Genomic DNA, 115,343 nt, shown 5'->3' with positions numbered 1-115,343 from the left:
CACGGCGCCTGGGAGTGCGGCGCCTGCAACCGGGCCTTCAGGCTCTCCTTCCTCGGCCTGCTCTCCCGCGGCTTCGCCCGCACCGACGACAGCGAAGGGGGCACCGCATGACCACCGCGACCGACCTGCGGGAACGCGCCGAGCGTGCCGGACGGGAACTGGAGGAGGCACCGGCGCTGGAGATCCTGCGCTGGGCGGCCGGCGCCTTCGGCCACCGGTTCTGCGTCACCTCCTCGATGGAGGACGCCGTCGTCGCGCACCTCGCCTCCCGCGCCCTTCCCGGCGTGGACGTGGTGTTCCTGGACACCGGCTACCACTTCCCCGAGACGATCGGCACCCGGGACGCGGTGGCGGCCGTCATGGACGTCAACGTCATCACGCTCACCCCCCGGCAGACCGTCGCCGAGCAGGACGCCGAGCACGGCGCGAAGCTGCACGACCGCGACCCCGACCTGTGCTGCGCCCTGCGGAAGGTGCGCCCGCTGGAGGAGGGGCTGAAGGGCTACGACGCCTGGGCCACGGGCCTGCGCCGCGACGAGTCCCCGACGCGGGCGGGCACCCCGGTCGTCGGCTGGGACGAGAAGCGGCAGAAGGTCAAGGTCTCCCCCATCGCCCGCTGGACGCAGGCGGACGTGGACGCCTACGTCGCCGAGCACGGGGTGCTGACCAACCCGCTGCTGGACGACGGCTACGCCTCCGTCGGCTGCGCGCCCTGCACCCGCCGGGTCCTGGCGGGCGAGGACGCCCGCGCCGGGCGCTGGGCCGGCAGCGGCAAGACCGAGTGCGGGCTGCACGGCTGATGGCGGCACAGGTGACCACGGACGGAACGCAGGGAGCGAAGATGAGCGACGCGAGCGGGCGCGGCGCGACGGTGTGGCTGACCGGCCTGCCCAGCGCGGGCAAGACGACGATCGCCCGCGCGCTGGCCGGGCTGCTGGCGCGGTCCGGGCGGCGCGTCGAGGTGCTGGACGGGGACGAGATCCGCGAGTTCCTCTCCGCGGGTCTCGGCTTCTCCCGGGAGGACCGGCACACCAACGTGCAGCGGATCGGCTTCGTGGCCGAACTGCTGGCGTCCAACGGCGTGACCGCCCTCGTGCCGGTGATCGCACCCTTCGCGGACAGCCGCGAGGCCGTGCGCAAGCGGCACGAGCGCGCGGGGACGCCGTACCTGGAGGTGCACGTCGCCACCCCCGTCGAGGTGTGCTCGCAGCGGGACGTGAAGGGCCTGTACGCCAGGCAGGCCGCCGGGGAGATCTCCGGACTGACCGGGGTGGACGACCCCTACGAGGCGCCCGCCGCCCCGGACCTGCGCATCGCCGCGCACGAACAGACCATCGAGGGTTCCGCGGCGGCGCTGCACGCGCTGCTCACCGAGAGGGGACTGGCATGACGACCGCGGCCGCGCTCGCCGAGGCGACCGACAGCCCGTACGCGCTCACCCACCTGGACGCGCTGGAGTCCGAGGCGGTGCACATCTTCCGCGAGGTGGCGGGCGAGTTCGAGCGGCCGGTGATCCTCTTCTCCGGCGGCAAGGACTCCATCGTCATGCTGCACCTGGCGCTGAAGGCGTTCGCGCCCGCGCCGGTGCCGTTCGCGCTGCTGCACGTGGACACCGGGCACAACTTCCCCGAGGTCATCGACTACCGCGACCGCACGGTCGCCCGGCACGGGCTGCGGCTGCACGTGGCCTCCGTGCAGGAGTTCATCGACCGCGGCGAGCTGCGCGAGCGCCCCGACGGCACCCGCAACCCGCTCCAGACGGTGCCGCTGCTGCGCGCCATCGAGACCAGCCGCTTCGACGCCGTGTTCGGCGGCGGGCGGCGCGACGAGGAGAAGGCCCGCGCCAAGGAGCGGGTGTTCTCGCTGCGCGACGAGTTCGGCGGCTGGGACCCGCGCCGCCAGCGGCCCGAGCTGTGGCAGCTCTACAACGGGCGGCACGCGCCCGGCGAGCACGTGCGGGTCTTCCCGCTGTCCAACTGGACCGAGCTGGACGTGTGGCAGTACATCGCCCGCGAGGAGATCGAACTGCCCGCCATCTACTACGCGCACGAGCGTGAGGTGTTCGCCCGCAGCGGCATGTGGCTCGCGCCGGGCGAGTGGGGCGGCCCGAAGGAGGGCGAGCGCGCCGAGAAGCGGCTCGTGCGCTACCGCACCGTCGGCGACATGTCCTGCACCGGCGCGGTGGACTCCGACGCCGACACGATCGAGAAGGTCATCGCGGAGATCGCCGCCTCCCGGCTGACCGAGCGCGGCGCGACCCGGGCCGACGACAAGCTGTCCGAGGCGGCGATGGAAGACCGCAAGCGCGAGGGGTACTTCTGATGAGCCAGACGAGCACGACGGCGGCCGGCGCGCCGGACCACACCGCCGCCACCTCGCTGCTGCGCTTCGCCACCGCCGGCAGCGTGGACGACGGCAAGTCCACCCTGGTGGGACGGCTGCTGCACGACTCCAAGTCGGTGCTGGCCGACCAGCTCGAAGCCGTCGAGCACGCCTCCCGCAACCGCGGCCAGGAGGCACCGGACCTGGCCCTGCTCACCGACGGGCTGCGCGCCGAGCGCGAGCAGGGCATCACCATCGACGTCGCCTACCGCTACTTCGCCACCCCGCGCCGCCGGTTCATCCTCGCCGACACCCCGGGGCACGTGCAGTACACCCGGAACATGGTGACCGGCGCGTCCACCGCCGAGCTGGCCGTGGTGCTGGTGGACGCCCGCAACGGCGTCGTCGAGCAGACCAGGCGGCACGCGGCCGTCGCCGCCCTGCTGCGGGTGCCGCACGTGGTGCTGGCCGTCAACAAGATGGACCTGGTGGACTACGCCGAGCCCGTCTTCGCCGACATCGCCGAGGAGTTCACCGCCTACGCGGCCTCCCTCGGCGTCCCCGAGATCACCGCCGTCCCCATCTCCGCCCTGATCGGCGACAACGTGGTGACGCCTTCCGCGCACATGGACTGGTACGGCGGCCCCACCGTCCTGGAGCACCTGGAGACGGTGCCGGTCACCCACGACCCGACGGACGACGTGGCGCGCTTCCCCGTGCAGTACGTCATCCGTCCGCAGACCCCGGAGCTGCCCGACTACCGCGGTTACGCGGGCCAGCTCGCCTCCGGCGTGCTGCGCGTGGGCCAGGCCGTCACCGTGCTGCCCTCGGGCCGCAGCTCCACGATCACCGCCATCGACGCGCTCGGGCGCTCCGTGGACGTCGCGTGGGCACCCCAGTCGGTGACGCTGCGGCTCGCGGACGACCTGGACGTCTCGCGCGGCGACCTCATCGCCCCGGCGGACGCCACGGTGGCCACCAGCCAGGACCTCACCGCGACCGTGTGCCACCTGCACGACGCGCCGCTCACCGTCGGACAGCGGGTGCTGCTCAAGCACACCACCCGCACGGTCAAGGCCATCGTCAAGCAGATCCCGTCCCGGCTCACCCTCGGCGACCTCTCCCAGCACCCGGAGCCCGGGGAGCTGGTGGCCAACGACATCGGCCGCGTGGTGCTGCGCACCGCCGAGCCGCTGGCCGTCGACGCCTACGCCGACTCCCGGCGCACCGGATCGTTCCTCCTCGTCGATCCGGCCGACGGCAGCACGCTGACGGCGGGCATGGCCGGTGACGCCTTCGCCGAGGCGGCGGCGGACGGGCGGCCCGAGCGGGCCGACGACGCGGACTGGGACTTCTGACATGGCCCGGACGGCCGGCGTGACCGGCCCGGCCGCGCCCGCCGGGCGCGGCGCCTACGCGACGTTCGACCGGCGCGGCGTCCGCGTCGGCAGCGGCCTCCTCGGCAGCGGCCAGGGCGGCATCGGGCGATGCCGCCGGTGACGCCGCCGCCGACGCCCGCACCACCGGCGCCGCCCCCGGCGGCCCACCCGTACGTCCCTTCTCACCTGCCGTAGCCGCCCCGCCGGGTGGCGCACGACGAGAGGACACCCTCCGTGCCCGTGAAAGTCGCCACCCCCGCCCCCGCATCCGTCGCCACGCCGGGCCCGTCCGCCGCGGCCGCCGCGCCGCCCGCGCCGTACGCGGTGCGCCTCGACCACGTCTCCAAGGCGTTCGGGCGCCGGGGCGCGCAGCAGCTCGTGCTGGACGACGTCTCGCTGGAGGCCGCGCCGGGTGAGTTCGTGTGCCTGCTGGGCGCGTCGGGCTGCGGCAAGTCGACGCTGCTGAACCTCGTCGCCGGTCTCGACCAGCCGACGTCCGGCGAGGCGCGGGTGCCGTTCGGACGGCCCGCCCTGATGTTCCAGGACCACGCGCTGTTCCCGTGGCTGAGCGCGGGCCGCAACGTCGAACTGGCGCTGCGCCTGGCCGGGGTGGCGAAGGCCGAACGGCGGGAGCGGGCCGAGGAGCTGCTGCACCTGGTGCGGCTGCCGGACGCGTACGGCAAGCGGGTGCACCAGCTCTCCGGCGGCATGCGGCAGCGGGTGGCGCTGGCCCGCTCCCTGGCCCAGGGCAGCGAGGTCCTGCTGATGGACGAGCCGTTCGCCGCGCTGGACGCGATCACCCGCGACCTGCTGCACGAGGAGCTGACGCGGGTGTGGTCCGAGCGGAAGCTGACGGTCCTCTTCGTCACCCACAACGTGCGCGAGGCCGTCCGGCTGGGTCAGCGCGTGGTGCTGCTGTCCTCGCGTCCCGGGCGGATCGCCCGCGAGTGGGACGTCGACCTGCCCTACCCGCGCCGCATCGAGGACGCGGGCGTCACCTCGCTCGCCCGGGAGATCACCGGCCACCTGCACCAGGAGATCGTGCGCCATGCCCGCCACTGACGCCGCGCAGGCCGGACGGCCGGGCGGCGGTCCGGCCGCGGGGGGCGCGGGGGGCGCGGGGGACGCGTCCGAGGACCCGCGCGGTCCCGGTGGCGCCCCCGGGGCCGACGGCTGCGACGACTCCGACGAGATGGCCTCCGGGCTCGACGCGCTGGAGACCCAGCCCGCCGCCGTCGAAGCGTCCCGCCGCGCCCTGGCCAAGGCGACGCCGCCGCTGCTGGCGCTCGCCGCCGTGCTGGTGCTGTGGCAGCTCGTGCACACCCTCGGCTGGTCGGCGCGGCTGCCCTCCCCCGGCGCCGTCGCCGGGGAGCTGTCCGCCTCCCTGTCGGACGGCACGCTGCTGCCCGCGCTCGGACACAGCGTGCTGCGCTGCCTTATCGGGTTCACCGCCTCCGCGGCGCTCGGAGTGCCGCTCGGGGTGCTGCTGACCCGCGTCGCCGCCCTGCGGACCGTCCTCGGCCCGGTGCTCTCGGCGCTCCAGTCGCTGCCCGCCGCGGCCCTCGTCCCGGTCGCCGTCATCGCGCTCGGCCCGTCCGAGGGCGCCGTGTACGCCGTCGTCCTGCTCGGCGCCGTCCCGTCGATCGCCGTCGGGGTGGCGGCCGGCATCAACCAGGTGCCGCCGCTGCTCCTGCGGGCGGGACACTCGATGGGCGCCACCGGTTCGCGCGGCGCGCTGCACGTCCTGCTGCCCGCCGCGCTGCCCGGCCTCATCTCCGCGCTGCGGCAGGGCTGGACGTTCGGCTGGCGCGCGCTCATGACCGCCGAGCTGATCACCGCGACACCGCTGCCGGGCATCGGCCGCATGCTGGCCGAGGGCAACGCCGCCGAGTCGATGAGCGGGGTGCTCGCCGCCGTCGCCCTCATCCTCGCGGTGGGCGTCCTCGTGGAGTCCGCCCTGTTCACCCCGCTCGAACGCCGCGTCCTGCACAGCCGGGGCCTCACCGGCCGCTGACGGAAACGGAAGACCTCCCCATGCGCTCCCCCACCCTGCTCGTCATCGCCCACGGCAGCCGCGACCCGCGCCATGCCGCGACCGTCGCCCGCCTGTGCGACCGGGTGCGGGCGCTGCGGCCCGGCCTGCCGGTGGAGACCGGACACCTCGACTTCAACGCCCCCTCGGTGCCGCAGGTGCTGTCCCGGCTGCACGCCGGGGCGGGCGGCCGCAGCCGCGAGGTGGTGGCGCTGCCGCTGCTGCTCACCCGCGCGTTCCACGCCAAGAGCGACATCCCCGGGGTGCTGCGCGAGACGCTGCCCCGGCTGCCGCGGCTGACCGTCCACCAGGCCGGTGTGCTCGGCCCCGACGCCCTGCTGACCGCCGCACTGGAGCGGCGGCTGCGGGAGGCCGGGCTGCGCGCGGGCGACATCGGCTCGACCGGGGTCGTCCTGGCCTCGGCGGGCTCCTCGGACCCGGAGGCGATCGCAGCGATCGCTGAAACCGCGCGGGAGTGGCGGCGTACCACCGGTTGGTGCGCCGTGCGGCCTGCGTTCGCCTCCGCGTCACCGCCCCGCACGGCGGACGCCGTCCGCGCCCTGCGCGCGGACGGTGTCCGCCGTGTGGCGGTGGCCCCCTACGTCCTGGCCCCCGGCTTCCTGCCGGACCGGATCGCGCGCGGCGCCCGGGAGGCCGGCGCCGACCTGCTCGCCCCGGTCCTGGGCGACGCCCCGGAGGTGGCCCGGCTGCTGCTGCGCCGCTACGACGAGGCCCGCGCACACCGCCCGCAGCTCCTCACCGCCTGACACCGCCCGCGCCGCGCCGCCGGGCGCGGCCGTCCTGCGCGGGGACCGGACGACCCCCGACGGCCTCACCGCGCCCGGCACGCCCCGGGCACCCCCTGACCACGCGCGCGCCGGGCCCGTCCTCCCCTGTGCACTCACCGGCCGGAGCCTGAGGCCGCACCGGAAACACATCCGGTGGGGCCTCGACTGAACTGTCGGAGAGTGTTCCCGTCAGTGACCATCAAGCATCTCTTCGGCTACCGCCTTGATGGCTTCCAGCGTCCCATCGTCCACTGCGAGTGGCGCTGCCAGCGTTTCGATCCAGTCCCGCATTTCGCCTGCTGTCAGGTCACGCCAATGCGGATACAGCACAACTCGTCGAGCAATGAGCTGCCAGCGATGCTGATGCTGCGAAAGTTGATACCAGTCAGCCTGTCCCTGCGCTCGCCCTGGCGTTGAGCTCGAACGCAATCCGGAGATCAGAGCTTCGCGAAGGTGATTCAGCGCCGACGCGTATATCGGACTCCCGTTCAGCACGTCCGCGTCAGCTGAAAGCACGAATTTGAGCTCCATACCGGCACGGAGCAGCATCTCCATCTGGGCGAAGTCGTCGAACTCGACCAGCTCTGACATCAGAAAGGCTCTCTTCCAATGGGCTGCGTCGTTCCCGTAGAGGGCTGTCGCCCGCCCGCGGTGGTCGCTACGGCGAACCGAGGGACGTTCTGGCTCGTGGAGGGACACACTCGCCATCGGTCAGGTGGCGGGTGCGGCCAGTTCGCGGAGTCTGGTGACGGTGCGCCAGTTGCGGCCGGTGAGAACCGTGCCGCGCAGGGCGGAGGTGACCGCGTCGGGGAGCCTGCTGCGGCCCATGCCGTCCGGGAACCAGCAGAACACCTCGCGCTCCCCCGTCTCGAACACGTCGGGCGCGTGGGCTGCGGGGTCGATGGCGGCGAGGCGGGCCGCGTCCAGCTCTTCCCCGGCGAACAGCACCAGCACCTTGGCCGGGTCCAGCCCCGCGGCGGGGAAGGGGCAGCGGGCGGCGGTGCCGTGCAGTCCGGGCGCGGTCAGGACGAGGCAGTCCACGGGGAAGCCGAAGCGGGCCGCGATCGCCGCCTCGGTCTCCTCCCGCACCGCCGCGGCGTTCGGCCCCGGGGCGTCGAAGACGGCGTTCCCGCTCTGGAGGTACGTGCGGACCTCTCCGTAGCCGAGCCCCTCCAGCACCGTCCGCAGCTCGGCCATCGGTACCTTCCGGTGCCCGCCGACGTTGATCCCCCGCAACAGCGCCACGTACCGCGTCATGGTGGCAGCCTAGCCAAGCCCACCGACAGCGCATGAACGCGCCGGGCCCCCGCCCGCCCCGTTCACGTCCGGGCCGGGCAGCCGCTACCCGGTGCTCAGCCGCCGGGCGCATCATGGGCAGTGGACATGACAGGAGCCACCTCGTGTCTCCTGCCCTGACCAGGCCGGATACGCTGCGCTGTCGGTTCGAGAGGGAGACAAACGTGACAAAGCTTCCGGGTAGCCGCTGGGCGACCGTACCGGGCGCCCTCGCGGTCGCACTGCTCGCCACCTCGTGTGCGGCAGCACCGGCACCATCCACGGCCCCCGCGGGCGTCGCGCGGTCCGCGGGGCCGGTTCCCGCGGTCGCGGAGGAACTGCCGCTCGGACCGGACACGCTGGAGGAGAGCCGGACCGTCCGCGACGTCGCCCCCGGGGTGACGCACACGACGATCGAGCGCGGGCACACGCCGTCGGGGGCGCCCTGGACGGTGACGGCCGGTTTCGGCACCACCGAGGCCGAGGTGCGCGAGCTGGAGCAGCGGGTGCGGGCGGCGGGGTACACCCCGCGGCGGGACGCCGCCGCCGGTCCGGACCCGGCCGGGGACGCGCGGCGGCCGCTGGGCTGGATGGTGCGCGTCGGCCGGTACGCGGACGAGGCCGCCGCGAACCGGACCAGGCAGGCGCTGCGCGCCGCGGGCGTCGGCGCCAAGGTGCAGAGCGTGCCCACGGACGGCCACCCCACCTCCGGCCCGTGGTCGCTGGACGTGCTCGTGGTGGACCCGGAGGAGTTCGACGGGCGGATCGCCGCCGAGCTGGCCCAGGGCGAGGTGCCCGGACGGGAGCGCGTCTCGTCGATCGCCCGGCGCACCGGCGCGCTCGCCGCGGTCAACGGCGGGTACTTCGTCCTCGGCTCGCGGACCGAGCCGGGACCCTGGGTGGCCGGGACGGAGGGCGACCTCGCGGGGATCTCCGTCGTGGACGGGGAGCTGGTCTCCGAGGCCGTGGGCGACCGGCCCGCGCTCGTCCTGCCGTCCGGCTCCGGCGAGGGGGCGGCGGTGCGGCGGCTGCGCACCCGGCTGTCCGTCCGCACGGCCGGTGGCGCCGAGCGGCAGGTGACCGGGCTGAACCGGCAGGCGGGGCTGATCGCCAACTGCGGCGGTGTGGGCGACGCGACCCCGATGCGGACGCCGGCCCACGACTACACGTGCGGGAACGCCAACGAGCTGGTCGCGCTCACGGCGGCCTTCGGCGGCACGGCGCCCTCCGGCACCGGCTACCAGGCGGTGCTGGACGGCGGCGGGCGGGTGACGGCCGTCCGCGAGGGGCGCGGCGGCGCGGTGCCGTCCTCGGGCACGCTGCTCCAGGGCACGGGCACGAGCGCCGACTGGCTGCGGACGCACGCCGTGCCCGGCGCCGTCCTGCGGGTCGGCCGCACCGTGCTCGACGCGGAGACCGGCCGGGCACTGCCCCCGGCGGCCGGCACGTCGGTGGTCAACGGGGGCCCGCTGCTGCTGCGCGACGGCGAGGTGGCGCTCGACCCCGTCCGGGACGGCTGGAGCCCGCGGGACGTCCTGGGCGCCGACCGGGCCGCCTTCTACAACGACTGGTACCTGCGCCGGAACCCGCGGACGGCGGCGGGCGTCACGGCGGACGGGAAGGTGATCCTGCTCACGGCCGACGGGCACGTGCCGGGCCGGGGCGTGGGGCTGACGATCACCGAGACCGCCGGCGTGATGCGCGCGCTCGGCGCGGTGGACGCCCTCAACCTGGACGGCGGCGGTTCCACCACGATGGTGGTGGACGGCGCGCTGGTGTCCCGGCCGAGCGACGCCGCCGGGGAGCGGCCGGACGGCGACGCCGTGGTGCTGGTGCCGCGGCCCTGAACCGGCCCGCGCGCCCCGCACGCGCACCACCGGCGTACGGGGGCGCCGCGGCTTACGGGCGGAGATAAGCGCCCGTTAAGCTGCAATTCGGGTTGAGGTCACGCAGGGGTTATTCTGCGACAGGCCGAAACGCGCCCGGGGTGCGAAGGGGCGGCGCACGGGATGTCCCGGGGCCCCCGGACGCGGATGACGTACGCGGTGGCCGGTGACCGGGCCACCACAGCCGTACACCCCCGCCCGCCCCGAGGCGGTAGAGAGGGAAGAGTGTGACCGTACGTTCGTTCGCGCGCCGGATGCGTCCGCGCGTCCAGCGGAAAGCAGCCGAGCAGGCCTGGCAGCTTCGCTCCATACGCAACCGCCGCAGGGCCGCCGCCACCCGGCAGGACCTGCGCCGCGTCCTCCTGGGCGGTCAGGAGCTGTACGGCCGCGAGGTCACGCGCTTCGCCGCCGCCGAGGCCGCGGCGGGCAACCTGGACATCGTCGTCCGGGCGCTGGAGGAGGCGAAGGCGGCGTACTTCCTCGTGCCGGGCTTCTCCAAGGTGCGGCACACCGTGGGCGTCAACGTGCGCGACCGGGCGCGCTTCCTTCAGGCCCTGGAGCGGCAGAACAGCGGGACGGCCGTGTACATCGGCCAGCCGCTGAGCGGCCAGGGTCTGAAGAACCCCGCGCTGTGCCTCGACGGCAGGCTCCCGGCGGCGCTGCCGAAGGCGCCGGTGCTGCGGGTGGGCGAGGTGTACCTCGGCCCGGCGCGCCAGGTGCTCGGCGGGCCCGAGCTGGGCTGCGACGTGGAGTTCTGGCAGGACGGCGCCGAGCTGCTGGCCGGGCCCGACGGGGCGGCCGAGCTGGCGAAGGTGCAGCCGCAGGCGTCCGAGGACGTCTTCGGGCGGTCGCTGGTGGCGCCCCGGCGCAACCGCGTCGCGGACGTGCTGTCGGTCGACGAGCAGAAGCCCGCCGCCGCCGTGATCGGCGGCCGGGACGTGCCGACGTTCGAGCCCTTCACCCGTCCCACGGTCACCGACGTGGACTTCCCCGTCGACGTCGTCTACACGTGGGTGGACGGCGAGGAACCGGCGATGCGCCTCAAGCGCGCCCGGTACAAGGGCCAGGGCACGGCGGAGATCCTGGACAAGGAGACGAACGCCTCCCGCTACACCAGTCACGACGAGCTGAAGTACTCGCTGCGCTCGCTGGAGATGTACGCGCCGTTCGTGCGGCACGTGTACCTGGTCACCGACGGGCAGAAGCCACACTGGCTGGACGCGGACGCCGAGGGCATCACCGTCGTCGACCACCGCGACATCTTCCCCGAGGACGTCCTGCCGGTCTTCAACTCACACGCCATCGAGACCCGCCTGCACCACATCCCCGGCCTGTCCGACCACTACCTCTACTTCAACGACGACGTCTTCGTGGGCCGCCCGGTCACGCCCGAGCACTTCTTCCACGGCAGCGGCGTCATGCGCGTCCCCGTGTCCCCGCTGAAGATCGGCGCGGGCAAGGCGCACGCGGAGGAGACGGCGACCAACTCCGCCAGCAAGAACGTGCGGGCGCTGCTGCTGGAGAGGTTCGGGCGCCTGACCACGAACAACTTCATGCACACGCCGCTGCCGCAGCAGCGCGCGACGCTGGCCGAGCTGGAGGAGATGTTCCCCGAGGACATCCGGCGCACCACGGCCTCGCGCTTCCGCTCCCCCCAGGACATCGCGCTGACGGCTCCGCTGCTCTACCAGTACGCGCTGCTCACCGGTAAGGGCATTCCGGGGAAGTACAACTTCCGGTACGTCAACATCAGCCGCGACGACGCGGAGAAGCGGCTGGTCGAGCTCCAGCGCACCCGGCGTTTCAGCTTCTTCTGCCTGAACGACGTGGACGTGCCCGAGGAGCAGCGCGAAGCCGTGAACGTCCGCATGCACGCGTTCCTGGAGAACTACTTCCCGTTCCCCAGCTCCTTCGAGATACCGGCGGACCGGTAACGCCGTGGGGTGGAAGCGGGCGCTCCGCGCGGTTCCCGGGCTGCGTGCGGCCAGGCAGACGGCCCGGGAGGCCCGGGTGCGTTCGGCGGCGCTGGGCTGGTCGGCGCGCACCGCTGCGCGCCGTGCGTCGGCGCGCCGCGTCCTGGGGGACGTCCGGCCCGTCGCCGTCGGCCCGCACCGCCTGCTCGGCCGGGCCGTGGACGGCTACACGGCGGCGGGGGCCCGCGACGAGGACCTGGTGCTGGTCGCCGGGGTGCTGGACGCCGCGGGCATCCCCTACTTCCTGGTGCCGGGCGCGTCGCCGTGGCGCCGGGTGGTGGGGGTCGAGCGCCGGCACCGCCCGGCCTTCCTGGCCGCCGCGGCCCGGGAGCTGGCCGGCGGCTGCGCCTACGCGGGTGCGGTCGGCGCGGGGGACCGCGTCACCGCCGCCGCTCTGTGGGCGGACGGACGGCTGCCGAAGGGGGTGCGCCGGGCGGACGTGCTGCGGGTGGGCACCGTCCGGCTGGGGCCCGCGGGGCAGGTGCTGGCCGGTCTCGACGGAGGCTGCGACGTCGAGTTCTGGGTGCGCGGCGAGGAGGCGGGCGATGCCGCCCGCCGGGCGGACCTGTGGCTGTCGGTGCCCGGCGGCCAGCTGGCCGACGCGTTCCCCGACGCCCTGCTCGCGCCGCGCCGCAACCGCGTCTCTGAGGTCGTGCCGGCCGAGGCGCAGAAGCCGGGTGTGGTGCGGATCGCCGGGCGTGCCGTGGACACCTTCGACGCCTTCGCCCAGCCGGAGGCGGACGCGGTGCGCTTCCCCATCGACGTCGTCTACACGTGGGTGGACGGCGAGGACGAGGCCCTGGCCGCCAAGCGCGCGGCGCACCGGGGGGCGGCGGGCGGCATCGCCGAGCGGGAGACGGGCATGTCCCGTTACACCAGTCACGACGAGCTGAAGTACTCGCTGCGCTCGCTGGAGATGTACGCGCCGTTCGTGCGGCACGTGTACCTGGTCACCGACGGGCAGAAGCCGCACTGGCTGGACGCGGACGCCGAGGGCATCACCGTCGTCGACCACCGCGACATCTTCCCCGAGGACGTCCTGCCGGTCTTCAACTCACACGCCATCGAGACCCGCCTGCACCACATCCCCGGCCTGTCCGACCACTACCTCTACTTCAACGACGACGTCTTCGTGAACCGCCCGGTCACGGCCGGGCACTTCTTCCACGGCAGCGGGATCGCGAAGGTGCCCTTCTCGCCGCTGAAGCTGGGCCTGGGGCTGCCGCATCCGCTGGAGCCCGCGCCGAACTCGGCGGGGAAGAACGTGCGCAGGCTGATGCAGCAGCACCACGGCCGCTTCATCACGCACAAGTTCCTGCACACCCCTCATCCGCAGATCCGCGCGGTGATGCGGGAGATCGCGGAGGCGGGCTTCGCGGAGCTGGAGGACACCGTGCGGTCGAGGTTCCGGGCCACGACGGACGTGGCGACGGCGGCGACGTTCCACCACTACTGGGCCACCGTCACCGGCCGCGCCGTGGCCGGTGACTACGCCTTCCGCTACGTCGACGTGGGCAGGGCGGACGTGCGTGAGCGCCTGGAGCGGCTGAGGGCGGGCGAGGAGGTGGACTTCTTCTGCCTGAACGACGTGGACACCGCGGGCGAGGGACGGGAGGCCGTCCACCGGACCGTGCGCGCCTTCCTGGAGTGGAAGTACCCGTTCCGAAGCCGCTTCGAGCGTTCCTGAGCGTCACGGGGGCGGCGGCGACCGGCCGCGAGGCCGCGCCGGCCAGCCGCGCGGGGCCGGTCAGCCGCGCGGGGCCGGGAGCTCCGCCTCGATCAGGTCGGCGGCCTGCCGCGTGCCGCCCTCGGCGCGGAGCTGCTCCTGGACGGCGGCGAAGCGGGCGGGCAGGCCCGGGTCGCCGAGGAGGGCCTGAGCGGCTTCCCGGAGGGCTTCGGGGGTGGCGTCCTCGGTGTCCAGGCGGCGCGCGACGCCGAGGGCGGTGAGTGTGTCGGCGTTGCCGAACTGGTCGGCGGCCTGCGGTACGGCGATCATCGGGACCCCGCAGGCGAGCCCCTCCTGGCTGCCGCCCATGCCCGCGTGGGTGACGAACAGGTCGGCCTGGCGCAGGACGCGCAGCTGCGGCACCCAGCGGTGCACCTCCACGTTCGGGGGCAGCTCCCCCAGTGCGGCCTCGTCGGTGAACGCGCCGATCTGGAGGACCAGGTGCCAGCCGGGCAGTTCCGCGAACGCCCGGACGCACGCCCGGTAGAAGGCGGGCTGGTGGGTGAAGGCGGAGCCGAGCGAGACGAGGGCGACCCGTCCGGCCCCCTCGGGCCGCCGCCAGTCGCCCTGGTGGGCCCGGTCGCCCTGGCACGGTCCGGTGAAGGTGTAGACGGCCGGGTCCACCCGGTCGGCGTGCGGCTGGAGGACGCGCGGGATGAGCGCGAGGCAGCGGCGGGGGCGGCCGGTGAACCGGTCGGGGTCGGTGCCGGGCAGGCCGTTCGCTTCCAGCCAGGCGCGGAAGCGGGCGTAGTAGGCGATGCCGCGCTCGCTGGTGCGCAGTGCGGCGAACAGCGGCTCCGCGACCTCCTCCTCGTATCCCTCCCAGGCGACCATCGCCGGTGAGAGCTGGACGGCGGGGACCTTCCAGCGGTGGGCCAGCACGGGCCCGGGGTAGGAGGCGATGTCGTACAGGACGAGGTCGGGCTCGTCCCCCGCGTAGGCGTCCGCGATCTGCGGGAGCGCCTGGACCGCGTCGTCGAGGAACGGTTCGATGTGGTCGATCAGCTCGGTGCCCCACGCCTGGGGGTCCTGGTCGGTGGGGAGCGTGGTGGTGTAGGGGCGGGGCTGGGCCCCGGCCGAGGCGACGAGGCCGGTGAAGGCGGGCGGGACGGCGTAGGTGACGCGGTGGCCCCGGGCCACCAGTTCGCGGATCACCTCCAGGCTCGGGTTCACGTGGCCGTGGGCGGCGATGCTCATCATGGCGATGTGGGCGGGGGCGGCGGGGCGGGCGGAGGCAGGGCCGGTCGAGGGCATGGCCCTGACCCTAAGCGAGACGATACGTCTCGTGCAACCTGCTTCCGCGTTCACGACACCGGCCGGGCATCCCCCCACACCGCTTCGAACTCCTCCCGGTAGGTGCCGAACAGCCCGCCGTCCTCGGTGTCCGGCGGCTCGTCCGCCACGAGGTGGCGCCCGCCGCCGCGCAGCACCAGCACCGGTGACTCCATCCCGCGTGCCCGCCGCAGGTAGGGCTGCACGACCGCCAGCCCGTCGGGGCCGTCGCCGTCGACCAGATACGCGGTGAAGCGCGGCGTCTCGTCGAAGACGTGGATGCGGAACGCGTTCGCGTCCCGAGCCTGGGCGCGCACCCGCCGCACGTGCAGGATGTTCATCTCCACCGCGCGGCTCAGCTCGCCGCGCTTGATCCCCAGCTCCCGCTCCCGCCGCCGGACCGCGCTGCTGGCCGGGTTGAGGAACAGCAGCCGGATGCGGCAGCCGGAGTCCGCGAGCCGCACCAGCCGCCGGCCGGAGTAGTTCTGCACCAGCAGGTTCAGCCCTATGCCGATGGCGTCGATGCGGCGGGCCGAACCGAACAGGTCCTCCGCCGGCAGCCTGCGCTGGAGCCGCACCCGGTCCGGGTGCACCCCGACCACGTCGGCGAACCGGTCCCCGACCAGCTCCTCCACGGCGTCCACCGGCAGCCGCCGCCCCGACGGCGCGCCCCGCGCGCCGAGCATCCGCAGCAGCCGCTGCGAGGTGCGCTCGGCCTGCGCCAGGACCGCGGGCGACAGCGCCCGGTTGCGGGAGACGGCGCTGCGCGCCACCTCCAGCTCGTCCAGGGCCAGCTCCAGTTCCCGCCGTCCGTCGAAGTACGGCTCGTAGCAGGGCCAGTGCGAGACGATCAGCTCGCGCAGCTGCGGCAGCGTCAGGAAGGACAGCAGGTCGTCGTCGGCCGGGTCGAGGACGTAGCCCTTGCGCCGGCTGACCTCGCGCACCGCGACGGCCCGCTGCACCCACTCCTGGCCCGCCGGGCCCGCCGCGGCCACCACCCACTCCTCGCCGTGCACCGGCTCGTAGATCGGCCGCAGCACCGACGCGACGACGGCCCGCAGCCGCTGCTCGACGAGGTTCAGCCAGACGTACGCCCGCCCCGCCCGCTGCGCGCGGGTGTGCACCTCGGCCCACGCCGACGCGTCCCAGCCCAGCTCGTCGCCGATCTCCACCGGGCGGGCCAGCGACACGGTCTGTGCCTCGGGGGCGTCCGGGCCGCCGCCGTCGCCGCCCGGTGGGAGTTCCCGCCCTCCCGAACTCACCTGTGCACCGCCTTCCGCCCCCGTGGTTTCGATCAAGGAGCCTACTGCCACGCCCGGGACGCGGCAGCAGTATCTCCCACCAACTTCCTTTGCCTGACGGCCCTGCCAGGGGAAGATAGTCGCTCGTGTAGCCCCGTGTGCACAGACGGTGCGCACAACGCGGGGTGAACGGGCACACTCGGTACGGACCACCGCGAGCGTTCACCGAGACGGACGACAGAGAGAGGGCCCATGCAGATCTGGCCGGGGCAGGCGTATCCGCTGGGCGCCACCTACGACGGCGCGGGCACCAACTTCGCCGTGTTCTCCGAGACGGCCGATCGCGTCGAGCTGTGCCTCCTGCACGACGACGGTTCGGAGACGGCCGTCGAGCTGCGCGAATCGGACGCCTTCGTCCGCCACGCCTACCTGCCCGGCGTCATGCCGGGGCAGCGCTACGGCTTCCGGGTGCACGGCCCCTACGAGCCGCAGCGCGGCCACCGCTGCAACAGCGCCAAGCTGCTGCTGGACCCCTACGCCAAGGCCATGAGCGGCAGCATCGACTGGGACGAGGCCGTCTACGGCTACCACTTCGGGCAGCCCGAACGCCGCAACGACCTGGACTCGGCGCCGCACACCATGGCGTCCGTCGTGGTGAACCCCTACTTCGACTGGGGCGACGACCGTCCGCCGCGCCACGAGTACCACCGCACGGTGATCTACGAGGCCCACGTCAAGGGCCTGACGATGCTCCACCCGGAGCTGCCCGGGGAGCTGCGCGGCACCTACGCGGCCCTCAGCCACCCGGCCGTCATCGAGCACCTGACCCAGCTCGGGGTGACGGCGCTGGAGCTGATGCCGGTGCACCAGTTCGTCACCGACCACCGCCTCGCGGACGCCGGGCTCACGAACTACTGGGGCTACAACACGATCGGCTTCTTCGCCCCGCACAACGCCTACGCCTCCTGGGGCGACCGGGGCCAGCAGGTGCTGGAGTTCAAGCAGGCCGTCAAGGCGCTGCACACGGCGGGCATCGAGGTCATCCTCGACGTCGTCTACAACCACACCGCCGAGGGGAACCACCTGGGCCCCACGCTGTCGTTCCGCGGCCTGGACAACGCGTCCTACTACCGGCTCACCCAGCCGGACGCCCGCTACTACGAGGACACCACCGGGACCGGCAACTCGCTGCTGATGCGCAGCCCGCACGTGCTCCAGCTCATCATGGACTCGCTGCGCTACTGGGTGGACGAGATGCACGTGGACGGCTTCCGGTTCGACCTGGCGGCCACACTGGCCCGCCAGTTCCACGAGGTGGACCGGCTCTCGTCCTTCTTCGACCTCGTCCAGCAGGATCCGGTGGTCAGCCAGGTCAAGCTCATCGCGGAGCCCTGGGACGTGGGCGAGGGCGGCTACCAGGTCGGCAACTTCCCGCCGCTGTGGACGGAGTGGAACGGCCGCTACCGCGACACCGTGCGGGACCTGTGGCGCGGCGAGCCCCGCACCCTCGCCGAGTTCGCCTCCCGGCTGACGGGCTCCTCCGACCTCTACCAGGACGACGGGCGGCGCCCGCTGGCGTCGATCAACTTCGTCACCTGCCACGACGGCTTCACCCTGCACGACCTGGTGTCGTACAACGAGAAGCACAACGAGGCCAACCGCGAGGACAACCGGGACGGCGAGAGCCACAACCGCTCCTGGAACTGCGGCATCGAGGGCGAGACGGACGAACCGGGCGTGCTGGCGCTGCGCCGCCGCCAGATGCGCAACTTCGCCGCCACGCTGATGCTGTCGCAGGGCGTGCCGATGCTCAGCCACGGCGACGAGTTCGCCCGCACCCAGGGCGGCAACAACAACGCCTACTGCCAGGACAGCGAGGTGGCGTGGGTGCACTGGCCCGAGGCGGGCGAGGACGACCCGATGTTCGCGTTCTTCCGCGCGATGGTGTGGCTGCGCCGGGACCACCCCGTCCTGCGCCGCCGCCGCTTCTTCCACGGCCGCCCGGTCGAGGGCACCCACGACGACCTCTCCGACATCTCCTGGTTCACCCCCGAGGGCGAGGAGATGACGCAGCAGGACTGGCAGGAGGCGCACGCCAGGGCGCTCACCGTCTTCCTCAACGGCAACGCGATCTCCGAGCCGGGGCCGCGCGGCGAGCGGGTGACCGACGACTCCTTCCTGCTCATGTTCAACGCGCACGAGGACAAGCTCGACTTCGCCGTGCCCGACGGGCACGGCAGCCCGTGGCACACGCTCGTGGACACCGCGCGCGAGGAGGGGCACCCGCCGTGGACGGGCCCGAACGTGACGGCGGGCGACCGGATCACCGTCACGGACCGGAGCCTGGTGGTCCTGCGGCGCCCTGCGTGAACGCGGGGGCGTCCGGCGGGCACGCGCGGTGGGGTGCCGGGCGGGGCGCGGCCCGCGGGTGCGCCGTCAGGTCCGCAGCACGACCGCCGCGTGCGGCGGCAGCCGGGTGCCGGTGCGGCGGTGGGTGGCCGCGAGCGGGCTCCCCGACGCGAGCGGCGGCACCTCGGCGGGCGCCGCGCCGAGGTTCACCGCGACCAGCAGCGTCCCGTGCCGGACGGCCAGCCACCGCGCGTCCGGCTCCGTGTCCGGGTCGGCCCGCTCGACGGTGACGTCGCCGAGCCGCAGCCCGGGGTCCAGGTGTTCGCGGCGGACGGCGATCAGGCGGCGGTGCCAGTCCAGCAGGCGTGCGTGCGGCTCGCGTCCGGGCTCCGTCCAGTCCAGGCACGAGCGGTCGCGGGTGGCCGGGTCCTGCGGGTCGGGGATGTCCCCGGCCGCCCAGCCGTGGGCGGCGAACTCGCGGCGGCGCCCGGTGCGGACGGCCTCGGCCAGCTCCGGGTCCGGGTGGTCGGTGAAGTACTGCCAGGGTGTCCGCGCGCCCCACTCCTCGCCCATGAACAGCATCGGTGTGAAGGGCCCGCACAGCACGAGCGCGGCGGCGCAGGCGGCCAGTTCCGGGGTGAGCGTGGCCGCGAGCCGGTCGCCGAGCGCCCGGTTGCCGATCTGGTCGTGCGTCTGGGCGTAGCCGACGAAGCGGTGCGCCGGGGCGGCCCGGTCCAGCGGACGGCCGTGGCCGCGGCCGCGGAAGGCCGAGTAGCCGCCGTCGTGGAAGAAGGCACCGGTGAGCGTCTTGGCGAGCGCGGCCAGCGGGTCGCGCGCGAAGTCGGCGTAGTAGCCCTGGGACTCACCGGTGAGCGCGGTGTGCAGGGCGTGGTGGAAGTCGTCGTTCCACTGCCCGTGCAGGCCGAGGCCGCCCCGGTCGCGGGCGGTGGTGGTGCGCGGGTCGTTCTGGTCGGACTCGGCGATGAGGAACAGCGGGCGGCCCGTCTCGGCGGCGAGCGCGTCCACCCGCTCGGAGAGTTCGGCGAGGAAGTGGTGGGCGCGGCCGTCGGCGAGCGCGTGGACGGCGTCCAGCCGCAGCCCGTCGAGCCTGAAGTCGCGCAGGAAGGCCAGGGCGCTGCCGATGAAGTACGCGCGGACCTCGTCGGACCCGGGCATGTCCAGGTTGACGGCTGCGCCCCACGGGGTGTGGTGCGCGTCGGTGAAGTAGGGCCCGTAGGCGGGGAGCTGGTTCCCCGCGGGCCCCAGGTGGTTGTGGACGACGTCCAGGACGACGCCGAGGCCGTGGCCGTGGGCGGCGTCCGCGAAGCGGCGCAGCCCGGCCGGGCCGCCGTAGGGCTCGTGCACCGCCCACGGCGCCACCCCGTCGTAGCCCCAGCCGTGCCGGCCGGGGAACGGGCAGACGGGCATGAGCTGCACGTGGGTGACGCCGAGGTCCGCCAGGTGGGCGAGGCGCCCGGCGGCCGCGTCGAAGGTGCCCTCGGGGGTGAAGGTGCCCACGTGCAGTTCGTACAGCACCGCGCCGTCCAGGCCGCGGCCCGGCCACGGGTGGTGCCAGGCGTCCGGTTCCGGGCCGGTGACGGCGCTGGGGCCCTCGGGGCCGTCCGGCTGGCGCCGGGAGCGCGGATCGGGGCGTGGCGGCCCGTCGTCCAGCACGAAGCGGTACCGGGTGCCGGGGCCCGCGGGGGCGTCGGTCCGCCACCAGCCGGGCCGCCGCGGGTCGCGTTCCATCGGGAGGTCCGGCGCCCGGTCCCGCGCCGTGTCCCGTGCGCTGCCTCGCGCGGCGTCCTGCGCGGCGTCCCGCGCGTCCTCGTCGGAGCCGAGCCGCAGCGCGACCCGCTGTGCCTGTGGTGCCCACACCTCGAACAGCATGGACACCATGGTCGGGGCTGCGGGCGCCGTGCGCCACGGCGCCCGCAGCCCCGGGCCCGGCCGAACGGCCCCGGGCCCGGCGGGAGACGGCCGGGGCGTGTGGACAAGACCGGTGCGGGGCCTGGACAATCGCCGGTCATGGCGACGTTCGAGTTCCGCTCCCCACCGCCGCGGCTGTCCGACGCGGACCGGGACCGCGCCCTCGGCGTCCTGCGGGAGAGCGCCGTGCAGGGCCGGGTGTCCTCGCACACCTTCGAGCGGCGCGTGGAGGTGGTCCTGCACGCCCGGCACCCGGACGAGGTGCACGCGGTGCTGGCCGATCTGGGTCCGCACCGGCGGCGCCGCGGCGTGCTGCTGCGGGCCGTGGCCAGGCTGTCGGCGCTCCCGGTGCGGCTGCGCCGGGCCTGGCGCGCCGGGCGGCTCCCGGAGCTGCTGCTGCCCGGCCCCGGTCCGTACCCGCTGTCCATCGGGCGGGCGCCGGGATCGGTGCTGCGGCTGGGCGACCACACCGTCTCGCGCAGCCACGCCCAGCTCCGGCACACCGGCTCCGGGTGGACGCTGCGGGACCTCGGGTCGTTCAACGGCACCTGGGTGAACGGGCGGCGGGTGACGGGGGCGGTCGCGGTGCGCCCCGGGGACCAGGTGCGGTTCGGGCAGGTCGGCTTCCGCCTGACGGCCCCCTGGACGCCGGACGGCCCCTGACTCCGGCACGGCCCGCCGGGTCTCAGTCCTGCCGCACCAGCAGCGCCACCGGGGAGTCGGCGAGCAGCCGGGCCAGCCCGGCGCGGCCCTCGGCCTCGTGACCGCCGAGGACGTCCCGCCAGCGCCCCGGCGGCAGCGGCAGAACGGTGTCCCGCCAGCCGCCCGCGTCGGCCAGCCGTCCGGGCAGCCGGGTCACGACGGGAACGACCGCCCCCGCGCGGGCGAAGGCCACACAGTGCTCGGCGGCGGCCCCCTCGGCGGTCAGCGGCGTGTAGTGGCCCTCGGCGCCGAACCAGTGGGGGTGTGCGCGCCGCAGCCGCAGCGCGGTACGGGTGAGCCGCCCCTTCTCGCCCTCACGGGCGGCGGCCGGGAAGCGCGGCGGGCGGCGGTTGTCCGGGTCCACCAGGGCCCGGTACGGCTCCTCGGTGCCCTGGTAGACGTCCGGGACGCCGGGCATGGTCAGGTGCAGCAGGGCCATGCCCAGCGAGACGGCCCGCGTCCGGGGCGCGGCCGCCTCGGCGAAGGCGGTCAGCGCCCGGCGCCCGGCCTCGCCGCAGGGGCCCGCATCCAGGTAGCGCTCGACGGCGGCCTCGTAGCGGGCGTCCGGTTCCGTCCAGGTGGTGCGCAGCCCGGCTTCGCGCACGGCCTTCAGCAGCGCGGTGGCCAGCCGTTCGCGGTCGGGCGTGCCGAGGCCGTAGGCGGTCTGCCAGACCAGCCACGCGGTGTGCGGGTCCACGGCGTCGGCCGTCGCGCGTGAGGTCTCGTCCATGAGCCGGTCCGCCAGCGCCGCCCAGCCCGCCGGGTCCTCGGTGAGGGCGATGAGGGCCGCGCGCACGTCGGCGCTGCGCTTGGTGTCGTGGGTGGTGAGCACGGTGCCGGTGGCCGGCCAGTCCCGCTGGACGCGGGCGCAGTGGGCGTGGAACGCGTCGGCACAGACGGCCGGTTCGCCCGGCTCGCCGCCCACCTCGGCGGCCGACAGCAGCGGCAGGTAGCGGTAGAAGGCGGTGTCCTCGACGGACTTGGCCCGCAGGGCGCCGCAGACCTGGGCGAAGCGGGCGGCGAACTCGCGGTCGCGCAGGACGAGGCGGCAGACCGCGTCCACGCCCGCGGCCTCCTCGGGGACGGCGAACGCGGCGCGGGCCGGTGCGGCGATCTCCTCCAGCAGTCCGGCGGCGGCGGCCGGGTCGCCGTCCGGCGGCGGGTAGAGCCGGTAGACCGGCATGCGGACCAGCACCTCGCGCAGCGCCCGTTCCAGCACCCAGTCGGCGTGGTCGCCCCGGTCGCCGGAGCGCGGCCCGCCGGCCTCGCGGGCCAGCGCGGCGCGGGCGGCGCGCACCAGACGGCCCACCTCGGCCGCCAGCTCGTGCCCGGCGACCTCCCGGGCGGCCCGGCCGACGGTGGCGTCCCACTCCCCGCCGGCGTCGTCGCGGACCGGGACGGCCGCGCGGTAGGCGTCGGTGAGCTTCACCGCGCCCTGCGGGTCCACGAAGAGGCCGTCGACGTGGCGCAGGCCGTCGTAGCCGGTGGTGCCGGCCACCGGCCAGCCGCCGGGGAGGCGCTCGTCGACGGCGAGGATCTTCTCCACCACCGTCCAGGCGCCGCCGGTGTGCTCGTGCAGCCGGCGCAGGTAGCCGCCGGGGTCGGCGAGCCCGTCGGGGTGGTCGATCCGCAGGCCGTGTACGACGCCCTCGCGCAGCAGCGCGAGGACGCGTTCGTGGGTGGCGGCGAACACCTCCGGGTCCTCCACGCGGACGCCGATCAGCTCGGAGACGGAGAAGAAGCGGCGGTAGTTCAGTTCGGTGCGGGCCAGCCGCCACCAGGCGAGCCGGTAGTGCTGGGCGTCCAGCAGCTCGGGCAGCGGCAGGTGCCCGGTGCCCGCCCGGACGGGGAAGCGGTGCTCGTGGTAGCGCACCTCGTCGTCCACGACCGTGAGGGCGCCCGGCTCGGCGAGTGTCTCGCTGAGCCGCCGCCCGAGCACGGGGACGAGGACGCGGCCGTCCCCGGCGTCCCAGTCGATGTCGAACCAGTGGGCGTAGGGCGAGGCGGGGCCGTCGGCCAGCACCGACCACAGCGGGGTGCTGAGCGAGGCGGGCGCGGGGAAGGCCATGTGGTTGGGCACGACGTCCACGACGAGGCCGAGCCCGTGCTCGCGGGCGGTGCGGGACAGCGCCCGCAGCCCGGCCTCGCCGCCGAGTTCGGCCCGGACCCGGGTGTGGTCGGTGACGTCGTAGCCGTGTGTGGAGCCGGGCACGGCCTCCAGCACCGGCGACAGGTGCAGGTGGGAGACGCCGAGCGCGGCGATGGCCGGCACGTCGCGGGCCGCGGCGTCGAAGGGGTAGCCGGGCTGGAGTTGCAGCCGGTACGTGGCGGTGGGCACCGCGGCGGGACGCGCTGGATGCTCGGACACTGTTGAATTGTTGGCCGGTGCCGTGCGGCCGTCAAGGCGGGCCGGGCAGCGGTGGGACGGCCGGTGCGCCCCGGCCTACCCCTTCTCCTCCAGGCGCAGTGACACCGAGTTGATGCAGTAGCGCTGGTCGGTCGGGGTGGGGTAGCCCTCGCCGGAGAAGACGTGCCCGAGGTGGGAGCCGCAGCGGGCGCAGCGGACCTCGGTGCGGCTCATGCCGAGCGAGAAGTCGTCGACCAGTTCGACGGCGGCGGAGTCGGCCGGGTCGTAGAAGGACGGCCAGCCGCAGTGGGAGGCGAACTTCGTGTCGGAGCGGAACAGCTCGGCGCCGCAGGCCCGGCAGGAGTAGACGCCCTCGGCGGTGGTGTCGGTGTACTCGCCGGTGAAGGCCCGTTCGGTCCCGGCCTGGCGCAGCACGCGGTACTCCTCGTCGGTCAGCTCCGCGCGCCACTGCTCGTCGGGCTTGTCGATCTCGTACGGCATCAGCGCTCTTCTCCGTTCTCCAGGCGGGCCAGGATCTTCGGTCCCAGCTCGGTGACGTCGCCCGCCCCCATGGTGACAACCAGGTCCCCGGGCTTCGCCATTCCGGCGACGGCCCCGGGCACCGCGTCCTTCGCGGCGAGCGGGGTGACGTCGGCGCCGCGGGCGCGGGCGGCGTCGGTGACCAGGGCGCTGGTGACGCCGGGGAGCGGGTCCTCGCGGGCCGGGTAGACGTCCAGGACCACGCAGGCGTCGGCCAGGGTGAGGGCGGCGCCCATCTCGGCCCCCAGCTCCCGGGTGCGGCTGAACAGGTGGGGCTGGAAGACGACGAGGACGCGCCCGTCGGCGGCGGCGCCGCGCATGGCCTCCAGGTCGGCGGTCATCTCGCTGGGGTGGTGCGCGTAGGAGTCGATGACCCGGACCCCGGCCGCCTCGCCGACGCGCTGGAGCCGGCGGCCGACGCCGGTGTAGGAGGCGAGGGCGCCGGCCAGGCCGCCCGCGGGCACGCCCGCGGCGGCTCCGGCCGCGAGGGCGGCGACGGCGTTGTGCGCGTAGTGGCGGCCGGGCACGGACACGGTGAAGGTGAGCCGCTCGCCGCCGAGGAGGGCGGTGACCTCGCTGGTCAGGCCGTGGGCGGTGACGTCCAGGACGCGGACGTCGGCGTCGGCCGACTCACCGTAGGTGGTGACGGTCAGGCCCGCCCTGTCCCGCACCCGGGCGGTCAGCTCCCGGGCGCCGGGGTCGTCGGCGTTGACGACGAGCGTGCCACCGGGGGTGATCTTGCCCACGAACGTCTCGAACGAGGCGTGGATCTCCTCCATGGAGGCGTAGTTGGCGTGGTGGTCCAGCTCGGCGTTGAGGACGATCGCCACCTCGGGGGCGTACGCGTGGAAGCTGCGGTCGCTCTCGTCTGCCTCGGCCACGAAGTGGGCGCCAGCGCCGTGGTGGGCGTTGGTGCCGGGCCCGGACAGGTCGCCGCCGATGGCGTAGGACGGGTCGAGGCCGAGGGCGCGCAGGCTGACGGCGAGCATCGACGTGGTGGTCGTCTTGCCGTGGGTGCCGGCGACGGCGACGGTGCGCAGCCCCGTCATGAGGGAGGCCAGCGCGTCGGAGCGGTGCACGACGGGAACGCCCCGTTCGGCGGCGGCGGCCAGCTCCGGGTTGTCGGGCCGGATCGCCGAGGAGACGACGACGCAGCTGGTGTCGGGGGCGAGGTGGTGGGCGGCGTGGCCGATGTGGACGGTGGCGCCGAGCGCGCGCAGGGCGGCGACGGTGGCGCTCTCGCGGGAGTCGCTGCCCGCGACGCGGGCTCCGCGCTGCGCGAGGATCCGGGCGATGCCCGACATCCCGGCGCCGCCGATGCCGATGAAGTGCGGCTTGTCCATCCCGGTCGGGGCGGCCGATGCCATGTACGGGTCTCCTCGCGTGGGCGTGTGCGTGCTGGGGCTCCGGCGGGCTGCTCCGCGTGGCGCCGCCGACGATTCTCGCACCCCGGCGGGCGGCGCCGGTCAGTCGCCGTGGGCGAAGAGGCGGAGCACGGGGACGCCCGCCCGGTGCCGGGCCCGGGAGGCCCAGTCGCGGTGGAAGAACTCCTCGACCAGGTGCGGGGCGGTCAGCACGATGACCTCGTCGGCGCGGGTCTGCGCGACCACGGAGGTCAGCACGTCCAGCGGGTGCCGTTCGATGATCTGGCCCACGGCCTCGGCGCCCGTCTCGCGCAGGGCGCGCAGCGAGTGCTCCAGCGCGAGACGGGCGGGCGGCAGCGCCTCGGTCCCCTCGGGCTCTTCCGCCTCGTGGACGGCCTGCTCCAGTTCGCCGAGCGCGACGTCGTCGAGGGCGCGCAGGAGGCGGTCTTGCCGGCCGCGCGGCTGCATGAGGACGACGAAGGAGACCTCCTCCTCGCCGTGCAGGGTGGTGACGAGCCCGATGTCGGTGGGCACCAGGGGTTTCTCGATCATCAGTACGGTCGTGAACACGTCGGGCGCCCTTCTGGTCCGCAGCCGCGTGCGCAGGTGCGCGCTGGGAGAAGTCTGCCCTGCGGGAGCCAGGCGGAACGTGACATTCCGCCTGGTGTCACGCCGCGCCCTCAGGCCCTGCGGTAGCGGCTGAACAGGAAGCCGTCCTCCTCCAGCAGCGACTGGAGGGCGAAGCCGGCGGGCCCGCCGGGGACGGGCGGTCCGTTCATGATGCGGGGGGCGTCACCCGCGGTGATCCGGGGCGCGAGGGTCAGGCACAGCTCGTCCAGCACCCCCGCCGCCGCGAACTCGCCCAGCAGCCGGGGGCCGCCCTCCGTGAGCAGCCGGGTGTGGCCCTCCGCCGCGAGCACGGCCGGGACGCGCGCCGGGTCCGCCACCGCGCCCTCCCCCGCCACCAGCACCCGCGCCCCGGCGCGGCGGGCGGCGGCCAGCCGCTCCGCCGGTGCCGCCGCCCCGGTGACCAGCAGCGTCGGGCTGAGCGCCGCGGTGAACAGCGGCGCCGCGAAGTCGAGGTCGAGCGAGGCGCTCAGCACGGCGATCGCCGGGGCCGGGACCTGCCCGGCCGCCGCCCTGCGCCGCGCGAACGCATCCCGGGCCCGTGCCGGACGGTAGCCCTCCTGGCGCACCGTCCCGGCACCGACCACCACGACGTCGGACAGCGCGCGCAGCACCCCGAAGATCCGCATGTCGGTGTCGCCGGACAGCGGCTGGGAGCGCCCGTCGTGCTGCGCGGCGCCGTCGAGCGAGGCGACCATGTTGCCGCGCAGCCAGCCGCCGCCCGCGCCGCCGGGCCCGGCCTCCGGGCCCCCGGCGTGACCGGCTCCGGGGCCCCCGGCGGCCCCGGGGTAGGCGTAGGCGTCGGCCAGCTCGTCCAGCGTCCAGGTGCGGGCGGCGGTCTCCTGGGCGTCAGCGGGCGGGGGGAACAGGCGTCGCATGCGGGAAGTGTGGCACGGGCCACGGCCGGGCCGGTCGCGTGCCCCCGCGGCGTTACAGTGGCAGGTGTGCCGACCTCCCCCGCCTCTCCGTTCCCGACGACGCAGTCCGACCGCGCCCGGCGGCCCGGCGACCACACGCCCGTCGCGCTGAGCGACCGGCGTCCCGAGGTGCCCGCCGAGCGGCTCGTGGCGGAGCTGGTGCCGCCACCGCGCTTCCAGAAGGCACGTTTCGACACCTACATACCGGACCCGGCGCAGCCCAGCCAGGCCGAGGCGGTCGAGGCGCTGCGCTACTTCGCGTCCTCGCTCGGTGACGAGCCGGGCGAGGAGCGGGGCATCGCACGGTGGTTCCGCCGCCCCCGTCCGGCGCCGCGGGGGCCGCGCGGGGTGTATCTGGACGGCGGGTACGGCGTGGGCAAGACACACCTGCTGGCCGCCCTGTGGCACGCCACCGCGGCACCTCCCGAGCGCAAGGCGTTCGGCACCTTCGTGGAGCTGACGAACCTGGTCGGCGCGCTCGGCTTCCAGGAGACGGTGCGCACCCTGGCGGAGCACCGGCTGCTGTGCATCGACGAGTTCGAGCTGGACGACCCCGGTGACACCGTGCTCGTCTCGACGCTGCTCGGCCGCCTCGTGGACGAGGGGGTCGCGCTGGCCGCCACGTCGAACACGCTGCCGGGGAAGCTGGGCGAGGGCCGGTTCGCCGCCGCCGACTTCCTGCGCGAGATCCAGGGGCTCTCCGCGCACTTCCGGCCGTTGCGCATCGACGGTGAGGACTACCGGCACCGCGGCCTGCCCGGCGCTCCGGCCCCCTACGGCGACGAGGACGTCGTGCGGGCCGCGCACCGCGTCCCCGGTGCCAGCCTGGACGCCTTCCCCGCGCTGCTCGACCACCTGGCGCAGGTGCACCCGAGCCGGTACGGGGCGCTGTGCGAGGACCTCGGCGCGGTCTGCCTGACCGGTGTGGCGCCGGTGCCCGACCAGTCCACCGCGCTGCGCCTGGTCGTGCTCGCGGACCGGCTGTACGACCGGGAGATCCCCGTCCTGGCCTCCGGCCGCCCCTTCGACGCGCTGTTCGGCGAGGACATGCTGAAGGGCGGCTACCGCAAGAAGTACTACCGCGCCATCTCCCGGCTCACGGCCCTGGCCAGGGACGGCGCGGCGCTCGTGGACGAGGGCTCGGCGGCGCGCGCGGCGGGCGGCGCCACGGGCGGGTGAGGCGGGCGTCCGCCGAGGGGAGCACTCGGCGCGCCTCCGGTGTGATGATCGGCTTACGTTCGCAGCGTGATCAGCTCTGCGCGCTCCGTCATCCCCGCCCTCCTCTCCCTCGTCCTCGCCGCCACCGCCGGGTGCGGCGGCCCGGAGGGCACGGTGACGGCCGACCCCGAGGAAGCCGCCGCCCAGGCCCCCGCCGCCGCACCCGCCCGGCCCGCGACCCTGCCGCTCTCGGCCAGCGGACGCACCGCGGTCTTCAGCCACGGCCCCCGCGATGCGGCGGACAAGACCGTCGCCCTGACCTTCGACGCCGACATGACCGCCGACCAGGGCGCCCGCGCGGCGGGCGGCGAACGCTTCGACAACCCCGCGCTCGTCGCGCTGCTGCGCGCGGAGAAGGTCCCGGCCACCTTCTTCGTGACCGGCATGTGGGCGCGCACCTACCCGGCCCAGGCCCGCTCCATCGGCCGCGACCCGCTGTTCGAGGTCGGCAACCACTCCTACTCCCACCATGCCTTCACCGAGCCCTGCTACGGCCTGCCCGCGCTCGGCCAGGGCCGGGCGCTCGCGGAGGTCCGGGAGGGGTTCGCGGCGCTGCGCGGCGCCGGGATCGAGGACCCGCTGCCGTACTTCCGCTTCCCCGGAGGCTGCTACGACGACCGCGCCCTGCGGGCCGTCGCCCCCGCGGAGGTGACGGCCGTGCAGTGGGACGTGGCGGGGGGCGACCCGTTCAACCGGGACGCGGACGACATCGTGCGCCAGGTGCTCGGACAGGTGCGGCCGGGCTCCGTGGTCGTCCTGCACTGCACGCTCAGCGCGGCGCCGGCCACCGCCGAGGCCGTGCGGCGCATCGTGCCCGAACTGCGCGAGCGCGGCTACCGGTTCGCCAGGGTCTCCGAGCTGATCGCCGACTCGCTGCGCTGAGCCGCGCCCCCGCGCCCCGCGCCCCCGCGCCCCGCGCCCCCGCGCGGACGGACGCGGTGAACACCCGGGCGCCGGGGTACCCGCAGCGGGAGTCCGCCCGCCGCCGGAGGCGGGACACGTACCCGGGAAGGACGTGAGGAACGATGCAGCACGACGAGATGATCGGCCAGGTCCAGGCGCTCGCCCAGCTCCCGGACCGCGGCTCGGCCGAGCGGACGGCCCGCGCGGTGCTCAGGACGCTCGCCGAGCGGGTGCCGCCGGGCCTCGCCGGTCACGTGGCGGCCCAGCTCCCGCAGCCACTCGCCGGCTCCCTCACGACGGCAGCCGACGCAGCGGAACGGGAGGGAGCGCCCCCGGAGCACGGCGAGCCCTTCGGCCTGACCGTGTTCACCGGCCGGGTCGCCGCCCGCGCCGGCACCGACGAGGACGCCGCCGTACGGCGGTCCGCCGCGGTGCTGGAGGTGCTGGACGCCGCCGTCAGCCCCGAGGTGATGGAGAAGCTGGCCGCGGAACTGCCGCAGGACGTCCGCCAGCTCCTGCCGGTGGAGCGGGCGCGCGACGCCGAGGGGTGAGGCGGCGCGGGCGGCGCCTCCCGGCGGACCGCCCGGGACGCGCCGTCCGCCGGGCGCGCGTCAGTACGGGTAGTCGCGCGCCGCGTGCTGGAAGCTGATCCAGTGGTGGGTGGTGAACTCGTCCACGGCCCACTCGCCGCCGAAGCGCCCGAGGCCGGAGTCCTTCTCCCCGCCGAAGGCGCTGTGCGCGTCGTCGTGCACGGTGGTGTCGTTGACGTGCGTCATGCCCGCCTCCACCCGCAGGGCGAAGCGCAGGCCACGGTCCTCGTCGCGGGTGCACACGGCGCTGGACAGGCCGTAGGGGGTGTCGTTGGCCAGCCGGAGCGCGTGCTCCTCGTCCTGCGCCCGGATGATGGTCGCGACCGGTCCGAAGACCTCCTCGGCAGCCGTGGTGACGGTGTTGCCGCCGAGCAGCACGTGCGGGGGCAGCACCTGCCCGGCCGGACCGTCCGGCTCACCGCCCAGCACGAGTTCGGCACCGTCGGCGACGGAACGCGACACCTTGTCCCGGATGGAGTCGAGCTGGCTGGCGTTGATCACCGGTCCGATCTGGGTGCCCTCCTCCCCCGGATCGCCGTGGCGCAGGGCCGCCGCCCCGGCGGTGAAGCGCTCCACGAACGCGTCGTGCAGCGCGGCGTCCACGATGACGCGGTTGGTCGCCATGCAGACCTGGCCCTGGTGCACGTAGCTGCCGAACAGGGCGGCCGGGACGGCGCGGTCGAGGTCGGCGTCGTCCAGCACCACCAGCGGACCGTTGCCGCCGAGTTCCAGCGCCAGCCGCTTCAGTCCGGCCTTGGCCGCGATGCCCTCGCCGACCGGCGTCGATCCGGTGAACGAGACCACGCGGGGGATGTCGTGCTCGACGATCGCGTCACCGATGTCGCGGCCCGCGCCGACCACGACGCTCAGCAGGCCCGGCGGGAGTCCCGCCTCCTCGTAGACCCTGGCGAGGAAGAGTCCGCCGGTCACCGGGGTGTCGCCCGCCGGTTTGAGGACCACCGCGTTCCCCAGCGCGAGCGCCGGGGCGACGGACCGGTTCGAGAGCTGGACGGGGAAGTTCCACGGGCTGATCACGGCCACGACGCCCGCCGGCCTGCGGTAGACCCGGTTCTCCTTGTCCGGCAGGTCGCTGCCGACGGCCTGGAAGGTGCTGATCCGGTCGGCCTGTTCCGCCGCCATCCGGGTCACCGCCTGTACCAGGGAGAGTTCCAGGCCCGCCCGCGGCCGCGTCGCCCCGGCCTCCCGGCACAGCCAGCCGGCCAGCTCCTCCTCCCGGTCGGCCAGGATGCGGGCCGCCCTCTCCAGGACCCGGGCCCGTTCGAAGGCGGGCCGCGCCGCCCACTTCGGCTGCGCCTCCCGGGCCGCTCGGTACGCCTCGTCCAGGTCGTCGGCGTTCGCCTGCGGGATCTCGAGCAGGACCTCGCCGCTGTAGGGGTCGGTGTCCTGCCGGGTGCGGCCGGCCCGGCCGGCCCGCCACTCACCGGCGATCGGCATGCGGTCGAAACCGGTGTAGCCCTCCAGTACCGCCTGTGCGCACACGGTGTGCCTCCCGGGATGTCGCGTGCTGGGGTTCCGTCCCCCGGGTGCCCCGATCCGCCCGCTCCCACCGTCCTCGTCCGCCACGCGTTCCGGCAGGACCGGCCGCGTCACCAGCCGGGCGCGTCACCAGCCGGGCGCGTCACGGGCCGGGCGCGCGGGAGCCGGTGAGGAAGGCGTCGACCTCGCCCGTGAGGCGGTCCGCCAGGCCGCTGCCGACGGCGTGGTCGTAGGCGTCCAGGCGGTTGACCGCGGCGTTGCCCGCGTACTGGCGTTCGTACAGGGCGTGGCGGCCGGCGAACTCGCTGCCGACGGCGTCCCAGGCCAGCTTCATCACCTTGGCCCGCTCCACGGCGCTGGTGCCGTGCGAGCCCCGCAGATAGGTGTCCAGGTGGGGACGCAGCTCGGGCACGGCGAAGTCGGCCGCGTGCGAGGGCACGTAGCACAGGGCACCGCCGAGCGCGTCCTCGATCAGCTCCCGGACCCGGCGGTACGCCTCCCCCGCGAGCACGCGGTGGGCGTGGGCGGTGTCCGCGTCCGGCAGCCAGGCCCCGTCCGGCCCGGGCCGGGCCTCCTCGACCATGGCCAGGCTGTGCGCCCACACCGTCTGCCGCCAGGCCAGGACCTCCCCGGCCGCCGCGCGGACAGCGGGCCGCGCGTCCCCGCCCGTGACGTGCGCGGCGCGCAGGAGCAGCCCGCTCAGGAAGTCCAGCTTCACCGCCAGTCGCGTCGCGCCGTGCAGGAGGAAGCGGGGCAGGAAGCCGGAGTCGTGCAGGAACGACCCGGCCGTCCGCACGTCCCGGTGGACGAGCACGTTCTCCCACGGAACGAGCGCCCGGTCGAAGACCAGGACGGCGTCGTTCTCGTCGAACCGGCTGGCGAGCGGGGCGTCGAACGCGCTGCCGGCGACGGCGGCGGCCAGCTCGTAGGAGGCACGGCACAGCACCTTCAGGCCGGGGGTGGCGACCGGGGCGACGAACGACACGGCGAAGTCCGGATCGGTGGGCGGCGGCCCGGCGTGCGCCACGAACACGTACTGGGCCGCGGCCGCGCCGGTGGCGACGACCTTCGCGCCGCTGACCAGCACCCCGGCGTCCGTCTCCCCCACCACCCGGACGGCGGGGGCGGGCGGCACGTCCTCGGGCAGGTGCCGGTCCACCGGCGGGTTCACCAGGGCGTGCGCGAAGAAGAGGACCCCCTCCTGGGCGCGTGCGTACCAGGTGCGGGCGTTGTCCGCGAAGGGACCGTACCGTTCGGGTCCGGCGCCCAGGGTGGCCAGGAAAGACGCCTTGTAGTCGGGTGCGCGGCCCAGCCAGCCGTGGGTGAGGCGCTGCCAGGCGGTGATGGCCCGCCGCGCCCCGCGCAGGTCCTCCACCGAGCGCGGCACCCGGAAGAAGGGGTGGGTGCGGCCGCCCGAGCCGGTGTCGGTGGGGGCGGTCAGCTCGTCGCGCCGCCCTGGGTCGTGCAGCGCGTCGTAGAGGCTGGCCACGGAGCGGACGTGCCCGCGGAAGGCGGGGTGGACGGTGACGTCGCCGACGCGTTCGCCGCGGAGCCAGACCTCGCGGTCGTCGCGCAGGCCCGCGAGGTACTCCGCGCCGGTGAGCGGGGCGGAGCGCGGCGCGGACGGGGTGGCGGGAGCGGACGGCACGGCGGCTCAGCCCCCGGCCAGGTGGCGGGCGGCGTCCAGGACGCGGGCCAGGGCGGCGTCCACGTCCGCCTCGGCCGAGCGCGGATTGATCGTGCACAGCCGCAGCACCCGCCCGCCGCGCAGCCGCGTGGGCAGGACCATCGCCTGGCCCCCGGCGACCACGGCCCGGCTGACGGCCGCCTGGAGGCCGTCGAGGGCGGGGCCCGGGGCCGGGCCGCCCGGCGGGCGGCAGCGGAAGGTGAGGACACCCAGGCTCGCGGGGGTGGTGAGTTCCAGTTCCGGATGGGCGCTGACGCGTCCGGCGGCGTACTCGGCGAGCCGCAGGCCGTCCGCGACGGCCTCCCGGTAGGCGCGCACCCCGAACGTCTTGAACGACAGCCACAGCTTGAGGGCGCGCAGGCCGCGGCTGAGCTGGACGCCGTAGTCGGAGAGGTTGACCTCGCCTTCGAGCGGTGCCCCGTCGGCCGCGTGCCGGGAGGCGTCCAGGTAGCCCGCGTCCACGTCGGTGCTGTGCCGGGACAGGGCGAAGCTCTCCCGCAGCAGCCCCGGCTCGCGCAGCAGCACGCAGCCGATGTCGTACGGCTGGAACAGCCACTTGTGCGGGTCCACGGTGACGGAGTCGGCGAGTTCCAGACCGGCCACCAGGGCGCGGCCCCGCTCGGTGATCCGGGCCGCCGCGCCCAGCGCGCCGTCGGTGTGCAGCCACAGGTGCTCGGTGCGGCACAGGGCGGCCAGCTCCGGCAGCGGGTCGACGGCGCCGGTGCCGGTGGTGCCGGCGGTGGCGACGACCGCGAAGGGGCGCAGCCCCGCCGCCCGGTCCCGCCGCACGCGGGCGGCCAGGGCGTCCGGGGGCAGCCGCAGGGCGGCGTCAGCCGGCAGGGCGACGAGCTGGTCCCGGGTGAAGCCGAGGATGTGCAGGGCCTTGGCGACGGACGGGTGCGCCTGGTCCGAGCAGTAGGCGCGGGCTCCTCGCAGGTCGCCGCGCAGGCGGGAGTCCCGGGCGGCGGTGAGCGCGGTGAGGTTGGCCTCGGTGCCGCCGGACACGCACAGGCCGCCGCTGCCCGGCGGCAGGCCGAGCAGTTCGCACAGCCAGGAGACGGTGACGAGTTCGAGCTGGGTGGGTCCCGAGCCGACCAGCCAGGCGCCGGGGAGGGCGAGGAAGGCGGCGGCCAGGGCGTCGGCGAGGACGGCCGGGTAGGTGCCCGCGGACGGCACGAACGCGAAGCAGCGGGGGTGGTCGGAGCGCATGCCGGTGACGAGCGCGGTGTCGGCGAGCCGGTCCACGAGGGCGGCCAGGTCCTCGCCGTCCTCGGGCGGGGGCTCGCGCCACTCCTTCTCCAGTTCCTCGCGGGTGCGGTGGGAAGCCACCGGCCCGGCCCCCGGCTGGGACACCCGGCCGATGATCCGGTGCAGGGCGCGTTCCCCGGCCCGCCGCATGGCGGGCTCGGACAGGGTGAGAGGGGGCAGGGGGCGGTGGGCCGCCCCGCCGTCCGTCGTGTCGGTCACCGGACCGGCTCCCCCGGGGGTCGTCGTGGCGCGGGCGGGCGGGGCGGCGGGTGCGGCGCCGGACCGGTGAGGGCCGTCAGCCAGGCCCGCGCGTGCGGCAGCAGCGCCGGGGCGTTCCCGTGGCGCAGCGGGGCCACCCGCCCGGGCAGTTGCACCAGCAGCAGTTCGTCCCCGGCCCGCACCGGCCGTCCCGGCACGGTCTGGGCCCACACCAGCGCCTCGTCGGGGGCGAGGGAGGCGAGGGAACCGGTGGCGGGCGGGGGCAGGGGGCCGGTGAGGCGGCCACCGGCCCCGAGCCGGTACCGGCCGGAAGGCGGCAGGGCGGCGGCGGGCCCGTCGTCCGGGGCGTGCACGACGAGCTGGCTCAGCGGACGCGGCGGCGCGGCGGCGGTGCGCACCGGCACGTCTCCCGGCCCGCGGAAGGCCAGGACGTGGGCGCCGAGGGCCGGAAGGAGCCCCGCGTCCCGTTCGAGCTGCTGGGTGAGCGAGACGACGGTCTGGAAGCGGGGGTTGATCTCGACGGCCACCACCCGCCCCGGCGCGCCGGGGCTGGGCGGGGCGGTGAGGAGGAGGTCGAGCCCGAAGACACCGCGGAAGCCCCGGGCGCGCAGCTCCTCCCCGACGCGGCGGGCCGCCTCGCGCACCCGCGTGTGGGCGCCGGGCGGCAGGTCCGACGGGCCCAGGAGCTGGTTGCCGCAGTGGGCGCCCCAGTGCGGGGTGAGGCAGGGCACGCCGACGAGCTGGTGGGAGACGGCGGACACCAGCACCCGTCCGGCCAGGACGCAGCCGCCCGCCGTCAGCGGCAGCCCGTCGAGGTACCGCGCGACGCGCAGCGCGTGGCCCGGCCACGCGTCCAGGCAGGCCCGCAGCTCGCGCACGTCCCGGGCGAGGCGGGTGCCGCGGCCGGTCAGGTTGTTCTCGCGGCGCTGCACGACGGCCGCCTCCCACTGCGGGCGCCAGTAGGCGGCGGCAGCGTCCCGGCCGTCCGCCGGGACGACGAGGTGGCCGGGGACGTCAACCCCGGCGGCGCGGAACAGCGCGAGTGCCTCGATCTTGTCCGCGGCCTGGGCCGTCACCGCCGGGCCGGCGGCCAGCAGGGGCAGTCCGGCGGCGGCCGTCCAGCGCCGGGCGCCGGGCCCGTGCTCGGGGGCGAAGGCCACCGCGACCCGGCGGCCGCCGGGATCGGGCGCGGCGCCGGGGACGGGCGCGGCGCCGGGGACGGGCGCGGCGCCGGGCCGCTCGCCGGGTTCCGGCTGCGGCCAGGGCGGCGCGGCGATGGGGGGCATTCCGGGTGCGGCGGCCGTGGCGCCGAGGAACGGCGAACGGTCCAGCCAGGTGATCTTGTCGACGTGGGCGCGCAGCAGCCGGGCCCCGCGTTCCAGGTCCACACCGTCCACCGGAACCGGCGTGCTGTCGGTCAATGCCCCTCCTCGCGCGCCGTCTCACGGCACCTGACGTACCGCATAACGGCCCGGCGGGCGCGAGGTCACGCCGCCGTGCCGCGCCGGTGCCCGGCGTGACGCGAGGCGCCCGCGGTCGTTGACGGTGTGCCGTGCGCCCGGCGCGCGGCCGGGCGGCGGCGGTGCCGCGCCCGCATCCCACACGCGTCACCGGGAGGACCCCGTGCCGACCATGACAACACCTCTCCACCGGCGGCCGCCGTTCCGCCGCCTGCCCGGTGCGGCGACGGCCGCCGTGGCGGCCGGACTGCTCGCGCTGTCCACCGCCGGCCCGGCCCGCGCGGACACCAACGACAACGTCGCGGACCCGCCGCTGGCCTGTGCGGCGTCGCTGCTGGCGCTGGACACGGGGCGGATCTGCCGCACCGAGCAGCGCGTCACGCAGGAGATCGACAAACGGGGCACCTCCGACGCCGGTCTCATCGGCTTCCTGGACGTGGTGGTCCCCGCCGAGGTCACCGCCCTTCCCTGATGCCGCGGGCCCGCCCCGGCCGGCCCCCGCCAACCGCCCCTCCCGAGGAGATCCCCTTGCGCTTCCCGCTCCTGCCGGCCGCCGTGGCGGCGGCCGCGCTGACCCTGCTGGGCGCCGCCGCCCCGGCCGTCGCGGACACCAACCGCAACGTGCACAGCCCGTCGCTGCTGTGCGGTCCCGGGCCGCTGACGCTCAGCGGCCCGGACGGCACCGAGTCCGAGTGCCTGGCGCGCCAGCTCGCGACCCAGCGCATCACCGAGTCCGGCACCTCCAGCGTCAGCCTGCTCGACTACGTCGCCGCGGCCGTGCCCGCGACGGTGGGGTGACGCGGGTGACGACGCGACGGCTCCTGCGCGCGGTGTCCCTGCCCGCCCTGGCCGCGGCCGTGCTCCTCACCGGTGCCGGGACGGCCGCCGCCGACAGCAACCGGACCACGCAGAAACCGGTGATGCTCTGCAACCTCGTGCTGCTCTCGCCCGGCGCCCAGGTGGACGGCAGCTGCCGCGCCGTGCAGCTGGGCGACCAGCGCATCGTCAAGCAGGACAGCCTCAGCCACGGCCTGGTGGACGCGCTGGACGTCCTGCCCTCCGGGCTGCTCTGACCGTTGCGCCGCGGTGCGGCGATGTGCCGCCGACGCTGCTGCTGGAGGGCGCGCTGCCCGCCGGCGGCCACCTCCTGCCCGGGCCGCCCCGAGCCCGGGCCGCGGGAGGCCGCCGGACGGGCGCCGCCGTCCCGCCGCACTGACGACGCGGCGGGACGGCGGCGCCGGGCGGCGGGGCTAGGCCAGGTCCGCCACCAGCTCGGCGACCGGCTTGCGCCGCCCGGTGTAGAACGGCACCTCCTCGCGGACGTGACGGCGGGCCTCGGAGGCGCGCAGGTGGCGCATGAGGTCCACGATGCGGTGCAGCTCGTCCGCCTCGAAGGCGAGCAGCCACTCGTAGTCGCCGAGCGAGAAGGACGCGACGGTGTTGGCCCGCACGTCGGGGAAGCCGCGGGCCATCTTGCCGTGGTCGGCGAGCATGCGGCGCCGGTCCTCGTCCGGCAGCAGGTACCAGTCGTAGGAGCGGACGAACGGGTAGACGCTGACGTAGGCCCGCGGCGTCTCGTCGGCCAGGAACGCGGGGATGTGCGACCGGTTGAACTCGGCCGGGCGGTGCAGCGCCATGTTGGACCACACCGGTGCCAGCGCCCGTCCCAGCCGGGTGCGGCGGAAGCGGTTGTAGGCGTCCTGGAGCGCGTCGGAGGTCTCGGCGTGCCACCAGATCATGACGTCGGCGTCGGCGCGCAGCCCGGAGACGTCGTAGGTGCCGCGCACGGTGACGTCCTCCTGCGCCAGCCGCCCGAACAGCTCCTCCACCTCCTCCGCCCAGCCCGCGCGGTCCTCGGGGAGCACGTCCTTCAGGCGGAACACGGACCACAGGGTGTAGCGGATGACCTCGTTGAGGTCCTTGGCCTTCTTGCCCGCGTTCGGGGCCTTGTGCGGTGCGTCAGTCATGGGGCCATTCTCGCCCCGGTGCCGGGCCGGTCCGCCGCCAGGGTCTCCTGTGCGGCGCGCTGCCCGTCGGCGACGCAGGCGGGCACGCCCACACCGCCGTAGGCGGCGCCGCACACCGCGAGTCCGGGGTGCCGGGCGACGGCGGCCCGGACGCGGGCCACCGCGTCCAGGTGCCCGGGCGGGTACTGCGGCAGCCCGGCGTCCCACCGGGTGACCCGGCTCGCCACCGGGCGGGCCGTGAGCCCGGCGGCGTCGCGCAGGTCGGCGAGGGAGGCGGCGAGGAGGTCGGCGTCGTCGCGTTCCAGCACCGCTTCCTCGCCGAAGCGGCCGACGGAGGTGCGCAGAACGAACAGATCCGGGTCCTGGGCGGCGATCCAGGACCACTTGTTGGAGGCGAAGGTGGCCGCCTTGATCGTGCGTCCGTCCACCCAGGGCACCAGGAAGCCGCTGCCGCCGGGGACGCGCGCGAGGTCGGCACGGCGGAAGGCGAAGGTGCACAGGGCCATGGAGGCGTAAGCGAAGCCGTCCAGCTCCCGGGCCGCGGCCGGCACCTCGGGCCGCAGCAGGCGGGCGGCGGCGGGGGCGGGCAGGGCGACGACGACGGCGTCCGCGTGGAGCGTGCCGCCCCCGGGCCCCTCGGCCGTCACCTCCCAGCCGCCGGGGGTGCGGCGCAGCGCGGTGGCGGCGGTGTCCGTCGAGACGCGGCCACCGGCCGCCCGTACGGCGTCGGCCACCGCGCCGGGCAGCCGTCCGACGCCGCCGTCGATGCCGAGGAAGACCGGTCCGGTGGCGCCCGCCCGCGCCGCGCGGGCCTGGACGTCCCGGACGGCGGCCAGCAGCGAGGGCTCGCCGCGGGCGGCCTCGAAGAGCTGCGGCACGGCGGCGCGCAGGGAGATGCGGTAGGCGTCGCCCGCGTACACGCCGCCGAGGAGCGGTTCGACGAGCCGGTCCACCACCTCGCGGCCCAGGCGTTCGGCGACGTAGCCGCCGACGGTGGCGTCCTCGCCGAGCACCGTGGGCGGGAGCCGCTCGTCCTGCGCGATGCGGGCCACCCCTTCGGGCGAGACGACGTCCCCGACGGCGGCCGGGTCGCCGGGCACGCCCATGACGTGCCCGCGCGGCATCGGCCGCACGGCGCCGCGCGTCCAGATCGCGCCGCCGGCCACGGCGGGGGGCTGGAGGGCGTCGCCCAGTCCGACCGCGCGGGCCAGCCCGACCGCCTCGGGCCGTCGTGCGAGCAGCGACTCGGCCCCGAGGTCCACGGCGCGTCCGGCGATCTGTCCGGCGAGCAGCTTGCCGCCGAGCCGTCCGGTGGCCTCCAGGACGGTGACGCCGCTGCCGCGCTCCAGCAGCCGGTGGGCGGCGGCGAGGCCGGAGATGCCGCCGCCGACGACGATGGTGTGCACGGGCCGGGCTCCCGGTGCCGCCGCGCGGCGGCTCAGCGCGCGGTCCGCTCGTGGACGTGGGCCACGAGGGCGGTCAGCGCGTCGGGGTCGGTGTCGGGCAGCACGCCGTGGCCGAGGTTGAAGACGTGCCCCGGCAGCTCGCGCGCGGCCTCCAGGACGGCGTCGGCCTGGGCGGCGACCGCCTCGCGCGGGGCGAAGAGCACGGCCGGGTCGAGGTTGCCCTGGACGGCCTTGCCGGGACCGACGCGCCGCGCGGCCTCGTCCAGCGGCACCCGCCAGTCGGCGCCGACGACGTCCGCGCCCGCCTCGCCCATCAGTCCCAGCAGCTCGCCGGTGCCGACGCCGAAGTGGATGCGGGGGACCCCGTACCCGGCGACGGCGTCGAAGACCTTCGCGGAGGCGGGCATGACGCGGCTGCGGTAGTCGGCGGGGGCCAGCGCCCCGACCCAGGAGTCGAAGAGCTGCACGGCGCTCGCGCCCGCCTCGATCTGCACCCGCAGGAAGGCGGCGGTGATGGCGGCGAGCCGGTCCAGCAGCTCCGCCCACAGTCCGGGGTCGCCGTACATGAGCGCCTTGGTGTGCTCGTGGTTGCGGGACGGCCCGCCCTCGACGAGGTAGCTGGCGAGGGTGAAGGGGGCTCCGGCGAAGCCGATGAGCGGGGTCGCGCCCAGCTCACCGGTGAGCTGCCCGATGGCCTCGGTGACGTAGGGGACGTCGTCGGGTGTGAGCGGGCGCAGCTGGTCGAGGTCGGCGCGGGAGCGGACCGGGCGGGCGACGACGGGGCCGACGCCGGGCTTGATGTCCAGGTCGACGCCGATGGCCTTCAGCGGCACCACGATGTCGCTGAAGTAGATGGCCGCGTCCACCTTGTGCCGCCGCACGGGCTGGAGCGTGATCTCGGTGACCAGGTCGGGGCGCATGCAGGAGTCGAGCATGGCGATGCCCTCGCGGACCTTGCGGTACTCCGGGAGGGAGCGGCCGGCCTGGCGCATGAACCAGACCGGGGTGTGCGGTACCGGCTCGCGGCGGCAGGCCGCGAGGAACGCGGAGTCGTACGTCTTGCTGCGCGGGCCCTGCGGGCGGTCTACGGCACTCACACGGGGAAGTCTCGCACGTGGCGGGGGCCGTCTCGGACTTGGCCGTGACCCGCGGGGTGTTCCTACCCGGGTGCGGGCCGCCCGGCGCCTAATCTTCGGGCCATGGCAGCGGCGCGAGCACATCCGGTGGACGGCCCCGAGAACGGCGCGGAGCCGGCGGTGTTCCGGCAGGCCGTGGCCGCGCTGGAGAGCCTGCGCCCACGGTCGGCCGTGCGGTTCGAACCGCTGCCCGCGCCCCGGCGGCTGGCGCCCCACGCGCACGCGCTCGGGGCGTCGGTGGAGGCGGACGGCCAGGAGCTGGCCGACGGCCGGTTCGTCCTGCTCCACGATCCGCACGGGCAGGACGCGTGGCAGGGCACGTTCCGGGTGGTGACGCTGGCGCGGGCGGAGCTGGAGCCGGAGATCGCGGCCGACCCGCTGCTGCCGGAGGTGTCCTGGTCGTGGCTGACGGGCGCGCTGGAGGCGCGCGGGGTCAGCGTGCGGCAGCCCGGCGGCACGGTGACCCGGGCCAGTTCGCACTACTTCGGGCAGCTCGCCACCCGGGCGCCGGAGGCGGAGATCGAGCTGCGGGTGTCCTGGACGCCGTCGTCCGCGCTGGGCTTCCCCGACGCGGCGGCCCATCTGGCGGCCTGGTGCGACCTGTTGTGCCAGTGCGCCGGGCTGCCCCCGGAGCCCGCGGCGGGCGGCGAGGGCCACGAGCCGCCGGGTGGTCCCGGAGTGGTCCCGCTGCCGCAGCGCCGGGGCCCGTACCCCGTCTGAGCCGGGACGGCGCCGGTGCCGGTGCCGGAGCCGGTACGTGCCGCGCGGCGCTGCGGGCGCGGTTGTTCCCGTGCGCGGGCGTCCCCGTGCGCGGCGGGTGTCCCCCGACTGTCGGGCGTCCCCCGTGCGCGGTGGGGGCCCGCGCGGCCGGGGGCCCGCGCGGGGCGGGCGAACGGACGAGCGGGAAGGTGACAGACGCTCGACCCTGTGTCCGAATTGAGAAATTTATACTCACTCATTCGTGATCTTTCCCTCAAGCAGGTGCGGAACACTGCCGAAGCACGTGGTGACCCTTCCCCAGGGACCGTCCCCCCGCGAACGGCCGCTTCGAGTCGTTCGAGCCGGCTGCCGCCACACTCCACTCCCCAGGAGGCTCGGTGTCTGTTCTCCTCGACCACCCCACCAGCCTGGTCGCCTACCGCCCCAACAAGCCCACGGCCATGGTCGTCGTGGCCGACCCCCGCGTCCGCTCCACCGTCACCCGTCACCTGTGGGCCCTCGGCGTGCGGGACGTGATCGAGGCGTCCTCCGTCGCCGAGGCCCGTCCCCGTGTCGGCAACCCCCGCGACATCTGCGTGGCCGAGGTCCACCTGCCCGACGGCTCGGGCCTCACCCTCCTGTCCGAGACCCGCGCGGCGGGCTGGCCCAACGGCCTGGCCCTCTCGGCCGCCGACGACATCGGCGCGGTGCGCAACGCCCTCGCCGGCGGCGTCAAGGGCTACGTCGTCACCGGCACCCGCACCAACCTCGGCCTGACCAGCCGTCCCGGCGCCGCCGCCATCGGCGCCGCCGCGACCAGACTCCACCGCCGCCCGCCGGGCGCCCCCGGCCACCCCGGCGGGCAGCGCGAGCTGTCCGGGCGCGAGGTGGAGGTACTGCGGCTGGTGGCCGAGGGCCAGTCCAACAAGGCCATCGGCGTCTCGATGGGCCTGTCCGCCCTCACCGTCAAGAGCCACCTCGCCCGCATCGCCCGCAAGCTGGGCACCGGGGACCGCGCGGGCATGGTGGCCGTCGCCCTGCGCACCGGCATCATCCACTGATCCGCCCGGCCGGCACCTCCTCCACCCGCGACGCCCGCCGACGGACGATTCCGCCGGCGGGCGTCGCGCGTACGGGGCGGGATGCTGCCGTGTCGGCGGCTGCACCCACCGATACCCTGGTCCGGTGACCGACGCACAGGAGACCGCAGCACGCAGCGCAGCCGAGGCCCCGTCGCAGGACTCCGCGCCGGCGCCGGTCCCGCTGCTGGAACCGCGCGAGGGCATCCCGCCGGTCGTCGCCGACGCCGAGGCCCTGGCCTCGGTCGTCGCCGCCTTCTCCGCCGGCAGCGGGCCCGTCGCCGTGGACGCCGAGCGGGCGTCCGGTTACCGCTACGGCCAGCGTGCGTATCTGGTGCAGTTGCGCCGCGAGGGCGCGGGGACGGCGCTGATCGACCCGGTCGCCTGCCCCGACCTGTCCGGGCTGGCCGCCGCGTTCGGCGGCGCCGAGTGGGTGCTGCACGCGGCCACGCAGGACCTGCCGTGCCTGCGCGAGATAGGGATGGCACCCGGCACCCTCTTCGACACCGAGCTGGCCGGGCGGCTCGCCGGGTTCCCCCGGGTGGGGCTCGGCGCCATGGTCGAGGGCGTCCTCGGCTACACCCTGGAGAAGGGGCACTCCGCCGTGGACTGGTCCACGCGCCCGCTGCCCGAACCCTGGCTGCGCTACGCCGCGCTGGACGTGGAGCTGCTGGTGGAGCTGCGGGACGCCCTGGAGAAGGAGCTGGAGCGGCAGGGCAAGCTGGAGTGGGCGCGCGAGGAGTTCGCCGCCATCGCCGCCGCTCCCCCGCCGCCGCCCCGCAAGGACCCCTGGCGGCGCACCTCGGGGATGCACAAGGTGCGGCGGCGCCGGCAGCTCGCCGTCGTGCGTGAACTGTGGCAGGCCCGCGACAAGGTGGCGCAGAAGCGCGACGTCTCGCCCGGCAAGGTGCTCACCGACGCGGCGATCGTGGAGGCCGCGCTCGCGCTGCCGGAGAGCGTCGAGGCGCTGGGCGCGCTGCCCGGGTTCGGCGGCCGGACCGGCCGCAGACAGCTCCAGCAGTGGCAGGGCGCGGTGGACCGGGCCCGCGCGCTGCCCGAGGCGGCCCTGCCGCAGCCCGGAGCGGCCCCGGGCGGACCGCCCCCGCCGCGGGCGTGGGCCGACAAGGACCCGGCCGCCGCCGCCCGGCTCTCGGCCGCCCGCGCCGCGGTGACCGCGCACGCGGAGAAGCTCGGGATGCCGCAGGAGAACCTGATCACCCCGGACACCGTGCGGCGGCTGTGCTGGGAGCCCCCCGCGGACGCCGGCCCCGGCGCGGTCGCGGCCGTCCTGCGCGGGTTCGGGGCGCGGGAGTGGCAGATCGGGCAGACGCTCCCGCTGCTGACGGCCGCCCTGTCCGCCGCGCCGCCGCAGGAGTGAGGACGCCCGGTGTGACCGGGACCGCACGCCCGTCGGCGGGGCAGCCCCTTGCCTGATGGTTACCGACAAGTAGCATGAGGCCGGGAAGCGCGCCGCGCGGCGGCGGCATTCTCCCGGGGCACCCTCCCCGGACAACCCCGGCCGCACCCAGCAGGAGGAGAGCCAACGTGCCTCGTACCGCTCGGGACGTCGTCTTCGTCGACGGCGTCCGCACCCCGTTCGGCAAGGCGGGACCGAAGGGCATCTACCACGAGACCCGCGCCGACGACCTCGTCGTCAAGTGCATCCGTGAGCTGCTGCGCCGCAACCCGGACCTGCCCCCGGAGCGCATCGACGAGGTCGCCGTCGCCGCGACGACGCAGATCGGCGACCAGGGCCTGACCCTGGGCCGCACCGCGGGCATCCTCGCCGGGCTGCCGCAGACCGTCCCCGGTTACTCCATCGACCGCATGTGCGCCGGTGCGATGACCGCCGTCACCACCACCTCGGGCTCCATCGCCTTCGGTGCCTACGACGTCGTCGTGGCTGGCGGCGTCGAGCACATGGGGCGGCACCCCATGGGCGAGGGCGTGGACCCCAACCCCCGCTTCGTCTCCGAGAAGCTGGTGGACGAGTCCGCCATGTTCATGGGCATGACGGCGGAGAACCTGCACGACCGGTACCCGCACCTGACCAAGCAGCGCGCGGACGCCTACGCCGTCGCCAGCCAGGAGAAGGCCGCCAAGGCGTACGCGAACGGCCGCATCCAGCCCGACCTGGTGCCCGTCTCCGTCCGCCGTACCAGCCCCGAGGGCGGCGAGACGGGCTGGGGCCTGGCCACCGCGGACGAGCCGATGCGCCCGGGCACCACCCTGGAGTCCCTGGCCGGGCTCAAGACGCCCTTCCGCGCGCACGGCCGGGTCACCCCGGGCAACGCCGCCGGCCTCAACGACGGCGCCACCGCCTCGCTGCTCGCCGCCGAGGACGTGGCGCGCGAGCTGGCGCTGCCCGTCAAGATGCGGCTCGTCTCCTACGCCTTCGCGGGCGTGGAGCCCGAGGTCATGGGCATCGGCCCGGTGCCGTCCACCGAGAAGGCGCTCGCCAAGGCCGGCCTGTCCATCGGCGACATCGGCCTGTTCGAGATCAACGAGGCGTTCGCCGTCCAGGTCATCGCCTTCCTGGACCACTTCGGCATCGCCGACGACGACCCGCGCGTCAACCAGTACGGCGGCGCCATCGCCTACGGGCACCCGCTGGCGTCCTCCGGCGTCCGGCTGATGACCCAGCTCGCCCGGCAGTTCGAGGAGCAGCCGCACGTGCGCTACGGCATCACCACGATGTGCGTGGGCTTCGGCATGGGGGGCACTGTGATCTGGGAGAACCCGCACTACGAGGGGGCAGGCAAGTGACCACCACCCAGGAACTCCTGAAGGGCGCGGCGGAGCTGTTCCCCGACGAGGTCGTGACGCAGGCGCACGTGCGCCACATCGACCTGCCGGCGGGCGCCGGGCGCTTCGCGCTCATCACGCTGGACAACGGCCTGGACCACACCAAGCCGACCACGTTCGGCCCCCAGTCGCTGGCCAGCCTGGACGCCGCCATCGACCAGGTCGAGGGCGAGGCGTCGCGCGCCGAGATCAAGGGCGTCGGCATCACCGGCAAGCCGTTCATCTTCGCCGTGGGCGCCGACCTCAAGGGCGTGGAGGTGCTGAAGCGCCGCGAGGACGCCCTGGTCATCGGCAGGGGCGGGCACGACGTCTTCAAGCGGCTGTCGCAGCTCGCCGTCCCGACGTTCGCCTACTACAACGGCGCCGCCATGGGCGGCGGTGTCGAGGTGGGCCTGCACTGCACCTACCGCACCGTCTCCCAGGCCGTCCCGGCGTTCTCGCTGCCGGAGGTCTTCCTCGGCCTGGTACCCGGCTGGGGCGGCTGCGCCCTGCTGCCCAACCTGATCGGGCCCGAGGCCGCGATCAAGGTGATCGTCGAGAACTCGCTGAGCCAGAACCGGCAGCTCAAGGGCGCCCAGGTCTTCGAACTGGGCATCGCGGACGCCATCTTCGAGGGCGCCGACTTCCTGGAGCAGTCGCTGCACTGGACCGCCGCGGTGATCAACGGCGACCTGGCCGTGGACCGCCGGGACGTCGCCCGCGACCAGAGCTGGGACCAGGCCGTGGCGGCGGGCCGGGCACTGGCCGACAGCAAGGTGCACGGCGCGGCCCCGGCCGCCTACCGGGCGCTGGACATCATCGCCGCAGCCAAGGACGGCGACCTGCGCGCCGGGTTCGACGCCGAGGACGAGGCGCTGGCCGACCTCATCATGGGCGGCGAGCTGCGCAGCGGCCTCTACGCCTTCAACCTGGTGCAGAAGCGGGCCAAGCGCCCGGCGGGCGCGCCGGACAAGTCGCTGGCCCGCCCGGTGACGAAGGTCGGCGTCGTGGGCGCGGGCCTGATGGCCTCGCAGCTCGCCCTGCTGTTCGCCCGCCGCCTCCAGGTGCCGGTCGTGCTGACCGACATCGACCAGGAGCGGGTGGACAAGGGCGTCGGCTACGTCCACGAGGAGATCGACAAGCTCCACCTCAAGGGGCGCGTCAACCAGGACCAGTCCAACCGGCTGAAGGCGCTGGTCACCGGCTCGCTGGACAAGGCCGCCGCGTTCGCCGACGCCGACTTCGTCATCGAGGCCGTCTTCGAGGAGATGGGCGTCAAGCAGAAGGTGTTCGCCGAGGTCGAGGCGGTCGTGCCGGAGCACGCCATCCTGGCCACCAACACCTCCTCGCTCTCGGTGACGGAGATGGCCGCCCAGCTCAGGCACCCCGAGCGCGTGGTCGGCTTCCACTTCTTCAACCCCGTCGCGGTCCTGCCGCTGCTGGAGATCGTCCGGGCCGAGAGGACCGACGACGCCTCGCTGGCCACCGCGTTCGCCGTGGCCAAGAAGCTGAAGAAGACGGCCGTCCTGGTCAAGGACGCCCCGGCGTTCGTCGTGAACCGCGTCCTGACCCGCTTCATGGGCGAGGTGCTCGGCGCCATCGACGAGGGCACCCCGGTGGACGTGGCCGACCGGGCGCTGGCACCGCTGGGCCTGCCCATGTCGCCGATCGTGCTGCTGGAGCTGGTCGGCCCCGCGGTGGCCCACCACGTCGCCGGCACCCTCCAGGCCGCCTTCCCCGGCCGCTTCGGCGTCTCGGAGAACCTGGGCCGCGTCGTGGCGGCGGGCAAGCGCGGGCTGTACCGCTACGGCTCGGGAGCTCCGGAGCTGGACCCGGAGGTGGCCGCGCTCTTCGAGACCGGCGACACCGTCCTGACCGAGGAGCAGGTCCGCGACCGGGCCCTGGACGCCATCGCCGAGGAGATCGACCTCATGCTCGCCGAGGGCGTGGTGGCCGAGGCGCAGGACGTCGACCTCTGCCTGATCACCGGTGCCGGCTGGCCCTTCCACCTGGGCGGCATCACGCCGTACCTGGACCGGGCGGGCGTCAGCGAGCGGGTGCGCGGCCGGACGTTCCACGCCTCCGGCGTGGCCAGCGTCCCGCAGTGACCCGGGCCCGGGTGCGTCCCGGGCCGTGAGCGAATGCCACCGGCGCCCGTCCGCGAGCCGCGGACGGGCGCCGGTGCGCTTCTCGGTGCGCCGCCTCGCTCCCGGGGCGTCCGCGGCGCGCCGCTTAGGATGCCCGGATGACGTATCTCATCACCGGCGGGGCCGGCTACATCGGCGCGCACGTCGTGCGCGCGATGACGAGGGCCGGGGAACGGGTGGTCGTCCTGGACGACCTGTCCACGGGGGTGCGCGACCGGCTGCCGCAGGACGTGGCGTTCGTCGCGGGCTCGTACCTGGACCGCGAGCTGCTGGACCGCACGATCGCCGCGCACGGGGTGACCGGCGTCGTCCACCTCGCGGCGAAGAAGCAGGTGGGCGAGTCCGTCGAGGTGCCCCTGCGCTATTACCACGACAACGTGCACGGCCTCCAGGTGCTGCTGCAGGCGGTCGTGGCGGGCGGGGTGCGGCGTTTCGTCTTCTCCTCGTCCGCTGCCGTCTACGGCATGCCGGACGTGGACCTGGTGACCGAGGACACCCCCTGCGTGCCGCTGAGCCCCTACGGGGAGACCAAACTCGCCGGGGAGTGGCTGGTGCGGGCCGCGGGGCGGGCGCACGGCCTCCAGACGGCGTGCCTGCGCTACTTCAACGTGGCCGGGGCGGCGGCCCCCGAGCTGGCGGACACCGGCGTGTACAACCTCGTCCCGCTGGTCTTCGAGGCGGTCAGCGAGGGCCGGGCGCCGCGCGTCTTCGGCGACGACTACCCCACCCCCGACGGCACCTGCGTGCGCGACTACATCCACGTCGCGGACCTGGCCGACGCGCACCTGGCCGCCGCCCGGCTGCTGGCCGGACGCGGCGCCGCGGCGGCGGGCCGGGACGTCACCGTGAACATCGGACGCGGCCGGGGGGCGTCGGTACGGGAGATGGTGGACCTCATCGCGGAGGTCACCGGGCACCAGGGGCCGCCCGCCGAGGTCACCGCGCGCCGCGCGGGCGACCCGGCCCGGGTGGTGGCGTCCGCCGAGCGGGCCGCCGCCGAGCTGGGCTGGCGGGCGACCCACGACGTGCGCGACATGGTCACCTCCGCGTGGGAGGGCTGGTGCCTGCGCCGCCCCGGCGCGGCGGAGGCGACGGCGTGACGCGATGACGGCGCACGCGCTGGTCGTGGTCGACGCCGCCAACGTCGTCGGTTCCGTGCCGGACGGCTGGTGGCGCGACCGCAGGGGTGCCGCCGAACGCCTGCGGGACCGGCTCGCGGCCACCGTGGCGGACGGCGGCCCGGTCGCCGGGGTGCCGGGCGGGCAGGGGGAGGTCGTCCTCGTGGTCGAGGGCGCGGCCCGCGGCGTGACGTCGGTGCCGGGGGTCCGCGTGGTCGCCGCGCCCGGCTCCGGGGACGACGCGATGGTGGACCTGGTCGCCGCCGAGGGCGCGGGCCGGCGGTGCGTGGTCGTCACCGCTGACCGCGGCCTGCGCCGCCGCGTCACGGAGCTGGGCGCCGAGGTGACGGGCCCGCGGGCGGTGCGGGGCGCGCCCGGCGGCGCGGGCGGGTGAGCGCAGGCGCGCCCCGCCGCCCGTACGCGGCCTCGCGGGCGCGTGCGGGCGCGTGCGGGCGGTGCGGGCGGTGCGGGCTGCCGCGTCAGTGCCGGGGCTCGGTGCGGACGTACAGGACCGCGCCGTCCACGACGGCCACGCGCGTGTAGGAGGCGTCCAGCAGCCGCTTGAGGCGCGGCATCCGCTCCGGCCGGTACGGCTTGCCCCCGGAGTCGTCCACGACGAGCTTCGGCGGCCGGGTGGTCAGCTCGTGCAGCAGCGTCGGCCAGGAGCCCCGCACCCCGTACCGCTCCCCCACCCGGGGGCCGTCGCGCCCGCCGCTGTAGTTCGTGAGCAGCCCGGCCGTCAGGTACCGGGAGCCGGGCGCCCGGTCGGCGAGCCAGTACGTCTCCGGGTGCATGCCCCACACCAGTACGCGCTCCCCGGGCTCCGTGCGGGCCCGCACGGCGTCGGCGACGCGCTCGGCGTGGGCCAGGTCGGCCCGGGCGGCGTGGCTGGCCCAGCCCACGAAGAGCGTGCAGACGACGGCCGAGACGGTGATGGCGGTGCGCAGCCAGTCCGCGCTGAGCAGTTGCAGCGCGCCGGTGGCCAGCAGCGCCAGGGGCGGCACCAGCTGGAGGTAGTAGTGGCCGAAGAAGTGGAAGCCGGTGACGACGGCGAGCAGCGAGGCCACCAGCCACAGCCACAGGTCGGGCGTGAGGACGCCGCCGCGGGCCGTGCGGCGGCGCAGGACCGTCACCAGTGGCAGCAGCAGGCCCGCGGTGCCGACGGCGAACACGGCGGTGTTGACGAGGGCGCGCCCGAGGACGTGCAGTTCGGAGCCGGTGAATGAGGCGTAGGAGCCGGAGCCGGTCACCGTCCAGAACACGAAGCGTCCGGCTCCGGTGAGCAGCGCCGCGGCCAGCACCGGCGCGGCGAACCCGGCGGCGGTGCACGCGCCCGCCCGGCGCCGCCGCGGGCCGGGCGGCACGGTGCGCCACAGCAGCAGGAGGACGGGCAGCAGCACCGCGCCGCCGGTCTGCTTGACGAGCACGGCCCCGGCGACGGCCAGCCCGGCCGCGGCCCACCGGCCGCGGTCGGCGCACCACATGGCGAGGGCGGTGAAGGGCAGCATGAACACCGCGAAGGAGGCGGCCTGGGTGTCCTCCGGGTTCAGGCCAACGGAGGCCAGCACGCACAGCGCGCCCGCCGTGGCACCGGCCCGGCCGCCCCAGCGGCGGCGGGCGAGGGAGGCGACGAGCGCGGCGGTCGCGGCGACGGCGAGCACCGCGAGGACGCGCAGCGGCCACAGCGAGTCGTCGCCGAACAGGGCGAACGCTCCCTGGTAGAGCCAGGGCAGCAGCGGCGGCTTGCGGTCCACGACGGTGTCGTAGAGCGTGCCCCCGTCGGCGAGCATCCGGGCCTGGGTGGCGAGGAAGCCCTCGTCGGGGTTCCACACGGCGTGCTGGAAGGACGGCAGCCGGGTGACGGCAGCGAGGGCGAGCAGCGCGGGCAGGAGCCGGAGCCAGTAGCGGCGTGCGCGCGCCCGCGCCCCGGGATCGCGCGGCGGGGCGGCGGGCCGCTCCGCCCGGCGGCCCGGACCGGTGGGCCGCGGTGGTCCGGCGGGCCGTGCGCGGACGAGCGGGACGGCGCCCCGCGAGGCGGGCGGGGAGCCCGGCGGCGGCTCGGCGGTCGGCATGCGGCCCAACCTATCCGGCCCCGCGCTCCGGCCGGAGGCGGAGCGCGGGAACCGGACAGGCCCGGCCATCGGCGGTCAGTCCCGGGCGGCTTCGCGTTCGCGGTCGGCCGGCCCGTCGTAGCGGCCGTCCAGCCGGGCGACGAGCCCGGTCACCTGGCGGGCGATGTCCGGGGCGGTGAGCCCGATCTCCGCGAGCACCTCCTTGCGGGAGGCGTGGTCGAGGAAGCGCGGGGGGATGCCGAAGTCGCGCAGCGGCACGTCCACCCCGGCGTCGCGCAGCGCCTGGGCCACGGCGGAACCGACGCCGCCCGCCCGGGAGTTGTCCTCGACGGTGACGACGACGCGGTGTTCGGCGGCGAGCGCCGGGAGCGCCTCGTCCACCGGCTTGACCCAGCGCGGGTCGACGACGGTGGTGGAGATGCCCTGGCGGTCCAGCAGGTCGGCGATCTCCAGGCACATCGGGGCCAGCGCGCCGACGGAGACCAGCGCCACGTCCGGGCGGTCGGTGCCGGGCCGGCGCAGCACGTCCATGCCGCCGACCGTGCCGAGCGCGGGCACGGCCGGTCCGACGGCGCCCTTGGAGTAGCGCACGACCGTCGGCGCGTCGGAGACGGCGACGGCCTCGCGCAACTGGGCCCGCAGCTGGTCGGCGTCGCGCGGGGCGGCGATGCGCAGGCCGGGCACGACCTGGAGGATGGACATGTCCCACATGCCGTTGTGCGAGGCACCGTCGGTGCCGGTGACGCCCGCCCGGTCCAGCACGAACGTCACGCCGAGGCGGTGCAGGGCGACGTCCATGAGCACCTGGTCGAAGGCGCGGTTCAGGAACGTCGCGTAGACGGCGAAGACGGGGTGCAGCCCGGCGGTGGCCAGGCCCGCGGCCGACACCGCGCCGTGCTGCTCGGCGATGCCCACGTCGTAGACGCGCCCGGGGAAGGCGTCCGCGAAGGGCTGGAGCCCGGTGGGCCGCATCATGGCGGCGGTGATGGCCACCACGTCGTCCCGTTCGCGGCCCAGGCGCACCATCTCCTCGCCGAAGACGGACGTCCAGTCGGCGCCGGAGGAGGCGACGGGCAGTCCGGTGTCGGGGTGGATGACGCCGACGGCGTGGAACTGGTCGGCCTCGTCCTGCCGGGCGGGCTGGTAGCCGCGGCCCTTCTCGGTCAGGCAGTGCACGATGACGGGGCCGCCGAACCGCTTGGCCCGCAGCAGCGCCGACTCCACGGCGGCGATGTCGTGCCCGTCGATGGGGCCGAGGTACTTCAGGCCCAGGTCCTCGAAGAGTCCCTGGGGCGCGATGAAGTCCTTGATGCCCTTCTTGGCGCCGTGCAGCGTGCCGTACAGCGGCCTGCCGACGACCGGGGTGCGGTTGAGCACCTCCTTGCCGCGGGCGAGGAAGCGCTCGTAGCCGTCCGTGGTGCGCAGCGTGGCCAGGTGGTTGGCGAGCCCGCCGATGGTGGGGGCGTAGGAGCGCTCGTTGTCGTTGACGACGATGACCAGGGGCCGGTCCTTGGCGGCGGCGATGTTGTTCAGTGCCTCCCAGGCCATGCCGCCGGTGAGCGCGCCGTCCCCGATGACGGCGACCACGTGGTCGCCGGTGGCGCGCAGCTCGTGGGCCTTGGCGATGCCGTCGGCCCAGCCGAGCACGGTGGAGGCGTGGCTGTTCTCGATGACGTCGTGCGCGGATTCGGCCCGCGAGGGGTAGCCCGACAGGCCGCCCCTGGCCCGCAGCCGGGAGAAGTCCTGCCGCCCGGTGAGCAGCTTGTGCACGTAGGACTGGTGGCCCGTGTCGAAGAGGACCTTGTCGCTGGGCGAGTGGAAGACGCGGTGCAGGGCGATGGTCAGCTCCACCACGCCCAGGTTCGGCCCGAGGTGGCCGCCGGTCTTGGCGACGGCCTCGACGAGGAACGAACGGATCTCCGCCGCCAGCCGGGCGAGCTGTTCCGCGGAGAGCTCGTCCAGATCGCGCGGTCCCGTGATGCTGGCCAGCAGCGGCCGTCCGCCGTCCTCCGCCGCCCCGGGTCGTCGCGGTTCGCGCGGCACCTTTGGCACTGAGCCTCCTTGCTCTGGGCTTTTCGCGGCCTTAACCGATCTCCCGAGTCTAATCTTCGCCCCTTGTCCCTTGCCCGCCACGGGTGCGATATGCATCTCATGCGCCCGGAGGCAGGGGGGGCGTGCGGGAGCACACGGCAGCGGGCGGCACGCCGTGCGTGCCGCCCGCCGTACCGGGTCCGCGCGGCCCGGCCCGGGGCCGGACCGGAGCGGTGTCCCTACGTGCGCCCGGCCGTCTTCTGGGTGCGCCGGGAGACGGAGTCGATGACCACGGCCGCCAGCAGGACCCCGCCGGTGATCATGTACACCAGGTGCGAGGGGCTGCCGAGCAGGGCCAGACCGTTGGAGATCGAGCCGATCACCAGCATGCCCAGCAGCGCCGACCACACCTTGCCCCGGCCGCCGAAGAGGCTGGTGCCGCCGATGACGGCGGCGGCGATGGCCTCCATCAGCAGGTTGCCCGAGCCCGCGCCCTGGTTGGCCGCGCCGATCCGGGAGGCGATCATCAGACCGCCGAACGCCGCCATGGTGCCCGCGATGGCGAAGACGGAGATCCGCACGGCCTCGACGTTGATGCCCGCACGGCGGGCCGCCTCGGTGTTGCCGCCGAGCGCGAAGATGCGGCGCCCGTAGGTGGTGCGGCGCAGCAGCACGTCGAAGACGACGAGGACGGCCAGGAAGATGAGCAGCGCGAGCGGCAGGCCCCGGTACTGGTTGAGCATGTACGCCGTCACGAAGGCCAGGACGGCCAGCACACCGGTGCGCACCGCGATCTCGCTGAGCGGCCGGGACGGCACCCCGGCGGCCTCCCGGCGGCGGTTCTCCGTCCACTGGGCGGCGAAGTAGGCCGCGACCGCGACGAGGGCCAGGCCGTAGGCGGCGGCCACGTCGGTGAAGTAGTGGTTGGACATCGTGCCCAGGAAGCTCTGGTAGTCGATGTTGATCGTGCCCCGGGTGCCGAGCACCTGGAGCATCAGCCCGTTCCAGAACAGCAGGCCCGCCAGTGTGACGACGAAGGCGGGGACGCCGATGCGGGCGAAGAAGAAGCCGTGCACGGCGCCGGCCGCGGCTCCCGTGAGCAGCGCGAGCACGAGGGCCAGCGCCTCGGGCATGCCGTTGCTCACCGCGAGCACGGCGAAGACGGCACCGGCCAGGCCGCTCACGGAGCCGACCGAGAGGTCGATCTCGCCGAGCAGCAGCACGAAGACGATGCCGACGGAGATCAGGCCCGTACCGGCGATGTAGACGGAGAGGTTGCTGATGTTCTGCGCGGACAGGAAGCTGGAGTCCAGCCTCCAGAAGATCAGCCAGATGACGATCAGGCCCACGACGACGGGCACCGAGCCCAGTTCGCCGCTGCGCATGCGCCGCTTGAAGTCGCTCCAGTAGCCGGCGAGGCCCTGTTCGCGCACCAGCAGCCGGGGGTCGGCCTGCGCGGCGGGCACCTTCGTGCCCTGGGAGCTGTCGGCGCCCGCGTCCTCATGCGGTGCCGTCGGTTCGGTGGTCACTGGATTCCCTCCGCGGTGCGGGCCTTGCGGCGGGTCACTGCGTTGTCGGTGGCGCCGGTGATGGCGGCGATGACCTCTTCCTGGGAGGTGGTCGCCACGTCGAAGACGCCGTTGTTGCGGCCGAGCCGGAGCACCGCCACCTTGTCGGCGACGGCCTTGACGTCGGCCATGTTGTGGCTGATGAGGATGACGGCGAGGCCGCGCTCGCGCAGCCGCTCCACGAGGTCGAGCACCTGGGCGGTCTGCTCGACGCCGAGGGCGGCGGTCGGCTCGTCGAGGATGACGAGCTTGGGCTCGCCCAGCATCGAGCGGGCGATGGCGACGGTCTGGCGCTGGCCGCCGGAGAGCGAGGCGACGGGGATGCGGACGCTGGGGATGCGGATGGACAGCGTCTGGAGCAGCTCACGGCTGCGGCGCTCCATCTCGACCTCGTCCAGCAGACCGGAGCGCATGACCTCGCGGCCGAGGTAGAGGTTGCCGACGACGTCCAGGTTGTCGCACAGGGCGAGGTCCTGGTAGACGGTGGCGATGCCGAGCTGCTGGGCGTCGTGCGGGCGGGTGACGCGCGTAGCGGTGCCCTGCCAGACGAACTCGCCCTCGTCGGCGGGGCCGACCCCGGCGATCGCCTTGACGAGGGTGGACTTGCCGGCGCCGTTGTCGCCGACGAGGGCGACCACCTCACCGGCGTGGACCTCCAGCTCGACGTCGGTGAGCGCCTGAACGGCACCGAAGCGCTTGGAGATTCCGCGCAACGCCAACACCGGCGCAGTAGCGGACATGGGGGACCAACTCCTAGGAGACGGCGCGGGCCCGTGCGGAGGACGGGCCGCGCGGCGCGCCGCCGCTGCGGCGGCGCGGTGAGGATCGGGCTGTGCTGCCGCCGGGCACCCGCGCCCCCGCAGCGGGGAAGAAGCGGGAGTCGGGTGCCCGGCGGACGTGAGGGGTGGGAGCCGACCCGGCGTGCGGGATCGTTTCGGCACGATCTCCGCACGCCCTGCGCGGGGCGCTCCCGGGCAGGTGCCCGGTTACATCAGCCCGGCCTTCTCGCACGCCTCGCGGAACTCGGGCGTGCAGACCTCTTCGAGGGTGTAGAGGCCGTCCTTGAGCACGGTCTCCTCAAGGTTGTCGACCGTCAGCGACACCGGCTTGATCAGCGTGGCGGGCACGCCCTTGGTGGTCGGGCTGTCGATCGTCGTCTCGGCCGTGACGTCCTCGCCGCGGCCGAGGGCCACGGCCATCTCGGCGGCGGCGTCCGCCTCCGGCTTGTACGGCTTGTAGACGCTCATGTACTGCTCGCCCGCCACGATGCGCTGCACACCGGCGAGTTCGGCGTCCTGGCCGGTGACCGGCGGCAGCTCGCCGAAGCCGGCGCTCTTGAGGGCGGTGATGATGCCGCCCGCCATGCCGTCGTTGGCGGAGTAGACGCCGACGATGTTGTCCTTCCCGAGGGAGGCGATGGCGCCGTTCATGTTCTTGTTCGCCTCGCCGGGCTCCCAGTTGGTGGTGTCGTAGGACTTCCCGATCTCCACCTCACCCTCCAGCACGGAGGTGGCGCCCGCCTTGAACATGGCGGCGTTCGGGTCGGTGGGCGAGCCGTTCATCATGACGATCTGCCCGTCGTCCGCGGAGTCGCCGAGCGCCTCCAGCAGGGCGCGGCCCTGCACGCGGCCGACCTCCTCGTTGTCGAAGGAGGTGTAGGCGGAGATCGGGCCTTCGGCCAGGCGGTCGTAGGCGACGACCGGGATGCCCGCGTCGTCGGCCCTCTGGACCGAGCCGGAGATGGCCTTGGAGTCGACGGCGTCCAGGATGATCACGTCGACCTTCTTGGTGATCATCGAGTTCATCTGCTGCTGCTGGACGGAGGCGTCCTGCTTGGCGTTCACGTAGGTGACCGTGCAGTCCGAGCACAGTTCCTTGATCTTCGCCTCGATCAGCGGCCGGTCGAAGTTCTCGTAACGGGCCGTCTGGTCCTCCGGCAGCAGCAGGCCGATGGAGAGCGGGCCGTCCTTCTTGTCGCCGTTCTTTTCGGCGTTGTCGCTGGAGTCGCCGCCGGCCTGTTCGGCGCTGCCGCACGCGGCGAGCGAGACGGCCATGGCGGATGCGGCCAGTGCGACAGCGGCACGACGCAGAGTCGCGTTCATCTGTGGGTTACCTCCCTGACGAGGCCGCGACGGTGCGGCCGAGGTGCGCCGAAGTCAACCGCCGTCGGGGAGGTGTCGTCAAGAAGTAAATTATTAACGAGAAGGCAACGATGCCATGCGTGAACGTCGTGAACGCGCAGCGTGGTGACGCCGGGCAGCACGGCATCGCCACCCGGCGCAGGGCCCGCGCGGGCGGGAGGAAGGCGGCGCCCGGCCGTGGCCGGGTTCAGGTTGTGCGGTCGGCGGGCCGCCGGGGGCGGCCGGGGGGCGACCGGACGCCGGACGCCCCCCGGGCTGCGGAGGGCGTCGGTTCAGGCTGTGGCGGCGACCGCCTCCGGCACCGGCGCGGCCGGCTGGAGCAGCGGCGCGTCGCCCATCTCGTTGAGCACCAGGGCGAGCGCGCCCAGCACCTCCGCCCGGCCGCCCAGCGAGCCGGGCACCACCGAGAGCTGGCGGGCGGCGCTGGGGATGGCGTAGCGGGAGACCGAGTCCCGGATCGGGTCGAGCACCAGGTCACCGGCCTCGGCCAGATCCCCGCCGAGCACGACGCGGCTGGGATTGAGCAGGTTGCACAGGTTGGCGACACCGCTGCCGATGTGCCGCCCGATGTCGGCGATCACCCGGCGGCAGCCCGGGTCGCCCTCGCGGGCGAGCGCGACCACGCGCGGCATGGTCAGCTCCGCCCCGTGGCTCGGGGTCAGCAGCGGCAGCACGTACCGGGCGGCGGTGAGCGTCTCCAGGCAGCCGCGGTTGCCGCAGCGGCACACCGGCCCCGACTCGTCCAGCGTGATGTGCCCGATCTCGCCCGCCGTGCCGCCCGGACCCCGGTAGACCTGCCCGCGGATCACCAGGCCGGCTCCCACGCCGGAGGCGACCTTGATGTAGGCCAGGTCGCCCGCGCCCCGGCCGTTGCCCCACACCAGCTCGCCGAGCGCGCCGAGGTTGGCGTCGTTGTCGACGTGGACGGGCACCCCGAGCCGGCCGGCCAGCTCGTCGCGCGGATTGGTGCCCGCCCACCCCGGCAGGATGGCGGTGGAGCCGAGCACGCCGGTCTCCACGTCGATGGGGCCCGGCACGCCGAGGCCCACGCCGATCACCTTGCCGCTGGGGATGCCGGTGCTCGCCACCAGCCGCCCGATCAGCTGCTCGGCCCGTTCCAGGCCCTGCGCGGCGGAGGCGTCCACGTCGACGGGCTCGGCCTCCTCGGCGAGTACCTTGTGGGCGAGGTTGCCGACGGCCACCCGCAGGTGGGAGTGGCCGAAGTCCACGCCGACGACCACGCCCGCGTCCCCCGAGAGCGACACGCTGCGGGCCCGGCGGCCCCCGGCGGAGGTCGGCGTGACGTCGACGGTGCCGCTGTCCTTCAGTTCTCGGACGATGTTGGAGACCGTCGCCGCGGAGAGCCCGGTGGTCCGCGCGATCTCCGCCTGGGTCAGCGACCCCGCCATGCGGACGGCGCGCACGACGCGCTGTAGGTTGGCGCGGTGCAGCGAGGACTGCGACCCCGGTGTCTCCACTACTGATCCACTCCCGCCTGGACGGAGCGGCGCGCCGGCCGCCCCGTCGGCCGCGCCACAACAGTGGGACGACAGCCTGTTTCCAACATGTGAACTCTAAGGGGACCGCGAGGGGTTCTCCCCCGTCAAGCCCTTGAGCAAGGCGGGTACCGGGATGTGGCCCACCCGACGGCGGGCGCGGGACGGGCGCGGGACGCGGGCGGGGGCCTCTTGGGCCGTCACTTGAGGGTGGCGGCGGTGAGCCCGGACTGGATCTGGCGCTGGAAGGAGAGATACACGACCAGCACCGGCAGCATCGCCATGGTCATGCCCGCGTACAGGGCGGGAAGATCGCCCTCGTACCCCTGCTGCTGCATGATGTTGACCAGACCCTGCGCCAGCACGGAGCGGTCCGGGTCGGTGCCGCTGCGCTGCTGCATGAGCGTGACGGGCAGGATGTACTGGTTCCACTGCCCCAGGACGTTGAAGATCCCCACGCTCAGCAGGCCGGGCCGGGCCATCGGCAGCATCACCTGGAAGAACGCCCGGGTGTGCGAGGCCCCGTCGATCACGGCGGCCTCGTGGACGGCCGTGGGCAGGGTGCGGAAGAACGCGTGCAGGAAGAAGACGGTGAACGGCAGCGAGTAGGCGGTGTAGACCAGGATCAGGCCCTGGTAGGTGTTGAGCATGCCGAGCCGGTTGACCATGAAGTACAGCGGCACCAGGGCCAGGAACACCGGGAACATGGCACCGGCGACGAAGAAGTAGTAGAAGAACCGGTTGCCGCGGAACTCGTACCGCGCGAGGACGTAGGCGGCCATCGCGCCGAGCAGCATGGTGAGCGGGATGGAGAACACCATCACGATCACGGTGTTGAGCAGGTAGTCGCCGATGCCCTTGGCCCAGCCCCGGCCGAACGCGTCCCACGCCCAGTTCGAGGGGACGCTCCACGCGCTGGTGCCGATCTCGGCGTCCGTCTTGAAGGCACCCAGGACGATCCACACGAGAGGGAAGACGATCATCACGGCCCACAGCGCGAGGAAACCGTGCGAGAAGGCGTTCAGGGTCCGGCCCTCCGCCCCCGCCGGACGTCCGCCCGCCCCCGGGCGGTCCCCGTCCCGCGCCGCCGGGCGGCGCTGCGGGACGTCACTGCGGGCCTGCTCGGGGCCGGTCTTCGGTAGCGTCATGACGCCGTCTCCTTCGGGCTTCCTCAGTACTCGATCCGCTCGCGGCGGCCCGCCCGCAGCGTGATGACGGAGACCAGCAGCGTGAAGACGAGCATCACCACGCCGATGGCGCACGCGTATCCCGCGTTGCCGTAGATGTTGAAGTTGCGCATCAGGTAGGTGGCGAGCACCTCGCTGTTGTGGTCGGGGCCGCCCCCGTACTGCCCCGGCGTCAGCGTGGCGACCAGCACGAAGGCGTCCATGGCGAGGATGGCCAGGAAGACCCAGGCCGTCTGCACCGTGTCCCACAGCAGCGGCAGGGTGACCCGGGTGAACGTCTGCAGGCGGCCCGCCCCGTCGAGCAGGGCCGCCTCGAAGACGTCCCGGGGGATGGACTGCATGGCGGCGGAGAACAGCACCATGTAGAAGCCGACGCCCGACCAGACGAGCACGAAGATCAGGCACCAGCGCACCAGGTCGGGGTCGTTGAGCCATTCGACGGGGGCGGACGGGTCGGACAGGCCCAGCCGGATCAGCACCCCGTTCAGCAGCCCCGCCTCGTCGCTGCGGTACACCGCCTGGAAGAGGATGGCCAGGATGGCGATGGACAGCACCTGCGGGAAGAAGAACACCACCCGGTAGAACCGGGCGCCGCGCACGCCCTGCACCCCGCCGGCGCGCGAACGGCCGCCCACGTTGGTCATGAAGGCGAAGAACAGGGCGATGACGATCGTCAGCAGCGGCACGAACACCAGGAACTGGGCGTTCGTGCGCAGGGCCCTGAGGAAGACGGCGTCGTCCAGCAGGGCGCGGTAGTTGTCCAGGCCGACGAACTCGAAGGTCTGGGACTGGCCGCTCCAGTCGGTGAGCGAGTACCCGAAGGTCTGGACGTAGGGCCAGATCACGAAGACCAGGTACAGCACCACCGGCGCGAACAGAAACCCCGCGATGAACGGGTACTTGCCTTGCCGCATCTCCCCCTGCTCCCGTCGTGCCGCGCTCGGTGGTCGGTCGGACCGGACCGGCGTTGTGCCGCCTGGCTACTCCCGCTTGTTCTTCTTGCTGGCCGGGTCCTTGGCCGCCTTGTCCACGGCCCGCTGCGCGGCCGTCAGCCACGCGTCGGGCCGCATGCGCCCGGCCATCAGCTCGGAGGTCGCGTTGCGGATGGCCGTGTCCATCTCGCTGTACCACTCGGTGTACAGGTAGTCGAAGCGCTCCTCGGGCGGGCAGGCGTCCACGGCGGCGATGGCCGAGGTGATGCCGGGCCGCAGCGGCACGCTGGTGTCCACCGCCGACTGGACGATGGACAGCGAGCTGACCTCCTTGGCGAACGCCGTCGACCACTCCTTGGAGAGCATCTGCCGCAGGAACTCCAGCCCGCCCGGCTGGTTCCTGGCCTCGGCCGGGACGATGAAGGGCTCCCCCGCCCCGGCGCGCAGCGCGTGGAAGGGCAGGCTGCTGTCGGGGAGGACCGGAACGGGCAGGAAGGCCATGCCGAAGTCCTCAGGCGTGGCCTTGAGCTGCTCGTTCTCCAGCCAGGAGCCGCTGGGGATGAAGACGGCGTCGCCCTGGCTCCAGCGCGTCTGCGACTCGACGTGGTCCAGCCCGTTGGTGCCGGGCATCAGCAGGCCCTTGTCGACGATCTCGTAGACGGCCTCGACGGACCGCCGGGCCGCCTCACTGCCGGTGAACGCCTTCGGGTCGAGGTTGTCGATGGCCCGCATGGCGTCCAGGCCGCCCGTCTTGGCGATCAGGTCCATGATGACGACGTTCATGTAGTACGGGTGCTTGCCCTGGTGGGCGAGGCCGCCGATGCCCGCGTCCCTGGCGTCCTCCATGAGGGCGATGAAGTCGCTCCAGGTCTGCGGCGGGCTCCAGCCCCGGTCCTGGAAGAGCTTCTCGGAGTACCACAGCCCCCACACGGTGTAGACGTAGTTGAGGGCGTGCATCTTCCCGCCGAAGAAGCCCTTCTCGGCGGTGCCCGGGATGAGGATGTCGCGGACCTTCTTGTCCGGGTCGTCCGCCGAGGGCGCGTCGAGGAGCTGGGTGAGGTCGGTGAGCTGGCCCTGCCCGTGGAGCACGTCGAGCTTGATGGACTGCGCGCCGGAGTTGTCCACGACGTCCGGCGGGTTGCCCGCGTTGAAGCGCGGCTGGAGCTTCCCGGTGATCTCCTGGGTGCCCAGGTGGCTGATCTCCGCGTCCCACCGCTGCGCGTACAGCTTCTCCCACTGCCGGGCGTAGGCGTCACCGAAGCCGCCCTTGAAGATCACCACGTCGAGCGGGGAGCCGGGCGTGACACCGAAGGGGTTGTCCTCGCTGACCTCCCCCTTGGCGATCGTGTCCCCGCCACCGGTGCCGCCGCTGGCGCAGGCGGACAGGGCGGTCATGCCGGGAACGGTGATGAGGCCGAGTGCGGCGGCTCGCCGCAGGAGGTCACGGCGGTTCACGTCGGTGGGTCCCATGCTCAAGTCCTCGCCTTCTTACGGGACTCGTGCGGTGCCGGTCTCTCATGGCCGCGTTTCGGCGAAAGTCCTTGCACCGCAGGTCAGTTGGAGCTCGGGTGCCGACAGGTATAGTCCACTCGCCCCGAGCACGGCAAGATCGGGGACGGGGTTGCGCCATCCGTTCCCGAGTTGAGACCTCGGCATGCGGTGCGCCGCCGTCACGCGCGAAGGCGCCGCCCCCCTTGCCGGGTGACCGAGGGGCGGCGCCTTCGCTGGTGCGGCGCGGCCTTCGGCGGGGCGCTACTTGCGGATCAGCGAGCGCAGGACGTACTGCGACGTGCTCCGACTGCCGTTCTTGACCCCATTCACCGCCGCCGTTTGGTCTCACTCTCGACCAACCACACAAAACACCTGGTCAGAGGCGCGCCGAGGGATACAAACAGGCCCTGCGGGCATGGCAGCTCTGCTGCGGGCAGGCGAAGACCAGTCGTCCTGAGCGGAACCGACGCGTTCGGCCGACGAGTCGAGAGGCGGGCCATCGCTGGCCACCGCCCGCCAGATTGTGTTGCGCGCGATCCCCGGATGCGGGCCGCCTCACTCGATCAACTCCACCAGGTGTGCCGACAGTTCGGCGATCGTGGGGTAGTCGAAGCTGTAGGTCGGTGTGAGGCGGATGGCCAGGTCCTGACGGAGGCGGCTGCGCAGGCGCAGGCCGAGGAGGGAGTCCAGACCCAGCTCGATGAAGGGGGTTTCGGTGTCGAGGCCGCCGAGTTCCTCTCCTAGCAGGGTTGCGACGGCGCTGGACACGTAGTCGGTCATCCGGGCGGCACGCTGCCAGGGCCGGAGAGCGCGCAGGTCGGCGGCCACGGCGCCGGCGGCCGTCGGGACGGCGCCCTCGGCCGGCGGGCTGGTGAGTTGGCGGGCGAAGGCGACGGGATCAGCGTCGGCGTGCGGTACACGCAGGTGGGCGGCGAGCGTGGTGTCAGGTGTGGCGGCGAGCACGTGGTCGAGCACGGACATGCCCTGCTCGGGGCTGAGCTCGCCGAGACCCCGGCTGGTGCTCCTGGGCCGTTTCCCGAGGGCAGTGTGCATGCCGCCCCCGGACCAGGGGCCCCACTGGACCGAGGACGCCCGCTGCCCGCGCGCCCGGCGGCCTGCCGCGACGGCGTCCATCGCCGCGTTCGCGGCAGCGTAGGCGGCCTGGGCCGGGGCACCCAGCGTCGCGGTGATGGACGAGAAGCAGACGAAGAAGTCGAGGTCGAGCCGCTCCGTGAGCCGGTCCAGGTGACGGGTGCCGTCGAGCTTGGGGGCCAGCACCCGGGCCAGCGAATCGGGTGTGAGGTTGGCCAGGGTCGCGTCGTCGAGCACTCCGGCCGTGTGCACGACGCCGCGTACGGGCGGATAGGCGCTCGCCAGATAGGTGAACAAGGACTCGAGTTGCGCGGGTTCGGTGACGTCCACCTGGGCTCTCAGCAGATCGAGGCCGTCGGCGCGCAGCTCCTCAAGGATCGTCTCACCGGTACCGGCGCCGCCTGCTGTCCGGCCGAGCGCCACCAGGTGACGGGCACCCAGTTCGTACAACCGGCGCAGCACCCGGGCACCGAGCGCACCACCGCCGCCGGTGACCAGGTAAGTCGCGTCGGGGTCCAGACCCGACAGGGCGGGCTGCCCGGCGACCGGACTGAGCCGGGCGAGCAGCCGGACGCCGTCACGGTAGGCGACCTCCGGATCGACACCACCGACCAGGTCGGCCACCAGACCGGCGTCGAACGGGCCGCCGTCCGTGTCCACGCAGTGGATCGCGGTCTCGGTGAGTTCGGTGCGCGCGCTACGGGCCAGGCCCCACAGCGCCGCGTGTGCGGGGTCGGGGGCGGCATCGGTGGACTGGGCACGGGTGGTCAGCAGGACCAAGCGGCGCGGCGCTACGGTGGTGCCGTCCGCGTAGCCGCGCAGCAGGGCGGCTACGGTGGCGACGCAGTCGGGCAGGCCGGCCGGTGCCGGATCCACGGTCGCGTCGGGGACGCAGACGACCCCTGCAGCGAGGGTGCCGGGCGTCCCGCTCGGCGGTGCCTCGCCCGGTGCCCGCAGCTCGCAGGATCCCGCGTGTGTGCGGATCGCTTCCGCGAGGCGCACGGCGACCGGATTGCCGGGTGAGCCCAGCACGGTCCAGGACAGGTCCGAGGTGGTCTCGGTGAAGGGTCCCGGTGCCGGCTCCCAGACCGTGCGGCCGTGGAAGAGCGTCCCGTCGGTGATCGACGCGGCCTCGGGTGTCACGGTCCGCGCGGCCGGGCCCGGGTCGATCCAGTAGCGTTCGCGGATCCGGTGCGAGGTGGGGATGAGCACCCGTCGCCCGGAGCCGCGCGCACCGAACCGGGAGGTGTCGACCGGCGTGCCGAGGGCGTAGAGCCGGGCGGCCGCCTGCGTGAGCGCCTCGGCCGTACCCCTGCGGCGCTGCAGGGAGGAGACGAAGGCCGCGTCGGCTCCGGAGCTCCGCCCGTGGCCACTGAGCACGGCGGCGGGACCGATCTCCAGGAACAGACGGTGACCGTCGAGCAGCGACTCCAGTGCGTCCCCGAACCGTACGGTCTCGCGCACCTGGCGCACCCAGTACGCCGGATCGGCGGCGGACAGCCCCGCACCGCCGGCCATCGAGGAGACGAACGGCACCCTGGGCTCGCGGAACCGGACCCCGTCGACGGCGCGCCCGAACTCCTCGCGCATCGGGTCGACGGCACTGGTGTGGAACGCGTGCGTGGTACCAACGGCGGTGGTGACGGTCTCGGTACCGAGTTCGGCGGTGATCTTGGCGAGCGCGTCCGCGGGCCCGCCGACCACTACCGCGCGCTCGCCATTGACCACGGCGATCTCGGCGGGCACGGCGGTGCGGACGAGTACGTCGTGTACCCGCTCCTCGGTCTCCATGACGGACAGCAGCGAGCCGGCCGGGCAGAGCTCGTCCATCAGCCGGCCGCGCGCCGTCACCAGCCGCAGTGCGTCCGGCAGGCCGATGACCCCGGCCGCGCAGGCGGCTGCGTACTCGCCGAGGCTGTGCCCGAGCACGGCGGCGGGATGGACCCCGGCCGAAGTCCACACTCCGGTGAGCGCGTACTGGAAGCAGAACAACCCGAGCTGGGCCCAGCGTGCCTCGGTGTGCAGGGCTGGGGCATCGGTGCGCAACAGCTCCAGCAGCGCGGGGCCTGCCTCACCGAGTTCCTGCAGGCACTCGTCCAGTCCGGACCGGAAGGCCGGCACCCGCTGGTACAGGCTCCAGGCGGTCCCGGCGAGTGCGCCGCCCTGGCCGCTGTACAGGAAGACGGGCTGCTGGTCCACCGTCGGCGCGGCCCGGTCCGCCGTCACGTCGTGGCGCGCCAGGGTGCGCAACCGCTCCACCAGGGTGTCCGCATCGGGCGCGGCCACGGCGGCGCGGTGGGCGAAAGCGGGCCGGGCCGTCCGGGCGGTGACGCAGACGTCGGCCAGGTCCTGCTCGGTGGCGGCCAAGTGGTCGGCATAGGCCTCGGCCTGCTGACGCAGCCCTTCCGAGCTGCGTGCTGACAGGGTGAGCAGGTAGGGGCCGGCGTCCGTCCGCGCGGCGGGCCGCTCGGGCGCGGCGGCGAGCACCACGTGCGCGTTGGTGCCGCCGCCGCCGAACGAGCTGATCCCGGCCAGGCGTTCGGCCCGGTGCTGGATCCACGGGGTGTTCTCGGAGACCACGAAGAACGGTGAGCTCTCCAGCCGCAGCGCCGGGTTGGGAGAGGTGAAGTTCAGCGTGGCCGGGATCAGACCGTGCTCCAGCGCCATGGCCGCCTTCATCAGCCCGGGCAGGCCGGCCGCGGTGTCCAAGTGGCCGATGTTGGACTTCACCGATCCCAGGCCTGTCTCCCGCCCGGTCCCGGCACCGAACACCTGGGTGAGCGCACTGACTTCGATGGCATCGCCGAGCGAGGTGCCGGTGCCGTGCGCCTCCAGGTACCCGATGTCGTCCGGTGCGATCCCAGCCATCCGCTGCGCCGTGCGGACCACGTCGGCTTGGCCCTCGGCACTGGGGGCCAGGTAGCCGGCCCGGACAGCGCCGTCGTTGTTGACCGCGCTGCCCTTGATGACCGCACAGATCGGGTCGCCGTCGGCCAGCGCGTCCCGCAGGCGGCGCAGCAGCACGACGCCCGCGCCGCTGCCGCCCACGGTGCCGCGCGCCGCCGCGTCGAACGGGCGGCACACGCCGTCCGGGGACAGGAAACCGCCTTCCTCGTACACGTAGCCGCGGCGCAGCGGTACGTGCACCCCGGCCGCACCGGCGAGCGCCATGTCGCTCTCTTCGGTGAGCAGCGATTGGCAGGCCAGATGGAGCGCCACCAGGCCGGTGGAGCAGGCGCTCTGCACACCGATGCTGGGTCCGCGGAGGCCGAGGCGGTGCGAGACCCGGGTGCAGAGGTGGTCGCTCTGGGTGGCGATGAACGCCTGGAGCGGGGCGAGTTCGGTGAGCAGGCCGGAGCTGCGGGCCAGGTTCTCGCTGAAGTAGGAGCTGAGTCGGTTGCCCGCGTACAGGGCCATGCCCGCGCCGCCGAAGCAGCCGATCCTTGCGTCGCCGAGCCGTTGCGGGTCGTACCCAGCCCGTTCGAGGGCGTCCCAGACGCACTCGAGGAAGAGCCGGTGCTGGGGGTCGGTGATCCGCGCCTCGGCGGGCGGGATCCGGAACAGCCCGGGGTCGAAGTCCTCGGCGCCTTCCAGGTAGCCGGCGGACGGCACGTAGTCGGGGTGGCGCACCAGGTCGGGGTCGACGCCGGCGGCGAGGAGTTCGTCGGGGGTGAAGGTGCGGATCGAGGAGACCCCGCCGGTGAGGTTGGCCCAGAACTGCTCGGGCGTGTTCGCGCCCGGGAACCGGCAGGCCATGCCAATGATCGCGACGTCCCGTCCGGAAGCGGCGGTGCCCATCACACGGCCTCCGTTTCCAGGAGGACGGTGCCCGGCCGGCCGAACCGGCCGGAGCCGCGCCGCGGCGCGGCCGGTCCCGGTTGCCCGCCCCCGTCTCCCCCACCGCCCGCGCCGCGCAGGCGGTCCAGGTGCGCGGCGAGGGCGGCCACGGTCGGATGGGCGAAGAAGTCGGAGATCTCCACCCGGGTCCGCAGCTTCTCCTCGATCAGGTGCTGCACCCGGGGCAGCTGCAGGGAACGCGCGCCCAGGTCGAAGAACCCGTCGCCGTAGGGGACTTCGGGGACGGCGAGGACCTCCTGCCAGATACTGGCGAGAGTGGCGAGGGTCTCCTGGCCGGCGCCCTCGCGCGAGCCCGTGCCCGTCGGGTCGGCGACGGCCGCCACCGCGACCGGTCTGCCGCGCAGATCGTTGACGACGAGCTCGCCGGCGTGAGCGGGCAGCGGTACGCAGCGGACCTCGAGCCGGTCCAGCGGTGCGGTCGGCAGTTCGACGCGGGCCAGAATGAACGGGTTGGTCGGCACGAGGCCGATCACGGTGTGGCCGACGGGCAGCCGCACGGCGCTGTCGAAGGCGCGCAGCGCGGCCTCCACGGTGAGCACCCGGTAGCCGCGCGAGCGGACCAGTTCGTCGTCCTCGCTGCCCGCACTCATCCCGGTCGACTGCCAGCGGGACCAGGACAGCAGGTGCACCGGCACGCCCTGGGCGCCCAGCTGTGCGGCCCAGGCGTCGAGGAAGGCGTTGGCCGCGCCGTAGCCGGCCACCTGGGCGCCGCCGAAGATCGCGTTGACCGAGGAGAAGGCGACCACGGAGCCCTTCCGCTCGGCGATCAGCCGACCCAGCAGCAGGGCGGGTTCGACCTTGGCAGCGAGCACCTCGCGCAGCCGCTCCGGCGTCAGCTCGGCGACCGGGACGCCGTCCATCAGCCCGGCCAAGTGCACGGCACCGGCGACCGGCAGGTTCCAGGCTGCCTCGACCTCCGCGAGCGCGGCGCGCAGCCCGTCCTCGTCGCCGGAGTCGACAGCGAGGTAGCTGACCCGGCCGACCTGTCCCAGCTCGCGCAGACGCCGCTGGCGGGCGTCGAGTGCGCCCCGGTCGCCCTGCGGGGTGCCCGGCTCCGGCAGCGGGGTGCGGCCGAGCAGGACGAGCGAGCAGCCGGTGGTGGCGAGCAGATGACGGCAGACCTCGAAGCCGACGCCGCCGAGGCCACCGGTGACCAGGTAGGTCGCGTCCCGCCGGAAGAGTGCCGACGGCCCGTCCGTGACGGACTCGGGCTCGGGCTCGGGCTCGGGCTGGCCGGTGATCCACAGCTCGCGCCGCACCCCGCCCCGGTAGGAAACCACCGCGCCTGCCGCTTCGCCGAGCAGTTCACCGTCCGCAGCCCGCTCATCACCCGGTTCAGTGTCAATCAACCGCACCCGCAGCCAGGGCAGTTCGGCATCGAGACTGGGGGCCAGCCCCGCCAGTGGGCTCAGCGCGAGGTCCGGGATGTCATCGGCGGTGACCGCGCACAGGCCGGCGCCGAGCAGGGTGAGCCGGACCGGCCCGCGCGGCTCCAGTTCGTCCAGTGCGCGGACCACCAGCAGTACCTGCTCGATCACGGCGGCCTGGCGCTCGATCAAGGTGCGCGCGTCCTGCGGCCGCGGCTCGGCCGGGAAGGCAAGCACCACTTCGCCGGGCAGCCGGGTGCCGTCCGTGCCGTCGGCCAGGAACGCGCCGACCGCGCCGGTCGAGGGCGCAACGGTGACCAGTTGGGGGTCCATCTCCCGGTCGCCGTCCCAGACCCCGTAGGTGCAGCGGTGCCCGTGGGCGGTCAGCAGGGCACGCAGTCGTCTGCCGGTCGCGGCGTCCGCGCCCAGCACCACGGTCCGCGCGCCGTCGATGTCACGGATGCCGGGCGCGGTGGGACGGGCCGCTCGGACGCGCCACTCGGGGCGGGCCAGCCACACCCCGGCGGGTTCGGCCGCCGCGCCGCGCGCCAGCCGGTCATCGAACTCCCCCGCGTGCAGCCGTGCGGCGAGCACCGCACGGCGGATCTTGCCGATCGAGGTCTTGGGGATCTCCTCGGGCCGCACCTGGATGACGTGCCGGGGCGGGAAGCCGTAGTGCTCCAGCACCCGGCGGCGTACGTCTGCGCCCACCGCCTCCGCCTGCTGGCCGGCCCGCGGGCTGTAGAAGACGGCGATCTCGTCGCTGGCGGCGTTGTCGGGGCGGTAGCAGACCGCGGCGGTGAAGCTCTCCAGCACCCGGTCGGAGCGCTCGACCACGGCCTCCACCTCGGTCGAGGGAATACTGATGCCGTTGACCCGGATGACGTCCTTGGAGCGGCCGACGATGGTCAGCGCCCCGGCGGCAATGACGGCGCGGTCGCCGGTGCGGAACCAGCCGTCGGGTGCGAAGGAGTCAGCGTTGGCCTTGTCGTTGTTGTGGTAGCCGCGGGTGACCATGCTGCCGGTGACCTCCAGGTCGCCGGTCTCGCCCTCGACGGCGGGCGAGCCGTCGGCCCGGACGATGCGCACCGACAGGCCGGGGAACGGGCCGCCGACCGGCACGGGACCGAGCAGTGAGCCCGCCGTGCCAGAGAAGTCCTGGTCTGCGGTCACCACGGAGCAGGTCTCGGACATGCCCCAGGCGGGCTGCACGGTGTGGTCCCGCAGCCCGAACGGTGCGAGCACGGCGAGGAACTGGCGTACTTGCTCGGCGACAACCATCTCCCCCGCGTTGATGATGGACCGCACCCGGGACAGGTCCCAGTCACGGTCGGCCAGGTCCCCGGCGCGGGCTCCGATCAGCGAGAAGGCGAAGTTCGGCGCCCAGGTCAGGGTGGCCTGGTACTGGGTGAGCAGATCCAGCCAGCGCAGCGGGTCGCCCAGAACGGCGTCGGTGGGGACGTGCACGTCCTCGCAGCACAGGTAGACGTCGCGGACGTGGCACATCAGCAGGCCGACCACGTGGTCCAGCGGGAACCAGTTGACCGAGACGTCGTCGGCGCCGAGGCCGAGCGTGGCGCGGGCGGCGGCGGTCATCGAGAGGATCGCCGCGTGGGTCTGGGTGACCAGCTTGGGCATCCCGGTGCTGCCGGAGGTCAGCAGCATCACCGCGGTGTCGTCCGGCCGGATCCCTGCCGGGGCAGCGGGCCCGGCCTCGGTCAGCGCGTTCAGGCTGTGCAGCCGGGCGCGTTCGCGTACGGCCAGCGGCACGCTCGTCGGGTCGGAGGTGACGACCACGGGCTCCTGGAGCAGTTCCCACACGTACTGCAGCCGCTCCGCCGCCGAGGCGCCCGCCTCGGCGGTGACCGGGGCGCACGGGACAGCCACCGCGCCACTCAGCTGGCAGGCCCAGAAGGCAGTCAGGAACTCCTCGTTGTCGCCGGCCGGCAGCAGCACCGGATCGCCCGGACGCACCCCGGCCCCCTGCAGGCCCTTCGCCGCCCGTGCGGCGCGCTCGCGCAGCTCGCCATAGGTCAGCCGGACCGCCTCGCCCGTGCCCCGGGCGAACACCACGCCCGCGCTGCTGGCCGCGGCCCGTTCCAGTGCCTGTACGAGGGTGAGCGGCCCGTCCGGGTCGCTGATCCGCCGCCCGCCGCTGAGCAGTGCCGGGGGCGCCTCGCCGTCCTGACGCCCGGTCGCCGGGGCGGCGTCGTCCGGCCGGACCACCAGGCCGCTGGGCTGCGGTATACCGGCCCCCACGACCGCGGCCCGGGCCTGGGCGGCGCCGGCTTCCAGTGCGGCCCGTTCGGCCGCGCGCAGCGTGTCCTCGCCGAGTGCCGGCAGCTCGGCCAGCCGGCCCCGGTCCACGTGCCCCTCGCGGTCGCGGGGCAACGCGGTCAGCCGGACCAGGTGCGGGCCCAGCTCCGGCGGCACGCCGACGCAGGCGCGCCGCAGGGCGCGCAGGAGGTCGGCGTGGCCGGCCGGCCGTCCTGGGACCACGTAGGCGATGATCCCGGTCTCGGCCGGCCCAGCAGCCACCCACCAGTCGGTGATCCCCGGCAGCTCCCGGAGTGCCACACGGACTCGGTCCGCTGCCTGCTCGACGCCAGGGGATCCTGACTCCTGATTCATCGCTCTCCTACTTGCTGTTCGGCGGGACGTGCGGTGGCGGCGGGCGGCCCGCCCGTGGTCAGTGGGACCGCACCGAGCGGGCCAGGTCGCTGACGGTGGGCGCGTCGAAGAAGACATCCACGGGGAGGTCGACCGCGAACCGGGTGCGGATCTTCGCCAGGATCTGGACCGCGGAGATGGAGTCGCCGCCCTCCTCGAAGAAGTCCGACTCGGCGGTGAGTCCGGTCCGGCCCAGGACCTGGGACCAGATCCCGATCAGCTCCGGGACGATGCCGGGGTCCCGCGTGGTGGGGGCAGCGGCAGCCTGATCCGGCGTACCGGACCGCGGAGCCGACTCGTCGGTACGCGGAGCCGACTCGTCGGCCAGCGGAGTCGGTGACTGGTACGCGCGGGCACCTTCGCGCTCCGGCGGAACCGGTTCGTCCCACCGCACGGCGCGGCCGCCGGCCGCCGCGGCGAGCAGGGCCGCCCAGTCCGACAAGTCCGCCATGCCGCGCGGAAGCAGCTGCCCGTCCTCGGCTTCGTCGCCGTGCAAGGCGACCGACGCGGCGACCGCGCCGGCCAGCTGACGGTGCGTCACCGACAGGCCAGGCCCCAGTCGCAGCGCCACGGCGTGATCGTCGAGCACCGGCAGCCCGGGCACCGGCCCGGCGTCCCAGGCGTGGACCTCCACCAGGGTTACGCCGTCGAGACCCGGCACCCGCCCCCGGTCGGCGACGGCCACGGTCGGCCGCCCGGCCGTCGCGACGCCGTCGGTGCCCAGCGGGACCCAGCAGCCGCCGGACCACAGGATGCCGAGCACTCCCACCAGCAGCGCGGACCCCGGTTCCACCGCGAGCCCGACCGGATCGCCGGCGCCGACCCCGGCCTCGACCAGCCGTGCCGCCAGCCGCCGGGCCCGCTCGACCGCCATGGCGAGCGTCAGCGCAACCGTCTCGCCGCACACCGGCACGGCCCGCGGCCGCCGCTCGGCGTGCCGCGCCACCAGGTCCGTGGCGCGCTCGGCCTCGGCCGCGGGCGCACCCACCGCGGCGCGCAGCAGCACGTCGAACCGGACGTTCAGTGCCCGGACCTCGTCCTCACTGACCGCCTCGGTGTTGTAGTCCCAGGAGATGCGGTGGCCGCTGTCGAAGTGCGTGATGTTCAGCCCCAGGTCGAACCGGACCGCGGGGGCCCCGCTCTCCAGGTGCCGCACCGTGAGCCCGGCCAGCTCCGGCAGGTGCGGCTTGTCCCAGCTGAACACGGCCGAGAGGATCGCCGGCTGGCCCCAGGTCGCGGGCTTCGGCAGGTCACGCATGATCTCGGCCAGCGTGCAGGCCTCGTGGTCGAAGGCGTCGAGCAGGACGCCGCGGATCCGGCGCAGGTGGGCGGGGAAGTCCTCCGCCGGGTCGCGGAGCGAACGGATGGGCAGCACGTTGGCGCAGTAGGCGACCAGGTCCTTGCCCGGGCCCTCGGCAGGGCGGCGCGCGGTGGGCACGCCGACCACCACGTCGTCCTGGCCGGCGATCTCGTGCAGCAGCGCCGTGTAGGCGGCCAGCACCACCATGAACGGGCTGGCTCCGTGCTGGGAGCCGAACTTCTGCACCCGGCGCAGCAGGTCCGGGTCGAAGTCGACGTTCAGCCGGGCACCCGCGTGCCCGGTCACCCGCTTGCCGACGGTGCGGCCTCGGCCGGGCAGGGCGAGCGGCTCGGGCAGCGGGTCGAAGATGCCGCGCCAGTACGCCAGGTCGGCCTCGGTGGCGGGCCGGCCCTCGGGCCCGAGCAGGTAGTCGGCGAGCCGGGGTGCCGGGGCGAGCGGCTCGCCGGCGCCGATCTCGTAAGCGTAGAGCCGGCCCAGTTCGTCCAGCAGCACGTTCTCCGCGCTGCCGTCGACGGCCACATGGTGCGCGGTCAGGCAGAGCAGGTGCTCGCGAGGCCCCACGGTGAGGAGCGTGCCCCGCAGCAGCGGTCCACGGGCCAGGTCGAACGGGCGGGCGGCCTCCTCCTCCAGCAGCGCCGTGAGCTCACGGGCGCGCGCGTCCTCGTCCAGACCGGACAGGTCGGCCAGCTCGAGATCAGCGTCCACATCCGTCCGTACGGTCTGGGTGGCGCCGTCGTCGCTGAAGGCCACCCGCAGCGCCTCGTGCCGGTCCACCAGCGTCCGGAACGCGGCGCGCACCGCCCGGGTATCCAACTCTCCGCTCAGGCTGAGCAGTCGGCGCAGGTTGTACGCACTGTTGGTCTCGGCGCCGAACTGTGCGGCGGCCCAGACCAGGCGCTGGTTGGGGGTACTGGGCAGCGCGGCGGACTGCGGCGGACCGCTCTGCGGTGCGGCCCGGCGCTCTGGCTGGGTGAGGACGACCGACGGGCGGGCCGCCCCGGCGTCGCGGGCAGGGGCGTCGGCCACCGTCCGGCGCAGCCGGTCGAGCGCCCCGAATCCTTCGCGCGCCAGGTCCGGCTGCACGCCGAAGTCCACGAAGCAGGCGATCTCGTCCACCCCGGCGTCGGCGAGCTCCTCCACGGTCGCCCGGCAGCCGTCGATGCCGCCGATCAGCGAGCGGTGACGCAGGTACTTGTCCTGGGCCGAGCGGATCAGGAACTCCCGGTCGGACTCGGCCAGCCGGTCCGGGTCGATCCGCCGCTCGGCGGGCGACATCCGGTTGGTCAGGTCGAGCGCCGCGGCCAGGTAGTGCGCCAGCGGGTCGGCGGACGCGGCCCGCACCTTCTCCTCGTCCTCGCCGACCAGGGTGTGCACGAGGACCGTGATCCGGCCCGCGTCGTGGCCGGCCCGGGCCCGGGCCTCCCGGTAGGCGGCGATCTTGGTCTTGAGCTCGGCGATGTCCTGAGTGAGCAGGTTGGTCAGCACCCCCAGGCCCGCCTCGCCGGCTGCGCCGAACGCCTCAGCGGTGCCCAACGTGGTGAGCCACAACGGAAGTTCCGGCTGTACGGGACGCGGATACGTGAGGACCTTGTGGGTCCCCTCGCCCGCGGGGAACTCCAGTTCCTCGCCGCGCCACAGCCGACGGACCTGGTCGATCCGCTTCATGGTGACTTCGCGGCGGTCGGCGAAGGAGCCGGGCGCCAGTACGAAGTCGCGGTCGTTCCAGCCGGAGGCGACGGCGATGCCGACCCGCCCTTGGGAGAGCCGGTCCACCACGGCCCACTCCTCGGCGATCCTGGCCGGGTGGTGCAGCGGACCCACCACGCTGCCTGCGCGCAGCTTGACCCGGCCGGTGCGCTGGGCAAGCGTCGCGGCGAGCACGGCGGGGTTGGGCGACAGGCCGCCGAAGGGGTGGAAGTGCCGCTCGGGCAGCCAGATCGCGTCGAAACCGTGCTGGTCGGCGAAGTCGGCGCCGTCCATCAGCAGCCGGTAGTGCGCGTCGATGTCGATCATGTCGCTGTCGCCGAAGTAGGACAGGCTCAGCTGCGGGGCACGGCGCGCGGCCGGGACGGCCGGGGTCTGCGGGCGTTCGGGTTCACGTACCGTCAGCACCGGTACGGCCGGCGCTGACGGTGGTACCGGGCGCCGGGGCGCGGCCTCGGGCTCACGGACCGCTGGCGCCGGACCGGACGATCCTTCGGCGCGCTGCCACAGGCCGGCCTCCCTCATCTCGGCGGCCGCGTCCAAGGCGGCGTGCACCACCTGGCCGACGTCCTCGTCGGTGTGCGCCGTGGACAGGAACGAGGCTCCGGTCTCGGCCACGTACACGCCGCGCAGCGCCAGGTTGGCGCGGAACAGGTCCATCTCGACCGGCTGGTGGACGAAGCTGAAGTTGGCGTTCTGCGCGAACCGGAAGAAGGAGCCCGTGTTGGCCGCACCGAGCGGCACACCCAGCTCGGCGAAACCTGCGTTCAGCCGTTCGGTCATCGCGTCGGAGCGCTCGTTGAGCTCCTTGTACAGCTGCGGTCCGTTGTCCCGCAGGTGCCCGAGCACCGCGCGGGAGGCCGCCAGGGCGAGCGGGTGGTTGGCGTACGTGCCGGCGGTGAAGGTGAGTGCGGTCTCGCCCGGGATCGTCCACTCGCCCACCCAGGACCCGCCGTCGACCAGGTCGAGGAAGTCGCGGCGGCCCGCGACGGCGGCCATCGGCAGGCCGGCCGCCAGCGTCTTGCCGTAGGTCACCAGGTCCGCCTGGATGTCGAACAGCTCCTGGCAGCCGCCGGCCCCGACCCGGAAGCCGGTGAGGACCTCGTCGAAGACCAGCGCGATGCCCTCCTCGCGGGTGAGCGCGCGCAGTCGGCGCAGAAAGTCCACCGGGTGCAGGCCCGGGTTGCCGTTCTGCACCGGCTCGACCACGACGGCCGCGAGTTCCTCGGCCAGCTCGGCGATGGTGGTCAGCGAGCTCTCCCGGTCCAGCGGCAGCACGATGACGTCTTCCACCATCGACTGTGGGACACCGATGACCATCGGGTCCGCGCCACGGGCCGGGTGGTCGAGGCGGGGTGAGACCAGGGTCCCGTCGAAGTGGCCGTGGTAGGCCTTGGCGAACAGTACGATCTTGGACCGGCCGGTGGCGGCGCGGGCCAGGCGGATCGCGGTCATCACGGCCTCGGTGCCGGAGGCGCAGAACAGCATCCGCTCGGCGCCGGTCAACTCACCGACCAGCCCGGCCACCTCGCCGGCCAGTCGGCTGGCGCTGCCCAGTTGCATGCCCCCGCGCACCTGCTCGGCCAGAGCCGCGACCACCGGCTCGGGGCTGTGACCGAGCAGGTGGGCGCCGAAGCCCATGGAGAGGTCTGTGTACTCGTGGCCGTCGGCATCCCAGAAGCGGGAGCCGGCCGACCGGTCGCCGCACAGCGGGTAGCGGATCGCGCGTACCTCCGGGCGGGTCGCCGGGGCGTAACGCCGGTTGTTGGCCAGGCGGTCCTGGTTGCGCAGCGCGTACTCGCGGGAGGCGGCGGTGCGGGCCTGGTAGCGGGTGATGACGTCGGCGAGGTACGCCTCACGGCGGGCGGCCGGCGGGAGGGCGGGTGCTGCGACCGCGGACGCTGCGGCACGTTGTCCGGGAACGGGGCTCGTGGCTGAAACAGTTCGGGCACGCAGCTCGGTGAGCTCGGCGGTCAGCGTTCGGACCTGCGCCTGCAGTGCCTCAAGGGCGTCACCGACGGGACCGGACGCCGCGGACGCGGCGGCTGGCGCAGGGGCGTGGACCGGAGCCGGGGCAGGGGCGTGGACCGGAGCCGGGGCAGGGGTGGCGACCGAGGACGCGACGGGAACCGGAGCCGGGACGGCGGCCGGGGACGGCTCGGCAGTCGGCGTGGGCGCGCCCTCGGGCGCTGGCGCGCTCGCAGCCGACGCGCCGATCGCGCCCGCGACATGACGGGCGATCTCTTCGATGGTCAGCAGGTCCTCGAAGAGTTCACGCACCGTCAGTGCGACGTCGAACCGGTCCGCGACCCGCTGGACGATCCGTGCGAAGACCAGCGAGTCGGCGCCAAGCTCCAGCAGCGGCGCCCGCTCGGAGACCTCCGGTTCTGCCATGCCCAGCATGTGCGCGAGTTCACTGCGCAGGAACGCTCCAACGTCGGCCATGCCGCCATCCCATTCATCGTCAGGTTGATCGTCCGCGTGTGCTGTGCTGGGTAGGAGCTGCGGGTCCGGGATACCGGACAGCCACAGCCGGTTGCGCCGGAACGGGTGGCCGGGGAGCCTGACCGAGCGCACCCCGGGCAGCACGCGCCGCCACTCGACGGCCCGCCCGTGTACGAACAGCTCGCCGAGCCCGGCCAGCACACCGGCCCGCGAGCTGTCCTCGACGCCGGTCAGTGCCGTCGCCACCGCCGTTCCGGGAGCGGCCGACGCGAGGGCGCGCCCGGCCAGTCCGGCTTCGCCGCCGGCCTGCAGCAGGATGCAAGGGGTCCGTGCCGCGAGTGCCGCGGCCTCGCGCAGGACTGGGTGCGAGCCGTCGCCGCCGCGGGCGATCACGATGTCGGCCGAAGCGGGAGTCGGCCGTCCCGCCGGACCGCCCGCGCCCGCCTCTCCCGTGACCGCCGACACGGCCTGAGGCAACGAGAGTTCGCCTGCCAGACAGCGCGCCACGGTGGCGGTGCCGGGCTCGGCGATCAGCACGTCGGGCGTAAGACCCCAGGCCCGCCACATCTGGCCGGCCGCGTACCGGCTCGCGAAGGCCGCCAGGTCGCCCGCCACGCCGCCGAGGACGGCCGCGGGTTCCACCCCCGCCGCCTCGGCCACCGCGTCGACGGCCTGCCGGAACACCTCGACGTCGCGGTACGTCCGCGTCGGCAGGCCAGTCGGTCCGCCGTCGGGCAGGAGCACCACTACCGGACCCTGTGCCGGACGCGCGCCCAGCTCGCCGACGCGCACGCCGGGGGCCGCGCCGGTGCTCCCGTACTGAAGCAACAGCTCGCGGGCGGCGCCGGCGTCGGGTGCGACGAACGCGAGCCGGGTGCGGAATGCTGACCGGCCCACGGCCAGGGCGGCGCACATCTCGTCGAGCGGCGCGTCCGTCTCCTGCCACGCCTGCGCACACTCCAGCGCCGTCGTTCGCAGCGCCTCCTCGTCCTTCGCCGAGAGCAGCACCAGGCCGGGTCCCTGCGGCACCGGTGTGGCCTCCGGTCGTACCGGGGGTTCGGTGACCACCACGTGGCAGTTGGTGCCACTCAGCCCGAAGGCGCTCACGCCGGCGGCGCGCGGGCCGGGCCCGGCCGCCCAGCGGCCGTGCGTCGTCTGCACCCGCAGGCTGCTCCGCTCCCAGTCGATGTGCGGGTTGGGTGTGCGGTGGTGCAGCGTCGCGGGGATCTCACCGCGCTCCACCACCAGCAGGGCCTTGAGCAGCGAGAGGATGCCGGCTGCGGACTCCAGGTGGCCGAAGTTGGTCTTCACCGAGCCGATCACCAGCGGCTGGTCGGCCGGCCGGCCCTCGCCGTAGGCCGCCGTGAGGGCCTCGGCCTCGATCGGGTCTCCCAGGGAGGTCCCGGTGCCGTGCGCCTCCACGTAGCCGACTTCGGCCGGGGCGAGCCGTCCCATTCGCAGGGCGCTGCGGATGACCGCCTGCTGGGCCCGGCCGTTGGGGGCGGTGAGCCCGCTGCTCGGCCCGTCGTGGTTGACCGCCGAGCCACGCAGCACGCCGAGGATCGGGTCGCCGTCGCGCTGCGCGTCCTCAAGGCGCTTGAGCACGACCGCGCCGGCGCCCTCGCCGAGCACGAAACCGTCGGCCTCGGCGTCGAAGGCGCGGCATACCCCGGTGGGTGACAGTGCGTTGGTCAGGCCGCGGGTGACGATGTTCCACGGCGTACGGACCAGGTGGCTGCCTGCCGCCAGTGCCACCTCGCTCTCGCCCGTACGCAGCGACTGCGCGGCCGTGTGGACGGCGACCAGCGAGGAAGAACAGGTGGTGTCCAGCGTGAGGGCGGGACCGTGGGACCGCAGCAGGTAAGCGATCCGGCCGGCCGCCATGGCGCGGTTGACGCCGAGCAGGGAATAGGCGTCGAGCTGGTCTAACCGCGCGGGTGCGGTGGCGAGCTGGGCGTAGTCGTCGCCGCCGATGCCGACAAAGACGCCGGTCGCGCTGCGGGCGAGTGCGTCGGCCGCGAGGTTGGCGTGCTCCAGGGCCCGCCAGCAGATCTCCAGCAGGATGCGCTGCTGCGGGTCCATGCTGGCCGCTTCCTTGGGGGAGATGCCGAAGAAGCCGGCGTCGAACCCGTAGACGTCGCCGAGGAAGGCCCCGCGCACGGGCCGGGCCGGCTGGGCGTGGTCGGCTCCGGCCAGGGCCGCGGTCTCGCGGTGCCAGGGGGCGTCAGGCAGGTCGGTCACGGCATCCACACCATCGCGCAGGGCGCGCCAGAGGGCGTCGAGGCTCTCGATGCCGCCGGGCAGCCGGCAGGAGGCGCCGATCACGGCAACCGGTACCGCCGGACCATCGGGTCTCATCGCGCTCACAGAATTCCAATGGGAAGCAGGGCATTCTTGGACAATGAATGGTGCGGCATTGCTGGAAATCACCGGGGCCGCCCTTGTTGTCGTAATACGACGGCCTGCCGAATGCGGCTCAAAAGGCCCTCGCGACCTCCCCGGCGCTCCACCTACGTCACCCGGGGAAGGTGCTGGACCACGAGCAACCCGAGGTTAAGTCACCTTGTTTCAGGGGTCAAGATCTCCCCGGCCCCACTCCATCCCCCTCCAGCAAGGACCACTCAGAACCCCCTGACAAACATTGAGGTTTTCTCAGCGAAATGATCTACGCGAAGCGGGTTGACCTGTGCGCCTGCGTCGAGATCGGACATCGGGCCGCCCAGCCGTAAGGAGACGTAGAGCCCCTGGCAGGAACAGGTCTGCCAAGATCAGGTTCCGGAACACCAGAGGCTCCACGTGGGTCACCTGCGTCGCCATGCTCGCTGTCCCGCGCCAGGTGGTGGAGTACCTGTCACGGCTGCTGGCCGCGCACCGACGCCGGACCGGCTCCCCGAAGGGCACGCGGGTGCTGGGCACCTTCCGCCAGGCGGTGCTGGTCCCGCGCTGGTTCCGCGAGCGCGGTCGCGTGCACTGCCTGGCCCGGGACGCCGGCATCTCGCAGGCCGCCCGGCTGCCGCTGCCTGCACGAAGGCGTCGACACCCTGGCCGCCCAAGCCCCAGACCTGCACGAGGTGCTGGAACACCGCGGAGCGGAAGGGATCACCCACGTGATCCTGGACGGCATCCTGATCGAAACGGACCGCCTCGCCGAGACGGTGCTGAGCGTGAGGGACCAGGAGATCGACGCCTGGTACTCCGGCAAGCACAAGCGCTTCGGGGGGAAACGCGCAGTTCCCCGCCCCTCAGGACGGCACGCCGCTGTGGACGTCCGACGTCGAACCCGGCTCCACCCACGATCTCATCGCTGCCCGCGTCCACGTCCTGCCCGCGCGGTACAAGGCGGCCCGCGATGGTCTGCCCACCCTTGCCGACTCCGGCTGCGAAGGCGCCGGTATCGGGGTCCACGTCCCGGTCAAGAAGCCTGCCGGACAGAGTGCTGATCAGCCGCACACCGACACCCGGAACTACAACGCCTTTCTACTCGGCGCCCGCTCCCGGGGTGAACGAACCGCTGCCGAGCTCAAGGAACGCCGGCGGGCGCTGAGGTACGTCACGCTCAGCCCATCCGTATCGGCGACGTCGCACGCGCCGCTCTTGTACTCAACGGGCAATGGAAATGATCTTCGCTGAGAAAACCTCATTGACCGCTTCCCATCGACGCTGATAAAACACATGCCTGACGAGAGATTTGACTCGCCCGTTGCCGTTTCCCCGAGGACCGGTGGCGCCCACCCCGCTACTGCTGAAGGCAGGTAATGCGAAGCACTGAGCGAGGCGCCCGGACCTCCCCCGTCGTGGTCCTGCTGCGGGCCGCGATCGGTGCCGATGCCCGACGCACCGTCACCCTCGGCGCGGCGGTCGCCACGAGCGGGATCCTGCCGATCCTGATCGCGATCGCCAACGGCCACCTGGTCGGGCTGATCCGGCAGGGACACCAGGGCGTCGCGATCGGCCAGGCCATCTCCGTCACGGCGGTCGCGCTGGCCGCCATGTTCTTATGCCTGCAGCTCGCCGCCCTGGTGATCAACATCCTGGCCGAGAACCTGGGCCGACGGATCGGTGACTCACTGCGCCAGAAGATGATGGGGGCGATGCTGCGGCCGGCCACCGTCGCGCCGCTGGAGGACCGGGAGCTGCTGGACCGGATCGCGGTGGCCCGCGGCATCGGCACCAACCAGGTCGAGGTGCACGTCGCCGTCACCGCCCTGGCGAACCTCTCGGTGACGCGTCTTCAGGCCCTGGCCTGCGGCATCGTACTGCTCTGGTTCGACCCGCTGCTCGGGGCACTGGTGACTCTCGCGTACTTCGCCCTCACTCATGCGCTGGCCGCCGAGTACCGCGACCAGCAGGGCGCCGTCTACACCGAGTCGGAACGGCTGCGCCGGTCCGGCTACATCCGCGATCTCGCGCTGACGGGTGAGGCGGCCAAAGAGATCCGCGTCTTCAACCTGGCCGACTGGCTGGAGCGGCAGTTCGCCTCCGCCTGGCGGCCCGGGGTCGCCGGAGCCCGGCTCAGCCCGGCCATGCTGCGGATCCTCGCCGCCTGCGCCGCCGTGGTCGCCGCGCACACCGTACTCTTCTACCGGCTCACCACGGCCGCCGCCGACGGGTCCATCGGGTTCAGCGGGTTCATCGCCTTCACCACCGCCGCGGCCGGCCTGGTGTCGGTGATCGCGCTCACCATGGACCTGGTCTATCTCCGTGAGGGCGCGCTCGCCATCCCGGCCGCCCTGTCGGTGGTCGCCGAACTGGACGGGCACGCCCCACCGGTCGGGGGCGAGCGCGTAGCGGCTCCGTTGCCGCCGATCGTCTTCGAGAACGTCGGCTTCCGCTATCCCGGCAGTTCCCATTGGGCGCTGCGCGGGCTCGACCTGGAGATCCGCCCGGGTGAGACGCTCGCGGTGGTCGGGTTCAACGGCGCCGGCAAGACCACACTGGTCAAGCTGCTGTGCGGCCTGCAGCGCCCGACCGAGGGGCGGATCACGGTCGGCGGACGCGACCTCGCCGCCCTCGAACCCGTCGCGTGGCAGCGGCACTTCGCGGTGGTGTTCCAGCACTTCAACCGCTACCCGGTCTCCTTCGCAGAGAACATCGCCTTCGGTGCCCCGCAGCAGCCGACCGACCGCGGGCAGATCGAGGAGTCGGCCCGCGCGGCCGGCGCCGAGACGCTGGCGCAACGGCTGCCGCACGGCTTCGACACCGTGCTCTCCCGCCGCTACCCGGACGGTGACGACTTGTCCGGCGGCCAGTGGCAGCGGGTCGCGGTCGCCCGCGCGCTGCACGCGGTGCGGGCCGGTGCGCCCTGTCTGGTGCTTGACGAGCCCACCTCGGCCCTGGACGCCCGCGCCGAGGCCCGGTTCTACGACGAGGTGATGGAGCGCAGCGGCGCCTCCATGACCCTGCTGATCTCGCACCGCTTCGCGACCGTGCGGCACGCGGACCGGATCATCACCCTGGACGGCGGCCGGATCACCGAGGACGGCAGTCACGACGAACTCATGCGTCAGGAAGGGGTCTACGCCCAGATGTTCACTCTGCAGGCGAAGCGGTTCCATGTCGGCTGAGCCGCTGCCGGGCACCGCCGGGACCGGGGGCGAGCTGTCCGACATGCGTGGCCTGCGCACCGTGCTGCGGCTCTCCTTCGTCGCCGACCGCCGCCACGCGATCGCCACCTTGCTGATGTTCGCCCTGCGCCCGCTCGGTCAGGTCCTGGCCGTGGTCTGGCTGGGCCTGCTGGTGGACGCCGCGGGCCGCGGCGACACCTCCTCCGCATGGGGGTACGCCCTCGCCAGCGCCCTGACCATGGGGCTGACGGTGCTGGTCATGCGGCTTTCGCTCAACGTCAGCGCCCTGATGATCGAGAACACCGCACACCACGTGGATCTGCGCATGCAGTCGCTGGCGAACCGGATCCCGGGGCTGAGCCACTACGAGAACCCGGCCTATCTGGACCGGCTGGAGCACCTGCGCCAGGAACGCCAGCACCTGGCCGAAGGCGCGGACGTGGTCGGCTTGGAGGTCGGGGTCCTGGTCCGGACCCTCGCCACCGTGGTGCTGCTGGCCCTGATCAGCCCGTGGCTGCTTCTCCTGCCGTTCGCGACGCTGCTCTCGCTCGCCGCCGGACGGCACGCCGAACGGCTGCGCCAGACCGCGCTGACCGAGGCGGCGGCCGACCTGCGCCGTACCCGCGACCTGTTCCAGCTGGCCAGCTCCCCCGACGCCGCAATGGAGCTGCGGGTCTTCGGTCTCGCCGCGACCATCGAGGCACGGCACGCCGACAGCACCGAGCGGGCCCGGGCCACGCTCGCCGCGGCGAACTGGCGGGGACTGTGGCTGACGACGCTCGGCTGGGTGGTGTTCAGCGCGGGATACCTGACCGCGCTGCTGCTCGTGGTGCGCGCGTACCAGGGCGGCACGGCGAGCGTCGGACAGGTGGTGCTGGCACTGCTGCTGATCACCGGGATGAACCTGCAGATCGACTTGCTGGTGCGGTTCACCAAGGCGCTGCTGCGGATGGCCCGGGCGGGCGCGCTGTACGACTGGCTGGAGCGCTTCAGCGCGGCCGAGCGGGACGCCGGCACCGGGACGCGACCGCCGGAGCGGCTCACCGACGGCATCGCGCTGCGCGGCGTCACCTTCCGCTATCCGGGCACGTCCGGCACCCCCGTGCTGGACGCGGTGGACCTGCGGTTGCCCGCCGGCACCGTGGTCGCGCTCGTCGGCGAGAACGGCGCGGGCAAGTCCACGCTGGTCAAGCTGCTCGCCGGGTTCTACCGGCCGACCTCCGGCGAGCTCCTGGCCGATGACGTCGATCTGACGGCTGTAGCTCCGGAGGCCTGGCGGGCGCGCGTCACCGCCGCCTTCCAGGACTTCGCCCGCCTGGAGTTCACCCTGCGCGACGTGGTCGGCGTCGGCGACCTGTCACGTGCGGACGATCCCGACGCGCTGATCGGGGCGCTGGACAAGGCCGCCGCTGGTGACCTGGCGGAACATCTGCCGCTCGGCCTGGACACTCCGCTGGGGTCCTCTTTCCCGGACGGCGTCAAGCTCTCCGGCGGCCAGTGGCAGAAGACCGCGCTGGCCCGCTCGGCGATGCGGGAGACCCCGCTGCTGCTGCTCTTCGACGAACCCACCTCGGCGATCGACGCGGCCGCCGAGCAAGAGCTGCTCGACCGCTACTTGCTGGCGGCGCGCACTCTCACCCGGTCCACTGGCGCCGTCGCGGTGATCGTGACGCACCGGCTGTCCACGCTGAACCACGCCGACCTCGTCGTCTTCCTCAAGCACGGCAAGGTGCACGAGTTCGGCCCCCACCAGGAGCTGCTCGCCAATGGTGACGACTACGCCCGCCTCTTCGAACTACAGCGCCGTGCTTACCGGTAGCGCGGGCGCTCCCGCGTCCGTCGGAAACCACTCGACGAGTACCGGCCAACTGGTCCTCGCCGGTCTGGACGCCGCGCCGCAGTCCGTCGCCGTCATCGACGGCCAACGGATACTGACAGCACGTCAGCTGAAGCAGGGCACCGAGCGGTGGGCGGCGCTGCTGACCGCACATGGGGTCGGTGTCGGCCACCGCGTGGCCGTGCTCATGGAGCGTTCGGCCGCCCACATCGCCGCGGCCCTGGGCATCATCAGCGTCGGCGCCGCCTACCAGCCCAGCGACCCGCAGCTGCCCGCACCGCGGATCAGAGGGCTGCTGGCGCAGAGCCGGCCGGCCCTGCTGATCACCGACTCCGCCTCCGCTCAGATCGGACCGGCCGGGCTGCCCGTCGTCACGCCCGCCGACACGGACCGCTGGACCGAGCCCGCCCCGGCCGTACGGCCCGGTCCTGGCGGCGGCGACACCGTCTACGTGATGCACACCTCGGGGACCACCGGGAGGCCCAAGGGCGTGGTCGTACCGCATCGCGCACTGGTCAACCGTTTCCGCTGGGGTCAGGGCGTATACCCGCTCGGCCGCGGCGACCGGGTGCTCTGGCACGCCAACGTGGGCTTCGACTTCTCCGTCTGGGAGATGCTCGCGCCGCTCGCCTTCGGCGCGACCGTCGTCGTCGGCGACCCCAAGGAGGCAGGCGACCCGGATGCGCTGGCTGCCTGCCTGGCACGCGACGCAATCACCGCGGTGCACTTCGTGCCGCGGATGCTCGGCCTCGTCACCGGGCGCCTGTCCACTGCCCAGGCCGCCCAGCTGCGGTACGTGTTCTGCGGTGGCGCCACGATGAGCGCCGCCGCCCGCGACGCGTGGCTGACCGCGTACCCGTGGACCCGGCTCTTCAATCAGTACGGACCGACCGAGACATGCATCGACTCGACCACATTCCTGTGCAACGGCTCCGAGCACAGCGGTGAGGTGCCGATCGGCACACCGGTCGACGGCACGCACGTCAGGGTGGCGGACCACTCGCTGCTGCCTGTCGCTCCAGGCGAGACAGGCGAGCTGCTGATCGGCGGGGCCGGCCTGGCCGACGGCTACCTCCACCAGCCGGAGCGTACAGCCGAACGGTTCGTCACCGACCCGTACGGCGAGCGTCTCTACCGCACCGGCGACCTGGCCCGGCTGGACCCCGACGGGCGGCTGTTCCACCTGGGCCGTCTCGACCGGCAGATCCAGATCAACGGCGTGCGCGCCGAACTGGGCGAGATCGAACACGAGCTGCTTCAGCACCCGGACATCCAGGAAGTACACGTGGCGGCGCTGACCCGAGGCCCGGACACCGTCGGCACACTCGCGTACGTGGTCACGAACGCCGAGCTCACGGCCACCGCAATCCGCCGCCACGCGGCCGGCCTGCTGCCCCGCCCCCTCGTCCCCACCCGGATCGTACGGCTGGACTCCCCGCTCCCCCGCACCCACAAGGGCGAGGTGGACGTGCAGGCGCTGCGCGCGGCCCACGCCCTCGGGCTCTGAACCACTGGACCTGGAAAGGCAACCCCCGTGACCGAGCAGCAGTCTCCCGCCCTCTCCACCGCGCGGGTCTTTGCCGCCAACGCCTCACAGCACCGCCTCGTGGTCCACCCGCGCCGGCCGGCCGCTGACGGCATGTTCAACGTGCTGACCCGACTGCAGCTGACCGGCCCGCTGGACACCGGCCGGCTGGAGCGCGCGCTGCGTCAGCTCGCCGTCCGTCACGCGGTGCTGCGCAGCACCTTCGCGCTCCACGGCGACCAGACCGTACAGATCACGCACGCCGAACCCCACCCCGACCTCTTCCGGCTGATCGACCAGCACAGCCTCCCGGCGGGCACGGCCGACGAGAGCCCGGTCGACGCCCTGGCCGTCCGGCTCCAGAGCACCCCTCTCTCGCTGGACCACGGCCCGGTCTTCCAGTGCACCCTGGTGCGCGTGACCGAGGATGCGCACGAGCTCTTCCTGGTGGTGGACCACGTCGTGATCGACGAGCGGTCCAAGGCGATCCTCATCAAGGACCTGCAGGCGTACTACACCGACCCCGACGCGGAGCTGGACCCGGCGCCCCAGCTCCACGAGGTCCCCCCTCGGGAGGAGGTGTCAGCGGAGGACCTCGACTACTGGACCCAGCGCCTCACTCCGCTGTCCCCGCGCCCGCTACCGGACGTCTCCCCCCAGCAGGATCCCGACGCCTTCACCGCTGGCGTGGTGCACTTCACTCTGACCGCCGACACCACGGCCGCGCTCGACCGCACCGCCGCCGCGCACCGGGCCACCCCGTTCTCGGTGATGCTCGCGGTCTACTACGCCGTGCTGTGGGACTGGACGGGCACAGCCAACACCACCATGTTCGTGCCCACCGACTCCCGCAGCGAGGAACAGCACTTCGACACCGTCGGCTTCTTCCAGACCGCCACCTTCATGCGCTACGAGGTACGTCCCGACGAGTCGTTCGCCACCCTGCTGGACGGCGTCAAGCGTATGGCCACTGCCGCCCATGCCCGCCGCCACGTCCCGATGCTGCAGATCCTGGACGCCCTGGGCCTCGAGTACGGCGACCTGCGCCACCCGGTCTACCAGACAGGGTTCTCCTACTCGTCCAACGACATCGACAACGGCTGGCAGCTGGACGGCATCCAGGTCGAGAACGTGCTGAGCTACCCCACCGTGGCCCAGATCGAGCTGCTGTTCGAGGTCATGCGCTCCCATGGCATGTACCGCTGCGAGGTCGTCCACGCCCTCGGCGCGGTCGACCACCAGGCCGCCGAGGACTTCGCCCGCCGCTTCCAGTCCGCCCTCGCCGCCGCCACCGAGGACCCGACCCGCACCGTCTCCGCCCTGACGGGCCGCATCGGCGAGGCCCTCTCAAGCTGAGCGGGGCCGGGGACTGGCGCGGTGGCTGGTGCTCCGTTCCCAGTCCCCGCCGCTTCAAACCGGGCATGCGTTCCACAGCGGGAGAAGCCGCGTCCGAAGCGTTGCCCCTTGCTTCCCTGCCCGCACGAACGCCGCTCCACATCCTCCTTGTCGAGCCTGCGCTGCACTTGCGCGGCAGTGCCGGTTCCCGCAGCGGCTCGTAGGCGGCATCGCGCGCGCTGACGATCAGCTGTTCACGCTCGGCGACAGCCAGGGTCACCGGCGGGAAAGGTCGTCGAATGGCACCGCATGACGACCCCGATCGAAGGGAGCCCTGACCGGCGGACGCGGCTCACCGCATGGGAAGCCACGCCCACCGGTGCCCCTTGTCGGTGTTGCTGATGCAGCCCGCGGAAGTGTCCGTCGAACCAGCGTCGGCGGGACACGTACCGGCCACCACTCGATCAGCATGAAACAGCGAGCCCCCCGCCAGGCCGGAGCCTGACGGGGCGCTTGTGCGAGACTCTAGTGTGACCGCCGGTAGCAGCGAGTCAGCGACCAGATCCTCTGGTATCCGAGCCGGTCAGTTCAAGAACCGACAAGCTGGCGAAGCACGTACTGCATGATGCCGCCGTTGCGGTAGTAGTCCGCCTCGCCCGGGGTGTCGATGCGCACGGGGGCGTCGAACTCCACGCCGGTGTCGGTGGACACCTTGACGGTGCTCGGGACGCCGCCGTCGTTGAGCGCGGTGATACCGGTGACGGAGAAGGTCTCCTCACCGGTCAGGCCCAGCGACTCGGCCGACTCGCCCTCGGGGAACTGGAGCGGCAGGACGCCCATCCCGATGAGGTTCGAGCGGTGGATGCGCTCGTAGGACTCGGCGATGACGGCCCGCACGCCCAGCAGCGCGGTGCCCTTGGCCGCCCAGTCGCGGGAGGAGCCGGAGCCGTACTCCTTGCCTGCCAGGACGACCAGCGGGATGCCCGCCTCCTGGTAGTTGCGGGAGGCGTCGTAGATGAACGACACCGGCGCGTCGGGCTGCGTGAAGTCGCGGGTGTAGCCGCCCTCGGTCCCGGGCGCGATCTGGTTGCGCAGCCGGATGTTGGCGAAGGTGCCGCGGATCATGACCTCGTGGTTGCCGCGGCGGGAACCGTAGCTGTTGAAGTCGCGGCGGGCCACACCGTGTTCGGTGAGGTACTGGCCGGCGGGGGTGTCGGCCTTGATCGCACCGGCCGGGGAGATGTGGTCGGTGGTGACCGAGTCGCCCAGCTTGGCGAGCACCCGGGCGCCGGAGACGTCCTGCACCGGGTCCGGGTCCGTCCCCATGCCCTCGAAGTACGGGGGCTTGCGGACGTAGGTGGACTCCGGGTCCCACTCGAAGGTGTCGCCGGTGGGGATGGCCAGCGACTGCCACTGGGAGTCCCCCGCGAAGACGTCCGCGTAGCTGCGGCCGAACATCTCCTGGCCGATCGCGGAGGCGACGACCTCCTCGACCTCGGCCTCGGTGGGCCACAGGTCGCGCAGGTACACCGGGTTGCCCTCGGCGTCCTCGGCCAGCGGCTCGGTGGTGATGTCGACGTCCATGGAACCGGCGATCGCGTAGGCCACGACCAGCGGCGGGGACGCCAGGTAGTTCATCTTGACGTCGGGGTTGATGCGGCCCTCGAAGTTCCGGTTGCCGGAGAGGACGGAGACCACGGCCAGGTCGTTGTCGTTGACGGCCTGGGAGACCTCCTCCAGCAGCGGGCCGGAGTTGCCGATGCAGGTGGTGCAGCCGTACCCGACGAGGTTGAAGCCCATCTTGTCCAGGTAGGGGGTGAGCCCGGCCCGGTCGTAGTAGTCCATGACGACCTTGGACCCGGGGGCCAGCGTCGTCTTGACCCACGGCTTGCGGGTCAGGCCGCGCTCGACGGCCTTCTTCGCCACCAGGGCGGCACCCACCATGACCGAGGGGTTCGAGGTGTTGGTGCAGGAGGTGATCGCGGCGACGGTGACGGCGCCGTGGTCGATCTCGTAGCTGACGCCGTCGGCCCCGGTGACCCGCGTCGGACGGCTGGGGCGGCCCGAGGTGCCGGAGTCGGGGGCGTGCTCGGGGGCGCCGCCGCCGTTGCCGCCGTTGCCGTACGCCGGGGCGTCACTGGCGGGGAAGGACTCCGCGCCCGCCTCGTCCACCGCGGAGACGACGCCGTGCGGCGTGTCCTGCTGCGGCACGCCCGGCTTGCGGTCCTCACCGCCGGTGACGTCCTGGGTGACGTAGTTGCGCAGGTCGTTGCGGAACTGCTGCTTGGCGTCGGACAGGGCGATGCGGTCCTGCGGACGCTTGGGCCCGGCGATGGACGGCACGACGGTGGCGAGGTCCAGCTCCAGGTGCTCGGAGAAGTCCGGCTCGGCGGCCGGGTCCAGCCACAGGCCCTGCTCCTTGGCGTACGCCTCGACCAGGGCGAGCTGCTGCTCGTCGCGGCCGGTGAGCTTCAGGTAGGTGATCGTCTCGGCGTCGATCGGGAACATGGCCGCGGTGGAGCCGAACTCCGGGGACATGTTGCCGATGGTGGCGCGGTTGGCCAGCGGGACGGAGCTGACGCCCTCGCCGTAGAACTCGACGAACTTGCCGACGACGCCGTGCTCGCGCAGCATCTCGGTGATGGTGAGCACCAGGTCGGTGGCGGTGGTGCCGGCGGGCAGCTCGCCGGTGAGCTTGAAGCCGACCACGCGCGGGATGAGCATGGAGACCGGCTGGCCCAGCATGGCGGCCTCGGCCTCGATGCCGCCGACGCCCCAGCCGAGGACGCCCAGGCCGTTGACCATCGTGGTGTGTGAGTCGGTGCCGACGAGGGTGTCGGGGTAGGCCTGGCCGCCGCGCACCATGACCGAGCGGGCGAGGTGCTCGATGTTCACCTGGTGCACGATGCCCGTGCCGGGCGGGACGACCTTGAACTCGTCGAAGGCGGTCTGGCCCCAGCGCAGGAACTGGTAGCGCTCCTTGTTGCGGCCGTACTCCAGGTCGACGTTCTGGACGAAGGCCTGCGGGGTGCCGAACTTGTCGGCGATCACGGAGTGGTCGATGACCAGCTCGGCCGGGGCGAGGGGGTTGATGCGGGCCGGGTCGCCGCCCAGCTCCTTGACCGCCTCACGCATGGTGGCCAGGTCGACCACGCAGGGCACGCCGGTGAAGTCCTGCATGATCACCCGCGCCGGGGTGAACTGGATCTCCTGGCTGGGCTGCGCCTGGGAGTCCCAGGAAGCGATCGCCCGGATGTGGTCGGCGGTGATGTTCGCGCCGTCCTCGGTGCGCAGCAGGTTCTCCAGCAGCACCTTCAGGCTGTAGGGAAGGCGGGCGGAGCCCTCGACCTTGTCCAGCCTGAAGATCTCGTACGACTCGTCGCCCACCTGCAGCGTGCTGCGAGCGTCGAAGCTGTTCGCCGACACGACAGTCTCCTTCAGTGCATGAATTCGCGCGTTCCGCCGCAATCCTGCCGTCTCCGAACCTTGCTCGATCGCTGAGGTCCACCTAACTTCGGCTACCTCACCGGTCTCGGACCGACGGGACGGCGGCGCGTCTCCAGTCAGATATCTCGATGTCGAGATAACTCTAGTACATCGCCTCTCCCCGGTCATGTCTCACCCGCGCGTTCCGCCGCGTCGGCTCGCCGCGTCCGGCCGTCTTCCCTGGTTGGCCGCCGCCCGCGCGGGGAGGAACGCAGCAGGGAGGGGACATGTTCTTGACGGTGATGAGGCGTTCGGCGTACGGCGTGGCCGGCGCGGTCTTCCTGGTGGTGGGGGTGGCGACCGCGGTGGCCGTGGCGCTGCTCGTGGCGGCGCTCGGGGACGAACCCGCGCCGTTCGACCGCCGGACCGAGGCCGTGGTGACGCAGATCGCCCGGACCCACGGCGGCGGACCGGCCAGGGCCCAAAGGCACGTGCGGGTGGTGTACGACGCCGACGGCAGGCGGGTCACCGCCAGGCTCCGGGGCGGGCACGGCCAGGGGCTGCGCGCCGGGGACCGGGTGGAGGTGTTCTACCGTTCCGGCGAACCCGATCGCGTCGCCACCAGGGCGTACGCCGAGAAGGGACCGGTTGGGGCCGGGACCACGATCGTGGTCATCGTCAGTGTCGCGGCCATGAGCACGGTGTCCCTCCTCGCCTGCCGGGGTCTCCTGGCCGTCGCGGCGGGCAGGCGGCGCTCCCTCCTCCCGGGGCACGGGTAACCAAGGCGGCACGGGGTACCCGGCAGCGCGCGGGGCAACCGCCGCAACGGTGCGCGTCCGGAGCACGGGAGACCGAGGCGGCGCCTCTGCGGCGCTCCGACGAACGGACCGGCCAACGCGCGGCCATCTCATATGTGAGTTAGGCTCGCTCGCATGACCGATGACTACCTCGTCCGGATCGGACGGCTCATCAGGGACGCTCGCCAGCATCGCGGCTGGTCGCAGAGCCAGCTCGCGCAGGCTCTGCACACCAGTCAGAGCGCGGTCAACCGCATTGAACGAGGCAACCAGAACATCAGCCTTGAGATGATCGCCCGCATCGGAGAGGCGCTGGACAGCGAGATCGTGTCACTGGGCTACTCCGGACCGATGCACCTGCGCGTCGTCGGCGGACGGCCGCTCTCCGGAGCCATCGACGTCAAGACGAGCAAGAACGCGTGCGTGGCACTGCTGTGCGCCTCGCTGCTGAACGCCGGCCGCACCGTCCTGCGCCGGGTCGCCCGGATCGAGGAGGTCTTCCGCCTGCTGGAAGTGCTCGGTTCCGTCGGCGTGCGCACCCGGTGGATCAACGAGGGCGTCGACCTGGAAATCGTGCCGCCCGCCGAGCTGGACCTGGCGGGCATCGACGCGGAGGCCGCCCGCCGCACCCGCTCGATCATCATGTTCCTCGGCCCGCTGCTCCACCGCGTCGACCGGTTCAAGATCCCCTACGCGGGAGGCTGCGACCTCGGCACGCGGACCGTGGAACCGCACATGCAGGTCCTGCGCCGCTTCGGGCTGGCCGTCACCGCCACCGACGGCGTCTACCACGCGGTGGTGGACCGCTCGGTCACCCCGGACCGCCCGATCACCCTCACCGAGCGCGGCGACACGGTGACGGAGAACGCGCTGCTGGCCGCCGCCCGGCACGACGGCGTCACCGTCATCCGCAACGCCTCGTCCAACTACATGGTCCAGGACCTGTGCTTCTTCCTGGAGCACCTGGGCGTACAGGTGGAGGGTGTGGGCACCACCACGCTCACGGTCCACGGCGTCCCCGACATCGACGTGGACGTGGACTACTCCCCCTCCGAGGACCCGGTGGAGGCGATGAGCCTGCTGACCGCCGCCGTCGTCACCGGCTCCGAGCTGACCGTGCGCCGGGCCCCCGCCGAGTTCCTCGACGTGGAACTGGCCGTCCTGGAGGAGATGGGCCTGGACCACGACCGGGGAACCGAGTACGCGGCGGACAACGGCCGCACCCGGCTGGTGGACCTCACCGTCCGGCCCTCCAAGCTGGAGGCGCCCATCGACAAGATCCACCCCATGCCGTTCCCCGGCCTGAACATCGACAACGTGCCGTTCTTCGCGGCGATCGCCGCCAGCGCCCACGGCTCGACCCTCATCCACGACTGGGTCTACGACAACCGGGCCATCTACCTCACCGACCTCAACCGCCTCGGCGGACGGCTCCAGCTCCTGGACCCGCACCGGGTCCTGGTCGAAGGCCCCACCCGCTGGCGCGCCGCCGAGATGATGTGCCCGCCCGCCCTGCGGCCCGCCGTCGTCGTGCTGCTGGCCATGATGGCCGCCGAGGGCACGTCCGTGCTGCGCAACGTCTACGTCATCAACCGCGGCTACGAGGACCTGGCCACCCGCCTGAACTCGGTGGGCGCCCAGATCGAGACGTTCCGCGACATCTGAGCATCACTGGGAACGACGCCGCCGCTCCCCTCCTGACCTGCCCGTACGCGAGTCTAGGAGGGGGGTTCTTGCCGGCTGTGGGATTTCTCAGAAGCTTTTGGACCGGACCGGGAGACCGTCGGTCCTCAGGGCTGGGGGGAACCGACGGTACGTCGCCATGCGCGCCGCAGGGCCAGCTGCCCATGGAGGTGAACCGCTGAGCCACACTTGCTCAGCAGTCCAGGGCGGCGGTGGAAGTGCTACAGGAGTCCGCCCAGGTCCGAGCGGACTTCACCGCGAAGGTGGCCGACATCTCGGGCGGGGGCCGAGCCGATGTCGAAGCTGACGCTGAACTCCCTGCTGGGAAGTGGCCGTAAACAGGTCTCGCCCTCATTCCTCAGCCTGCGGCAGCGGGTGGGAGCAGGTCGAGCGGGCGACGAAGGCGATGCCGTCGTAGTCCTTCGCCGGTACGAGTGGCGCGGTGTGGAAGCGGTAGGAGAACCGCGGCACATTGGCGCCGAAGCTGCGCTGCGCCTGCGGCGCGTGCAGCCAGGGGGCGGTGTGGCGCAGGCCGATGTAGTAGTCGCCCTTCAGGGCGTCCGCGAGCCGTGCCTCGATGGACCGGGTTCCGGTGCCGATGCGGTGCCGTACGGGAGGGGCCTGAAGGTCGCCGCCCCTGCGGGCGAGGAAGGAGCCCTTGCCGAAGAGCAGGGCCAGGGCGTAGTAGCGGTCACCGTAACGCTCGCGGAGCCTGCTGCCGAGCGCGGTGACCCGGTCCCCGTACGTGCCCTTCGCGAGGTGGCCGTTGTGCGCCCAGACCATGACCCGGGCCGTCGGGTCGTCGTCCACGAGGCGGGCGACGGCGTCGGCCATGGCACGGTCGCGGACGGCGAAGGCGCTCTCCTCACCCGCGGACTGGTCGAGGGAGCGGGTCACGAGGTCGGCGGCGCGGACCAGGATCCGAGCGTGCTCGACGACGTCGTCGTTGGCGTCGGCGTGGTCGGCGAGGTGGCGGGCGACCTCCTCGGCGAGTTGCCGGAGCGCCTGTCCGGGGTCGGGGCGCGAGCCGGGGCGGGCGTGGACCAGGACCTCCAGGGCACGGGCGTCCTCCTCCCGTTCGGGCGCGCACGCGCGCAGGAAAGCCGTGACGGCCTCGACCGAGTCGGCGCCGCGCTGCGGGTCGACGCCGGCGAAGCGGACCCGGCGCTCCTCGGGGAGGTCCCGGTTGTACGCGCGGAGCCACTCGACAAGGTCGACCATCTCCTGGGTCCGCCAGGTCCAGAAGCCGAGCTGGGCAACGCGCCGGGCGGGGTCGCCGACGCCGTGCCGGACGTATGCGTCCACGGCCCGGGCGGCGGACTCGCTGGCTTCCATGGCGAGGGTGGTGAACCCCTCCTCGCGTACCAAGAACTCCACGATCCGGTGCTTCAGCCGGAAGAACTCGGCGGTGCCGTGGGTGGATTCGCCGAGACCGACGATACGGGCGCCGCGCAGCTCTACCCCCAGCGGCTTCAGGTCGTCGGTGGGTGCGCCTGGGGTCAGCGTGTCCAGGGGGCGGGCGTGTTCGGCCAGCCAGCGGGCGATGTCGTCGGGCACCGGGGTGCCTCTCCTCCCTGCGTGCGGCGGAGCGTGGCCCTGCGGTCCGCCCGTGTCGCCGCACCCGATCGTGTGTCAGTTCTCCGCTTCGCGGCACGCCGTCAGGATGTCCCGGAGGTCTCGTACGGCGTCCTCTCGGCCGTGGTCGGCATACACGCCCGCAACGTTGACGACAACTTCGTCCACGCCCGCACGGCCGTATTCGGCCAGTCCGGCTGCGATGTCCTGGGGTGTGCCGTGCAGGAAGACGCCGGCGTCGACGAGGGCGCGGGCGCCGAGGTTCGGGCGACTGTGGTGCACACGCAGCCCGGCGCGGCGGAGCATGTCGGAGTAGTGGGGTCCGGCGAGGTGGGCGCGGGCCGCAGTGTAGGCGAGCCGGTACGGGTTGCGGTGCGGGCGGTTGACAGCGGCGTGCACGACGGTGACCACGCGGGGCACGGCACGGCCCGCCTCTGCGGCGCCCTTGGCCATGGCTGGCAACAGGGTGTCCTGGACGTAACCGTGCGGGGTCATCCAGCTGATCGCGGCGTCCGCGGTCTGACCGGCGGCGCGCGCGAGCGCCGGTCGCAGCACGCCGAGCCCGGTCTCGACGCCCGGGTGCGTCAGCGCGGGCAGCCGGACGGCACCGTCGTCGTCCTCGGGCCCGAGGAGTCGGCGCACCTCCCGGAGGTAGGCGAGGCAGGTGTCGCGCGGGCTGTCATACGGCTTGCCGTGCAGGCCGGCGACGAAGTCGGGGGTGGCCGGACCGAGTCCGAGGACCGTGGGGTGGCCGGTGAGCAACGCGAGGGAGCGGGACTGGATCGCGGCCTCCATGGGGTGCCTCAGCGGCATCAGGACGACACTGGTGCCCACCGGGACGCGGTATCCCCGGCCGGCCAGATAGGCGAAGACCTGCTGGGTGTCCGCGCTCAGCGACTGGCCCTGCCAGAGGCGGGCGGCCCCGCCGTCGCGGACGAGCGCGGCGAAGGGGATGAGGGACTCGGGGTCCGTCGGCATGAGGGGGTACAGGACGGATACGCGCATCGTTCGGCCTCAGGAGGACGCGGTTTCGGTCAGATAGCCCGAAGCCTGGATTCGGAAGAGGCGGGCGTAGACGCCGTCGGCCCGCAGGAGGTCCCGGTGGACGCCGTGCTCGCTGACCCTGCCGTTCTCCAGGACGACTATCCGGTCCGCTATCCGGACCGTGGAGAAGCGGTGGGCGATGACTAGGGAGGTGGCGCCGCGGGCGACCTCCTTGAGCCGGGAGAAGATCTCCGCCTCGGCCTCGGCGTCGATCGCCGCGGTGGGTTCGTCAAGGACGACGACGGGGGCGCGCCGCATGAAGGCACGGCTGAGGGCGATCTTCTGCCACTGGCCGCCGGAGAGCTGGTGTCCGTCCTCGAAGTGCCGACCGAGAACGGTGTCGTGGCCCTGTGGCAGTGACTCCACGACCGACGAGGCGCCACCCGCGCGGGCCGCCTCGTCGACGCGTGCGGTGTCCTCCCGAGCCTCGACACGGCCGAAGCCGATGTTGTCGCGGACGGGCAGCTCGTAGCGGATGAAGTCCTGGAAGATGACGCCCATGTGGCGTTGCAGGTCGTCGAGGTCGTACTCCTCGATGGGCACGTCGTCGACGAGGATCTGCCCGCCCGTCGGCTCGTAGAGGCGGGTGAGGAGCTTGACGAGGGTGGTCTTGCCCGCGCCGTTCTGTCCTACTAGGGCGACGCACTCGCCCGCCGGGAGGGTGAAGCTGACGCCGTCGAGGACGACACGGCCGGTGCCGGGGTAGACGAAACGCACGTCCCGGAACTCGATGCCCTTGCGGAGCTTCTCCGGGAAGGGCCGGGTACCGCCCTTCAGCCGGCGTTCGGGCAGGGCGAAGAAGGCGAAGAGGTTGCCGAGGAAGAGGCTGTCCTTGTAGAGGGCGGCGATGCCGAGCAGCATGCCGTGCGCGGAGACCTGGATCGAGCCGACCGCCTGAAGGTAGCCCGCGAGCTGGCCGACCTGGCCGGCCTCGGTGGTGGAGTGGATGGCCCAGAGCACGGCACCGGACGAGGCGGCGACGCTCACCAGGCCGAGAAGGCCGCCGAGGAGGGACTGCCGGCGTGCGAGGCGCCGGTCCACGTCGAAGAAGGTCCGCACGAGCCGGGTGTACCGCTCCAGGAGGTGCGGCCCGAGCTGGAACAGCCGCACCTCCTTGTACGTGTGATCGGTGGTAGTGAGGTGTTGGTAGTAGTACAGGCGACGGCGGTCGGGGGCCCGTTCGTACTCGATCTCGTACGCCTTGTGGCTGAAGAACATGTACGAGATCACCGACGGTACGGGCGAGAGCAGGATCACCAGGGCGATCCAGGGGCTCCAGGAGAAGAGCACGACGCTGACGGTCGCCAGCGTGACCAACTCCCGGGCGACCTCGAGGAGCTGGGTGAACACCTGGTAGACACGGCCGCCGTTGCTCTCCTGGAAGGCACGCTGCATCGTGTCGTAGATCTCGGCGTTCTCATACTGCTCCAGGTCGAGCCGGGTGCCCTTGCGCATCACCCACTCGCCCACGCGGGCGGTGAGCTCCAGGCGCAGCAAAGTGTCGAGGTACTGGAGGAACGTGCCGAGGACGTGGTTGACCAGGCTCACGCCCAGCAGCGCGCCGCCAGCAAGCAGGGCGGTGCGTCCGGCGTCCGGGTCACCGGTGACGGCGTCGGCGACGCCCTGCACAACGACGGCGACGAGGCCGATCTGAGCGGCCGGGATCAGGGCGAGCAGGACGGAGACGACCGTGAAGGCAGTCACCCGCAGCGGGCTGAGCCGCCAGAACAGTCCGCTGACACGCAGCCAGATCATCGGCGCTCCTCTCCCGGTCCCGCCGCACCCCGCAGGGCGCCGGCGGCTGCCTCGCGGCCGCGGACCGCGCGCCGGACGTGGGCCCACAGAGCGTGGCTGCGGGCCTCCCGATCGAGGTTGATGGGGAGCAGGCGGTTGATCTGCATGTGGGCGAGACTGGCGAGGACCTCGTCCTCGGATCCGACCAGCGCACCTGCCCGGGCGGCCGCCCGCACCGCCTCCGCGGTCTGCGCCACGGCGGGCGCCTGTGCCTCGAAGGTCTCCTGGAGCAGCAGGCGGTGGGCCCGGCCCTCTTCGTGCGGGTCACGGGCCCAGGGGCTGAGGAGTTCGCACAGGTAGTCGCGATGGGCGCGGAACAGCGCGCGGGTGTCGCGGACATGTGCCTCGTTCGGGCCTGCGCTGTGTTCCGCGTACGGAGTCAGGTCGACGCCCCACTGGACGTGGAGGGTGTCGAGGGCGGCGACGGCGAGGAACTCGGGCCTGATGTCGAGGCGGCGGGACAGCAGCAGGGCGGTGGCCTCACTGTTGGCGCGGAAGAGCCGCTCGACCGCGTCGAAGACGTCCGGGCCACCGTAGCGGGCAATCTCCGGCGCGTACCCAACGAGTTCGATGTCGCGGGCGAGCCCGAGGCCGACGAGGCTCCGGCCCCACGCGGTGACCCGGGTGAGAATCCGGGCCGGTTCGGTGCCGCGCACCCGCAGGCGCAGGTGCGGGAAGGGGTCGGCGTACCGGATGTAGAACCAGCGGTCCAGCAGGTCTTCCGCCGCCATTTCGGCGACGAGATCGAGGAGCAGGCCCGCGATGATCTCGTCCTGCCGCTCGGGCGCCGCGTAGACCTTGAGGAAGGTCCAGGCGCCACCGGGGGCGTGGCGCTCCACCGGTACCTCCCGGCGGTGCCGCGGCACGGGCGCGCGGGTCGCGCGCACGGCTTCGCGGGCGACAACGGGCACGACGACCTCGGCGGCGTAGCGCTCGCCCGCCTCGTCCTGGAGCCACATGCCGTCGAAGGAGGGCAGCATTTCGTGCAGGACGACGTCGGCCCGCTTGGCCAGTTCGGTGCGGATTTCCTCGCGACACGCGGGGTGGTCGAGGTCGAGGAGCAGCCGCTGGTCGGCCTCGACGAGGTAGACGTGCCGGGGCACCCGCCACCGGGCCCGCCAGCCGTCGAGGTCGTCGGCGGCATCGGCGGCGAGCCGCCACTGGGCGGGCCTCAGGACGATCTTGGACCGGCTGACGCGGGGCAGGAACGGGGCCGCCTCCGCCGGTCCCCAGTGGAAGCCAGTCGGCAGGACGTGGCCGTCTTGGGACGCCTCGATAAGGAAGCGGGCGACGTTCGGCGCGAGGGTCGGGCTGAGCATGTGGTGCTGCGCCACGACGATCTCCCGGTCGAGCCGGCGCGACCACAGGTGGAAACGGTCCCCATGGACGCCCACCAGAACGTCATCCAGCGGCACAACCTGGTTCGGGCCCACCGACGGGGCGGTGTTGACCGGGATCTCGTAGGGCCGAACGGCGGGGCGGAGTGTCACGTTGGCGGCACGGCCGTAGGACGGCAGGAAGGCGAGTTCCGCGTACGCGACGTCGGGGAAGAGGGTCTCCTCGCGCCGCGCGTACGCCCGGAGCCGTTCCACGGCGTCCACGCCGAGCAGGTCGCCGAAGCGACCGAAGGTGCGTCCGCCGTAGGTGAGGCTGTCGTGGCGCAGGACCGCCCGCCACTCCCCCCGGTCCAGAGCCTGCCGGTCAGCGGCCTGGATCTGGAGGTACGCCTCCATCGCGGGTGGCGGGTCCGGTACGGGGCCGGGCGGGGCGAGCCGGTCCAACCAGGCGTCGGTCAGCTCGACCTCGTCGGCGCGGTCCCACCACGCCTGCTGGGCGAACTCGACGAGCGCGCCGTCCAGGCGGGCCGTGTCGTCGGGCGGGGCGGTGGGCAGCTCGATGGAGCGCGGCGGGTTGGTGTACGTCGGTGGTGCGTCGAGTCCGGTGTCGGGGCTGAGCAGACTGAGGACGGGGACACGGGTCCCGGCGCCGTACCGCTCGGTGAACTCCTCCCGGTAGCGCGTCAGGTGGTCGCGCCTGCCGTGGGCCGCGCTGAGCCGCACCAGGACGCCGACGGCTTCGGCGGCGACCTGCCCGACTGAGGCGTCGAGGACTGGCTCGCGCAGGTCGAGGAGGGTGTCTGCCTGATAGCTCCGTCCGGTGTGATCCGGCACGAGCTCGCTCTGCGCGGCCGCAAGCGCGCGCAGCGAGGCGGTGTCGTGGACCCGGTCGACGAGGTCAGCGACGGTCCGGAGCCGTCCGGCGGCGGGTGCGGCGGCGGGAACGCCGATTAGCTTCTTCAGAACGTGGTGTTCAGGGCGTCCGGCGGTCTGCGGCGGTCGCAGGTCGCCGATCAGGAAGCCGAGGTCCCAGAGCTGCCGGACCAGTCCCGCGACGGTCTCGGCGGGCACGTTTGGGAAGGCGGCGGCGAGTTCGGCGGTGATCCGCTCGTACGGGACGGACACGGCGGCCGTCCGCATGACGAGGTCGACGGCGGGGGTGGCCCTGATGCGGACGGTTCGCTCGTCGTGCCGGCCGTACTTGTCGGCCTGCGGCAGGACGACGCGGTCGCCCGCGCGGGCGGCCGTCGGGTTGAGGACGAGGTGGAGTTGGCGCAGCAGGTCCGGATCCTCCTCCAGCTTCTCAATGAGCGCCAGGAGCCAGCCCATGTCGGCCCGGACACGCAGTCGGTGGTCCTCGGGCCGGCCGAGGCGGGCTGTGGTGGCAGCGCCGAACTCACCCATCGCAACGCCGGAGAAGGCACCGAAAGGGGTGGGCCGGGTCGCCATGCGGGTCAGGTAGCGCAGCAGCCCGGAACGCAGGCGGCGGAGGCGCTTCTTCGTGAGGTCGTCCAGGCGATCGAGGCTGTCGGTGAGGTCCTCGCTGGCGACGAGCAGCGCGCGGGTGACATCGGGCCGGCGTGCCAGGTCGATGAGGGCCTGCGGGGTGCGGGCGGGGTCCTCGGTGAGTTCGAGGAAGGTGCGGGCGGGCAGGACCGGGGAGCGCAGCAGGAAGAACCCGGCGGGCTCGTAGGACGGCATGGGCATCACCGGGCGAGGAAGGCGCGGAACCAGGCGGGCCGCTGGTCGCCGAGGGCGGCGAGCAGGGTGAGGGCGACTCCGGTGGCACCGGTGAGGAGCCCTGGGTCATCGACGGGGGCGCCGGGATCCTCCAGGTCGGCGAAGCCGAGCGGGCGGGCTGGTTCGTGGTTGTCGAGCAGCTCCCCGACGAGGGCCGGGAGCCGATCGCGGGCGGCGGCGCTGTGGGGCGCGAACTCCAAGGTCAGCATGACGAGTCCGGCGAGCCCGTGGCAGAGCGTAGGCGAGAGCGGGCGGAGGTTCCCGGCGCGGGCGAGGGCACCCTCGAAGGCGGTGACGGCGGCGGCACGGAGTTCCTCGTCGGCGGTGGCCTCGGCGATGGTCAGCAGGGCACCGGCGACGCCGACGGTGCCGTAGCACCAGGCGATCCGGTCGTGCCCGCACCCGGCGGCGGCCTCGTGACCGTGCTCGTCAACGGGAACGCCCTCGCCCCAGAACGGACCGTACGCGTCGGCACCGGCCCGGTCACGGATCCAGCAGGTGAGGTGGGCGACGGCCTCCCGGTGGCCGGGCCTGCGGTGGCCTGCCTCCCAGGCAGCGGCGAGGGCGGCGGCCACACCCGGAGCGCCGTGCGAGAGGCCGAGGTTGAGGTATCCGTGCGGGTACTTGGCGTGGTAATCGCCGACGGGCGGGTAGTGCGCCGGAGTGATGAGCCAGCGGTGCGGAGTGTCCTCGGTCTCGGCGGGTCCGGCGAGCCAGACGAGATGGTCCACGAGCACGGCGACGGCCTCGCCGACGCGCGCGGAGGGCACGGGGACGGCGCAGAGGTGGGCAAGGGTACCGGCAGCACCGGTGACCAGGTCGTAATCGAGGTCACTGACGGCCCGCTCGACCCGGTGCGGAGCCGCGGCGAGGACCTGCTCGGCGAGCTGCTCGTTCAGCCGGTCGAGGCTGAGGACGAAGCGAGGCTCGTCCCGGGTGACGTCGGCGAGGGCGAGGGCGAGGCCGCTGGTGCCAGCGAACAGGCCGTGGTGCTCGAGGGGTTCGACCTGGGTGGACAGGACCGCCTCGCGTATGTGGGCGTACGCCGTGTCCGGATCGCCGAGCCCGGCGCGAGCGGCGTACAGGTGGAGGAGCGCCGAACCGGCCAGACCGTGGGTAAGACTGGGCGGGTACCAGGCGCCGGAGGTGTCGCTCTGTTCGGCGGCGCGGAGCGCGAGGTCGTCGAGCTGGGCGGGGGTCGTGGTCGCGGCCACGACCTGGCTGATCGCCGCCCGCGCGCGCCGCACGAGTGCGGGATCTGCCGTGCCGGCCCAGGTGTCGGTACCGTGATGGGCGAGGTGCATGTCAGTCCAGTCCTGTCTGTTCGGCGTGCTGCTCGCGCTGCTCTGACGGGTGCTGCCGTGTCTCCACCACGGCAGCACCCGTCAGACGTTCAGCCCGTGCCTACTTGGGGCCCACGCAGAGAATCGTGCACATCGAGGTGCAGGCGCACGTCTTGGTGACGTTGCAGCCGACACGGGTGCAGACGGTGCGGGTGGCGATCGTCGAGATCGACGGCGGGGGCGCCTGCTCACCGGCGGGGCCGGCGGCGGGGGCGGAGATACGGGCGTCCAGGTCGAATGCGTCCGACACGGCTCTTCCTCTCGGAGTTCCCATCCCGGCGGCGGAATCCGCCGGGGACACCGGTGTCCTCCCGGCGCCGGGTAAAGACTGCAGAATCGCAGTCGTCGCTTCCATTGGCCGTGGCGACAGTATTCACGCCGACCGGGGAATACCTTCCGTTGCGAAGGCGTAGGAGGCGAGGCACACGGCAAGGCGGGAGTGAAGTTCCAGTTTCTCCATGACAGCGGCGACATGCGCGCGCACGGTTCTCTCGGTGACGTGCAGGCGCTGCGCCATCGACTCGTTCGACAGTCCCTCGGCGAGCAGCAGAAAGGTCTCCTGCTCCCGCGGGGTGAGCCGGCCGACGCGTTCCAGCGCGGGTCTCCAGTGCGGGCCGTCCGGCGCGCGGGCGGGTGCGGGATGGGGTGTGCCGGTCTCGCTCACGGCGCTGCGACGCTCCTGTCTGGTGCGGCCCCGCTCAGCGGCCGCGTGAGATGGTCGGTGGTCAGCCTGCGGTAGAACGGTTCCTCGGTGAGCAGCTGTTCATGGGTGCCCACGGCGCTGACCCGGCCGTGGGCCAGGACGACGATCCGGTCGGCGGCGCATACGGTCGGCATTCGGTGGGCCACGATGAGCAGCGCGCGTTCCCGGGGAATCTTTCGGAGCATGTCGGTGAGGTCGCGTCGTTGGGCCGGGTCCAGCCGCGGGGTCGGTTCGTCGAGCAGCACGAGTTTGCGCCGGAGAAGCAGCGCACAGACGATGTCGACACGTTGGCGCTCGCCACCGGATAGGTGGGACCCGCGGTCGCCGATGAGTTTTTCGAGATCCTTCGGAAGGCGTTCGACGAGTTCCGCCACATTGACGACCCGATGCGTTTCGCGGATTCCCTCCTCGCCGGCTTCCTGGTTCGCGTATGTGGGATCGTCGCGCGGTGTTCCGTGGAGCAGCGGCGCGTGCTGCTCCACCAGTCCGACACGGGCGCGGGGGACGGATCTGCGGAAGTTCTCGCCGTCGTAGAGGACGTGTCCGCCGTCAGGCGCGGCGATCTCGCACACCCCGGCGAGGTGCGCCCCGAGGAGTCGGCGGCGCCGACCGGGGCGTACCCGAAGAGCGCCACGAAGAGCTCGTGGCTGTTGCGTGCGTGGACGGATCCCGCCCACTCGCCCACGACGAACGGGTCTTTGGACGGGTGCGTGAGAATCCGAGCCGGGCGTACCTCCATGCGGGAGGCCACAGCGAGGGCGGCCTCACACGACGGAAACAGCGCGAACCAACCCTCACCGCGGCCTGCCATCCGCCTACCAGCCCAGAGGCAGGCGGACCTCGGGCTCGTGCGGCCCGCGCTTCAGGAAGCCGGTATCCCCGCGCGGGCCGCTGGCCTTGGAAAGCGCCGGAACCTCGTAGACCTTCTTGGCCATGGTTCTGATGCCCTCCCTCGCTGGGTTCCTGGCGAGACGGCCCCGTTCCCGGAACGCGGTGGCCGCCCACGAGGATCCTCGGCCGCGGGCCTGCGGCAGCTCAAGCTGCGACCGGTGCCCAACACGCTCCGTGGACCACCTCCTCGGGGTGGTCCGATCTCCCCCAGCGGGGTCCCCACCTGGGAGGAGAGGGGCTGTACTCAGCCGGATCCAGTGGGCCACCGCCGGTGGATCAGCATGGTCTTCTTGGGTTGTTGCTCACTCTCCGCATGAGTTTCCTTGGCACCAGCCCGGTCAGCGGTCCGGGGCGCCGACCGTGCGCGCCTCCCCGTACGCCCGTGGCGGGCGGCCACCCTGGGCATCCGCTCGATGGCGGAGATGATGGCAGCTCGCGGAATGCCAGAGACGTCGGCGAGGTTGACGACCCGCTGAAGCTGGTCGGAGATGTCGTCGAGGTCCATTGGCTGCGTGCCGTGGAGCACGACCGTGCCGCGTCCCCGGCCGAAGTCGATGAGGCCTTCGCTGCGCAGCAGCCGCAGCGCCCGCAGGATGGTGTTCTTGTTGGCTCCGTACTCCCGGCCGAGCTGGTCCGCCGGGGGAAGGTGCTCCCCCGGGGCGTACCGACCGGTGGCGATGTCCATCCTGAGTTTCGCCCGGATCCGGGCGTAGAGCGGCTCGGCACCGACGCTCGTGTGGACGCGGATGTGGGCCGTTCCCGGCACTGATGACATTCCGTGGATCCCCCTTCTGCTCACGTTGTGCTCAGGCTCACGCGCCATGCCGTCGCTCGCCGGTGCGCAGGGAATCGTTCCGGCGCCAAGGCAGCGCGGCGGGCGGCTCCCAAGTGGTCGGGCGGGAGACGCAAGCTGCCGGCGTCTTTCCCCTGGTCCGGACTCGACTCACGTCGACGCTTCGGCGACTGGATCTTTCACGTCGGCCGACAGACGGTGCAGCGGTACCGTAGCCCGGTGCTTGGCGGTCTACAACTGGCCTGGCCAGAACGGGCGTTGGGTGCGTCTAACGCAGTGGAGACCACTTTGATACGCCTGCCGGATTCCGCCTCTGACCCGGTAACGACGTTCACTCGGGAGCCCCGCACCACACCCGAAGGAGGGCGGTGGAGGCCGTGCCGGAGAATCGCCATGCGGGCGGTTCAGTTGTCGCAGGAGCACCGCAAGCAGGTGATGGACCCGTTGGACGTCGTCTCCGCCTGGAACAGGCCGAGCGCGGCGGCACTCCTGGAGATGATGGCCGAATTTCGTCCTGGAGCATGACGGTGTGACTCCGTTGGATGACAGACCAGGATGCGGGATGTCCACCAGCGGAGTTGGTCGTTGAACGAACGGAAGTCACGCAAGCGATGCCGCTCCATCTTCCGGGAGCATTCGTCGACGAATGCGCCGAGGCACTATGACGACCCCTGTCGTCCTGCGGGTCGGCCCTTAGCTGGCGGCCTTCAGCCGCAGCCGGTGCCGGCGCCGGACGCGGCGCCGCTCCTGCCGTCCGGGGTCGGTGTCGATGTCCTGTCCGGTTCGTCCGTTGTCGTCGCCCCCTTTGACCTGGCTTTCTCTTCGGCCGCGGCCTTCTCCAGCGCGGTGAGGACGTCTGGGCTCAGGTGCATGCCGACCGCGTCCTGGTGGGCGCGCACGGTGGTGGAGTCGATACTGACCAGGGACAGGGCCACCTCGTCCCGCCGGGCCGCCTCCGCGATCAGCCCCTCCAGCAGGGCCTGGAAGACGCCCGCGTCGCGCCACTGCCTAAAGCGGTTGTGCACGGTGGGCCAGGCACCGAACTCAGCCGGCATCTCCCGCCACTGCCCACCGGTCCTGAACCGCCAGATCACCCCCTCGAACTGCTGCCGCAACCGCTCGGGATACGGACCGAACCGGCCGATCGGCAGATAGGACTCGATGAACTCCCATTCAGCGTCGCTCAGTTGCACCTACGTCATGACACCAGGTCTACCGGCTCACGCCGTGCCGCGAGGTCGAATCCCGCAGATTGATCACAACTGGATACGGTCCCTAACGAAAAACTCAGTAATCACTCGTCCGGTCACAGGCCCAGGACCGTCGCCACCAGTTCGCTGCGGCTGCGGACACCGGTCTTCGCGAACACACTCTTCAGATGGTCCTGCACGGTCGCCGCGGTGATGTGCAGTTCCACGGCGATGGTCCGCGACGGCAGACCGGCGACGACCCGCGCCAGCACGTCCCGCTCGCGCGGTGTAAGCCCGTACGCGAGCAGCAGTATCTCGGCCACGTCGGCGGCCGGCGCCGGATGTACCGTCACGGCGATGGCCGCCGGGTGCGGGCCACCACTCAGCGGCGAGGCCTGGACGGAGAGCCACCGGCCCGAGCGGCCGCGGATGCGTCCGTACGCCGGCAGCTCAGCGCCTCTTCCCCGTGCGGCCACCTCCAGGATCGCGGATGGCAGTTCCGCCTGCGACGGGCCCAGCTCGTCCCGCCAGAGTTTCGCGGCCAGGTTCTCCGAAAACAGCCGCAAGTCCTGGTCGAGCAGGAGCACTCCGGCCTCGGACGGGCCCGCAGCGGTGTCGTCGGGTGCCCGGTGGGCGGCCCGGCGCAGGGCCGCACCGACCGGGGCGGACAGCCGCCGCAGGACGCCGACGTCGGCCGGGGTGAAGTCGGGCCGCCGGCCGCCGCGGAAGAGGGCGACGACGCCCCAGCAGCGGCCGTCCACCACGAAGCCCGCCCGCAGCTCGTGCCGTGCGTCGATCATCGGCAGCACGGTCCGGTAGCGGTGGCTGGATTCCGGATCACCGCCGGTGGCCGCACCGAGCGTGCCCGCGGACACCTCGGAGCGGGCCAGCGCCGCGAACTTCAGGACGTCGTCCACCAGGTACTCGTTGTGCGCGGCGGCCGCGGCCGCCTCCGGTACGAGCCCGGCGCTGACTTGGTCGGCGGTCAGCAGCGTCATCGGGTCGATCGTGCTGAAGCAGTAGGAGTCGGCCGGGATGAGGCGTGTCAGCCGGTCGGCGATCCGGCGGCGCAGTATTCGGGAGTCGAGGTCTAGACGGCAGATCGCCTCGATGTCGCACACGGTCTCGCGCCGGACCATCGGGGAACTCACCCTTGCCACGGTATCCCAGAAATGCGGGAGGGCCGCCCGACCTCCAGGCGCCTACCGTGGGTCCGAGAAACCCCAGGTCACCGGAGGTACACCGACATGTCCCCGTCCATGCTCAACGTCGGACTGGATCCAGCGCTGGTGGACGACGCGCCCTCGTCACGGGCGGCGTTCCCTGAAATCGACGCCGAGGCGGTCCGGGCCGGAATGGCCGCGGGCCGGGCTCGGCTCGAGGAGCTCGGCCTCAGTGTCGATGTCTGCCTGCTCGACTACGGCCGCACGGCCGAGGCGGTCTTTCGCGCCGCGTTGACCGCCAAGGACTACGACATCGTGCTGATCGGCGCTGGCGTCCGGCTGGACCCGGAGCTGACCCCGCTGTTGGAGGTGCTGGTCAACACCACCCACGAGCTGGCACCCGGCGCGAAGCTCTGCTTCAACGTCAGCCCGACGACGGCTGTCGAAGCCGTCCAGCGGTGGTGGCCCGAACACAAGCCGCTGGTCTAGGCGCTCCATAGCCCTCAAGAGACGATTCGATGAACGGGAGGCGGTCTTCCGCCATGTCTGCAAGAGCACTCGAGGACAAGGTCGCACTGGTCACCGGCGGCAGCCGGGGCATCGGCCGGGCGATCGCGGAGCGGCTCGCCCAGGACGGCGCCGCCGTCGGCGTCACCTACGCCCGCGACGAGACGGCGGCGAGCGAGACCGTCGAGAACATCCGCAAGAACGGAGGACGGGCCTTCGCACTCCAGGCGGGGCTGGGCGAACGCGGCGACGCGGCCCGCCTCTGGGCCGCCTTCGACGCCGCGGGCACGGAGCACGTGCCCTACGGGAAGCTCGACATCATCGTCAACAACGTCGGCATCGGGGATTTCGCATCCCTGGAGTCGTTGACCGAGGACGCCTTCGACAAGGTCTTCGCCGTGAACGTGCGTGCACCGTTCTTCGTCACGCAGCAGGGACTGCCGCGCCTGCGCGACGGGGGCCGGATCATCAACATCTCCAGCTCCGTGGCCCGCCTGGCCACGCCGGGAATGATCGCCTACGGCGCCACCAAGGGAGCCCTGGACAACTTCAGTCTCGCCCTCGCCAAGGAGCTGGGCCCCCGGGGCATCACGGTCAACTCGGTGGCCCCCGGAACCGTCCTCACCGATGCCAGCGCGGCCACCCTGCTGGGCGATCCGCATGCCGAGGCGCAAGCGGCGTCTCTTGCCGCCCTCGGCCGGATCGGGCGGCCGGAAGACATGGCCGACATCGTGGCCTTCCTCGCCTCCGACGACGCACGCTGGGTAACCGGCCAGGTCATCGACGCAACGGGAGGCATGGCCCTCTGACGTGCCAAGGGGAGGAACACCGTCGAGCGGCTGATCAACAAGATGAAGGCCTGGCGTGGCATCGCCACCCGGTACGACAAGTCTCCCGACAGCTACCTCGCCGGCCTCCACCTACGCGCCTCGATGATCTGGCTCAAGGACCTCACCCGAGCCACCCATTGATCGGAACTCAATACGGTCCCTAGCTGTACGAGGCCACGACGTTGGTGACGCCGTCACTTAGTCGGGCAGCTGGCGGTTGCCCTCCCGCGCCGCTGTGGGGCCGGTGGTAGTTGTAGTGGAACTCCTCGGCAAGGATCCGGTTATATCGCTCTACTTTGCCCTTGCGGCGGGGCGTGTATGGAGCGATCCGCTGGTGCCGTGACCCGAGGAGAGCCCGAGCGAAGGCGTCGGCTCGGTAGCAGGAGCCGTTGTCGGTGACGATCCGCTCGATGCGAGTGATGCCGTGCGCGGCGAACCAGGCTCGCGCTCTGTGCATGAACGCAATGGCGGTGCTGGCCTTCTCATCGCTCAGCGATTCGGTGTAGGCGAGTCGGCTGTACCCATCGACGGCCGAGTGCAGGTAGGCGTATCCGGCTCGCCGGCCCTTCCGCTTCCGACGCTCGGCAGCCTTGGCTTGATCGCTCCCTCGGCCATGGGCTCGCCAACCGCCGCCGTCGGGGATCCGTCCGACCTTCTTCACGTCGATGTGGACCATGTGTCCGGGCCGGCGGGCTGTGATCCGCCGTGGCTCGCGGTTGGGTTCTCCGTTCGGGGCGAGGAACCGGCGATGGTTCAGCCCGAGCGTGTGCAGGTACCGCGAGACGGTACGGCGGCTGATCTGCCAGCCGTCTTCTTGAAGCTCAAGGGCGATTCGGGAGGCGGACCACTTGTTCCTGCGTCGCAGGTCCTCGATCTGCGCGACGACGTCTGCGTTGATTGCGGTCGGCTGGCGGGACGGAGTCGAGGATCGGTCGAACAATCCGAGGTCCCCGTGTTGGCGATAGCGGTTAACCCACTTCGAGGCGCATGCCCGGGAGATACCCATCTCGGCGGCGACGTGCGCGATCGGCCGGGTGCGGCAGCGGTCGATCAGGCGACGGCGCCCTTCGATGGACAGTGGCGCATTGCGGTGAACCATCCGTGTCAGCTGGCGTCGGGGCGCATCGCGGCCGCGGTGTCCGTGGCGACGGTGAGCGGGTCGGTGAGCGGTCGGCCGAGTAGTTGGGCGAGGTCGGGGCTGGTGGTCCTGAGGAACCCGTGGCGGACGCTGGACGCGATCGAGGCGAGCATCGGCGGCTGGAACGGCAGTAGCGTGCCGTCAGCGAGGAGTTGTGCCCGGTACTCCCTGAGCCCAATGGTCCGGTGGGCGACTCCGAGGGATTCGGCGATGTCGACGGCGGTGATCGGTTCGCCGACCAGGTCATAGGTCTTGCCGGCGTGCGCGGTCGGGTTGCTGGCCACGACGGCTGCGGCCGCGGCCAGGTCCGCCCGCGCCACAGCGGCGAGCGCTCCGTCGCCGAACGCCGATTCCACGCCGTCAGCGGTCCAGGTCAGGAGCGCCCCGAAGAGTTCGGCGTAGAGCCCGTTGCGCAGGACCGTCCACCCAATTCCACTGCCCTTGATCAGCTGCTCGGTGGCCCGATGGGCGAGGGCGAAGCCTAGGTGGTCACCGTCGCCAGCCAGGCTTGTGTACACCACGTGGCTCACGCCATTGCGCACCGCAGCGTCTAGAGCTGCCTGGTGCCGGGTGATGACCTGGTCGTCCTCGGCGTACCCCGCCGAGACGAGGACCAGCGTAGAAACGCCGGTGAGGTCGAGGCTCGTGGGGTCGTCGAAGTCGAGTCGCCGCTGCCCTTCTGCGGGCGATCGAGTGCCGCCCAGGGCGGGCACGTGGCGCTCAGCCAACTCCTGGAGCGTGAGAGAGGCGAGCTGTCCGTTCGCGCCGGTCACCATGATCATTGTGGTTCTGTCTCCTACCGTGGTTCTCTTCAGTAACTACGGTGAGATCTTCAACCGGCCCAGGTCGACCCACAAGGAGGCAGTTTCGTGTCAGTGACGCACACCGAGGTAACCACTGAACCCGCTGAACTCGAACCCTGCGGACAGCAGGACCACCCCGACTGCGGAATCCGCGACGTCCTCGACCGGGTCGGTGACAAGTGGTCGGTCCTCGTCATCGTCGAGCTCGCCAACGGCCCGCGGCGCTTCCGACAACTTCAGCGCGCCATCGATGGGATCTCCCAGCGCATGCTGACCCTTACGGTGCGCCGGCTGGAGCGAGACGGCCTGGTCCTTCGGACCGTGTATCCGACCGTGCCGGCCCAGGTCGACTACCGGCTCACCGAGACGGGCGCGAGCCTGACACACCTCGTCAAGGCACTCGCCGACTGGTCACTCGAACACCGGGCCCACATCGCCCGCGCCCGTGAGACCTACGACAGCGAGCACCCCGACAACGAGATCCGCTGATCAGCGAAACGTCATCAACCTCCTGACCCGCAACATCTAGCATCGCGGTGATGCGAACCACCACAGATGCCCGCGCGAAGAGTCCGGACGCCGTGAAGCCGAGCCTGTCCGTGTCGGTGATGACGCACCCGGACCGGATGAACGCCGCGGAGCGGATCCGGGAGCGGCTGGGGCCGCAGGTTGACGTGCTGCTCGCGGTGGACCCGGAGCCCGACGGCCCCCGGTCCGCGCTGCGCAGCGCACGGCTGGCCTTCTCACAGGCGAGGGAGTCGGGCGCGACGCATCACCTGGTGCTCCAGGACGATGTGGAGGTACCGGACGGATTCGTGGATTCCGCTCTGCGGGGCGTCGCGGTCCACCCCGAGGCGGCGCTCAGCTACTTCGTCGAGTGGGGGTCGCGCACAGCCGTGCTGGCCCGGTGGGCCGCTCTCACCGGAGTGGGCGCCGTCCCCGTCGTCAACCCCTATGTGCCCACCGTCGCGCTGTGTCTTCCCGCCGCCCTGGCCGGGGAGCTGGGGGGATTCCTGGAGTCCGAGGCGTACCAGGGCGAGGCGGACGACCAGGCGGTCCTGCGTTTCGTCCGCGCCACCGGAACCCGTGCACTGGTCACGGTTCCGAACCTCGTGGAGCACTCGGACCTGCCGAGCATCGTCGGGAACACCGGTCACGGTGCACGGCGCTCCGTCAGCTTCCCCGCCGAGCCGTCCTACCGGGATGACGCCTCCGTGCTGGACGTACCGCGGCTCATGCCGTTCTTCGCATGGAACACCGGCGCGGCGCTGGTGATCGACACGGCGAACGACGTACCGGCGACCCAGCGTCCCGCCCTGGACGTCCTGGCTGCCTGGGGCACCGACGAGGCGGCGTTGCGGGAGAGCTTCGCCGCCGCGGTGGGGACGGCCGCGGCCGGCGCCCGCGTTTTCGAGGCGGCGTCGAGGGAGCAGCTCTTCTCCGTCTGGCTGATCGCCGTGGCGATGGGGCGGTGCAGCGGCGGCAGTGGCCGGACACGGTCGCCCTGCTCGGCAGCCGGCTGGACGATCCCGTGGCGGCGGCAGCCCTGTCCACACTCGCTCCGGGGGCCCTGCGCGTCTTCACCGACCCGGACGCACTGCTCCACCACGCCGCCGCCCTGAGCTCCGTCGTCCTGGCGGGCATGATCTGGGGCGCCGAGCACTGCCGCGCGCAGTTCCCGGAGGGCCCGACGCCCGCTGCCTAGGGCGTCCCTTCCTCGTCGGGGCCGTGGCGCCCCGGGGCTCGTCACCCGGGGCGCCACGGCAGGGGTCAGACGCCGAACGCGGCCGGGTACCGGATGGTGCCGGCGGGGACCGGCCGGGCGTCGTCGAGGGCCATGGCCATCATGGCTTCGTCGGGCACCTCGAAGGGCGCCCGGATACCGAAGCGGGAGGCGGGGACGAAGCCGAACCGCGGGTAGTAGTCGGCGTGTCCGAGAACGAGCACGAGGTTCTCCCCCCTGGCCCGGGCGGCGTCCAGAGCGGCGCGGACGGCGGCCGAGCCGGCGCCCGTGCGCTGCACCTGGGGCCGTACCGCGCAGGGGGCCAGGGCGAGGGCGGGCTCGCCGTCGACGTGGCACCGGGTGAGCAGCGCGTACCCGGCCGGGGTGCCGTCGGGGGCCGCGGCGACCACGGACAGGCCGTCGATCCACGCCCGGGGGTCGGCACGCAGGGCGTCGACGATGGCGGCCTCCTCCTCGGTGGGGAAGGCGGAGAGGACGATGTCGCGGACGGCGGCGGCGTCCCCGGGGGTCTCGGGCCGGGTGGTCCAGGTGGTCACGGTGGTTCCGTCCTCGGGAGTGTGAGAGGGGGTGTCGGTGGGGCTGAGGAGGTAGGCGGCGTAGTCGTAGTCGCTGCCGTGTTCGCGACGTACGCCGATCTCTGCCCGGAGCGCGGCGAGCGCCTCCGGCATGCCGGGGAGCTGCGGGTCCGCTCGGGTGATCCGCTGGCTGAGCGGGGTGTAGTACTCGTCCCACCAGTCGCTCTCCGGCAGCGGCCAGTGCGCGCGGACCTCGTACCCGGCGGCCGTCGCGGCGGCGGCGTTCTCGGCGCTGGTGCGCAGCGGGTAGACCGCGTCCCAGTAGGCACGCACGGGCCCGGCAGGGCTGGGAACGGCCCATTCGATCTCGGTGACGACGAGGACGCCGCCGGGGGCGAGCAGGCGGTGCCACGCGCGCAGGGCGACGTCGAAGCCGACGGTGTAGACGGAGCCCTCCGCCCAGATCACGTCGAAGCTGCGGTCGGGGGCGGGCAGCTGGTCCATCGAGCAGTTGACGACCGTGATCCGGTCCTCCAGACCCCGGCGGGCCGCCTCGGAGGCGAGGCCGTCGAGGTAGGGCTGGTGCAGGTCGACCGCGGTCACCCGCGCGCGGGCCTCTTCGGCCAGCAGCAGGGCGGAACGGCCGGGACCGCAGCCCGCGTCCAGCACCCGCGGGTGCGCGGGCAGCGGTCCGGCCGCCTCCAGCAGGCGCCGTGTGGTGGTGTCGGAACCGGGGCCCTGGCGGGGCAGCCCGTGGTGCAGGGCGAAGAACGCCCCGGTGACCGGGGCGCCGTCCGGGTCCGGCGCGGGCTGGTCGGTGCGGCTCACAGCTGGCGCTCCCGGAACTGGTAGGTGGCGCGCAGCTTCCGCGTGATGTCCTTCCTGACCGCCTCGCGGCCGGCCCGCAGCCGCGCGTCGCTGCGTGAGGCGGTGTAGGCGTTCTCCCGCAGCAGCCGGTGGTAGCTGTCCAGGCGCCGCCGGGGAATCTCACCGGCCTCGACGGCGGCCAGGACGGCGCAGCCCGGTTCGTGCCCGTGACCGCAGTCGGTGAACCGGCAGCCCTGGGCGAGGGTTCCGATCTCGGCGAAGGTCTGCTCCAGCCCGTCCTGGGCGTCGTGGAGGCCGATCGCGCGCAGGCCGGGGGTGTCGAGCAGGACTCCGCCACCGGGCAGCGGAAGCAGCTCCCGCCACGCGGTGGTGTGCCGTCCCTTGCCGTCGACGTCGCGTACGGCGCCGGTGGCCAGCCGGTCCTCGCCCAACAGGTGGTTGCCGAGGGTGGACTTGCCCGCGCCGGAGGGGCCGAGCAGCACGATGGTGCCGTTAAGGACGGCCGTCAGGGTGTCCAGGCCCTGCCCCGTCACGGCGCTGGTGACCAGCACGTCCGCGCCTGGTGCCACCTCGGACACCTCAGCCGCGGCCCGTTGCGCGGCGGCGCACTGGTCGGCCTTGGTGAGCACCACGACCGGCTGGGCTCCGCTCTCCCAGGCGAGGGCGAGCATGCGTTCGGTGCGTCCGTGCTTGAGCGGGGCGGCCAGCGACACCGTCACCACGACGGTGTCGACGTTGGCGGCCAGGGCCTGGCCGTGCGAGGTGCGCGAAGCGGTGGAGCGCACCAGGGCGGTGCGCCGGGCCAGGAGCGCGTGCAGCACCGGGGCGTGGCCGGTGGTGGCGGGACGCAGGGCGGCCCAGTCGCCCGTGCACGGCGCCGACAGGGAATCGCGTGGTGCGGTGGTGCCGGGGACCTCCGCACGGACGACTCCGGCGTCGGTGACCGCCTCGCACAGGCCGCGTTCGGCCCGCACGATCCGGGCCGGGGTCAGTCCGGCAGCGCGATGGGGTGAGAAGGCGTGCTCACACGCCTCGTCCCAGCCGTAGTCCGCCAGGGAACACGGCTGGGCGTGGAAGGAAGAAGGTTGAGACAACGTAGAAGACCCTTGAACGGGGACCCCGTCGAGCGCGAAGCTCCGCCCCCGTGAGCCGTCGGGCTCGGACGGGAGCGAACGTCAGGTCAGACCGGGGCCCGGGACGTGAGGATGGTCCGGTGGGCACTGCGCACGGCAGCGGCCTCGACGGCAGTCATCAACTCACCTCCCGCTTCCGTTCCGCAGCCGACCCGGTTGTCTCTGCGCTTCCCACGCTAGCACGCCCAACTCCCCGCTCTGGGGCGGAACCGGGGACGCGATGGCCGGCGTCCTGGCCGGTCCTGTCCTCCAGCCGTACTCGTGCGTCTGGGAACCGGTCACCCCGCTTCCCGTAACCACCCGCGGCCAGGGGCACATCAGCCTTCAGTGAGGCCAGTGCGCTCCAGGTTGGCGTGACGTGCCGCATCGGATGCTCGACGCAGCAGGGCCCTCACCGCCTGGCTCCTGGCGTACGGACGCAGAGTGGACCGCATGCCGGCCAACGCGGTGTGCAGTCGGCCGCTGTTGAGTAAGGGGTAGCTGTTGAGGAACTCGTGCCAGGAGATCACGGCTTCTCCCAGGCTGTCCTGCCGCAACTGGGTCTCAGCCAGTTTGGCCATGATGAGGGCACGCGACCGTCGTTCCGTGGGGGCCCAGTGCTGCAACGATTCCTCCAGGGCGGTCCTGGCGTCTCCGTAGGAACCGAGGTGGGTGAGGGCGGCCGCCTTGTCGAAGGCGAAAAATCCACGATGGTAGTGATCCACGAACTCCGGGAAAGGATCCTGTTCCCGCAGGAACAGCTCCTCGGCCTCCCGGAATTTGTCCCGTGCCTGGGAATCGGCTCCCAACGCTGCGTGTGCGACAGCGATCCGGCTCAGCACCGAGGCGTGCACGACCGGGGGCAGGCCCGAGGTAATGGCATTCTCCGCGAGGCGCAACGCCAGGAGGAAGTGACCGAGGTGATGAGCCTGCACGCTCATGCTTCGCAGAGTCCAGGCGTACTCGTCCGCACGACCGCACTCGACCGCCAGGGCGAGTGAAGAACGAAAGAAGTGCTGAGCCTGCCCGTGTGCTTCCTCGTCGAAACTCATGAAACCGCACAGCCTGGCCAGTCGGCTGGCCGAGACGAGGAGGTCCTGTCGCTGTCCGCCAGCGCTCGGGGCCCGGAGCCAGAAGCCGACCATCTGGGCCAGGTACCTGCTGCCCGCGGACCGAAAACCACCTCCCCCGTAGAAGCGATCGGCCTCCGAGAACAACCGCACCATGCGGGAGGCTACCTCCGGCTCCTCATCTCCCAGCGGCCAGGACAGGCCATCGGGTGTCGCGGTGAGGCCCTGCGCGTCGCGCCAGGGAGCCACCTCCAGCGCTGCCAGCCGGTAGACGGCCATATGCCGCACCCCCGCAGGGCCCGAGCAGGTGTCCGCGGCGAGTGCAGCCAGGCGTTCCGGCAGCGTGTGCCCTGGCTGGAGGTCGGAAGCGTCGCCGAAACCAGCGTCCGCCGCCGTCACCCTCCTGCGCAGGCGCCGGGACAGCGCTTCGGCGATGACCGCCGGAACCGGGTCACGCGGGCGGGCGCCCGAGTCCCACTGGGACACCGACGCCCGCCCGTAACGCAGCCGGAGTCCCGCTTCGGCTCCGACCGCGTTGACCGCTCTGGAGAATTCTTCTCCACTCCAGCCTGATTCCAGAATCAAAGAATGTAACTTGCCCACCTTTGCCGCATCCTTCTGCACTCGGACCACTCACACCAGCCCCCCACGTGACACCTGACACGCACGGATAAGGAAACGCCATGAAAAATAAACGATAAGGCGTTGTTTTCGTCAAGGCCCGCGGGGTATTCACTCAGCTCTCTTGAGTTTTCCCCAGCACCGTTCGTTCCGGCTCTGTCCGGATGAGGGCGGATCGGGGCGGTGGCTATGACCCAACCGCCCGCCCGTGCGGCCAGAAGCCACCCCACCAAAGAGCCCGGGAAAGCCGGCGCCCGCCCCGCACGACGGTGGGCGGTCCGAGCGTGAACCGGCCGCCGGGACCGCGGAATGCCCACGGGGCGCCATCGCCGTCCAGCGGTGCACGCACCGACCGTGAAGAGAGTCACCGCGTGGTGATCATAGGGTCCGGAGTGGGGGGCAGCATCGCCGCGTTCCGGCTCGCCGCAGCGGGAGTCGACAACGTCGTACTCGAGCGCGGCCGTCGCTGGCCCATCACACCGGCAGGGGACACGTTCCCCCACTTCCCCTCGCTCGACAAACGCTTGATCTGGCTGGACGGCTCATGCCCGCCGCTGTCGGCCGTTCCGCTCCTGCTGTCGCCCTTGCGCGATGCCCTCGCGGCGGCCCTCCCCCGTTCCACCGGCCTCTTGGACATCATCGCGGAGAAGAACCTCGCCATCGTCTGCGGAGCAGGAGTCGGGGGCGGCACCCTGGTCTACGGAGGGGTACTGGCCCAACCGCAGCCAGGCCCCTTCGACCGCATCTTCCCCGCTGAGGTCGACTACGAGGAACTCGATCGTGTGTACTACCCGCGCGCACGCAGGCGCCTGATCGCGGCCCCCTTCCCCGAGGACCTCCTCTCCCACGGCCCCTACCGCTCCAGTCGGCTCTGGCACTCCGCGGCGACACGGTCCGGGCTGCCGACGCAGTGGGTGACCGGCAACTACGACTTCGACGTCATCCGTGCCGAACTCGCCGGCGAGAAGGAACCAGCGGCCATTATCGGTCAGTACCACTTCACCGGCTGCAACAGCGGCGCCAAGATGAGCGTGGACCGTACGTACCTGGCACGGGCGGAGGCCACGGGAAGGACCACGGTTCGGCCGCTGCACAAGGTGACCAGCATCCGCCAGGACCCGCAGGGTCGTTACCGCGTCAGCGTGGACAGACTGACCAGGCACGGAACCGTCCACGAGCGACTGGCCCTGACGTGTGACCGGCTCGTCCTCGCCGCCGGTGTCCACACCCCTC

84 protein-coding genes and 2 pseudogenes (2 of these 86 only partly in view) are annotated in these 115,343 nt (G+C 73.2%); 39 read left to right on the top strand and 47 right to left on the bottom strand.

Annotated elements, in window-relative coordinates:
- From V1J52_RS01315 to V1J52_RS01275, 9 genes are all read left to right on the top strand, one after another.
- A protein-coding gene (locus tag V1J52_RS01315; protein ID WP_330137638.1) for a hypothetical protein crosses the window boundary here: on the top strand, window positions 1-111 show its 3' portion. Its footprint begins 72 nt before the window's first position; 111 of the gene's 183 nt are visible here — the last part of the coding sequence; the start codon falls outside the window, past its left edge; its stop codon occupies window positions 109-111.
- Window positions 108-800: a phosphoadenylyl-sulfate reductase gene (locus V1J52_RS01310; protein WP_330137637.1), complete on the top strand. Its 693-nt coding sequence runs from the start codon at window positions 108-110 to the stop codon at window positions 798-800. The genes V1J52_RS01315 and V1J52_RS01310 overlap by 4 nt, the downstream gene beginning before the upstream one ends.
- Window positions 801-841: 41 nt before the next feature.
- Window positions 842-1,390, top strand: coding sequence for an adenylyl-sulfate kinase (gene cysC, locus V1J52_RS01305; RefSeq protein WP_330137636.1), 549 nt, complete (start codon window positions 842-844; stop codon window positions 1,388-1,390).
- Window positions 1,387-2,322: a sulfate adenylyltransferase subunit CysD gene (cysD, locus tag V1J52_RS01300; RefSeq protein ID WP_330137635.1), complete on the top strand. Its 936-nt coding sequence runs from the start codon at window positions 1,387-1,389 to the stop codon at window positions 2,320-2,322. The genes cysC and cysD overlap by 4 nt, the downstream gene beginning before the upstream one ends.
- On the top strand, window positions 2,322-3,680 hold the full coding sequence (locus V1J52_RS01295) for a sulfate adenylyltransferase subunit 1 (RefSeq protein ID WP_330137634.1): 1,359 nt from the start codon (window positions 2,322-2,324) through the stop codon (window positions 3,678-3,680). The genes cysD and V1J52_RS01295 overlap by 1 nt, the downstream gene beginning before the upstream one ends.
- Window position 3,681: 1 nt before the next feature.
- A complete protein-coding gene (locus V1J52_RS01290) occupies window positions 3,682-3,822 on the top strand; it encodes a hypothetical protein (RefSeq protein WP_330137633.1) in 141 nt (46 codons plus the stop codon).
- 203 nt (window positions 3,823-4,025) lie between these two features.
- Window positions 4,026-4,763: an ABC transporter ATP-binding protein gene (locus tag V1J52_RS01285; RefSeq protein WP_330138084.1), complete on the top strand. Its 738-nt coding sequence runs from the start codon at window positions 4,026-4,028 to the stop codon at window positions 4,761-4,763.
- Complete coding sequence (locus V1J52_RS01280; RefSeq protein WP_330137632.1) at window positions 4,750-5,715, top strand: ABC transporter permease; 966 nt, start codon at window positions 4,750-4,752, stop codon at window positions 5,713-5,715. Before V1J52_RS01285 ends, V1J52_RS01280 begins: the two co-directional genes overlap by 14 nt.
- Before the next feature lie 20 nt (window positions 5,716-5,735).
- Complete coding sequence (locus V1J52_RS01275) at window positions 5,736-6,500, top strand: sirohydrochlorin chelatase (RefSeq protein WP_330137631.1); 765 nt, start codon at window positions 5,736-5,738, stop codon at window positions 6,498-6,500.
- Window positions 6,501-6,710: 210 nt separating this feature from the next.
- On the opposite strand, the gene V1J52_RS01270 is transcribed toward V1J52_RS01275, so the two are convergent.
- Together V1J52_RS01270 and V1J52_RS01265 are read right to left on the bottom strand one after the other, a co-directional pair.
- On the bottom strand, window positions 6,711-7,112 hold the full coding sequence (locus tag V1J52_RS01270; protein ID WP_330137630.1) for a hypothetical protein: 402 nt from the start codon (window positions 7,110-7,112) through the stop codon (window positions 6,711-6,713).
- A gap of 120 nt (window positions 7,113-7,232) precedes the next feature.
- The gene (locus V1J52_RS01265; RefSeq protein ID WP_330137629.1) at window positions 7,233-7,778 is read right to left on the bottom strand and encodes a DUF1697 domain-containing protein; all 546 of its coding nucleotides are present in this window, start codon (window positions 7,776-7,778) and stop codon (window positions 7,233-7,235) included.
- 203 nt (window positions 7,779-7,981) lie between these two features.
- On the opposite strand from V1J52_RS01265, the gene V1J52_RS01260 reads away from it, so the two are divergent.
- The 3 genes from V1J52_RS01260 to V1J52_RS01250 all read left to right on the top strand — a co-directional run bounded on the left by V1J52_RS01260 (window position 7,982) and on the right by V1J52_RS01250 (window position 13,342).
- Window positions 7,982-9,643, top strand: a complete 1,662-nt coding sequence (locus V1J52_RS01260; protein WP_330137628.1) for a phosphodiester glycosidase family protein — start codon at window positions 7,982-7,984, stop codon at window positions 9,641-9,643.
- Window positions 9,644-9,909: 266 nt separating this feature from the next.
- Window positions 9,910-11,616, top strand: a complete 1,707-nt coding sequence (locus V1J52_RS01255; protein ID WP_330137627.1) for a stealth family protein — start codon at window positions 9,910-9,912, stop codon at window positions 11,614-11,616.
- Window positions 11,617-11,620: 4 nt separating this feature from the next.
- Window positions 11,621-13,342 (top strand): stealth family protein, encoded by a 1,722-nt coding sequence (locus tag V1J52_RS01250; protein ID WP_330137626.1) that lies wholly within the window; start codon window positions 11,621-11,623, stop codon window positions 13,340-13,342.
- A 60-nt stretch (window positions 13,343-13,402) separates the two neighbouring features.
- Here V1J52_RS01250 and V1J52_RS01245 read toward each other — a convergent pair whose 3' ends face one another.
- Together V1J52_RS01245 and V1J52_RS01240 are read right to left on the bottom strand one after the other, a co-directional pair.
- Window positions 13,403-14,635: a macrolide family glycosyltransferase gene (locus V1J52_RS01245; RefSeq protein ID WP_330137625.1), complete on the bottom strand. Its 1,233-nt coding sequence runs from the start codon at window positions 14,633-14,635 to the stop codon at window positions 13,403-13,405.
- Between the two features lie 50 nt (window positions 14,636-14,685).
- Complete coding sequence (locus V1J52_RS01240; protein WP_330137624.1) at window positions 14,686-15,915, bottom strand: DUF5919 domain-containing protein; 1,230 nt, start codon at window positions 15,913-15,915, stop codon at window positions 14,686-14,688.
- 231 nt (window positions 15,916-16,146) lie between these two features.
- Between V1J52_RS01240 and glgX the strand changes: the two genes are divergently transcribed.
- On the top strand, window positions 16,147-18,264 hold the full coding sequence (glgX, locus tag V1J52_RS01235; protein ID WP_330137623.1) for a glycogen debranching protein GlgX: 2,118 nt from the start codon (window positions 16,147-16,149) through the stop codon (window positions 18,262-18,264).
- Between the two features lie 66 nt (window positions 18,265-18,330).
- On the opposite strand, the gene treZ is transcribed toward glgX, so the two are convergent.
- A complete protein-coding gene (gene treZ, locus V1J52_RS01230; RefSeq protein ID WP_330137622.1) occupies window positions 18,331-20,133 on the bottom strand; it encodes a malto-oligosyltrehalose trehalohydrolase in 1,803 nt (600 codons plus the stop codon).
- A 138-nt stretch (window positions 20,134-20,271) separates the two neighbouring features.
- Between treZ and V1J52_RS01225 the strand changes: the two genes are divergently transcribed.
- Entirely contained in the window at window positions 20,272-20,835 is a 564-nt protein-coding gene (locus V1J52_RS01225; protein WP_330137621.1) for an FHA domain-containing protein, read from the top strand.
- 22 nt (window positions 20,836-20,857) lie between these two features.
- Here V1J52_RS01225 and treY read toward each other — a convergent pair whose 3' ends face one another.
- From treY to V1J52_RS01200, 5 genes are all read right to left on the bottom strand, one after another.
- Window positions 20,858-23,242, bottom strand: coding sequence for a malto-oligosyltrehalose synthase (gene treY, locus V1J52_RS01220; RefSeq protein WP_330137620.1), 2,385 nt, complete (start codon window positions 23,240-23,242; stop codon window positions 20,858-20,860).
- 75 nt (window positions 23,243-23,317) lie between these two features.
- Complete coding sequence (gene msrB / locus V1J52_RS01215; RefSeq protein WP_330137619.1) at window positions 23,318-23,722, bottom strand: peptide-methionine (R)-S-oxide reductase MsrB; 405 nt, start codon at window positions 23,720-23,722, stop codon at window positions 23,318-23,320.
- Window positions 23,722-25,128: a UDP-N-acetylmuramate--L-alanine ligase gene (murC, locus tag V1J52_RS01210; protein ID WP_330137618.1), complete on the bottom strand. Its 1,407-nt coding sequence runs from the start codon at window positions 25,126-25,128 to the stop codon at window positions 23,722-23,724. Before murC ends, msrB begins: the two co-directional genes overlap by 1 nt.
- 99 nt (window positions 25,129-25,227) lie before the next feature.
- Window positions 25,228-25,695: an indole-3-glycerol phosphate synthase gene (locus V1J52_RS01205; protein WP_330137617.1), complete on the bottom strand. Its 468-nt coding sequence runs from the start codon at window positions 25,693-25,695 to the stop codon at window positions 25,228-25,230.
- Window positions 25,696-25,805: 110 nt separating this feature from the next.
- Window positions 25,806-26,630 (bottom strand): dihydrofolate reductase family protein, encoded by an 825-nt coding sequence (locus V1J52_RS01200; protein ID WP_330137616.1) that lies wholly within the window; start codon window positions 26,628-26,630, stop codon window positions 25,806-25,808.
- 66 nt (window positions 26,631-26,696) lie between these two features.
- Here V1J52_RS01200 and zapE point away from each other — a divergent pair, with 66 nt between their 5' ends.
- From zapE to V1J52_RS01185, 3 genes are all read left to right on the top strand, one after another.
- Entirely contained in the window at window positions 26,697-27,848 is a 1,152-nt protein-coding gene (zapE, locus tag V1J52_RS01195; RefSeq protein ID WP_443075675.1) for a cell division protein ZapE, read from the top strand.
- Between the two features lie 66 nt (window positions 27,849-27,914).
- Window positions 27,915-28,769, top strand: coding sequence for a polysaccharide deacetylase family protein (locus V1J52_RS01190; protein WP_330137615.1), 855 nt, complete (start codon window positions 27,915-27,917; stop codon window positions 28,767-28,769).
- A 143-nt stretch (window positions 28,770-28,912) separates the two neighbouring features.
- On the top strand, window positions 28,913-29,341 hold the full coding sequence (locus V1J52_RS01185) for a DUF2267 domain-containing protein (protein ID WP_330137614.1): 429 nt from the start codon (window positions 28,913-28,915) through the stop codon (window positions 29,339-29,341).
- Between the two features lie 60 nt (window positions 29,342-29,401).
- Here V1J52_RS01185 and V1J52_RS01180 read toward each other — a convergent pair whose 3' ends face one another.
- The 4 genes from V1J52_RS01180 to V1J52_RS01165 all read right to left on the bottom strand — a co-directional run bounded on the left by V1J52_RS01180 (window position 29,402) and on the right by V1J52_RS01165 (window position 35,452).
- Complete coding sequence (locus tag V1J52_RS01180; RefSeq protein ID WP_443075705.1) at window positions 29,402-30,862, bottom strand: aldehyde dehydrogenase family protein; 1,461 nt, start codon at window positions 30,860-30,862, stop codon at window positions 29,402-29,404.
- Window positions 30,863-31,019: 157 nt separating this feature from the next.
- Complete coding sequence (locus V1J52_RS01175) at window positions 31,020-32,525, bottom strand: 4-hydroxyphenylacetate 3-hydroxylase family protein (RefSeq protein ID WP_330137612.1); 1,506 nt, start codon at window positions 32,523-32,525, stop codon at window positions 31,020-31,022.
- Between the two features lie 6 nt (window positions 32,526-32,531).
- Complete coding sequence (locus V1J52_RS01170; RefSeq protein ID WP_330137611.1) at window positions 32,532-34,031, bottom strand: pyridoxal phosphate-dependent decarboxylase family protein; 1,500 nt, start codon at window positions 34,029-34,031, stop codon at window positions 32,532-32,534.
- Window positions 34,028-35,452 carry an ATP-grasp domain-containing protein gene (locus V1J52_RS01165; protein ID WP_330137610.1) on the bottom strand — a complete coding sequence of 475 codons (1,425 nt, stop codon included), beginning with the start codon at window positions 35,450-35,452 and terminating at the stop codon, window positions 34,028-34,030. Before V1J52_RS01165 ends, V1J52_RS01170 begins: the two co-directional genes overlap by 4 nt.
- 211 nt (window positions 35,453-35,663) lie before the next feature.
- Here V1J52_RS01165 and V1J52_RS01160 point away from each other — a divergent pair, with 211 nt between their 5' ends.
- From V1J52_RS01160 to V1J52_RS01150, 3 genes are read left to right on the top strand one after another with little or no spacing between them, the layout of a single operon-like run.
- Complete coding sequence (locus V1J52_RS01160) at window positions 35,664-35,963, top strand: hypothetical protein (protein ID WP_330137609.1); 300 nt, start codon at window positions 35,664-35,666, stop codon at window positions 35,961-35,963.
- Between the two features lie 56 nt (window positions 35,964-36,019).
- Complete coding sequence (locus V1J52_RS01155; RefSeq protein ID WP_330137608.1) at window positions 36,020-36,289, top strand: hypothetical protein; 270 nt, start codon at window positions 36,020-36,022, stop codon at window positions 36,287-36,289.
- A 5-nt stretch (window positions 36,290-36,294) separates the two neighbouring features.
- The gene (locus V1J52_RS01150; RefSeq protein WP_330137607.1) at window positions 36,295-36,564 is read left to right on the top strand and encodes a hypothetical protein; all 270 of its coding nucleotides are present in this window, start codon (window positions 36,295-36,297) and stop codon (window positions 36,562-36,564) included.
- 177 nt (window positions 36,565-36,741) lie between these two features.
- On the opposite strand, the gene hemQ is transcribed toward V1J52_RS01150, so the two are convergent.
- The 3 genes from hemQ to hemE are packed head-to-tail and all read right to left on the bottom strand — an operon-like array spanning window position 36,742 to window position 39,961.
- A complete protein-coding gene (gene hemQ, locus V1J52_RS01145; RefSeq protein WP_330137606.1) occupies window positions 36,742-37,458 on the bottom strand; it encodes a hydrogen peroxide-dependent heme synthase in 717 nt (238 codons plus the stop codon).
- On the bottom strand, window positions 37,455-38,864 hold the full coding sequence (hemG, locus tag V1J52_RS01140; RefSeq protein ID WP_330137605.1) for a protoporphyrinogen oxidase: 1,410 nt from the start codon (window positions 38,862-38,864) through the stop codon (window positions 37,455-37,457). Before hemG ends, hemQ begins: the two co-directional genes overlap by 4 nt.
- A gap of 32 nt (window positions 38,865-38,896) precedes the next feature.
- The gene (gene hemE, locus V1J52_RS01135; RefSeq protein WP_330137604.1) at window positions 38,897-39,961 is read right to left on the bottom strand and encodes a uroporphyrinogen decarboxylase; all 1,065 of its coding nucleotides are present in this window, start codon (window positions 39,959-39,961) and stop codon (window positions 38,897-38,899) included.
- 102 nt (window positions 39,962-40,063) lie between these two features.
- Here hemE and V1J52_RS01130 point away from each other — a divergent pair, with 102 nt between their 5' ends.
- The 7 genes from V1J52_RS01130 (at window position 40,064) to V1J52_RS01100 (ending at window position 48,221) form a co-directional block, all read left to right on the top strand.
- Window positions 40,064-40,720 (top strand): DUF3000 domain-containing protein, encoded by a 657-nt coding sequence (locus V1J52_RS01130; protein ID WP_330137603.1) that lies wholly within the window; start codon window positions 40,064-40,066, stop codon window positions 40,718-40,720.
- 377 nt (window positions 40,721-41,097) lie between these two features.
- Window positions 41,098-41,760: a helix-turn-helix transcriptional regulator gene (locus tag V1J52_RS01125; RefSeq protein ID WP_330137602.1), complete on the top strand. Its 663-nt coding sequence runs from the start codon at window positions 41,098-41,100 to the stop codon at window positions 41,758-41,760.
- A 124-nt stretch (window positions 41,761-41,884) separates the two neighbouring features.
- Complete coding sequence (locus tag V1J52_RS01120; RefSeq protein WP_330137601.1) at window positions 41,885-43,156, top strand: HRDC domain-containing protein; 1,272 nt, start codon at window positions 41,885-41,887, stop codon at window positions 43,154-43,156.
- Window positions 43,157-43,323: 167 nt separating this feature from the next.
- A complete protein-coding gene (locus V1J52_RS01115) occupies window positions 43,324-44,544 on the top strand; it encodes a thiolase family protein (RefSeq protein ID WP_330137600.1) in 1,221 nt (406 codons plus the stop codon).
- A complete protein-coding gene (locus tag V1J52_RS01110; protein WP_330137599.1) occupies window positions 44,541-46,670 on the top strand; it encodes a 3-hydroxyacyl-CoA dehydrogenase NAD-binding domain-containing protein in 2,130 nt (709 codons plus the stop codon). Before V1J52_RS01115 ends, V1J52_RS01110 begins: the two co-directional genes overlap by 4 nt.
- Window positions 46,671-46,807: 137 nt before the next feature.
- Window positions 46,808-47,809 (top strand): UDP-glucose 4-epimerase GalE, encoded by a 1,002-nt coding sequence (galE, locus tag V1J52_RS01105; protein WP_330137598.1) that lies wholly within the window; start codon window positions 46,808-46,810, stop codon window positions 47,807-47,809.
- Window positions 47,810-47,813: 4 nt separating this feature from the next.
- The gene (locus tag V1J52_RS01100) at window positions 47,814-48,221 is read left to right on the top strand and encodes an NTP pyrophosphohydrolase (RefSeq protein ID WP_330137597.1); all 408 of its coding nucleotides are present in this window, start codon (window positions 47,814-47,816) and stop codon (window positions 48,219-48,221) included.
- 85 nt (window positions 48,222-48,306) lie between these two features.
- On the opposite strand, the gene V1J52_RS01095 is transcribed toward V1J52_RS01100, so the two are convergent.
- The 12 genes from V1J52_RS01095 to V1J52_RS01040 form a co-directional block, all read right to left on the bottom strand.
- On the bottom strand, window positions 48,307-49,899 hold the full coding sequence (locus V1J52_RS01095; RefSeq protein ID WP_330137596.1) for a glycosyltransferase family 39 protein: 1,593 nt from the start codon (window positions 49,897-49,899) through the stop codon (window positions 48,307-48,309).
- 75 nt (window positions 49,900-49,974) lie between these two features.
- Entirely contained in the window at window positions 49,975-51,951 is a 1,977-nt protein-coding gene (gene dxs / locus V1J52_RS01090; protein WP_330137595.1) for a 1-deoxy-D-xylulose-5-phosphate synthase, read from the bottom strand.
- Between the two features lie 218 nt (window positions 51,952-52,169).
- Window positions 52,170-53,459, bottom strand: coding sequence for a sugar ABC transporter permease (locus V1J52_RS01085; RefSeq protein WP_443075673.1), 1,290 nt, complete (start codon window positions 53,457-53,459; stop codon window positions 52,170-52,172).
- Window positions 53,456-54,238, bottom strand: coding sequence for an ATP-binding cassette domain-containing protein (locus V1J52_RS01080; protein WP_330137594.1), 783 nt, complete (start codon window positions 54,236-54,238; stop codon window positions 53,456-53,458). Before V1J52_RS01080 ends, V1J52_RS01085 begins: the two co-directional genes overlap by 4 nt.
- 246 nt (window positions 54,239-54,484) lie before the next feature.
- On the bottom strand, window positions 54,485-55,600 hold the full coding sequence (locus V1J52_RS01075; protein ID WP_330137593.1) for an ABC transporter substrate-binding protein: 1,116 nt from the start codon (window positions 55,598-55,600) through the stop codon (window positions 54,485-54,487).
- A gap of 311 nt (window positions 55,601-55,911) precedes the next feature.
- The gene (locus tag V1J52_RS01070) at window positions 55,912-57,117 is read right to left on the bottom strand and encodes an ROK family transcriptional regulator (RefSeq protein WP_330137592.1); all 1,206 of its coding nucleotides are present in this window, start codon (window positions 57,115-57,117) and stop codon (window positions 55,912-55,914) included.
- Between the two features lie 218 nt (window positions 57,118-57,335).
- Window positions 57,336-58,283, bottom strand: a complete 948-nt coding sequence (locus V1J52_RS01065) for a carbohydrate ABC transporter permease (RefSeq protein WP_330137591.1) — start codon at window positions 58,281-58,283, stop codon at window positions 57,336-57,338.
- Window positions 58,284-58,306: 23 nt separating this feature from the next.
- Entirely contained in the window at window positions 58,307-59,236 is a 930-nt protein-coding gene (locus V1J52_RS01060) for a carbohydrate ABC transporter permease (protein WP_330137590.1), read from the bottom strand.
- Window positions 59,237-59,302: 66 nt separating this feature from the next.
- Complete coding sequence (gene ngcE, locus V1J52_RS01055) at window positions 59,303-60,724, bottom strand: N-acetylglucosamine/diacetylchitobiose ABC transporter substrate-binding protein (protein WP_330137589.1); 1,422 nt, start codon at window positions 60,722-60,724, stop codon at window positions 59,303-59,305.
- A 576-nt stretch (window positions 60,725-61,300) separates the two neighbouring features.
- Window positions 61,301-65,635, bottom strand: a complete 4,335-nt coding sequence (locus tag V1J52_RS01050; protein ID WP_330137588.1) for a type I polyketide synthase — start codon at window positions 65,633-65,635, stop codon at window positions 61,301-61,303.
- Window positions 65,635-69,639: an SDR family NAD(P)-dependent oxidoreductase gene (locus V1J52_RS01045; RefSeq protein ID WP_330137587.1), complete on the bottom strand. Its 4,005-nt coding sequence runs from the start codon at window positions 69,637-69,639 to the stop codon at window positions 65,635-65,637. The genes V1J52_RS01050 and V1J52_RS01045 overlap by 1 nt, the downstream gene beginning before the upstream one ends.
- 112 nt (window positions 69,640-69,751) lie before the next feature.
- Window positions 69,752-77,560 carry a MupA/Atu3671 family FMN-dependent luciferase-like monooxygenase gene (locus V1J52_RS01040; protein ID WP_330137586.1) on the bottom strand — a complete coding sequence of 2,603 codons (7,809 nt, stop codon included), beginning with the start codon at window positions 77,558-77,560 and terminating at the stop codon, window positions 69,752-69,754.
- Between the two features lie 457 nt (window positions 77,561-78,017).
- Here V1J52_RS01040 and V1J52_RS01035 point away from each other — a divergent pair.
- The 5 genes and pseudogenes from V1J52_RS01035 (at window position 78,018) to V1J52_RS01015 (ending at window position 85,484) form a co-directional block, all read left to right on the top strand.
- Window positions 78,018-78,822: pseudogene (locus tag V1J52_RS01035) on the top strand (transposase family protein).
- Between the two features lie 135 nt (window positions 78,823-78,957).
- Window positions 78,958-80,766 carry an ABC transporter ATP-binding protein gene (locus V1J52_RS01030; protein WP_330137585.1) on the top strand — a complete coding sequence of 603 codons (1,809 nt, stop codon included), beginning with the start codon at window positions 78,958-78,960 and terminating at the stop codon, window positions 80,764-80,766.
- A complete protein-coding gene (locus V1J52_RS01025; RefSeq protein WP_330137584.1) occupies window positions 80,756-82,585 on the top strand; it encodes an ABC transporter ATP-binding protein in 1,830 nt (609 codons plus the stop codon). The genes V1J52_RS01030 and V1J52_RS01025 overlap by 11 nt, the downstream gene beginning before the upstream one ends.
- Complete coding sequence (locus tag V1J52_RS01020) at window positions 82,572-84,110, top strand: amino acid adenylation domain-containing protein (protein WP_330137583.1); 1,539 nt, start codon at window positions 82,572-82,574, stop codon at window positions 84,108-84,110. The genes V1J52_RS01025 and V1J52_RS01020 overlap by 14 nt, the downstream gene beginning before the upstream one ends.
- A 27-nt stretch (window positions 84,111-84,137) precedes the next feature.
- Window positions 84,138-85,484, top strand: coding sequence for a condensation domain-containing protein (locus tag V1J52_RS01015; protein ID WP_330137582.1), 1,347 nt, complete (start codon window positions 84,138-84,140; stop codon window positions 85,482-85,484).
- A 567-nt stretch (window positions 85,485-86,051) separates the two neighbouring features.
- Here the strand turns inward: V1J52_RS01015 and V1J52_RS01010 are convergent.
- Window positions 86,052-88,889, bottom strand: coding sequence for an aconitate hydratase (locus V1J52_RS01010; protein ID WP_330137581.1), 2,838 nt, complete (start codon window positions 88,887-88,889; stop codon window positions 86,052-86,054).
- Window positions 88,890-89,176: 287 nt separating this feature from the next.
- Between V1J52_RS01010 and V1J52_RS01005 the strand changes: the two genes are divergently transcribed.
- The gene (locus V1J52_RS01005) at window positions 89,177-89,668 is read left to right on the top strand and encodes a DUF3592 domain-containing protein (RefSeq protein WP_330137580.1); all 492 of its coding nucleotides are present in this window, start codon (window positions 89,177-89,179) and stop codon (window positions 89,666-89,668) included.
- Between the two features lie 153 nt (window positions 89,669-89,821).
- On the top strand, window positions 89,822-91,351 hold the full coding sequence (locus V1J52_RS01000) for a UDP-N-acetylglucosamine 1-carboxyvinyltransferase (RefSeq protein WP_330137579.1): 1,530 nt from the start codon (window positions 89,822-89,824) through the stop codon (window positions 91,349-91,351).
- A 369-nt stretch (window positions 91,352-91,720) separates the two neighbouring features.
- Here the strand turns inward: V1J52_RS01000 and V1J52_RS00995 are convergent, their stop codons facing one another.
- The 12 genes and pseudogenes from V1J52_RS00995 to V1J52_RS00940 form a co-directional block, all read right to left on the bottom strand.
- The gene (locus tag V1J52_RS00995; RefSeq protein ID WP_330137578.1) at window positions 91,721-92,926 is read right to left on the bottom strand and encodes an erythromycin esterase family protein; all 1,206 of its coding nucleotides are present in this window, start codon (window positions 92,924-92,926) and stop codon (window positions 91,721-91,723) included.
- Between the two features lie 75 nt (window positions 92,927-93,001).
- Window positions 93,002-93,949, bottom strand: a complete 948-nt coding sequence (locus tag V1J52_RS00990) for an LLM class flavin-dependent oxidoreductase (RefSeq protein ID WP_330137577.1) — start codon at window positions 93,947-93,949, stop codon at window positions 93,002-93,004.
- A 9-nt stretch (window positions 93,950-93,958) separates the two neighbouring features.
- Window positions 93,959-95,743, bottom strand: coding sequence for an ABC transporter ATP-binding protein (locus tag V1J52_RS00985; protein WP_330137576.1), 1,785 nt, complete (start codon window positions 95,741-95,743; stop codon window positions 93,959-93,961).
- On the bottom strand, window positions 95,740-98,820 hold the full coding sequence (locus V1J52_RS00980) for a lantibiotic dehydratase (RefSeq protein WP_330137575.1): 3,081 nt from the start codon (window positions 98,818-98,820) through the stop codon (window positions 95,740-95,742). Before V1J52_RS00980 ends, V1J52_RS00985 begins: the two co-directional genes overlap by 4 nt.
- A 5-nt stretch (window positions 98,821-98,825) precedes the next feature.
- Window positions 98,826-100,163, bottom strand: a complete 1,338-nt coding sequence (locus tag V1J52_RS00975) for a lanthionine synthetase C family protein (RefSeq protein ID WP_330137574.1) — start codon at window positions 100,161-100,163, stop codon at window positions 98,826-98,828.
- Window positions 100,164-100,263: 100 nt separating this feature from the next.
- On the bottom strand, window positions 100,264-100,452 hold the full coding sequence (locus V1J52_RS00970) for an FDLD family class I lanthipeptide (protein WP_330137573.1): 189 nt from the start codon (window positions 100,450-100,452) through the stop codon (window positions 100,264-100,266).
- Window positions 100,453-100,575: 123 nt separating this feature from the next.
- On the bottom strand, window positions 100,576-100,866 hold the full coding sequence (locus V1J52_RS00965; protein ID WP_330137572.1) for a helix-turn-helix domain-containing protein: 291 nt from the start codon (window positions 100,864-100,866) through the stop codon (window positions 100,576-100,578).
- Entirely contained in the window at window positions 100,863-101,477 is a 615-nt protein-coding gene (locus V1J52_RS00960; RefSeq protein WP_330137571.1) for an ATP-binding cassette domain-containing protein, read from the bottom strand. The genes V1J52_RS00965 and V1J52_RS00960 overlap by 4 nt, the downstream gene beginning before the upstream one ends.
- A 243-nt stretch (window positions 101,478-101,720) precedes the next feature.
- Window positions 101,721-101,840: a keywimysin-related RiPP gene (locus tag V1J52_RS00955; RefSeq protein ID WP_330137570.1), complete on the bottom strand. Its 120-nt coding sequence runs from the start codon at window positions 101,838-101,840 to the stop codon at window positions 101,721-101,723.
- 200 nt (window positions 101,841-102,040) lie between these two features.
- Complete coding sequence (locus V1J52_RS00950) at window positions 102,041-102,571, bottom strand: GntR family transcriptional regulator (RefSeq protein ID WP_330137569.1); 531 nt, start codon at window positions 102,569-102,571, stop codon at window positions 102,041-102,043.
- Window positions 102,572-103,288: 717 nt separating this feature from the next.
- A pseudogene (locus tag V1J52_RS00945) lies at window positions 103,289-103,782 on the bottom strand (transposase); the annotation flags it as partial.
- A gap of 113 nt (window positions 103,783-103,895) precedes the next feature.
- Window positions 103,896-104,930, bottom strand: a complete 1,035-nt coding sequence (locus V1J52_RS00940) for a helix-turn-helix transcriptional regulator (protein ID WP_330137568.1) — start codon at window positions 104,928-104,930, stop codon at window positions 103,896-103,898.
- Window positions 104,931-105,026: 96 nt separating this feature from the next.
- Here V1J52_RS00940 and V1J52_RS00935 point away from each other — a divergent pair, with 96 nt between their 5' ends.
- Complete coding sequence (locus V1J52_RS00935; RefSeq protein ID WP_056792618.1) at window positions 105,027-105,431, top strand: hypothetical protein; 405 nt, start codon at window positions 105,027-105,029, stop codon at window positions 105,429-105,431.
- Between the two features lie 53 nt (window positions 105,432-105,484).
- A complete protein-coding gene (locus V1J52_RS00930) occupies window positions 105,485-106,258 on the top strand; it encodes a glucose 1-dehydrogenase (protein ID WP_330137567.1) in 774 nt (257 codons plus the stop codon).
- A gap of 181 nt (window positions 106,259-106,439) precedes the next feature.
- Here V1J52_RS00930 and V1J52_RS00925 read toward each other — a convergent pair whose 3' ends face one another.
- Together V1J52_RS00925 and V1J52_RS00920 are read right to left on the bottom strand one after the other, a co-directional pair.
- On the bottom strand, window positions 106,440-107,378 hold the full coding sequence (locus tag V1J52_RS00925) for an IS481 family transposase (protein ID WP_330137566.1): 939 nt from the start codon (window positions 107,376-107,378) through the stop codon (window positions 106,440-106,442).
- A 5-nt stretch (window positions 107,379-107,383) separates the two neighbouring features.
- The gene (locus tag V1J52_RS00920) at window positions 107,384-108,199 is read right to left on the bottom strand and encodes an NAD(P)H-binding protein (protein WP_330137565.1); all 816 of its coding nucleotides are present in this window, start codon (window positions 108,197-108,199) and stop codon (window positions 107,384-107,386) included.
- 87 nt (window positions 108,200-108,286) lie between these two features.
- Here V1J52_RS00920 and V1J52_RS00915 point away from each other — a divergent pair, with 87 nt between their 5' ends.
- The gene (locus V1J52_RS00915; protein WP_330137564.1) at window positions 108,287-108,709 is read left to right on the top strand and encodes a winged helix-turn-helix transcriptional regulator; all 423 of its coding nucleotides are present in this window, start codon (window positions 108,287-108,289) and stop codon (window positions 108,707-108,709) included.
- Window positions 108,710-108,759: 50 nt separating this feature from the next.
- Entirely contained in the window at window positions 108,760-109,842 is a 1,083-nt protein-coding gene (locus tag V1J52_RS00910) for a glycosyltransferase family protein (RefSeq protein WP_330137563.1), read from the top strand.
- Window positions 109,843-109,990: 148 nt separating this feature from the next.
- Here V1J52_RS00910 and V1J52_RS00905 read toward each other — a convergent pair whose 3' ends face one another.
- The 3 genes from V1J52_RS00905 to V1J52_RS00895 form a co-directional block, all read right to left on the bottom strand.
- Entirely contained in the window at window positions 109,991-111,307 is a 1,317-nt protein-coding gene (locus V1J52_RS00905) for a GNAT family N-acetyltransferase (RefSeq protein ID WP_330137562.1), read from the bottom strand.
- On the bottom strand, window positions 111,304-112,401 hold the full coding sequence (gene rsgA, locus V1J52_RS00900) for a ribosome small subunit-dependent GTPase A (RefSeq protein ID WP_330137561.1): 1,098 nt from the start codon (window positions 112,399-112,401) through the stop codon (window positions 111,304-111,306). The genes V1J52_RS00905 and rsgA overlap by 4 nt, the downstream gene beginning before the upstream one ends.
- 356 nt (window positions 112,402-112,757) lie before the next feature.
- Window positions 112,758-114,113 (bottom strand): NsdA family TPR-like regulatory protein, encoded by a 1,356-nt coding sequence (locus tag V1J52_RS00895; RefSeq protein ID WP_330137560.1) that lies wholly within the window; start codon window positions 114,111-114,113, stop codon window positions 112,758-112,760.
- 368 nt (window positions 114,114-114,481) lie between these two features.
- Here V1J52_RS00895 and V1J52_RS00890 point away from each other — a divergent pair, with 368 nt between their 5' ends.
- Window positions 114,482-115,343, top strand: partial view of a GMC oxidoreductase gene (locus V1J52_RS00890; protein WP_330137559.1) — the 5' portion only. The gene runs 623 nt beyond the window's last position; the window shows 862 of its 1,485 coding nt (coding positions 1-862); the start codon lies at window positions 114,482-114,484; the stop codon falls past the right edge of the window.

The sequence above is a fragment of the Streptomyces solitudinis genome (genome assembly GCF_036323765.1).
Lineage (GTDB): Bacteria > Actinomycetota > Actinomycetes > Streptomycetales > Streptomycetaceae > Streptomyces.
This window is presented reverse-complemented; position numbering and strand designations above follow the sequence as displayed.

Bases quoted from the DNA above. Each gene is read 5' to 3' on its own strand.
- V1J52_RS01275 (WP_330137631.1), top strand. From the start codon at position 5,736: ATGCGCTCCCCCACCCTGCTCGTCATCGCCCACGGCAGCCGCGACCCG.
- V1J52_RS01265 (WP_330137629.1), bottom strand. From the start codon at position 7,778: ATGACGCGGTACGTGGCGCTGTTGCGGGGGATCAACGTCGGCGGGCAC.
- V1J52_RS00935 (WP_056792618.1), top strand. From the start codon at position 105,027: ATGTCCCCGTCCATGCTCAACGTCGGACTGGATCCAGCGCTGGTGGAC.
- V1J52_RS01060 (WP_330137590.1), bottom strand. From the start codon at position 59,236: ATGCGGCAAGGCAAGTACCCGTTCATCGCGGGGTTTCTGTTCGCGCCG.
- V1J52_RS01290 (WP_330137633.1), top strand. From the start codon at position 3,682: ATGGCCCGGACGGCCGGCGTGACCGGCCCGGCCGCGCCCGCCGGGCGC.
- V1J52_RS01280 (WP_330137632.1), top strand. From the start codon at position 4,750: ATGCCCGCCACTGACGCCGCGCAGGCCGGACGGCCGGGCGGCGGTCCG.
- V1J52_RS01025 (WP_330137584.1), top strand. From the start codon at position 80,756: ATGTCGGCTGAGCCGCTGCCGGGCACCGCCGGGACCGGGGGCGAGCTG.
- V1J52_RS01000 (WP_330137579.1), top strand. From the start codon at position 89,822: ATGACCGATGACTACCTCGTCCGGATCGGACGGCTCATCAGGGACGCT.
- V1J52_RS01185 (WP_330137614.1), top strand. From the start codon at position 28,913: ATGCAGCACGACGAGATGATCGGCCAGGTCCAGGCGCTCGCCCAGCTC.
- V1J52_RS00980 (WP_330137575.1), bottom strand. From the start codon at position 98,820: ATGCCGTCCTACGAGCCCGCCGGGTTCTTCCTGCTGCGCTCCCCGGTC.
- V1J52_RS01095 (WP_330137596.1), bottom strand. From the start codon at position 49,899: ATGCCGACCGCCGAGCCGCCGCCGGGCTCCCCGCCCGCCTCGCGGGGC.
- V1J52_RS01080 (WP_330137594.1), bottom strand. From the start codon at position 54,238: ATGTCCGCTACTGCGCCGGTGTTGGCGTTGCGCGGAATCTCCAAGCGC.
- V1J52_RS00975 (WP_330137574.1), bottom strand. From the start codon at position 100,163: ATGCACCTCGCCCATCACGGTACCGACACCTGGGCCGGCACGGCAGAT.
- V1J52_RS01100 (WP_330137597.1), top strand. From the start codon at position 47,814: ATGACGGCGCACGCGCTGGTCGTGGTCGACGCCGCCAACGTCGTCGGT.
- hemQ (WP_330137606.1), bottom strand. From the start codon at position 37,458: ATGACTGACGCACCGCACAAGGCCCCGAACGCGGGCAAGAAGGCCAAG.
- galE (WP_330137598.1), top strand. From the start codon at position 46,808: ATGACGTATCTCATCACCGGCGGGGCCGGCTACATCGGCGCGCACGTC.
- V1J52_RS01050 (WP_330137588.1), bottom strand. From the start codon at position 65,635: ATGGGCACCGCCGCTTCCGGACGGGACGTCGCGATCATTGGCATGGCC.
- V1J52_RS01005 (WP_330137580.1), top strand. From the start codon at position 89,177: ATGTTCTTGACGGTGATGAGGCGTTCGGCGTACGGCGTGGCCGGCGCG.
- V1J52_RS00985 (WP_330137576.1), bottom strand. From the start codon at position 95,743: ATGATCTGGCTGCGTGTCAGCGGACTGTTCTGGCGGCTCAGCCCGCTG.
- V1J52_RS01295 (WP_330137634.1), top strand. From the start codon at position 2,322: ATGAGCCAGACGAGCACGACGGCGGCCGGCGCGCCGGACCACACCGCC.
- V1J52_RS01245 (WP_330137625.1), bottom strand. From the start codon at position 14,635: ATGCCCTCGACCGGCCCTGCCTCCGCCCGCCCCGCCGCCCCCGCCCAC.
- V1J52_RS00930 (WP_330137567.1), top strand. From the start codon at position 105,485: ATGTCTGCAAGAGCACTCGAGGACAAGGTCGCACTGGTCACCGGCGGC.
- V1J52_RS00950 (WP_330137569.1), bottom strand. From the start codon at position 102,571: ATGTCATCAGTGCCGGGAACGGCCCACATCCGCGTCCACACGAGCGTC.
- murC (WP_330137618.1), bottom strand. From the start codon at position 25,128: ATGGCATCGGCCGCCCCGACCGGGATGGACAAGCCGCACTTCATCGGC.
- V1J52_RS01130 (WP_330137603.1), top strand. From the start codon at position 40,064: ATGGCAGCGGCGCGAGCACATCCGGTGGACGGCCCCGAGAACGGCGCG.
- glgX (WP_330137623.1), top strand. From the start codon at position 16,147: ATGCAGATCTGGCCGGGGCAGGCGTATCCGCTGGGCGCCACCTACGAC.
- V1J52_RS01075 (WP_330137593.1), bottom strand. From the start codon at position 55,600: ATGAACGCGACTCTGCGTCGTGCCGCTGTCGCACTGGCCGCATCCGCC.
- V1J52_RS01270 (WP_330137630.1), bottom strand. From the start codon at position 7,112: ATGTCAGAGCTGGTCGAGTTCGACGACTTCGCCCAGATGGAGATGCTG.
- ngcE (WP_330137589.1), bottom strand. From the start codon at position 60,724: ATGGGACCCACCGACGTGAACCGCCGTGACCTCCTGCGGCGAGCCGCC.
- V1J52_RS00920 (WP_330137565.1), bottom strand. From the start codon at position 108,199: ATGATCATGGTGACCGGCGCGAACGGACAGCTCGCCTCTCTCACGCTC.
- V1J52_RS01225 (WP_330137621.1), top strand. From the start codon at position 20,272: ATGGCGACGTTCGAGTTCCGCTCCCCACCGCCGCGGCTGTCCGACGCG.
- V1J52_RS01200 (WP_330137616.1), bottom strand. From the start codon at position 26,630: ATGCGACGCCTGTTCCCCCCGCCCGCTGACGCCCAGGAGACCGCCGCC.
- V1J52_RS01065 (WP_330137591.1), bottom strand. From the start codon at position 58,283: ATGACGCTACCGAAGACCGGCCCCGAGCAGGCCCGCAGTGACGTCCCG.
- cysD (WP_330137635.1), top strand. From the start codon at position 1,387: ATGACGACCGCGGCCGCGCTCGCCGAGGCGACCGACAGCCCGTACGCG.
- V1J52_RS01310 (WP_330137637.1), top strand. From the start codon at position 108: ATGACCACCGCGACCGACCTGCGGGAACGCGCCGAGCGTGCCGGACGG.
- V1J52_RS00910 (WP_330137563.1), top strand. From the start codon at position 108,760: ATGCGAACCACCACAGATGCCCGCGCGAAGAGTCCGGACGCCGTGAAG.
- msrB (WP_330137619.1), bottom strand. From the start codon at position 23,722: ATGCCGTACGAGATCGACAAGCCCGACGAGCAGTGGCGCGCGGAGCTG.
- V1J52_RS01160 (WP_330137609.1), top strand. From the start codon at position 35,664: ATGACAACACCTCTCCACCGGCGGCCGCCGTTCCGCCGCCTGCCCGGT.
- V1J52_RS00925 (WP_330137566.1), bottom strand. From the start codon at position 107,378: ATGGTTCACCGCAATGCGCCACTGTCCATCGAAGGGCGCCGTCGCCTG.
- V1J52_RS01040 (WP_330137586.1), bottom strand. From the start codon at position 77,560: ATGAGACCCGATGGTCCGGCGGTACCGGTTGCCGTGATCGGCGCCTCC.
- V1J52_RS01030 (WP_330137585.1), top strand. From the start codon at position 78,958: ATGCGAAGCACTGAGCGAGGCGCCCGGACCTCCCCCGTCGTGGTCCTG.
- V1J52_RS00990 (WP_330137577.1), bottom strand. From the start codon at position 93,949: ATGCGCGTATCCGTCCTGTACCCCCTCATGCCGACGGACCCCGAGTCC.
- treZ (WP_330137622.1), bottom strand. From the start codon at position 20,133: ATGCTGTTCGAGGTGTGGGCACCACAGGCACAGCGGGTCGCGCTGCGG.
- cysC (WP_330137636.1), top strand. From the start codon at position 842: ATGAGCGACGCGAGCGGGCGCGGCGCGACGGTGTGGCTGACCGGCCTG.
- V1J52_RS00955 (WP_330137570.1), bottom strand. From the start codon at position 101,840: ATGGCCAAGAAGGTCTACGAGGTTCCGGCGCTTTCCAAGGCCAGCGGC.